Here is a 94,184-nt window from a genome sequence, read left to right on the forward strand (position 1 = left end):
AAAAGACGAGCCGATGGCAAATGTCCATACGATCACCCGGTCAGCATTCACCCCCGAATACAACGCCCCCACCAGATCGTTCGAAACCGCTCGGATTCCAAGTCCCACACGGGTGTGGTGCAGGAAGACCTGCAGCGCGGCCAGCATGACGCAGGCCGCACCGAAGATGATGAAATCGCCGCGCGCGAAGACGATCTGTCCCCAGGGGATCGGGTCGTTGATCATCAGCCGGTCGGGGATCGGCTGCATGTCGCCGCCGAAGGCGATTTCGGCGAGTTCCCGCACCACAATGCCGACCGCCAGGGACGACAGCAGCGTCGCTTCCCGCAGTGCGCGCGATTTCAACGCGGCTTCGTCGCGGGACCGGCGCAACGGACGAAAGGCGACGCGTTCCAGGCCGATACCCAGCATCGCGCCGATGGCCCCCACGATCAGCACCAGGACGATCAGCGGCGGCGAGAACGCCAGCGCGATCATCAGGCCGGCGAAGGCACCCAGCATGTAGATCTCTCCGTGCGCGAAATTCACCGCGTCCAGGACACCAAAGATCAGGGTGAAGCCGATGGCGAGCAGCGCGTAGCACAGGCCGGCACTGAGGCCGTTCACCACATCCTGCAACAGGATCCAATCCATGTCCGGGTCAGAACTTTGGTGCGTAATCGACTTTGCCGTTCTCGACCCGGACCGTAACCAGACCGTACCGAACGACATCCCGCGTTTCAGGGTCGATCGAGAGGGCACCGTTCGCCCCCTCATAGCGCCCGAGCTTCATCAGTTGTTGGCGGACCCCGTCGCGCGTCACATCCGGCCACGCCCGCTTGGCGGCCAGCATGGCGATACTGGCCGCGTCACAGCCGTATGCGGACCAGATATCGGGTGCCTTGCTGTATTTTTTCTGGAACCCGGCAACGAAGGCGCGCACCTCCGGTGTGTCGCGCTCCGGGTTGAACAGGCGCGAGGAATACATGCCGTCGAATGCGTCACCGGCCAATCGCAGGGATCGTTCGGTCACCCCGACCCCTGAATCGACCACGGGAATGTCTGTCAGGCCAAGCTGCTTGCGTTGTTTCATGAACGTCGCGGCTTCTTCCTCCAGCATCGCCAGAAAGATCGCCTCGGGCCTGGACCGGCGCAGTTGCGTCAATATGGCACGAAAGTCGGAGGTGCCCTCATTGTAGATCTCGTCATCCGTCACCTCGCCGCCATCCTTCTTGAGCTGCGCGATGAAGGTTTGCCCGACCGACTGGCCCCAGTCGGTCTGCACCTGGATCACCGCAACCCGTTTCTTATGCAACGTGTTCACGGTGAAGTCGGCCAGTGGATCGATATAGCTCGGCACCGTCTCGCTGGTGCGGAACATCCATTTGTTCATCTTGACCAGGTCGGGATGCGACGCCGTCGGAGTCATTTCCACGAGGCCTGCGCGGCCATAAGTGTCCGCCGCCGCCATGGTCGCGGTGGATGTGAAGTCGCTGACCGAAATGAACACGGTCTTGTCGTCGATCAGCCGTTCGGCGATGTTCACCGTTTCCTTCGGGTCGCCTTGGCTGTCACTGCACGCCAGCACGAAATGCGCGCCCGGCATCTGGTGGGAGGCGTTGAAGCTGTCGACGGCGAGTTGCATGCCTTGTTCGATTGGTTGGCCGAAGCCCACCATCCGGCCCGACAGCGGCAGCGAACACCCGATGGTCAGCACCCTGTCCTCCGCCCGGGCGGTTCCAATCGCGGCCAACACCGCGATTACGGCGAGCAGTGTTCTCATGTCTCAAGTCCCTTTTTTCATGCAGCAGCCGGGGAGCCGCCCAGATAGGTGCTGATCACACGTCCGGTCCGGACGATTTCGGCGGCAGGACCATCAAGGACGATGTGTCCGCCCTCCATCAGGTACGCATGATCGGCGACGGCCAGCGCGGCACGGGCGTTCTGCTCGACCATCAGGATCGATGTGCCGGATTCCCGGATCCGCTCGACCAGGGCAAAGATCGACCGCACCACCAGCGGCGCGAGCCCCAGCGAAGGCTCATCCAGCAGCAGCAGGCGGGGGCTGGCCATCAGCGCCCGCCCGATGCACAGCATCTGCTGTTCGCCGCCGGAGAGTGATCCCGCCTTTTGCCGCAGCCTGGTTTTCAGCAGAGGGAACAGATCGAAGATCCGTTCCATGGACGTGGCGATCTCCCCAGGCGGGCGCAGCGAGGCCCCCACGCGCAGATTGTCGCCGACGGTCATGGCCGCGAAGATATGCCGCCCTTCCGGCGCTTGGGCGATCCCGGCCGCGACGATCGTGTGCGCGGGGCGATTCAGTATCTCGTTGCCGTCGAAGCGGATCGATCCGGTGGCGTTGCGGTAGATCCCGCTGATCGTGCGCATCAGCGTGGTCTTGCCCACGCCGTTGCTGCCCAGCAGGCAGACGATCTGTCCCTCATTCACCCGCAGCGCCACATCGCGCAGAACGACCTGCGCACCAATCGGCACCGTCAGGTTTTCAACCCGCAGCAGATCGGTCATTCGGCACCGCCCAGATAGGCCCGTTGCACTTCGGGGTCGGCCTGGACCTCGGCTGGTGCGGCGTCGGCGATCTTCCGGCCGGCCGCCAGTACGACCACACGCCGGCAGGTGCTCATGACCAGACCCATGTCGTGCTCGACCAGCAGGAGCGTCAGGCCCGAGGCATTCAACCCACGCATGAAATCGGCGAGTTCAATCGTTTCGGTCTCGTTCAATCCGGCGGCCGGTTCGTCCAGGATCAGCAACTCCGGCTCCGTCGCCAGCGCTCGGGCGATTTCCAGGTATTTTCGCCGCCCATAGGGCAGCGTGGTGACCGCATCCGTGGCATGGCCGGCCAGTCCGACCCGCTCCAGCGCCTGCCACGTGCGCTGCGTGATCGCGGTGGTTCGGTTGCCGCCGATAAAGGCCCGCCAGGCCGGGAACCCCAGCGCGCCGATGGCGCCGGCGGCCACGTTGTCGAAGACGGTCAGGTTCGGAAACACACGCAGGTTCTGGAAGGTGCGAGAAATCCCGAAATGCGCGATCCGGTGTGCCGCCTTTCCGTCGATCCGCCGGCCCTTGAACCGGATACGTCCGCTGCTCGGTCGCACGAAACCACTGATCAGATTGAACAGCGTCGTCTTGCCTGCGCCGTTGGGACCGATGATGCCCAGCAGTTCCCCACGCGCGATCGCCAGATCGACGCCGTCCACCGCCTGCACACCGCCGAAGCGGCGGCTGACCGCCTCCAGTTCCAGGAACGGTCGGATGGCCGATGCCGTGTCCCGGCCGATCGAGCGGACGGTTCCATCCATCGTGGCTCAGGCGGTAGCGTATGTGGCGCGGCCGATCGCGAGCAACTGCCCGGCCTCGTTGGCTACATCGACATCCACCACGCCGACGGTCTTGCCGTTGCGGCGTACGCGCGCGGTCACTACCAGGGCGGTATTGATCGCGGGCCGCAAGTAGTCCACGCGGAAATTGACGGTCGGCAGCGGCCGGCCCAGCAGCATCACCAGCGCGTAGTCGCCGACCGTATCGATCACAGCCGCGATTGGCCCGCCATGCCACTGACCGGACCCTTTGAGGCGTTCGAATTCGGCACGCATCGGTGCACGCATGACCACTTCCTCTTTCGCGGGATCGGCCGAGATCACGGTCAATCCCATGAAATCGATGAAGGTGGAGTGCGCCAGCCGCTCCTGAAGCTGTTCGACGCCGAGGGGGGAATTGCTCATGGCGTGATCACCAGCTTGCCGAACACCTTGCGGTCCTCGATGCGTTGCAGCGCTTCCGCGGCGCCTTCCAGCGTGTAGGTATCGTCCACCAGTGCCTTCAGCTTGCCGGCCTGCACTAGGTTCAGCAGCGTCACCACGTCTTCCTTCGCCCAGCCATTCGAACCCAGGATTTTCAGCTCGAACGTCCAGATGAAACGAATATCCTCGGCCGGGTCATAGCCGGCGGTCGCGCCGCAGGTCAGCATCCGGCCGCCGACGCGCAGCACGCGCAACGATTTCGTCCAGGTATCGCCACCGGTGTAGTTGACCACGACATCCACGCCGCGATCGGTGCCCTCGCCCCGCCGCACCGGCTTGCCGAACAGCCCATAGGTCGCTTTGACGAAGTCCTGCTCGATGTAGTTGATCGTATGATCAGCACCGAGCGCGCGTAGCCGCGCTTCTTTCTCGGCTGAGCCGGCGCAGGCGATGACGGTGGCCCCGGCGAGTTTCGCAAGTTGCACGCAGCACACACCGACGCCGCCGCTGGCGCCCAGGATCAACACCTTTTCGCCGGCGCGCACCCCGCCGTTGGTGTACATCATCCGCATCGCGGTGCCGTAAGCGCAGGGCAGGGCGGCGGCCTGTTCGAACGACACCCCATCCGGCAGCCGGATCAACTGGTGCGCCTTGGTCCGGCAGAGTTCGGCAAGGCCGCCATGCTGGGTCTCGCCCATCAGCCCGCCTTCGACGCGGTTGATCGGATCAACCACCACACGATCGCCGACCGACCAGCCTTCCACGCCGGCGCCGATTGCCACGATCTCCCCTGCTACATCCAGGCCCATGATGGCAGGCATCGGGATCTTGATCCCCGGCATACCGCGCCGGGTGAACACATCGTGGTAATTGAAGGACGTCGCGCGGACGCGCAGGACCACGTCGCCCTCACCCGGAATGGGATCGGGAAAGTCATTTTCGACCCGCAGCTTTTCAAGGCCGCCATGTTCGCGCAGCACGAGTGCTCTCATTGCATTTGTTCCTTCTTGGCGCGTTGTGCCAATGCGCTTCGATCGATCTTATTCGTTCCGGCGAGCGGCAGTTCGGACAGGAACCAGACCCGGCGAGGATGCAGATAAGGTGCGGCATTTGCCAGTGCGAAGTCCTTTACCGCTTGCTCCGCCAGGTCCGCGCCGGCACGCGCGACCACGAATGCAACTGGCTTCTGCCCCTTGATGTCATCGTCAATGGGGACCACGACGGCCTGATGGATATCGGGATGGCGTTCGAGCATCTTCTCCACCTCGCCGGGGTAAACATTCTCTCCCCCACTCACGAACATGTCGTCGGCCCGTCCGACAAACGTATAGAACCCGTCGGCGTCGCGGCTGAACACGTCGCCGGTGCGATAGAATCCATCCTCCGTCAGTGCCTGGCGGGTCCGTTCCGGCAGGTTGTGGTATTCCGTCATCAGGGCTGGACACTGCATTTCAAGCACGCCCTCATCCGGATTTTCGCCGGTCAACCGCAACATCACACGTGGGTGCGCAACACCTAGCGATAGCTCCGGGGTCGGCAGGCCGTCAGGATGTGGCGCGAAGACGATCGGCCCGGCCTCGGTCGTGCCATAGCCGTTGGTGATGGCGGCGTTCGGAAACGCTTGTCGTACCGCGGCCAGCAAGGTGCGGGAAACAGGGGCGGATCCCATCCGTATCGCGCTGACGGAAGATAGGTCGGTACGCGCCAGGCGTGCGAGTTCACGCAGCATCATCGCGATCATGGTCGGCACCGAGGTCAGCGCGGTCGCCCGATGCGTGCCGATCGCGTCGATGTAGGACGCGGCGGTGAAGCCTGGCAGCAGAATGATCGTATCGCGCTGCGCCAGGGCAGCCTGGCAGACCGCCAGGGCATTCATGTGATAGAGCGGCGCTGCCACCAGCACCCGATGGTCGTCCGCGGACGGTGCCCGACGGCGCATATCAAGTACCCAGAGATGACTGTGATGCGACAGCACCACGCCCTTCGGCCGTCCCGTTGAGCCTGATGTATAAAGAAACATCGCCGCTTCGTGCGGATCCGGCACGACAGCAGTAAACGGGCCCGGATCGAGCAAGGTCTTGAAGTCCGCGCCGAAGACCAGGCACGGCAGGTCGGATGGACAGAGTGCCCGCCGTGCTGCATCGCACAGCACGAGCTTCGCGTCACAGTCGCGCAGGATGTAGTCCACCGTCGCGGCGGGAAGCTTGAAGTTGACGGGCACGGACACCAGTCCGGCCCGCATCGTGCCCAAAAACACAGCCAGATACTCGGCACGGTTAGCCGACAGGATGGCAACGCGCTGGCCTCGGCGTAATCCGCGTGCCAGCAGTCCGCGTGCGACGGCGTCGGACAAGGCGTCTATATCACCGTAGCTATAAGTGTGTGGCGGAGAATCGCCGCCGAGGTCGATCAGTGCGGGCGCATCCGGATTGCCATTGCGATCGATCGCATCGCCGAGATTGGTGAAGGTGGTAGGTTCCAGCTTCAGGTCAGCGGGCATGCTCGTCCTCGAAAAGGATGGTCGTGTTGAACGCGGCCTGCGCCGGAACGATGACCCGGTGTGGGCCGGTCACAAGGCCCGGCACGCCACGCAACAACTGGGCCACGGCCGGCACCGACGCTACGCGGATTGCCAGTGCTGCCAGGAAATCACCCCGCCCGGCAGGGTCGGGTGCGGCCTCACCCAAACGCCCGAGTGTGTCGGCGACTGGCGCCAGCACAACGCTGCCGCCATCGGTCAGTGTCAGGCCGATTGTGCCGTCCGGGCCAGCCGTGAGCGCGCTGAGACCGAAAAGACCGGTGAACAGTGTGGCCTGGCGCGAGGGATCGTTCGTTGCAACCAGGACACGGACGATCTGCCTTGCCCCATTCGCATGCACTTGCCATTCCGGACGCCACACCAACTCCGGCGTCAAATGCTCGCAGAAATAGACCCGGCCGATACCGGAGGAATCGGGCGGTAGATGGGTGGTGCGGAAGCGCGCATCCTGTTCCCGTCCGTCCAGCGTTACCGGGCGCGAAAACGCGCTCACAGGCGATGCAGGAATGCCGGCTGCCCGGGCGCGTGCGGCGGTGTCTTCCGCGTCGTGCGTCTTGAAAACCAGCCCGTTCAGGCCGGCCGGAAACGCGGCGAGTTCGGGGCGGCTCGCGCTATGCTGGCCGAAACCGAGCAGCTCCAGATAATTCGTGCCGAACATCGCCAGGTTGTTGCTGGAACCAAGGGTATGGTGGCCGCGTGGCGTCAGTTGAAAGCCGAGAGCCTGGTAGACACGGGCGGCTTCGTCGATACGGTCCCTGGCATCGACGACGACGTGATCGAGGGTAGCGCCTGCCATCGAATGCTCCTTGTTGGCGGAAGGGTGTACTGCGGCGTCCGGAAAAGCGACATTTTTACGCGGGAGGCAAGGGCTTGGAGAAAATAACAAAAACATCCTTTCATGCCTAATTTCCGGAGAAGCCTCGTCCCTTCTATGAGCGGCGTACACGGGATTTCATGTGCATCCGGTATCGGCGGGGAAAGATGTCGCGCGGTGACTTCCAGCTGATCAGTAGCCCGCGGCGCATCGTCGACGACTTACAGGCCGCAGGATTGACAGCGTGTCAGCTGAGCTATTCGATTTCAAGGTGGCCTTCGGATCGTTGGGCAATCGTATCACGCCGTCGGCGGTGCAAGTTGCGCTGCGACTGCCCAACGAACTGAAACACAAAACAGCACGCTTGCCGCTCCACCCCTCATCAGCGACCGGCAGTGGTTTCTGTCTGTCCCACGAGTTCGGGAAAGAAGACTTCATGCCACGAGCCGGCCAGACTGGCGATCTGGAACGTGAATACGTCCGATGCGCCCGCCTTGCTCATACCAACGGCCCCAAGTGCTGACCCATGAAGAATGTATCAACGGCCAACAGTGTGAGTCTCGTTCGGCGCGTGGCCGCCCCGCCAACCCCACGCGCGATGCCAGTGGCCCTGGTTGTCGGAAGAGTCGGTAGCCAGGGCCACTGGCATCATACGGGCGGGGTCCAGGTAGCACTGGCAATGTCGAGATGCCGCGGGATCAGCTTCAGATCGTAGAATGTATCCGCGATCTTCTGCTGATCCGCGACGACGTCGGGGGTGAGCGGATGCACGCCGAACCCGGTACGACTGAGGAATATCTCCACGATACGGGGCGGCAGACCCATGCCGGGCGCCAGTTCGGCCGCCGCGGCCGCCTGGTTCGCCTCGGCCCAGCGATCGACCTTGTCCAGTTCGCTCAGGATCGTGGACACGACCTTGGGTGCGGTTTTGATGAGCGTGCGCGAGGCAAGTAGGAACTCCCGGTTGGCCACAAGGCCGGTCCCATCGGCCAGCACGCGTGCATGGGTGGCGTCCACGGCCGCGGCCAGATACGGGTCCCAGATCACCCACGCGTCGATGCTGCCCGCCATGAAGGCCGCTCGGGCGTCGGCGGGGGCGAGGTAGGACGGCTGGATGTCAGAATATCGCAATCCGGCGCTCTGCAATGCCCTGACCAGCAGATAGTGGACATTGGATCCCCTGTTGAGAGCAACCGTTTTGCCCCTCAACTGCGCGATGGTCTGAATCGGGGAGTGTTGCGGCACGATGATGGCCTCGCCTTTCGGGGCGGACGGCTCATAGCCGACATAGACCAGTGGCGCGCCACCGGCCTGCGCGAAAACGGGCGGTGCTTCCCCTGTCGTGCCGAAATCGATCGCACCGACGTTCAGTGCTTCCAGAAGCTGCGGTCCACCGGGAAATTCGGTGTAGACGACATCGTATCCAAAGGGGGCCAGCGCCGCCTGCAGCGTGTTACGATCGCGCAGGATGTAGAGCGTGACGCCCTTTTGCGTGCCGATATGCACGACTTTTCCCGCCGCGCGGGCCGGGTGGATGCCAAGGCGGGCCGCGCTCAATGCCGTCGCGGCGAAAAGGCCCGCAGACACCACCTGACGCCGCGTCGTGCGTTTAGGAATGACAGACACCATGGGAACAACCTCTTAAGTCGGTTATCAGCGTTTTCTATTCGTATATTCTATCATAGAACGATAGGAAACGGTACGAACATGGTCAATGGGTGACGTTGCCTCGCATTCGGCGGGCGCCCGCATGTCCGGAACCACATCCCACGCGGCCTCGACCGTCCGTCAGACGTTTCCTTGAGGCGCCTTCCAGCGCGTGGCCCGCCCCTCGATCGCTTCGAGTGTGTAGTTCAGCAGCAGACCAATCGCGGTGATGGCCAGGATGCCGAAATACATTTGCGGAATCAGGAAGCTGTATTGATCGTAGATGATCATGTAGCCAAGCCCGGCCTTTGCTCCAACCATTTCCGATGCCACCAGAACCAGCACGGCGGATGCGCTGGCCAACCGGATCCCGACGAAAATAGTCGGCGAGGCAGCGGGTAAAATCACCCTTGTGAACAACTGTACAGGCGTTGCACCCATGGTGCGGCCGGACTTGATGAGCAGGGGATCAACCTGCTTGACCGCGGCGATCGTGTTCAGCAGCAGAGGCCACGCGCAACTGTAGAACACCATCGTTACCTTCGCGACTTCTCCGATCCCCAGCAGCAGGATGAACACCGGCAGAAGGGCCAACGGTGCGGTGTTGCGCAACACCTCGATCAATTGATTGCACGCCTCGCCCAACCGAGCGTAGCGGCCGATCGCCAATCCCAACGGAATGATCAGCACGACGGCGATGGCGAAGCCGCTCAGCATCCGGAACAGGCTGGCCGTGACGTTGTCGTAGAGCTGGCCATTCAGGGCGAGGCCCCAGCCCGCGGCCAGGACGTCGGACAAAGGCGGCAAAAACGTCGAATCAATCCAGCCGGCCTGTGGCGCGATCTCCCACAGCGACAGCAACACGAGGACCAGCCAGGAGCGGCGCAGCCATCCCGCCAGCCACCGCTGAAGCACGGTTGTCGTGCCCGGTTTCAGGCCAGCGTACCGGCTGAGCGGCCGCGACCGCCGAGGAATAAGTGGAAGACCGGACGTCTCCAGGCTATCCATGGACCGGTTCCTTCCTGGATCGGTCCGGCACCGGATCGGCGGCCACGGACTGGTTTTGCGTCTCCCAGACATCTTCTCGCAGCAACGTCCAGATCTCATGCCTCAACCGGCCGAACAGCGGCAGCGAGCGCACATCGTCACTGCCGCTGTTGAGTTCCTCGGGGATATCGACCACGCGCCCGATACGCCCGGGTCGAGCGGTCATGATCGCCACGCGCTGACCCAGGACGACCGCTTCGTCGATGCCGTGGGTGATGAAGATGATGGTCTTGGCCGTGGCCCGCCATATGCGCAGCAGCTCGATCTGCAGGGTTTCGCGTGTCTGGGCATCGAGTGCGGCGAACGGTTCGTCCATCAGCAGCACATCCGGGTCGTAGGCCAGGCTTCGGGCGATCGCCACGCGCTGCTTCATGCCGCCCGACAATTCATGCGGGTATCGATTGGCGAACGCGGACAGGCCGACAAGCTCCAGGTAGTGCCGAGCCTTTTCCGTGCGTTCGGATGCCCTCACCCTGGCTATTTCGAGGCCGAACGCGATATTCTGCAATGCGGTCCGCCAGGGAAACAAGGCGTATTGCTGGAACACCACGCCCCGGTCGCGTGCCGGGCCCGTGACCGGCCGGCCATCCAGCAGGATTTGTCCGCTGGTCGGCATGGTCAATCCGCCCAGCAGATCGAGCAGCGTCGACTTGCCGCAGCCGCTTGGGCCCACCAGCGTCAGGAACTCGCCGGGCCGAACGTCCAGCGTCGCATCGTCCAGCGCAACGAAACGCCGGGCTGGCCCGTTCCCCTCATCGCGAACTACGAATTCCTTGCGGACTTGCCGCAAGCTGATCTTGGCCGTGCTCATTTCGCGGCTGTCGTAGTTGCGTGCAGGTAGGGATTGAATTGGTTGGTGAACAGATCGCCGGCTTTGACCTGCCCCGGCTTCAGCCAGCCGTCCTTGACCAGCCAGTCGATCCATCGCTGCAAATCCTGATCGGCGATCAGCCCGCCCTGGCCGCTGACTCCGGTGCTCTTCCAATATTTGATCGTCGATGCATCTTCATTGCGCTTCCGCTTGGCAATGATGCTGGTGAAGCGTGCCCGCACCACATCGGGCGGGTTGGTTCGTGCCCACTCGATGGCGCGGGCGACCCCTTCGACGAATTTGCGCGCGGTATTGGGATCGTCCTTGATGAACCGGTCGCGCAAGACATAGGCGCCCCCAGTGAATGTCCCGAACAGATCCGTATCGGCGAACAACCGCCGAATGCCACCCCGTTCCAGCGCCTTGTCGCGCAGCACGTCGCCCAGCGTCGTGACATCGACCTGTCCCTGGCGCAACGCCTGCTCACCGGTGACCGGCGGTATGGCCACCAGGGTCACCTGCTTGATCTCGTCCGGGGTCAGGCCGCCCCGCGTGAGGTACTCGCGCAAGGTAAATTCCAGATGCGCCCCGAGTGTATTGACGGCCACTTTCTTGCCGATCAGGTCGCGTGCGGTCCTGATGGGGCTGTCTGCCTTGACGTAGTAACCCTGCCACGTATTCTGGTCGGACCCGTAATAACCGATGACAGCCTTGATCGGGGCCTTTGCCGCGATCAGCTTGATGATCGCGCCGTAGAACGCACCGCCGAAATCGATGTCGCCGGTCACGACGGTCTGTATGTCCTGCGGTCCGCTGGTGGTGTTGCCGACCCAATCGAGCTTCAGTGGTGCCAGATAGCCCAGATCGTCCGCCAGTTCGGGGAAGGTGACCTGACCGGCCCATCCCTGGTAGCGCAGCGTTGTTTTTTCCAGGGGCTGGGCGAACGCCGGCTGGCCGGCGATCAAGGTCAAGGCGAGGGCGGCGAACCGCACGATAGGCCCGATGTTCATACGATCATTCCCGGAAAAAAATATTATTTATGTCACTTCGGCGGTTTGGGGCTTGGACGCCTTCTTGCGCGTCACGCTGCGCTGTCCATCCACCGCGATCGGGGGAACGCCGGCGATGGTGACACGGCGCACGATCCTTGGTTCCTCGCCGTAATCGTTGATTGCGATGTGCTGGGTAGCTCGGTTGTCCCACATCACGACGTCGCCGGCCTGCCAGCGCCAGCGGAATGTGTAATCCAGCCGGGTGACATGGTCCTGGAACAGGCGCAGCAGCAGTTCGGACTGGTCCTGCGAATGACCGCGGATGCGGCGGACGAAATTGCCCAGGATCAGCGATCGCTGTCCGGTTTCGGGATGCACATGCACCAGCGGGTGGTCGGTTTCGAAGACGGCCGACGTGAACACGTCTTCATAGGCCTTGCGGTCGGCCGCTGACGCGCTGGGGCGTTCCGCGGCGTAGTCGTAGAGATTGCTGTGCACGGCCCAGAGCCGGTCGGCCAAAGCGCGCAGCTCGGGGGTAAGGCCGGCATAGGCGGCGGCGGTGTTGGTCCAGATCGTGTCGCCGCCGTGGCTTGGCACGACGACCGCACGAAGGATACTGATGGCGGGATAGGCAGCGACGAACGTGACGTCGGTATGCCAGCGGTCGGCGCGGCCGCCGCCTCGCGACGCATCCAGTTCCAGGATGCTGGTCCCGGTTCGGGAAGGCGTGGTGGGATGCTCCACCAGGTCTCCGAAGCCGCGGGCAAATCCCTCGTGCGCCGCATCGTCGAGATGCTGCTGGTCGCGGAAGATCACCACCTTGCGGTGAAGCAGGGCCCGGCGGATCGCGCCGAGGATCTCGGCGGGCAGGTTTGCCGAGAGTTTCACGCCGCGTATTTCGGCACCGATATGGCCGGCGATTGGATGGATGCCGAGATCGAAGTTTGCCGCTTCACGAAGAATACTGTCTGACATTGGTGTTTCATCCAGGGTCGGCCGGCGGTCGCCGGCACAGATGGTTGATACGGCAAGTGGTCGGTCGATAGGGATTTATCGTAATACGACGTAAATTAGCGGGTCAATAACTATACTCACATAAAGCGTATAAACCAGATATCGAACATCGACCGTAGGGCGATCATGCCCCATCCTCAGGCTGCGGATCGCTGTGGCCAAAGCCGGTTCGGATCCGCGACGTTATATCGGCCGGCCGCCGCTAATCATTCGGAGTGACCGGTCCATGCCGGCACTATTATGCGCGTCGATCGGATTGCGCGCTCGTTGTGCGCAACGTCATCAACCGGGTGCCCGCGGTGACGGGCCTCGACTGTGCGGACTGGCTTTCCCGAAATGGGTCGCCTCTTCCATGACGCCGCGCAGGCTGCCGATCGCCGCTTTCCTCGGCGGGAAGGTGCACCGCACCGAGACGGGCCCGCCGCAGCAGGGCCAGCGATCCGTGTCGTGTGCGGGGGCGCCCTCGGCGACCACGTCATAGATCTGCCGCAGCGTGGGCGAGGCGAAGCCGTTCACGGCGATACCCCAGGGTCTGTGCGGCGGCATCATATCACCCGGAATTATCGCTAAACACATAAAACATGTAAACCAAAAGTGTTTAATGTTGATTGTGCATATCACATGTGTAGTATTTCGCGATCGGGCGGTCGATCAGTCAGTACGGGCTAAACCGGCGTCTGCTGAACCATACGACCCAGGCGACCGGGATATCGTCCGACCTGGCCGACGCACATTTTGCCTGACCACGAACCCTGAGGAGGAAGATATGTCTTTGACGCCGGACCGACCGGCTGTGACTTCGGATTTGCGATTTCATCCCACGACGGCGTTGATCGGTGCCGATGTGACCGGCATCGACCTGCGGCAGGAACTCGATGCGGAAACAGTCGCACGTTTGCGGCATGCTCTGCTGAAGTACAAGGTCCTGTTCTTTCGCGACCAGGCGATCGACGACGACCAGCAGATTCGTTTCACGCGTTATTTTGGTGCGGTCACGCCGGCGCATCCCGTTACCAATGGCCTGGAGGATCACCCCGAGATCAAGGTCAACAAGCTGTTCGGCGGGATCCAGGAATATCCGGCCTTCCGCCTGGATGTGGACCATCCGTTGCGGCCGGTATCACGCTCGCGGAAGGGCAGGGGATGGCACACCGACATCACCTTTGTTGCCAATCCGGCCGCGATCACCATTCTGCGTGGGGTCGAAATCCCGTCCTATGGCGGCGACACGGTGTGGGCGGATCTGGAAGCGCTGTATGACGGCCTGTCGGCGCCGCTGAAGGGCTTCCTCGATGGGCTGCACGCGATTCATGTCCGTGATGATGCCGCGAACGGCCTGCCTCGGCCGCCGCGCTATGATGGCCGAGCGCCCGGGCCGTTCGCGTCGTTGCATCCGTTGGTCAGGGTCCACCCCGAGACCGGCCGCAAGGCGCTGTTCCTCAGTACCGGCTTCGTCAAGGCGATCGACGGGCTGCAGCCCAGCGAAAGCGCGGCGCTGCTGGATTATCTGAACGAGGAACTCAGCGGACACGCCGACTATCAGGTGCGCTTCCGCTGGGCGCCCAATTCCATCGCGGTGTGGGACAATCGTTCGACCAGCCATTTCGGGCCGGTCGATGGCCCGCATCTGAAGGAGCAGCGGATCGTCCATCGCACCACTGTCGGCGGCGACCTGCCGATTGGTCCGGATGGTTTCGTTGCGCGTCCATTGGTGGGCGAACTGTTCAACACGATTTCCTGACACGAAAAGGCCGCCGCCCGGTTCGGGGCGGCGGCCAATCGTCTTGTTCAGGCTTCGGGCGGGAAGAACACCAGCGTCCGGACTTCGATGCTTTCGCGTGGCGGTGCGTTCTGCGCCAGCGGATTTTCGAACGACGTATGGAACGACAACCTCGCTCGGCCGTCGTCCTTGCTGTCGTGGACTCGGATCAGCAGGACTTCATCGCGCTGCTGTTCCGAGAAGTAGTACCAGCGGTGTTCGGGCTTGAACTCCACCCGCGATGTTTCGCCGCGAACATGCTTGTAGACGAGATCGCTGGCGATCAGGTCGTCATTGGTGAAGCTACGCGCGTCGCACAGCGCCAGCGGTGAATCGAGGACGGGTCCCCGGATCGGGCGCCAGACGTTGACCACGCCGAACCGGTGCTTCAGCAGTTCGTCCGCATCGGCGCCGAGGTGATCGCGCACCCGGCGCGGTGCAGAGTTGATGGTGTGGTCGTTATGCACCTGCCGGGACGGTGTCCGGCCGCCGGCCAGTCCGGCGTTGCGCACGCCGTGATCGAAGACGAACACGCGTGAGGCCCCAAGCTGCTCTTTCAGCAGGCGCTCGACTTCGGGGTAGTAGACGGCTTTGACTTCCTCCGGGTTATAGAAGTCTTGCACCTGGGTTGGGGCGTGCGCCAGTGCGAAGCCGTTGCGGTCGAGGGTGAATTCGGCTTCACGGCCGCGGGCGTCTTCGATCCGCACTTCGCGCGGGTCGTCGATGCCGTTGTAGCTGCTGTAGCCGGTGGGCGGTTCATCCACGTAGCGGACGGGCTTTTCAGTGCCACGCACGAGGTAGTGCAGCGTCGTGGTGACGTTTTTCGGTGAGACAGTGACATCGAGCGGCATGACAGGCGTCCTTCATGACGGTTTCGGATGACGCGTCGGTCGGCCCTGGGTCGAACGGGATAGCCCGACCGGTGCGCTTGGTGGAGACGTTCTACCTGGTTATGTCGGGAGTCAATACCATATCACAGCCATAGAACGTGCTTAACCGATCAGGCGGCTTGTGGGCGGCGCCGAGCGATCAGTTCCCGGGTGAGTGGCAGCAGGTCCCGGCCGTAACCGACGGCATCTTCAAGCGGGTCGAAACCGCGGATCAGGAACGTCGAGATGCCAAGATCGTGGTAATCCAGCAGCGCGTCGGCGACCTGTTCCGGCGTGCCCACCAGTGCGGTGGAGTTGCCCTGCGCGCCCAGCAATCCAGCGACGCCCGTCCACAGCCGCTTGTCCAACCGAGCACCCTGCGCCGCGGCGGCAATCAGACGCTGTGAACCAGCATTCTGCGGCGGTGCCTTGCGGAATGTGTTGTTGCGTTCCGCCTGTTCCGTCGCTCTCTGCAGGATGTCTTCCGCCCGGGACCAGGCCTTCGCCTCGGTATCGGCCAGGATTGGGCGCAGCGACAGGCTGAACTTGATGGTTCGTCCGTGCCGGACGGCTTCCGCGCGGACGCGTCCGACCAGTTCGGCGACCTGGGCGTAGGTTTCGCCCCATAGGGCGTAGACGTCGGCGTGTTTGCCGGCGACCCGGATGGCCGCATCCGACGCGCCACCGAAATACACGGGTATATGCGGGTGCTGTGGCGACTTTACCGCGGAGAATGCCTGTTCAAAATGATAGAACGTGCCGTGATGGTCGAACGGCGCGGTGCTGGTCCATTCGCGGCGCACGATGTCCAGGTATTCGTCGGTTCGGGCATAGCGCTCATCCTTGCCGATGAAACTGCCGTCCTGCCGTAGTTCCTGATCGCTGCCGCCGGTGATCACGTGCAATGCCACGCGTCCGCCGGTGAACACGTCCAGCGTCGCAAGCTGCCGAGCGGCGAGGGTAGGGGCGGTGAAGCTGGGCCGATGGGCGATCAGCAGGCCCAAGTGCCTGGTAACCGATGCGGCGTGCCCCGCCACCAGAATGCTCTCCGGCGACGTCGAGTGAAACGCCACCAGCGCGCGATCGAACCCGCCTTCCTCGTGGATGCGCGCAGCCTTTTCGACATGCGCGGGATCGAGTGCCGGCCCCTGGGGCGCGATGATTTCCGACTGCAGCCGGGTACCGATATAGCCGATGAATTCCACGCTCATGGTCCAGGTTCCCGAAAGATTTGGATCAACGGTGGTGGGCGCCAGCAAAACAGTCAACAGAAAAGTAGGTCATAGGAAGCACGTCACATACACGTGGAACATGATTGACGTTGCCGCAGTCGGCGTGGAATACATGCTGGGACCATGAACCACGTTGCGCTCAGGCCGTCGGCGATCGACGACGCAAACTTGCAAGCCCTCAGCCGGGCATTCGCGGCCGATGCCGCTCGGGTGGACCGGGATGGCAGTTTCCCGGCCGTCAACATCGGCCGTTTGCGTGATGCCGGGTTGCTGGCGCTGACAGTGCCGCGGCGATACGGCGGGCTGGGGGCAGGCTTGCGCGAGACCACCCGCGTTCTCGGCGCCATCGCCGAGGGATGCGCTTCGACCAGCCTGATCCTCGCCATGCAGGTGTTCAAGATCGCCGCGCTGAACCGGGGCGACCTGTGGCCGGAAGCCGTGCGTGCCCGGATATCCGCCGAGGCGGTGGAAGACGGCGCGCTGATCAACGCCTTGCGGGTGGAACCGGAACTGGGTTCCCCGACGCGCGGCGGCATGCCGGCGACGGTGCTGCGGCGAACAGGCGATCGCTGGACCCTGTCGGGGCACAAGATCTTCTGCACCGGCGCGCCGGGCTTGCGCTGGATGGATGTCTGGGCTGCGCATGACGACACGGTGGGCCACGTCCTCGTGCGCGGCGATGCGCCCGGCATTCGCATTGTGGAAACGTGGGACCATATCGGCATGCGGGGCACGTGCAGCCACGATGTGGTGTTTACCGACGTTCCTGTGGATCCGGATCATATCGCGTTGAAGACTCCGGCCGCGTGGTTGAACGCCGATCCCGCGCAAATGGCGTGGAATGCCGCCGGCATCGGCTCTGTCTATACAGGTGTCGCTCGGGCGGCGCGCGACTGGGTGGTGGATTTCCTGCGCCATCGCGTGCCCACCGGCCTGGGGGCGCCGCTGTCGACGCTGCCTCGCGCACAGGAGAAAGTTGGCGAAATCGAGATGCTGTTGTCCGCCAACGCCAGGCTGATCGCCTCGATCGCCACCGAGACAGATTACGGGACACCGACCGGCCCGAATGAGAGTGCCTTGATCAAGGCGATGGTGATCGAGAACGCCATCAGAGCAGTGGAATTGGCGGCCTCGCTGGCGGGCAATCATGCGCATGCCAAGGCAAACGCGATCGAACGACACATCCGCGACGTGCGGTCGGGCCGGGTGCAGGCGCCGCAGGCTGACGCTTCTTTCGTCACCGCTGGCCGCGGGGTGCTGCTGTGAGCGACCTTGCGATCGCCGCGCCGGTTCGGGCCAAGCGGCTGCCGCGGCAACCTCGGTTCGCAGTGAGGCGGTTGCTGCCTTGGCTGGTGCCGGTTCTTTTGCTGTTGGCGTGGGAGGCGCTTGCACGGTTCGGTAAGATACCGCCGTATATCCTGCCGGCGCCGACGAAGGTGATGTTGACCGGGGTTGCGCTGGTCCAGGACGGGACGCTGATCCCCGATATCGGCATCAGCCTGCTGCGCGCCGCTTCGGGCTTCGCCATCGGCGGGGCCATCGGGTTTGGCCTCGGCGTTGCCGTGGGATTTTCCCGCACCGCCGGCTTGCTGCTGGACCGCACCGTGCTGATGCTGCGCGCAATTCCGTTCCTGGCGGTGCTGCCGCTGGTCATCGTCTGGCTAGGCATCGGGGAGGGCGCGAAGATCTTCCTCGTCGCGTTCGGCGTCACGTTCCCGATCTACATGAACACAGTCCTGGGTATCCGTCAGGTCGACCCGAAACTGGTCGAGCTTGGCAAGGTCACCGGCCTGTCCACATGGATGCTGATCCGCCGCATCATCCTGCCTGGCGCGCTGCCGTCGATCCTGAACGGCGTCCGTTACGCGCTCGCGACGGCCTGGCTGGCGCTGGTGGTTGCGGAAACCATCGCCGCCAGTTCCGGCATTGGATTCCTGGCGATGGATGCTCGTGAATTTCTCCGCACTGACGTTATCGTGCTGGTGATCGTCATCTACGCTGCGATCGGCGTGGCCGCGGATTCGGTGGCCCGGCTGCTGGAGCGTCGGTTGCTGGCCTGGCATCCGAATTATGCCGGGGAGACTCGGCGATGACCGAAGCCGTCACGGTACGCGGATTGCGACGGGCGTACGGGGACCGGGTGGTGATCCGTTCGCTCGATCTGCACATCGAACGTGGTGAATTCGTTGTCCTGCTGGGCGAAAGTGGCTGTGGCAAGACGACGCTGCTGCGGGCGCTGGCGGGTCTGGATCCGATCGACGGTGGGCGCATCGACGGTCCCCCGCGTCCTGCCGTGGTGTTCCAGGAACACCGCCTGCTCCCGTGGGATCCGCTGTGGCGCAACGTCTCCCTGGGATTGTCGGAAAAGGATAGCCGCCAACTGGCGGGCGCGGCCTTGGCCGAGGTCGGTCTGGGCGACCGCCTGGACGACTGGCCTCGCAACCTGTCGGGCGGCCAGGCGCAGCGTGTGGCCTTGGCTCGGGCGTTGGTGCAGCAGCCGCAGTTGCTGTTGCTGGACGAACCGTTTGCCGCGTTGGACGCGCTGACGCGCATCAAGATGCAAAGCCTGGTCAAGGCGCTGGTGCGCAAGCATCAGCCTGGCGTGTTGCTGGTGACCCACGACGTCGATGAAGCCATTACGCTCGGAGACCGAGCGTTGGTGATGCGAGAGGGGGCGATCGCACGGACTTATGCCATTTCTGCTGCGGCGAACGGCCATCGATCGCATCCCGAAGCGATCGAGCTGCGGGACCGCCTGCTGGCCGACCTTGGTGTCGGCGCGGACGCCTGAGTTTTTCGGAAGGAATCCATCATGTATCGCCGTTCCCTGCTCGCAACAGGTGCTGCTGCTGTTCTGGCCCCGGGAGCGAAGGCGGCAAGCCGGGAGACTGATACGGTGCGCCTGACCTGGGGGTTTGGTGGGTTGCCGCTGATCGCCAAGGAACGTGGTGAGTTTGCCAAGGCGCTAGCCAAGGACAATATCCGCGTGCAATGGATCGGTCCGTTTCCGAACCATGCGCCCACGATCCAGGCTGTCGTCGGTGGCAGTGCGGATTTCAGTTTTGGCGGCAGCACGACGCCGGCGCTGGCGGCAATCCTGGCCGGGTCGCCCTTAGTGTTCACGCTGTTCGCGGTCGTCGAGCCTCGCACCACGGCAATCATCGCCAGGGACGGGTCTGGGATCAACAGCGTATCGGACCTGGCGGGCAAGACTGTCGCGGTTAATCGTTCCGGGCTGGGCGAGTTCATCCTGGTCGCGGCGCTGGAAAAATACCATGTCGACCGCAGCAAGGTTAAGGTCGTCTATCTGAACCCGCCGGAGGCGGCGCCGGCATTCGGGTCGGGACAGGTCGATGCGTGGGCGATGTGGAGTCCGGGGGTGGACCTCGCGCGTACCCAATACAAAGGTCACGACATCTTTCTGGAGGGCCGGGACCTGGAATTCCAGATCGATTTCAATTCATGGCTGACCCGCAAGGATTTCGCGGATCGGAACCGCGATCTTGTGGCCGCTGTGAACGCTGCGTTCACCACCGAGGCGGAATGGGCGTCGACGCATCCGAAGGAGGCTGAGACCATCGCGCAGGTGCAGGGTCATTACGACGACGCGATCCGCGACATGTTCATCTCATGGAAGCGCCAGTATCACATCCATCGCGCCGATGATCAGGCCTTTCTGTCGGAGCTGCAACGCGCCGCGGATTGGTTGTCCGCTCGCAAGGTGTTGCCGGACAAGGTGCATGTGGCTGATCACCTGGTGTCGGTTTGACGCAGATGATCCTCACACGCCGCAGGCTGGCCAGCCTGCTCATCGTTGCGCCACGGCTTGGTATGGCCTCACCCACCTTGCGCGTGGGCGATCAGAAGGGCGGTGCCAAGTCGCTGATGACCGCGTCCGGTGTGCTGGCCGGTATCGAGCACCTGATCGAGTGGAACATATTCGCCGCCGCCGCGCCGTTGCTTGAGGCGCTGAATGCGGGCGCCATCGATTGTGGTGGCGTGGGTGATGCGCCGTTCGCCTTCGCCCGAGCGGCGGGGATCAAAGCGAAGGTCATTACGGCGACGCGATCGGCGGGTGCGTCAACTGCTCTGCTGGTGCCGGCGACGTCCACCGCCCGCACATTCGCCGACCTGAAAGGTCGCACGATCGGAACCGGCAAAGGATCCGTCGGGCATTTTCTGGTCCTCGCGGCCAGGGAGAAGGCGGGTCTGTCCGCCGGCGACATCAAACTGGCCTTCTTGTCGCCGGCAGACTCCAAGGCTGCTTTCGTGTCCGGCGCCATCGATGCGTGGTCCACCTGGGGCCCCTACGTCTATCTGGCTGTGGCGCAGAACAAGGCGCGTATCCTGTTGGATGGGCAGGGACTGATGAGCGGCTTAAGTTACGAGGTCGCCACCGAACAGGCGATCGCCGAGAAGCACGATCTGCTGCGCACTTTCTCTGACCGTCTGCAAAAAGCGTTGCGCTGGGGCCTGGAAAATGTCGATGCCTACGCGGCTGCGTGGGCGAACGAAACCGGTGTCCCCTACGATGTTTCCCGTCAGACTCTACTTGCTCGGGGTTTCGCACCCGCACCGATCGATGCGCGCATGATTGCCGATCAGCAACGCACCGTGGATGTCTATGCGCATGAGGGCGTTCTGCCCGTCCGCTATGACGCGGCCAGCGGGTTCGATACGTCGTTCAACGTGTAGATGCGAGCGCGTGATAGATCGATACCGTAACCCTGTCCGATCGTGGGTAACGGGGCGGCTTCGGGCAACAGGACCTCTGTGGTGCGGCCGGCGAACGTTACGCGGACGCGTGGCATCGGACCCGTTGCGTGGACGCTTTCGACGCGAACCGGTCCGGGACCAGGCAGCAGGCCGATCTCATGCGGGCGCACCAACGCGATAGCTGGGCCGGGTGGGCAATTTGTTGCCAGGTTGGTGCCGCATAGTCCTTGAAACCGAGCGGTGCCGGCTGTGACGATGCAGTCCAGGCGGACGGATTCGCCGAGAAATTCGTGCACGAACGCATTGACCGGTTCGGCGTACAGGCGATCAGGCGTGTCCACCTGCTCGATCCGCCCGGCCCGCAGGACCGCGACGCGATCGGCCATTTCCAGCGCTTCGTTCTGGTCGTGGGTTACGAAGACGCTCGTCAGGCCCATGCGGTTGTGCAGGTCGCGCAGCCAGATGCGCAGGTTCTTCCGCACCTTGGCATCCAACGCGCCGAACGGTTCGTCCAGCAGCAGCAGCGACGGTTCGATCGCCAGCGCCCTCGCCAGGGCGACGCGCTGCCGCTGCCCGCCGGAGATTTGTTCCGGATAGCGTTCCGCCAGTTCGCCGATTCCCATCAGGTCCAGCAGTTCGGCCACTTTGGTGCGGATGGCTGTGCTGGCTGGGCGTTCGCTGCGCCGCCGTACCTCCAAGCCAAATGCGACGTTGCGGGCGACGCTCATGTGGCGGAACAGGGCGTAGTGCTGGAAGACCAGACCGATGCCGCGCTTGCGGGCGGGGACGTCGTGCATCGAGCGGCCATTGATTTCGATCGCGCCGGATTCGGCGAACTCCAGCCCTGCGACGACGCGCAACAGCGTGGTCTTGCCGGAACCGGACGGGCCGAGCAGCGCCAGGAATTCGCCTTGCGGTACGGACAGACTCAGTCCGTCCAGCGCTGCCGTGCGGCCGAAGTGCTTGCGCAGATCGCGCAGTTCCAGGCTCAAAAAATATCCCTCCGGCTTCCGCCCATTTGCCGTTCCAACAGGACGCGAAGACCCAGCGTGACCAGTGCGAGCAATGACAGCAGGGCGGCGACCGAGAACGCACCGACCCAGTCATAGTCGTTGAACAATGCTTCGACAAAAAGCGGCATGGTCAATGTCTGGCCACGGATATGGCCGGATACGACGGCGACGGCGCCGAATTCCCCCATCGCTCGGGCGTTGCACAGCAGGACGCCATACAGCAGTGCCCAGCGGATGTTGGGCAGTGTGACCCGGAAGAATGTCTGCCAGCCGGTGGCGCCCAGGGTCAGTGCGGCTTCTTCCTCGGCGGCGCCTTGTTCCCGCATCAGGGGAAGCAACGATCGCGCGACGAAGGGGAATGTGACGAAGACGGTGGCCAGGATCAGGCCGGGCAGGGCGAAGATGATCCGCACTTCGTGCTGGTCCAGCCAGGAACCGAACCAGCCGTTGGCGCCGAACAGCAGCACCCAGACCAGGCCGGAGATGACCGGTGAGACGGAGAATGGCAGCTCGATCAGGGTGGTCAGCAAGGTGCGTCCGGGGAAGTCGAAGCGGCCGATGCACCATGCCGCGGCGGTGCCGCAGATGGCGTTCAACGGCACGCTGACGGCGGCGACGGTCAGGGTCAGGCGGATGGCGTCGATGGCGTCCGGATCGGTCAGTGCGCCCAAGACCGCACCCAATCCGCGGGAGAATGTCTCGGTGAAGATGACGCCCAGCGGCAGCAGCAGGAGCAGCGTCATCAGGACCAGGGTCAGCGTGATCAGCGCGCCGTGACGCAGCCGGGTCACGTGCGGATCAGCCATCGCTGTAGCCGGTTGATCACCAGCAGGATGGCGAACGACAGCAGCAGCATCGCGACGCCGAGGGCCGCGGCGCCGGCGTAATCAAGCTGTTCCAGGCGGATCACGATCAGCAGCGGTGCGATTTCGCTGACCATGGGCATGTTGCCGGCGATGAAGATGACGGAGCCGTACTCGCCCACGCCTCGGGCGAGTGCCGCGCCGAAGCCGGCCAGCAGGGTCGGCGCGAGCGCGGGCAGGGTGACTCGCCACAGGGTCTGCAAGCGGGTGGCACCGAGGGTTGCGGCGGCTTCCTCGGCGTCGGCGGGCAGGTCGAGGATGATGGGTTCCAGCATGCGGACGACGAAGGGCAGGCCGACGAAGATCAGCGCGACGAGGACGCCCAACGGCGTGTAGGCCACTTTGATTCCCAAGGGGGTCAGCAGTGCGCCGATCCAGCCTTTGGGGGCGAACAGCGCGGTCAGGGAGATGCCGGCGACGGCGGTGGGCAGGGCGAGCGGCATGTCGATGATCGAGTCGGCCAGGCCTCGGCCGGGGAAGCGGTAGCGGACCATGACCCAGGCGATCAGCAGTCCCAGCGGCACGTTGATCGCGGCGGCCAGGGTGGCGGCGCCGAAGCTGAGGCGCAATGCCGCCAGCACCCTGGGTTCGGTCAGGGAGTGCCACAAGCCGGCGATCCCAAGCTCCCACGGGCGCAGCGTGAGCGCGGCCAGCGGCAGCAGCACGATCAGCGAGAGCCAGGTCAGCGTGATGCCGAGTGTCAGGCTGAAGCCGGGCAGGGACGAACGCCGAGCCAGACGCATTATTTGCCGGGTACGTAGATACGATCGAACATGCCGCCATCGGCGAAATAGGTCGCCTGCGCTTTGTCCCAGCCGCCGAAATCCTGGATCGTCACCAGCTTGAGGGGCGGGAAGACCTTGGCGTATTTGGCGGCGGTGGCCGTATCCCGGGGGCGGTAGAAATTGCGGGCGGCGATTTCCTGGCCTTCCGGCGTGTAGAGATATTGCAGGTAGGCTTCGGCGACTTTTCGTGTGCCGCGCTTATCGACGATGCTATCCACGACGGCGACCGGTGGTTCCGCCAGGACGGAGATGCTGGGCAGCACGGTTTCATAGTCAGTGTCGCCAAATTCCTTGCGGACCAGGAAAGCCTCATTTTCCCAGGCGATCAGCACGTCGCCCAGGCCGCGTTGGGCGAAGCTGGTGGTGGCGCCGCGTGCCCCAGTGTCCAGCACGGGTACCTGGTGGAACAGCGCTTTGATATAGGCCTCCGCCGAGGCGTCGGTGGCGCCGGGCTGACGTTGCGCCCAGGCCAGGGCCGCGAGGAAGTTCCAGCGAGCGCCGCCGGAGGTCTTCGGGTTGGGGGTGATGACCTGCACGCCGGGTTTCAGCAGGTCGGGCCAGTCGTGGATCTGCTTCGGGTTGCCCTTCCGCACCAGCAGGACGATCGTGCTGGTGTACGGTGAGGCGTTGTCGGGCAACCTTGTCTGCCAGTTGGTGGCAAGCAAACCGTGTTTTGCCAGCGCATCGATATCGGCCGCGAGGGCCAGCGTCACGACATCCGCTTGCAGTCCGTCCAGGACAGCCCGAGCGGATGCCCCGGAACCATTGTGGGACTGGTTGACGACGAGCGTTTCGCCAGTCTTCGTTTTCCAAGCCTTGATGAAGGCTCGATTGAAGTCGCGATAGAGCTCGCGCGTCGGATCGTAGGATACGTTCAGCAGGGACGTTGGCTGGGCCGCGTGCGCGGTCGTTGCCAGCAGTGCGCCTGCCGCGGTGGTGATGGCGTCACGGCGGGTCAGGAGGGGGCGCGGCATAATCTGGTCTTCTCCTTGCCTGGCCGGGACGTGGGGAAACGGCTGCGGGCACATTTGATCCGTTATCGTGCCGAGTCAAGTGTAAAAATTTATATCACTATAATTTATCGTATGTTACTTTTGTCGGATTTTACCGGACCGGTGTGAGATATTTGCCGTAATGAGCCAGGATGAACGCCTTGACCTCGGGCGAACGGTAGATATCGACGAAGTGGAGGATACGCAGATCGTTCCTGCGGTCCGCCCGCACCACGAAGTTCAGTGCGTAGTGCGGGTTACCGGTGCCGTCGGTCAGGGATCGGGGCGACCAGAAGGACGATTAGGTGGATTTTCCGGCCCCGCTGCGGCCGATGACGCCGAGTATTTCACCTGATTGAACCTCGAACGTGACGTCGTCGAGCGCGGTGACGGGGCCGAATTTCTTGCTGATGTTGCCAGGCCGCACGACGGGCCCGTCGGGTAACGGGACGTGGAGGTCGGGTGCGTCCTCTCGGGTGCAAGCGCGGGATGGGAGTGTATCGAACAGCGCCATCGCCTCCGGATGCCACCAGCCTATGCAGCAACTCATGGGATATTCCTATTCCGCTTCCGGTTGAAGGGCAGGGTGCCTGTACGTCGCGCTGGAGATATGCGATTATTGCCGGGCTGATCGGGAATCAGAACGACGTAGCGGCACGGCTGGACTTGAATAACTGACGCGCCGATCTGTATGCGTAATCGACACTGGGCCAGATGCTCTGGTCCATCTCGGTCACCCGGACATCTACGGCGACAAATTGGACGCCGAGTTCATGTTCGATCGCGGCACCTAGAAAAACACCGTCGACCTCGATCGGGCGGGACTGGCGCATGGGTACTAGGTGGACGCCATCGACCTCGACGGGTCGGGATTGGCGCGTAGGCACGGGTCGGCCGGCAGGCTGTGACTGCCTGGCGGGGAACGTGAATCTGTGCAGGTTACGTGATTCGTTCATGACGAATTGCCCAAATGTATCGGTTTCTCTGCTGAAGATCCCATCAAGGGGATACGATTGAGTGAGATCAGCGACAACATCCGGCCTGCTTGAGAAGACCCGGGAACGCAAAGCAATAGATCATGCTGGCCTCCGTTCGTGTTGGCTGGCGTATCATGGCCGCGATCACACATATTATACGTCACAAAAACATCTGTCAACACATAACACTCTCACAAAACGCATATAAGGAGTTTCACAAAAGTGGTTTGCAGACCCGCCGGCGCAACGGCATTGGCGACGATCTCACCGAACGGTCCGGCGTTCCGGGCCGGTCCGCAATGACACCCGGTCGTTGGCTTCAACAGCAGCAGCAGAAAGACGAGCTCCGCGAAACGATAGCATTCCTCCAGATGCGAATAGCCGGATAGGATGAACCGATCGATCCCGATCGCCATATACTCCCGCATCCGCGCAGCCACCTGCTTGGGATTTTCGACAGGCGCGGTGCCAGCATCTCCGCGCACGAGGCCAACGCCCGCCCAAAGATTTGGGTTGATCTCTAGCTTGTCACGCCGCCCATTGTGCAAACGCGCCATGCGCTGTTGCCCACTGAGTCAAAACGAACGTGCGTTAGATATCGAAATGCCCTCATCATCGACGTGCTGGATCAGCCTCAAAACCGGCACAAAAGGCCGGATGGAACACCCCGCCGCACACCTTGAGACATTCAAGCGATTCCTCTGATTCAGAGGTTTTTCAGGAAGAATTTTCTTCCCCCCGGCAAGATCCGCCTCTCGAGGCGGAACGCCAACCGTCCCGTGGACTCACCGCAGGTCTCGGCGCAATCTCGGTGTCAAAGAAACTGGGAGACGTCCAAAATGATCCGCCGCCGCGTGTTGCTTTCCGCCGCCGCCGTGTTGCCGCTCCGCGTCGCCCGTGCCGAGGCCAGCTCTACCATCCGCATCGGTGTCCTCACCGACCTCAACGGTCCAAACTCCGCGTCCTCTGGCCCCGGGTCGGTGGTTGCCACGCAACTCGCGGCTGAAGACTTCATGGCGACCCATCCTGGCACCAAAATCGAGGTGCTGTCCGCCGACTACCAGTCGAAGCCCGACATTGCCGTGTCCGTTGCGCGCGATTGGTTCGACCGGCAGGGCGTCGACATTGTCTCCAATATCAACAACTCCGCCGCCGCGCTTGCGATCGCCAACCTGGTGAAGGAGAAGGATAAGGTCGCACTGTTCACCAGCCCTGCCAGCTCGGCGCTGACCGGTACCGCCTGCGGCCCCAACCACGTCCATTGGACACATGACACCTGGGCGGTCGGCAAAAGCACCGGCGGCGCGCTGGTCCAGCAGGGAGGCGATAGTTGGTACTTTGTCGCTGCTGATTATGCGTTCGGCCACCAGCTCGCTGCCGACACCGCCGGATTCGTCACCGGCGCGGGCGGCAAGGTGCTGGGAACCGCGTTCACGCCGTTCCCGGAGACCACCGACTTCTCGTCCTTCCTGGTGCAGGCCTCTTCCTCCGGCGCCAAGGTTATCGGGCTGGCAAACAGTGGCATCGACACCGCGAACTGCGTGAAGCAGGCGCACGAGTTCGGGCTGACCGCGAAAGGCACCAAATTGGCGGCGCTGTTGATGATGCTGCCGGACCTGCACGGGGTGGGGCTGGAAACCGCGCAGGGACTGGTGCTGTCCGAAGCGTTCTACTGGGACCTGAACGACGGCACACGCGCCTATGGAAAGCGCTATGGCGCGCGGATGAACGGCTGGATGCCGTCAATGGTCCAGGCGGGTGATTACGCCGCTAACGCGCACTGTTTGAAGGCGATGGCGGCGCTGGGGATAGGCAAAACGCGCAGCGGCCGTGCCATCGTGGAGCAGATGAAGGCGATGCCGACCGATGATCCGCTGTTCGGCAAAGGCATCGTCCGTGCCGACGGCCGCGTGCTGCATCCGATGTATTTGTTCGAAGTGAAGTCGCCTTCCGAGAGTCACTACGCCTGGGACTACTACAAGCTGCTGCGCACGACCGACGGGGCCGATGCCTTCCGGCCGCTTGTTGATGGGCACTGTCCGATGGTGCACGCCTGACCGGTTCTGGCGCGATCTGGGTGTTAGCCCGGCTCATGAAGCGGCATTATCCGACCACGAAGCAAATCGATGCCGGCTCGGCCGTACATTGAGCGTTTGAGGGTTTCAATCGATTGATCTGCCCTTCTGCTTGCCCATTGCTCCATGGTTCCAGCATAGCATTGCGAACCGCGTCGAAATCCTGCCGCAACATCTGTGCAAAGCCATGCCAACACCGGTTAAGTTGACAATGTCGCCAGCAAGTGAGCCGATCGGACACGGAGGAAGCATGCGAATAACAGACGCCCAAGTTCATATCTGGGCCGCGGACAGCCCTGAGCGGCCCTGGCCGAAGCATGGGCGCGCCCACCCGCACCGGGATACGCCGTTCTCACATGCCGATCTTCTCGGGGAGATGGACGCGGCCGGTGTGTCCCGGGCGATCATCGTCCCGCCGTCGTGGGAAGGTGAGCGTAACGACCTGGCGTTCGAAGCCTGCCGGCTGCATCCCGATCGGTTCGCGACCATGGGCCGCATCGACCTGAATCCAGCCAATCAGCCGGTCCTGGACACATGGCGCGCCCAGCCAGGCATGTTGGGCCTTCGCTTCACCTACCGTGACGGACAGAGTTGGATGGAAGATGGGTCCGCTGACTGGATGTGGCGCGCGGCGGAGCGGATCGGTTTGCCGGTTATGGTTTCCTGCCCGGGACAGTTGCGGATTTTGGCGCGCGTGGCGGCCCGGTATCCCGGTCTGAAACTGATTGTGGACCACCTGGCGCTGATACGTGGGAAAAAGGGCGCGGCCGCTTTCGTCGATCTTCCCGACCTGCTGGCCATGGCGCGTTATCCGAACGTCGCCGCCAAAGCCTCGGCGCTGCCGCGGTTTTCATCGCAGCCGTATCCTTACCGTAACGTGCACGGCTATCTGCGCGAGGTCTTCGATGCATTCGGCCCGAACCGGACGTTTTGGGGCACGGATCTGACCGGCCTTCCCTGCACCTATCGGCAGGCGGTCACCATGTTCACCGAGGAACTGCCCTGGCTTTCGGACGCCGACAAGGAATGGGTCATGGGACGAGGCATATCCGAATTCGTCGGATGGGCCTGACTTTGACATACCGCAATATGATGAAACCACGGGGAATTGCGGCCACGATATGGCTTCGATCCATGGACGGGACAGCATCCGCACCGTATGGATAGCGGAACGTCCACCCGACCCGGCACACCAAGACCGGGGTTAGGGTCCAAGGAGAGGAGGTCTGGAAGTGATCACCCGCCGTGCGTTCGCCGGCTTAGCCGCCGCATCTCTGCCGCTCCTGCGAAACCGCCGCGCCAGGGCGGCGGCGCTGACGCCCGTGACGATCGTCCAAAGCTCCATCAGCTTCAACTTCGTGCCGATCTACATCGCGCAGACCGCCGGCTACTTTAAGCAAGAGGGCATCGACCTGAGCGTCGTGCTCGCCGGCGGCGGCCCGAAGGCGATGACCGGCCTGATCGGCGGTGGCGGGCAGTTTTCCGCCTCGGTCCTGTTCGACGGCATGATGGCGCATCGGCGCGGGCTGACAGACGTACGCGCCCTTGCCACGCTGTCGTTGTTCCAAAATCCCATGGCCATTCTGACCACGGTCGCGAAGCAGCGCGGCATAACGCTCGATATGCCGCTGAAACAGCGGCTGGAGGCGATGAAGGGTCTGCGCATCGGCATGACGACTCCTGGTGCCACGTCGGACATGTTCATGCGCTATCTGTTCCGCGCCAATGGCATGAACCCGGATCGCGATCTGCAGATCATTCCCCTTGGCGGGGTCAGCGCGCAGATTGCGGCTTTGCAGGCCGGTCGTGTTGATGGCTGTTCCTGTCTGCCGCCGGTGGACGTGATCGCGAATACACAAGGGCTGACGACGGAGGTTCTCGATCGGCTCAAGGATATTCCGCTGCTGTCCGGCGTTACCTACGGCACGCTGTATGGGCTGGATTCCTACAACAAGGCGCATCCGGAGGTTACGAACGCGATGGCGAGAGCATTGGCTCGGGCCACGCTGCTGTTGACGCATGATCCCGACGCAGCGAAGCAGGCCACGCGGCCGTTCCTCAAGGAACTCGACCAGGCAACCTACGACGCCGCCTGGAACACGTATTTCCCGGAGATGCCCAGGACGCTCGACATCACCAGCGACAGCTTCGACAAAGAACTGGCGTTCGAGAAAGCGGTGCTGCCGGCTCGCGATGACGCGCCGCTGAAGTATGACGACGTCGTCGATGCATCCTTCGTGCGCCGCGCCATGCAGCAGGTGTCGCGGTGACCGATGACGCCCTGATCGAATACCGCAACGTCGCCCGGCGGTTTCACAGCCGTTCGGGAACCGTGGTGGCGTGCGAGGATGTCAATCTGTCCGTGCGGCGGGGTGAATTCATGGCCGTCGTGGGACCGAGCGGCTGCGGGAAGTCGACGCTGTTGAACATGGCGGCCGGGTTGATGGCACCCAGCGCGGGACAGGTGTTTTATGGCGGCAGGCAGGTGCCTGCGCCGAACACCGATGTCGGCTACCTGACGCAACGCGACACGCTGCTGCCGTGGCGCACCGTGGAGGACAATGTCGCCATCGCGCTTGAATTACGTGGCCAGTCCCGCGCTGACCGGCTGCGGGTTGCGCACGAATGGCTTGACCGCATGGGCCTGATCGGTTTTGAAAAATCTTATCCGGCGCAACTATCAGGCGGCATGCGCCGGCGCGTCGCCCTGGCACGCACCCTCGCCTATGAGCCTGAGACGATCCTGATGGATGAGCCGTTCGGCGCCTTGGATGCACAGTTGCGGATGGTCATGCATGAGGAACTTCTGAAACTATGGACGGGTATGCAGAAGACGGTCATTTTCGTGACGCATGATCTGGCGGAGGCTCTGACCCTGGCTGACAGGATCGCTGTTTTTTCGGCACGCCCCGGCCGCATCCGCTCGGTCGAGACAGTCGATCTGCCGCGCCCCCGCGATGTGTTCCGTATCCGTTTCGACCCGCATTTCGGTAAATTGCACGATCGGCTTTGGTCATACCTGGAAGCGAGCGTCCGCAGCGATGTCATGGTGAATTAGATGTCTGAAGCCTTCGTCGCCCTGCCGGCCACGAATGATGAGGCACCGCCCAGCCCGTCGTTCTTCCGCGGCGGGTGGGTGTCCATATTGGCGTGGCGCGTTGCCATCATCGTCGTTGGGCTGTCGTTGTGGCAATACGCCAGCGGCCGGTTGATCAAGACGTTCTGGATCTCCAGGCCATCCGATATCTGGCAGCAGCTTGTCGAATGGGTCGTCACCGGCGATCTCTGGATCCATCTGCAGGTCACGCTTATCGAGACGGTCATGGGCTTTGTGTTCGGTGCCGTCGCGGGCATTCTGTTCGGGCTGGCGCTTGGGCTGAACCGCCGTCTCGCCGCGGTGCTCGACCCCTTCATCGTGGCGTTTTACAGTCTGCCGAAAATCGCCCTCGCGCCGCTGTTCATCCTGTGGTTCGGCGTTGGCCTGGCGTCCAAGGTCGTTTTGGCGACGTTCGTCGTGTTCTTCCTGGTATTCTACAACACCTATGCCGGCACACTGGCGGTGGAGGCAGAACTGGTTGACGTGCTGCGACTGATGGGCGCCAGCCGGGGCCAGATAGTGCGCAAGGTCATTCTGCCGTCCGCGCTGATCTGGATTTTCACCGGCATGAAAAGCTCAGTCCCCTATGCGCTGATCGGCGCCGTGGTTGGGGAGATGATGGCGTCGAACAAAGGCCTCGGTTACCTGATCCAGGCGGCCGCCGGCCAATACGATACCGGCGGCGTGTTCGCGGCCCTTTTTGTGCTGATGATTATCGCAACTGGCCTGCACGAACTGCTGAAGCAAAGCGAACGCGTGATGCTGCGGTGGCGCGAAGAAGGCCACGGCCGGAACTAGAGGAACGCGAAGGCATGCCAAACTTCAATCCGACCCCCGACCTGACCATGCACTATGAGGTCGATGAGTTCTGCGACCCGTGGCGCACGCCCGAAACCATCCTGATGCTGCACGGCAACGCGGAGAGTGGTCTCGCCTGGTACGCCTGGGCACCCAAATTGGCGCGGCAATTTCGCGTGGTGCGTCCCGATATGCGTGGCTTCGGCCAATCCAGCCCAATGCCTCGCGACTTTCCCTGGAGCCTCGATCGTCTGATCGATGATTTCTGCGCCCTGATGGACCATCTGGACGTCGACCGATTCCACCTGGTTGGCGCGAAGCTGGGTGGGACGATCGCGCGGGCGTTCGCCGGTCGTCGACCGGGTCGCGTGCTGACTCTGACAGTGGTCGGCACACCGCCGCCTCTGCGCGAAGGCGCCTTGGAACGTGTGCCCGAATCGATCCGCACCTTCGAGACGTACGGCGTCGAGCACTGGGCTCGGCAAAATATGGCAAGCCGCCTGGGCGATTATTTTCCCCAAGATGGCGTGGAGTGGTGGGCCAAGTACATGGGGCGCACTGCCGTCTCGACCCAGGTTGGTTTCATGGGGCCCATCGGCGCCGCGGATATCCGCGCCGATCTGCCGAACATCCAATGTCCTACGCTGGTGATCACCACTGAGGGCAGCGCGCTGGGTTCCGTCGATGTGACACGAGGCTGGCAGCAGCAGATTCCGGACTCGGCGCTGCTGGTCCTGCCCGGCAATTCCTATCACGTCGCGGCCACGCATGCCGACCAGGCCGCTGCCGCAACGCTGGATTTCATTCGACGTCGCCATGGCTGAAGGCGGCGATTTGATGGGCTTGCTGCCGTCGCGATCTGTGATCGCGGGGATTATCGTCCCGGCGCGGAAGATGCCTCCACTGGCCTGATTAACTCAGGCGCGGCGTCCCGCTTTGGGGAATTACTCGGTCGCATTTGAACGAACAGGGCCAGCACTCCTGCCATGATATAGAGCCCGCCGCCGACCATCATCGACGTGTTGAAACCGCCGGATTCCCCGCGTAACAATCCAAACATCCAAGGACCGATAAAGCCGCCGAGGTTGCCGACGCCATTGGCAATCGCCATGGCAGGGCCGGCAGCCCCTTTCGGCACCGCATCGGCCACCATGATCCAGTAGACGGTGATGCGGCCAAACCAGAGGCCGAAGGACAGGCTGATGCAAATCAGCAGAAACATGATGTGGCTTTCGCCGAAGAACCCGGCCACCCCCATGCAGGCTCCGGCCAGGATCGTCGGGACGATCAAATGCCAGCGCCTCTCCTGCATGCGGTCGGAACTCGCGGAAATGATGCAGGTCATGACGATGCTGACCGCATAAGGGATCGCGGACAGAAAACCGGCCGTCCCGATCGCCCGTCCCTCTTCGACAATCAGCGATGGCAGCCAGAACGTTAGGCCCCACAGCGCGGTCAGGCCCAGCAGATTGTAAAGCGCCAGGATCAGCACGGTCGGATGCCAAATAGCCCCGAGCCAATGGCCTTGAGCAACAGGCGCGTGTTTCGCCTCCGCATCCAGCGCGGCCACCAGTTTTTGTTTTGTCGCGCCGTCAAGCCATGTCGCATCGCGCGGGTCGTCTTCGATCGCCCACCACCACACGAAGCACCACAGCAGCGAAGGTACCGCGGTAACGACAAACATCCAGCGCCAGCCAACGTAGCTCACCGCAAATCCACACAGCGCATTGCCGATCATCAGCGCGATAGGCGTCCCGAGCAGGGCAAGATTGGCGCGCGCCCGCTCCTGCTGCGTGAACCAGGCGCGCATTACCACGACGACCGCCGGCAGGATGCCACCCTCCGATATGCCCAGGACGAAGCGGTTGATGATGAACTGCGTTTCCGTCTGGACGAGTGCGGTACTGGCGGAGGTGATCGACCAGGCGGCGCACAGGACCAGGATCGTGCCTTTGGCACTCCAGGCGGACGTCAATCGGCCGACCGGTATCTGGAACACCAGATAACCCCAGGCAAACATACCGACCGCGAAACCGATCACACCGGATGTCAAACCCAGATCCGTGCGAATACCGGGAAACGCCACGGCGACATTCGCTTTGTCGATCTGCGCGAAGATATACAGGACCGTCGCCACACCTTGGATGCGAACCCAACGGTTATGTAAAATGCCTTTCATCGCGTTTCCTCATCTTTCGCCCCAGCCGTTGTGGCTTTGTTGGCGGCGTCGTGGTCCGACTTCTGTGAATCGGTCACGCCTGGCTGGTTACAGGAAGCCAGGGATACGAGCCGCGTCGCCGGCCTTCGACCATCGCGATCTCCCGAGCATACCCTTGTGTGACGTCGATATCGTCGAGCCCTTGCACCAGCCGATCCTTGCGGAGCGGATTGATCTCGAACGGATGCTTGTTGCCGTCGGAATCGACGACAATTTGCCTGGGCAGATCGATGGTTACCGTGATGCCGGGACTCTTCCGCACGTCGGCCCACAGCCGGTGGCAGATCGTTTCATCCAACACCACCGGCAGAACCCCGTTCTGCAAGCAATTGCCATAGAAAATCTCCGCGAAGCTCGGGCCGATCATGGCTCGGAATCCGTAATCCAACACCGCATAGGCCGCCCCCTCACGTGAGGAACCGCAACCGAAGTCGGCGTCCGTCAGAAGAATTTCCGGCTTGCCGTATGCTGGATCGTTCAACGCGCAATCCGGCCTCGGCTTTTCGTTCTCGTCGAAACGAATGTCGTGCAGGAAGGCCTCGCCATAGTCATGCCCCGGCCGGCGATGGCGGCGCATGTAACGCCCGGGGAGGATCATACCGGTGTCGATCTTGGCGATCGGCACCGGCACGGCCGCCGAGGTAAGGACAGTAAAGGCTTGCATGGCGACTCCCGTGTGCTCAGGCCAAAGCCATATGGCGCACATCCGTCAGCCGCCCGGTGACCGCGGCGGCGGCGACCATGGCCGGACTCATGATGTGGGTCATGGCGGCGCGTCCCTGGCGACCCTCGAAATTGCGGTTGGTTGTGGAAGCGCATCGCTGGCCGGGTCCGACAATCTCGCCATTGGACCCGTTGCAACTGGAGCAACCGGAATCCCGCCACTCCAGGCCGGCGTCGAGAAAGATGCGGTGCAACCCTTCTTGTTCCGCCTGCCGCTTGATCTCGCTCGAACCGGCGGAAACCATCCCGGGGACACTGGCCTTTTTGCCCTTCAGCACGCCAGCCGCGGCCCGAAGGTCTTCGATCCGGCTGTTGGTGCAGGACCCGACGAAAATTCGGTCAACCCGCACCTCGGACAGAGGCATCGCCGGCGTGATCTGCATGTATTCGAGTGCGCGCGCAACATGCCGCCGGCGTTCGGGATCGGAGAAACTGTCTGGATCCGGTACCTTGCCGTCGATCGGCGAGCAATCCTCCGGGCTCGTGCCCCAGGTGACCATCGGCGCAAGCGCGGCGGCGTCAAGCGTCAGTTCGCGATCGAATTGTGCGCTGTCGCCGGTCGGCAGCGTGCGCCAATAGCCAATCGCCCGATCCCAATACGCACCCTTCGGCGCCCGCTCGCAATTTGCCAGATGTTGGAAAGTCGTATCATCCGGCCCGATCATACCAATCCGGGCGCCACCCTCGATCGACATATTGCAGATTGTCATGCGGCTCGCCATCGCCATCGCGCGAATGGTCGAGCCGGCATATTCGACGGCGTAGCCTGTGCCCCCGCCGATCCCGATCTCTCGGATGATGGAGAGAATGACGTCCTTGGCCGTCACCATCCGCGCCAATGTACCGTCGATGCCGATACGCATCGTCTTGGGGCGCTTCATCCAGACCGTTTGCGTCGCGACGACGTGGCGAAGCTGATTGGATCCGCCGATCGGAATAGCGCAGGCGCCCATCGCGCCATGCGTCGCGGTGTGGGAATCGTTGCAGGTGATCAGCATGCCCGGTTGGGAAATGCCAAGCTCCGGCCCGATCACATGCGCGATGCCCTGTCGCCTATGATGCATATGAATATGCGGCAAGCCGAACTCGGCGGCGTTGTTGGCCATCATCGAGACGACCTTGCGGATCTCGGGATTGGCGATGCCCTCGATGCCGGCCTGGCGGTTGATGGTGGGCAGGTAGTGGTCGGTCACCGCAAGGTGCTGTTCCGGCCGAACGCTCTTGCGCCCTTCAAGCCGCAGTTGGTCGAATGCCAGGAACGACTGGCCCTCGTTGATGTAGTTGAAATCGACGTAAAGCAGGTCTTCGCCCTGGGAGGAGGCGATCACATGATCGTCCCAGACGTTTTCGAACAACGTGCGTGCGGCCGGCATCTCAGTGGCTCCCCTCGTTGCCCCGCGCCGAATCGTCCGGCTCGATTTGCCTCAGCGATGGCGCCTGTTTTGAGGCCATGCCAGTCTTCCTCCCGTGATGCCGATTGCGGCTCAATGTAACTTATACTAACTATAAGTTCAACTGGCGGCCGCGGCAAGCACTTCCGGGGAAACTTTTTTGGTCAAAGCGAATGAAGGCAAAAGACGAAGATATTCAAACCTTTGACAAGGTGGCCGTCGAACAGTTGACCCGCCTCTCGATCGGCACCGGGCTGACAACGCGTTCGCTTGAGGTGTTCGTGGCCGTAGCGCGAGCCGGCACGATGAGTGCCGCCGCGGAGCAGCTGGGAATGACGCAACCCGCTGTTTCGCAACTCATCAGCCAGATGGAGACCGCGCTCAATATACAACTCTTCGATCGCTCGAAGCGTCCGTTGATCTTGACGCTGCACGGCGCGGCGCTTGTCCAGCCGGCACGGGCCATCGTCAGTGGCATCGAGCGCTTCGGCCAGGCACTTCAATCGGGCCTCGGTGGCCAGATGCCCTTGCTGCGGATCGGCATGCTCAACAGTTTTGCCGAAACCATCGGGCCAAGTGTTTTCGCCGAACTGCGGCGGAATGCCGCCCAGCTTACAATCGACTCCGGCTTCTCCGCCACGCGCATGCGGGCGGTCGCCGACCGGGAACTGGATTTCGTGATCACCACGGATGAATCGCCACTCGTTCCGGGGGTGATGATGGCGCCAATCCTGACCGAACCGTTTCTGATCGTCGCGCCAGGCAGCTACGCGGGCGATCCGCGGGCCATCAAGCCGCTCAGCGAAACGCTCGACCTGATCCGCTTCGGGCGGGACCCGTTCATGAATTCGCGGTTCGACCAGACGCTCAAGGCCTGGGGTATATCGCCGACACATCGTTACCATTTGGATACCCATGCCGCGGTGCTGGAGATGGTGGCGTCCGGCGTCGGCTGGACGATCCTGCCGCCACTCGCCGTCTATCGCGCCATCACCCGCGGTGACCGGATTCGTGTCGCGCCATACCCTGAGCAATCGATGAAGCGCGTCATGATGGTGATCGCGCGAGAGGGCGAGGGGACGCAAATCGTGCGCACCATTCACGCCGCCGCCACGCAGGCACTGAAGACCAAGGTCTTGCCCGTGCTTAAGCAGCATTTGCCGGAAATCGCGGAGATGATGACCCTACACGACTACGATCATCCGCCGTCTGATCGGTGAAACGACGGTTCACCCACCTGGTGCAGCGACTCGCAACGGGCGGCCAGGACAATGCTACTTGGTTTCGCGCACGGTTTCTGACGCGCGAGGACGGCTAGCGCATACGCTCACCACAACCGGCCTGACGGCAACACGTGCCCGTTGAAAACTTCCTTTTCGGTCGCGGAAAAGGGCGCCGACGATGTTCAACGGGTGGCCAGGTTGTGCAGCGCGCGTTCCGCGTCGGCGCGCAAGGCCGGATCGTGTGTCAGGTCGCGTGCTCGTTCGAGCCAGGTGCGTGCTTCCGCCGTATCGCCCTGGCCGGAAGCACTTTGCCCAGCCCGCAGATACAGATCCGCCGCCTGGGGTGCAGACGGCGTGAATTGCGCCGACAGCGCCAGCGCCCGAGCCATTCCGCGGTAATCCAATTGGTCTCGCCGCAGATCGGCGGCATGCAGCGCCAGGACTGGATCGTGCGACAGCCGCGCTTTCAGTTCCGCCGTATCCGCCGGGTCGGCGGCGGCGGTCATCGACGCCACGGCTTTTTCCAGGCCTGGCGTATCGCCGCGCTGGTCGGCGATAAGGCCGATCAGGAACCATGCGGCATTGACCAGCGCGGAATCCTTGTCACCGGTCAGGCCCGTGGCGATGCGATCCGCTTCCGCCAGGTTTCCCAGCCGGAACTGCGCCGTCGCCGAAATCAGGTCGAAGCCGGCATCGGCGATGCCGCGCCGGGCCAGTTCGGTGCGCAGTTCCGCCGCCGTCTGCAGGGCATCCGCCGGCTTGCCGGCCCGCAACTCGGCGGTGGCGAGGTTGAAGCCGGCATCCGCGATCGCCGCGGCATCGTCCCGCACGCGCGCCCGGACCAACGCGGCACGATATTGCTCAGCGGCCTGATCCGGCTGTTCCAACTGGATGGCAATGTCACCCGCATGCCTGAGGCGAGAGAGCGTCGGGTCGATGGGGACGCCAGACGGTGCCGTGGAACAGCCCGCCAGCAGCAATGCGATCAGAACGCGCCTCATGGTGTGACGTTGGCCGGCGACAGGCGGCTTGCCTCCGGCGCGGCAGAACCGGACAGCGGCCAAGTGTGACGCAACTGGTTCAGTGTCTTCTCCAGTTCCGCCATACTCTGTTGCGACTGGGTCAGCAGCGCGGGCAGGTTGGCCGTGCTGTCGGCGACGTTTCGGCTGATTGCCGGCAGCCGTGGGGTCGCGCTCGCCAGGTCGTGGGTCGCTTTCTGGACCGAGGCCAACGCGGCGTCCGCTTTGTGCAGCAAGGCCGGCACGCCATCGGGTGCCGCCGTCGATGCCACCAGCCCCCGAACATCGGCCAGCGTGGTGTTGAGCTGATCGGTGGCTGTTTTCAGATTGGTCAGCAACTGGGTCAATTGGTTGACCATCTCCTCGTTCTTCACCAGACGGCCGATATCGCCGTGGCCCTGGGAAATGCCCTCCACGGTGTCCGCCAGGGCATGCATGGCTCGGCCGGCGTCGTCGAGAACCGGAAAGATCTTCGCCTTCACCTGGTCCACCATAGCGCCAATATTTTCGGTGGCGTCGCGTTCGGTTACCGCGTCGATCACCGCGAAATGCCAATCGAGCGGCGCGCCGGTGCCGCGCGAGATGTCGAGATACGCCGCGCCGGCAACGCCGAACTGCTTCTTCACCACCGCCTTGCTGTCGCGCCGGATGAAAGCCTCCGCCTGCTCGTCCAGTTGCGCCTCGGCGTACATCCGGTTCGGGTCGACCACGACACGGCGCACCGTGCCGACGCGCGTGCCCAACAACTGGATGTCGGCACCGGCCGACAGGCCCTGACTGCCCGACTCCGGCAAGATCACGCGCAGGTCCACGGTGGGACGGAACCAGTCGCTCAGCAGCCCCGCATGCAGCGCGGCGGCGACGAACAGGACGATGCTCAGCACCACCAGCAGGCCGACCCATTCGTCCGTATTGCGCAGGATTTTCATGCCGGGCACCTCACGCGACACGCGCCGGCAGCCGGACCGGCATCAACGCGGCATCGGTCAGTCGCAATCGATGGGTCGGACGGACCGCTCGGTTGCGCAGCGCCGGCCCAGCATTGGCCAGCCATATCACGGCTGCGCCCTGGCCGCGTGCTTCGGTGCCGACATCCAGCAGGGCGGACAGCATGTCCTCATGCTGGGCGGCCAAAGGCAGTTCCAGGATCGCGAGGCGCGGCCGGCCGAGGAAGGCACGCACACAGGCGGCTCGGCGAAGGTCGGGCGGCGACAACAGCCTGGCGGGTCCCACCGGCAACCCGGGCAGGCCGAAACGCAGCGCGAGAACCGCCGCTTCCTCCCGCAACGCCGCCTCGGGAATGCGGGTGTGGTGCAGCCGCGCCAGCAGCACCCGCGATGCCACGTCACGGGTTTCCGGACGCAGCGGCTGGTGGAACAGCCGGCCGATATGACCGCGCAGCGCGTCGGCATGGGCGTCCGGCACGGTCTGCCAATCCCGACCCAGGAAGCGCACGCACCCGCTCGTCAGTGGGATGAGGCCGGTGCAAAGGTTGGCGAAACTGGCGCCTCGCCTTGGGCCGGGGACCTCGATCAGGGCGAAATCGCCCTCCGACAGGACCAGGTCGATCGGGGCATAGGGCAGGTACTCACCGACGCCGCAGGCGGCTTCGATCGCAAGGGTGGGTGGCGCGGTCATAGCAGCGCGCTCAGCAGCAGCGTGACCGTCAGGATGCCGGTGACGCCGCGGGTGAAGCCGCGGGGCAGCAGGCTGGCGGGCGTATCGGTCTCGCTGGCGGCGAGGCCGGTCACGCAGCAGGACAGGGCGACGATCAGGCCGATCAACAGCAGCTTGGCCGGAAAGACGGCGAAATCGCCGATGCTCATCGCGCGCAGCATCGTGTCGAGGAAGCCGAAGATCGACGTGTTCACCACGCCGGCAAAACTGCCGGTGACGAAGCCGCTGAGCAGGCTGATCAGAAGGAACACCACGCCGAGGGTGAAGCCGGCGACCGCGAAGGCCGCGGCGCGCGGCAGCAGTAGGTACTGGAAAATATCGATCCCTTCGGCGCGCAGAATTTCGACCTCGCCTTCCGCCTTCAGCGCGCCGAGTTCGGCCACTGTTGCCGTGCCACCGCGCCCGAGCAAGATGATGCCGACCAGCAGCGGGGTGATCTCGCGAACCAGCACGATGACCAGGATGCGGCCGATCTGTTCCTCCTGTCCGGCGGTGCGCAACCAGTAGATCGCCTCGAACACCAGGCCCAGGCCGACGATGATCGCGGTCACTGCAATGGTACCCAGGGAGCCGCCGATCACGCTGGTCAGCGTGGTTCGGAAGCTGGCGCGCACCGTGCGCCGCCAGGTGGACGGCCATGTCCCCTCCCGCACTACGCCCCACAGCAGGGCCATGAGTTGGAGTATGTAAGCGGATCGCGAGCGCGTCGCGGCGCCGACGGTGCCGAGCGCGCTCATGCCCGCCCCGCCAGCACGTAGCTGCGTGCCGCGCCGGTGTGCGGTCGATGGAAAAGCCCGCGCGGACGGAACAGGAAATTCTGCCGCAGCAGCAGATAGGCCTGTTCGCTGGTCTGGATGGCCTCGGTTGGGGCGGATGAGGCGAGGGCGCCGGCGCCTTGCATGACCTCGCCCCAGATGTTGAAGAGGCCGGGCGCCGACCCCAACCGGGCGCCGAAGATGATCCCGACGTCGAGGCCCATGCTGAAGGCGGCCAGGCCGTCGGTGCCCTCGAACAGCACGATGCAGCGCTCGCGGAGGGCGATGGCGACGTCGGCAAGCCGGGTGGCGGCTTCGGCCAGATCTGATCCTGTCCTGATTCCGTAGCCGGTGGCGGCAACGATCGTCGTGCCCATCATTTTGACATAGGGGATGCCGTGGGCGGCGGTGATCTCCTGCGCCGCGCAGGCAGCCTGGTGCGTCAGGGATTCCTCGGTGTCGGGCAGGCGCAGCACCAGGACCACTGCCCGCGTGTGGGTTTCATCGATGGTGCCGGAGGCTGCCAGGATTGGGTCGAATCCGTGCTCATCCAGCGATGGTTCGGTCTCGGACAACATGCCCGTCGGGATAAGGGGAGGCGCGTCGGTCTCTGCTCCGGACAGCGCGGCAGGTGTGCCGAGGCCGACCAAGGTGGCGCAGGCACGGGCGAAATCGATCCCGGCGAGATCCCGCCGCGGGTCCTCCAGCGTCACCATGCCGATCGGCTGTCCAGCCTTCGTCACCGGAACGGCGAACAGCGCGACACTGCCGATCTGGGTCATGATCGAGCCATGGAACGCGGCGGTACGGCGGTCCCGCCTTGCATCGGGCGTGTCGATCGTCTCGCCCGCGGCCAGCGCCTCGATCAGCGCCGGCAGTTCCTGCCGCGACAACTCCAACCCGGTGAGACGCGCGCCCGTCGCGGGCTCGAAGCTGTCGTCGCAATGCAACGCCTGGCGGCCCTCGGACAAGCGCCATATCCCAGCACGCCTGGCGCCGGTCGCCTCGGCCAGGGTTTCGGCCAATGCCGCGGGCGGACGGCCTTCGGCATCGAACATCCCTGCCTCCTCGGCCAGCCGCGCGAAGGCTGCGCTCTGTTGCCGTAGCACTGTCGAGCGTTCCGCCACCGTCCGCGCGGCTCGGTCTGCGCGCAGTCCCTGGCGCACCACCAGGGCCGCCAAACCGGCGGCCAAGGCGACCACGATCAGGGAGAGCAGCGCCGTCCGGCGCGAGTTGACGGCGACGAAGCCGCTGAATTCGGCTTCCGGCACGGTGATGAAAAGCAGCCAGCCCTGGGTGTTGTTCGCGAGCGGCGTGACGATCGAAATCATGCGCTCGCCGTTCACGCCGATGATGCGGTTGCCCGGCCCCTGCGTGCGGAAATGGTCCCAGCTCGCGGCGAGCCGGGGGTCGCCGACGGCATCGACCCGGGCTGGCATCAGCGTGCCGTCCTGCTTCGTCAGGATATGCGCGGGATCAGGGCCGGCGACCATCCGCCCGTCCCGTGTCGCGATATAGGCTCGGCCCGTGCGGCCAATGGAGAGGCCACCCAGAAAGCGGGAGATGGCGTCGAGCCTGATATCCACACCGACGACGTCGGGGTCTGGGTCGGGCCCATGCACCGCCGCGGTGATGCCCGGTGCCTGTTCGGAGAAGAAAACGTAGACGTCGCTCCAGAACACCTCGTTGATCGCTCGGGCGCCGATGAACCAGGAACGGGTACGGGCGTCGTAATTGTCCTTGGGGTCTGCGTGCTGCGAGATGATTTTTCCACTCGCGTCGCTTGTGGTCCATTCGACACTGCGTTTGCCGGCCGACAACAGGATGCGCTTCGTGTCGATGGCATTCGGCGGGCCGTTCGATGCGCGGGTAACGAGCATGAAGTTGCCCTGGGCGTCGGCGAACAGGACATTCTCGATCTGTGGCGTCTCGGCTAGTATCGAAGCGGAAAAGGTCCTCGCTTCGTTGGCGCGGGACGTGGCGCCCTCACGGCCAAGCATGCTGTGAGCCAGCAACGCCGCATGGGCCGCCGGCTCGAGATAGGCCGAGACCTGCAGGGCGATGCGTTCTTGCGTGCTACGCAGCAAAGTCCCCGACAGGTCGAGGACGCCGGCGCGGTTGGCGCTGTCGGCATAGATGGTGATGCCGAGCAGGAAGCCGATGATCAGGCCGACACCGCCGATCGGTAGGCCGATGCGCAGCAAAGTCTGGCGCCGGCGCTGCCGTTCAGCCAGGGGATCGACCTCGACATCAACGATGTCCGTACGATCGGGCAAGAGCGGGGCTCCTCCTTTCCAGGCTGATTGTATCTTCTCCGAAGGATTCGCGGTGTCGTCAATTTATAGCAGATACGCATTCAGGCAACGACGTCGCCACTTGATCCCCCGTCCTGAACACGCCCCGTTCCAGCCCGCGGCCCGAAGCGATTACGCCGCCACGTCCACGACCACGAATCGCAGGACACCGGCGCCTCATTGGGCGCCGGCGAATTGAGCATTGCCGACAACCGGGTGGATCCCACTACCGGCACCGTCAAAATGAAGGCACGCTTCGCCAACACCGCGGATCTGCTGCTGCCGGGCCAGTTCGTGAATGTCCGGTTGACGCTGCGGACACTCTCGAAGGCCATTACGATCCCGGCCGCGGCGGTCAATGTGGGGCCGAACGGCACCTTCGCTTATGTGGTCGGGGCCAACCAGAGGGTCGCGGTGCAGCCAACTCACAAAACATACATTAGGCGGCCTTTAAGTATGCCGACATCGGCTGTAGATCACCGATAGAAATGTCACTGGGGCAAGCTGTTGTCGACCTGTATGACCGGCGGAACGGTCACGTCCGATCAGGTCGAGCGGGTCATTCTGCAATCAGGCAAGGCGCCGACCGGACATACCGGGTCAACAACGATCTTCTCAATCCATTCATCAGACACGGGCAGGGGCCGACACACGTTCCGCATCTGGTGACGGGACCCCGCGTCCATCAGGCAAAATGAATTCTTAGCATCGCCCGGCACGCTCTCTGAATTCGTTCCGCCTCCGGCTAACTTGACAATACCCGATCACCTTATACACATCGAAGTGAGGAAACGAGGAGATGACCTTGAGCGACAACCCGATCGGGGCTTCCTATCTCTACTTGCTGGAGCCCGAGATTCGCTTTCTGGAGGCGGCCGTCGAGCATCTGATTCCCACCGATGAGCTGAGCCCTGGGGCTCGCGATGCAGGCGTGGTGGTCTATATCGATCGGCAATTGGCCGGCACCTGGGGCGTCCACGGCCGCATGTATCGTGGCGGCCCGTGGATGGAGGGCACGCCGCAGCAGGGCTACCAATCGCGGTTCACGCCACAGGAAGTCTACCGCATCGCGATTCGCGAGATCGACCAGCACTGCAAAACCGCGTTCGGCCGGCCTTTCGCGCAGCTTGCAAGTGACGACCAATTGCGCCTGCTCGAGCAGTTGGAGAAGGACGAGATCGCGCTGCCTTCGCTGTCATCGAAATTCTTCTTCGATCTGCTATGGCGCAACACCGATGAGGGCTTCTTCGCCGACCCCCTATATGGCGGCAACCGCGATAAAGTGGGTTGGAAGCTGCTCGGATTCCCCGGACTGCCCTCCAGCGAATACCGCCGGCTGGTCACCAGCGACGAGCCGTATTACGCCGAACCCGTCAGCGTGCTCGACGTCCAGACCGGTCAGGTGCCGGTCGACGCGGAAGGCTTTCCGAAGCACGTGATCATCAAACGCGACAGGTAAAACTGATATGTCGAATACGAAACTGAAATCCGTCGACGTCGTCGTCGTGGGCAGCGGCGTCGTGGGCTCCATCATGTCGATGGAACTGGCCAGTGCCGGACTGAGCGTGGTGTGCCTGGAGCGCGGCAAGTCGTTCGATGTGAACACCGACTTTTATAAGCCCAACGTGTACGACGAACTGAAGTACGATCGCCACAGCGACATCTTCCAGAACCTGGCGCGCGACACCCTTACATTTCGTAACAACAACGCGCAGACGGCGCTGCCGATGCGCGAGATGGGCGCGTTCAAGCCGGGCGAGATGGTCGGTGGCACCGCGGCCCACTGGGGCGGCAATGCGCGCCGCTTTCTGCCGCATGATTTCGAAATGCGTTCGCGCATCAAGGAACGATACGGCGCATCGTTCATTCCCGAGGACTGCAATTTGCAGGACTGGGGCGTCACCTGGGACGAGGTCGAACCGTACTACGACCAGTTCGAGCATATCTTCGGCGTGGGCGGCAGAGCCGGCAACCTGAACGGCGAGATCCAGGACGGCGGCAATCCGCATGAAGGGCCGCGTTCGCGCGAGTATCCGAACCCGCCGACGCAGCCATCGCATGAAGGCCGGCTGTTCGCCGACGCGGTGAGTTCCCTGGGCTATGTGCCGTTCCAGGGGCCGACCGCGGCGATGACGGCGGACTATCGCAATGCTTACCGCGTGCAGATGTTGGAATGCGCGCGCGGCGGCTTCTGCTCGAGCCATGTCTGCGCGCAAGGGGCGAAGGCCAATCCCCTCACCTCGGTGCATCCCGCGCTGATGCGGCAGCCGACGTTCGAGATGCGCCCGCTGTGCAACGTGCTGCGGGTCAACACCGATTCCACCGGCAAGAAAGCCACCGGGGTCACCTATATCGATGCGCGGGGCAACGAAGTCGAGCAGCCGGCCGACATCGTCATTCTGGGTGCGTATTGCTTCAGCAACACGCGTCTGCTGCTGTTGTCGGGCATCGGCACGCCCTATGACCCGCTGACCGGCAAAGGTGTTGTCGGCCGCAACTATTCCTACCAGCAAGGCGGGTCGGTGCATGTCTTCTTCGACGATCGGGAGTTCAATCCGTTCATCGGCGGCGGACAACTCAACACGTCGATCGACGAGCTCAATGGCGACGTGATCGACCGCGGGCCGCTGGGCTTCATCGGTGGCGCCTATGTCAACACCTCGGCGCGCGGTGCGGCGCCGATCAAGGGCAAGGTGGTGCCGCCCGGAACGCCGCGCTGGGGCGGCGAATGGAAGAAAGCCGTGGCGTACAACTACCGCCGCAACATGGCGATCACCAGTCACGGGACCTGCCTGAGCTATCGGCACAATTACCTCGATCTGGATCCGACCTACAAAGACGCTTACGGGCTGCCGCTGCTGCGCATGACGTTCGACTGGAACGAGAACGAACTGCGGATGATGAAGTGGATCGATGAGCGCTGCATGGAGATCGGCCGAGCGCTCAACGGTTCGAGGCTTGGCGGTAAGGGCAAGGGCACGCATTTCGGTCTCGTGGGGTATCAGAGCACCCACAACGTCGGCGGCGCCGTGATGGGCACTGATCCGTCGACCAGTGTTGTCAACAAATACCTGCAGTCGTGGGACGTTTCGAATCTGTTCGTGGTGGGCGGCAGCGCGTTCCCGCAGAACCCCGCGAACGGCCCCACTGAGACGATCGGCATGCTGGCTTGTTGGGCGGCCGATGCGATCAAAGAAAACTACATTGGAAAACCGGGCTCTTTGGTCTGAATAGTGACGCGAAACCCTGCGCCACAGGATCAACCGAAAATAGGAGCGCACACCACCGCCTCAGGCCAATTCGCAATAAAGCCACCTATAGCTGCCGACCATTATTAGATGGCCGTAAGCGGTGGAGAGTGAAACTGTTGTTTCAACCAGGCCGCGAGCGCCACCAACGGCGTGGCTGCTTCGTCGGCTTTTCGCCACAGCAGAATGTGGCGGGCTCCGTGAATTCTCATGCTGGGTTCCAGAACAGCAAGGCGTCCATTCCGCACATCCTCCGCGGCAACCAACGTCGAAGCGATCAGAATTCCGTCGCCAGTCAACGCGGCTTGGTAGGCGGTGTAGAAATGCCCAAAGCTTTGCCGCGTCCCGTTTGTTTCCCGAACGTCGCATGCAGCCAGCCACCGATCCAGTTCGCCAGGTCTCGTGCGGCTCTCCAAAAGCGGCACGTCCTTCAGGATTTCGCGACCGGCGCCTCGGATCAACGTTGGATTGGCATAGGCCGCGAGTTCTTCCTGAAACAGCAAGTCCTGCCGGTAGCCCGGGGGAACGAAGCCGTCGCGGCGGATCGCCATGTCATGCGGCAGTGAAAGCCAGTCCTCACCCGTATGGGTCGCGTGCACGCGCAACCGGAACCCGAGGTCCGCCTGCTCGATTTGCGGCAGAAGAGGCATAAGCCAGTGCGTGGAAAGCGTGGCAGGCACAAGGAGGCGAAGCTCCGTGCGATCGATAGGGCGCTGCGCCACTTCGTCCAGGCCGAGTTGTATCGTCTCCATCGCCGCGGTCATGGCCTGGGCCAGTCTGCGTCCCGCCGCGGTCATTGCCGATCCCCGGCCCCCGCTTTCGAACAGTGGCGTGTTCAGCCACTGCTCCAGCGCACGCAACTGTTTGGCAATCGCACCTTCGGTGACGTTCAGTTCGGCCGCCGCGGTTTGCCTCGACCCAAGGCGGGCCATCGCCTCGAAGCAAGCCAGCATCCGAAGTGGTGGTCTACGATCCCGAACGATGTCTGGGTCTCCCTGATGTGTCGGCTCGCGCCGGGAATTTTTGGCCGCGTTTCGCGGAAAATAAGTCGCTCGCGCTGGCGAAGCTTAGTGCTCATGTCTGTGTCCGGAAAGCGAGGAGGACCATCATGCCGCACAACGCCACGCCGAACACCGTCGAGGTCAACGGGCGGACCTACGCCGCGCCAAAACGACCCACCGTGGTGATTCTCGTCGACGGTTTCGATCCGGCTTACCTCGAACACGGCATCGCCAATGGTACACTGCCCACCATGAAGTCGTTCAAGGAAAAGGGCTTCATGGCCATTGCCGATTGCTCGATGCCGGCCACGACCAACACCAACAATACCTCGGTCGTAACCGGCGTGCCGCCTGCCGTGCATGGCATAAACGGCAACTATTATCTCGACTCGGAAACAGGCGAGGAGGTCATGGTCACTGACGCCAGGCGGCTGCGGTGCGGCACGATCCTGGGCGCGCTGAGTCACGTGGGTGTGAAAACCGCCGTCGTGACCGCCAAGGACAAGCTGCTCAAGGTTCTGGCCTATGAAATGGACGGCATCAATTTCGCGGCGGAATATGCCGACAAGGCGACACTGAAGGAAAACGGCATCGAGAACGTCGAAAAGCTGGTTGGCCGGCCCACACCGGACCGCTATTCCGCCGATCTGTCACTGTTCGTCCTCGATGCAGGCGTGAAACTGTTGTCCACCCAACGTCCGGACCTCATGTACCTCTCGACCTCGGATTACGTGCAACACAAGCACGCGCCCGGGGAGCCGGAGGCGGACGCCTATCACCAGGCGGTGGACAAGATCGTCGCTTCGCTGATGGCCCTCGGTGCCACCGTGGCCATCACCGCCGACCACGGGATGAGCGATAAGTCCACCCCCGACGGCACGCCCAATGTCATCTATCTGGAGGACGAATTGAACGCTCGGTTCGGCGAAGGCGCCGTCCGGGTCATCTGCCCGATCGCGGACCCCTTCGTCCGCCATCACGGCGCCCTGGGTTCATTCGTTCGCGTCCATCTGCAAAAATCCGGTGACGTCCAGGCGATGATGGCGTTTGTTCGGACGCTGCCCGGCGTCGAACTGGTTCTCGACAAGGAGACGGTGTGCGAGCAATTCGAACTTCCGATCGACAGGGAAGGGGATTTCGCGGTCTTCGGCGATCGCCAGACCGTTGTCGGCGCACGTCGGCAGGATCACGATCTGAGTCAGCTCGCCGGACATCGGCTGCGCTCGCATGGCGGTCTCGGTGAGCAGCGCGTGCCCTTCCTGCTGTCGGCGCCGCTCGATCCTGGCTGGCAGGCGGCGCATCCGCGGCCGAGAAACTACGACATCTTCGACGCCGTGCTGAATGGAGTAGTTGCATGAAACGCCGTGCGATCGTCGTTGTTTTGGATGGCCTGCGACGGGATATGGTGGGACCGGAGGCGACGCCGGAACTCCATCGGTTCGGCGCGGTGGCGACACGTTTCGCCGCCCACCGTTCGGTGTTCCCGTCCGCCACCCGCGTGGTCTCCGCCTGCTTCGCGACCGGCACCTTGCCGGCGCAACACGGGTTGCAGGGCAATTCGGTGGCACTGATGGAGGGGAGCACGCTGGTGCCGCACGATGTCGGCCGGCCGGACTTCATGGATCACTGGCGCGCGGTGCGTGGACATACCTTCGCAGTGCCCACCATGGCCGAACGCCTCGCACGTGCGGGGCTGGAGGCGATGGTGTTCAACAACGTCTCGCCGGGGGCGGCACGAGCGCACGATCCGGACGGTCATGGCTGGATCTTCAATCGCGCCTGCTCATTCGCACCAACCCTTCGCCGCCTGGGCGCGGGCGAGGATATCGCCGATGTCACCCTCGATACGAAGGGGGACCGCCTGCTGACCACGTATTTCCTGGATCGCGCGCTGGCCGGCCACGAAGCCGCCCTTGGCGTACTCTGGTTCGGTGAGCCCGATCATAGCCAGCATGAGAACATCCTGGGATCGCCCGCCGCAATGGCCGCGATCGCCGGTGCCGATGCCTGCTTCGGCGCCGTCCGCCGCGCCGTCGACGCCAGGCGAGCGGCCGGACAGGAAGACATCCTGCTGATCGCCTGCTCCGATCATGGGCACCAAACCGTGGACGAGGTGATCGATATCGATGCCGCCTTCGTCGCGGCCGGGCTGAAGGCAGCGGGCGATCCAAGCCTGCTCGCCGTCTCGAACGGCACCTCGGCGTTGATCTACCTGCACCCTGATCGCAACGAAGATGCCGCCGCCGTGCTGGCCTTCCTGCGAAGTTGCTCCTGGGCCGGTTCGGTGCTGGAAGGGGATGCGCTCGCGGCGGTGGGGCAGGTGCCCGTGGATAGCCTGCTTTGCGCCATTGCCATGCGGAGCGACGATCGGCCGAACGAATTCGGTGTGCCAGGGATGAGTGCCGCGGCCAAACCCTTCGCGGGCAAGCCGGACCGGCTCGGCTGCGGTCAGCACGGCGGTCTTGGTGCCTGGGAGCAGATGCCTTTCCTGATGATCGAGGGTGATGGTTTCAGGCAGGCTGCCTTATCGGACGAACCCACTTCCGTGATTGACTTGGCCCCCACCATCCTCGGTCACCTGGGTATTTCAGCGGAAGGCTGTGAGGGACAACCCATGCAACAGCGGCGGGTAGTTACCGCTGGCCACCAGGGGTAACTACCTCCGCGACCAACAAGGTTTCGGCCGCGGCGGTGTCCAGCAAAAAGGCCGCCAAACGCAAGATTATGCCGACGCCCGTCGCGCCAGCCAGGCGGGGCTCATCGATCGAACGAATGCGCTGCACATCACCCGGCGGCGCTCGCTACGAAGGCCGCGAGTTCGCTGTTGAACCGCCCCGCATCCTCCTGGAACGGCGCGTGGCCGCAGGCATCGAACCATGACACACGTGCCCCGGGAATGGCCTGTGCCGCCATCTCCGCCGCCAATGGCAGCACGATCGCGTCCTGCCTGCCATGGGTGATCAGGGTCGGCACCCGCACCTTCGCCAGGGCCGCGATCGTTTCGGTCGGATCGGTCGACCAGCCACCGATTGCCTCCCGCACGTGGAACGGCACCAGCATGTTGTACCCAACCGCCACACGGAAATCCGCCTCGCTGGGCTTGATGGCATAGCACCCGTCCAGGAATGCGATCGCCGCCTCCAGTTGCACGCCAAGCGGTGCCGATGCTGGCGGGCGAGGCCTGCCGCCCGCCGGCCCCCGGGCGCGCGGATCCTCCACCACCAGCGACCCGACGAAATTCAGCCCGGCCACGCCATTGTCGCCGAAATTCATCAGGTATTGGCGAATGATGCGGCCGCCCATCGACCAGCCCGCCAGCACGGGCCGCCGCAACCGTTTCGCCGCCATCACCGCGGCGACGTCGCGTGCCCAGACCGATCCGCCCTGGTAGGCCGCCGCGTCGGCCGGCTTGTCCGACGCGCCATGGCCACGCAGATCGAACGCCACGATGCGGAAATGACGAGCCAGTTCGCTGTCCAGTTGCGGTGCGAAGCAAAGATGCGACTGCGCGAACCCATGGATCAGCAACAACTCCAGCCCCGCCGGGTTGCCGCATTCATAGACGGCCAGCCGCACGCCATCGGGCGCCGCGACGTACTGTGGCGGGATCGCGATCGTCATCGTCAAACGCTCCTTCAGCATCCTGTCCACGCTTGGTCCCGCGCTGTTGACACGGGTGAATTCATCCTACGATATTGATAATCGGCGAGGCATCAAGCCACCCTCCGTGCGGGTCCCGCATCGCGCGGCAATCAAGCAAGCCTCCGGGAGGAAAATCCGTTGTCCGGTCAGCAAATTACCAGACGGCGCGCGGCGATCGGCGGCATCGCCGGCGGCATGCTTGCGGCCACAGCCAGGCGAGCGCGCGCCGAACCCATCCCGCTGAAACTCGCCACCGCCGACACGATGAACGACACGTCGTACGAGGTCGGCCAGCGCTTCGGCGCCGAGGTCGCCAAGCGTACCGACAACAAATACAACATCCAGCTCTTCGTCGGCGGCGCGCTTGGCAGCACGGTGAACCTCGTCAACAGCCTGCAAACCGGCATCATCGACTGTGCCATCCTGACCTCGGGCTATCTGGAATCCATCGTCCCCACCGCGCAGGCGATCGACCTGCCGTTCATCTTCAAGGACCAGGCGACGGCCGAGGCGATGCTCGACGGCGACCTCGGCAAGCGCCTGTTCGCCGATATGGCGGGCAGGGGGATCAAGGGCCTCGCCTGGGGCTGGTACGGCTGGCGGCAGATGGAGATCAGCGACCGTGCCGTGAAGACGCCCGATGACATGCATGGTTTGAAAATCCGCATCCAGCCCGGCCCCGTTTTCGCTGCGATGTTTCGGGCGCTGGGGGCCATTCCGGTGCCGCTGGATGGCAGCGAGGTCTACCTCGGCTTGTCGCAGCACACCGTCAATGGCGTGGAATTCCCACTGCCCACGGCGGTGACGTTCAAGGTGTATGAAGTCACCAAATACCTGGCCCTGACCCGGCACAGTTATAACGCCGGCGCCCTGATGGTCAGCAACGCCCGATGGAGTCAGTTGTCTCCGTCCGACCAGCAGGCCTTCCAGGACTCCGCCACCGCCGTGCTGCCATTCTGGCGCGAAACGATCGCCAGGCGATCCGACGATGCGCTGGCGTTTCTGCAGGCGCACGGCATGCAACGTTCGGAGCCGGATTTCAAGGCATTCCAGGACAAGATGAAATCCGTCTACGACCAGTTCAGTCCGCGCTATCCGGACCTGTTCAAGATGATCATGGAGCGCAATACATGACCGAACCCGCCGGCCTGATGATGGCGATGATGCAGCCTCCACCGACCATGGAGGAGGAATTCCAGGACTGGTACGACACCGAACACTTCCCGGAACGCGCCAATTGCGAGGGTTTCGAGACGGCGCAACGGCTGATCTGCCTCGATGGCTTTCCGCGCTATCTCGCGTTGTACGACCTGACAAACCGGGCGGTGCTGGATGGTCCGGGCTACGCAGCGATCGCTCGGACACGTTATTCGCTGTGGACGAAGCGGATCATTCCGAGGATGTGGGGCCACTACCGCGCCGAGGCAGATCAGATCTACCCAGGACAGGCTCGGCTTGGTGCGAATGGCGTGCCGACGCGGCTGGCACTGTGGCGTTTCTCCGGTGTGCCGGAAACGTCTGTCCAGACAGTTGTCGATGGCGTGCGGCTCACCTTCGCCGACACGCCGGGCGTGCAGCAAATCCGGGTGTTCGAAGCCAAGGCAGCGCAGGCCGGCGATGTGATCGCGACGATCGAACTGGCCGGTCCGGTGCCGCTGCCCGCGCCGACGGCCAAGGCGTTCGGCGACACCTTGCGGTGCCTGAACCTCAGCAACGTCTACATGCCTTACTGGCGCTGATCCGATGCGGCAGGCCGAGATACCGGCGTCCGTCGCCGGTTGGGCCGCCGCACCGGAATCGGGACGTTTATGGGTCATGGACGCCGCCCTCGATGTCGTCGTTGCGGTCGCGATATTTGGCGAACTCGCGGCGGTGATCACCGATGTCCTGGGTCGCACGCTGTTCGACGCGCCGCTGCTGTGGGCGGATGAGGTGGGCGGCCTCGCGCTGACGATGATCGCGTTCATCGGCGGCGCGGTGGCGTATCGCCGCGATCAGCACATCGCTGTCCGGGTGCTGGTAGATGGACTGCCGCCCCGGCTGCGCGCCCCAATGTACGCGGCCGCGGACTGGCTGGTGCTGGAAACCGCCGTGGTGTGCTTCGTGACATCCTTTCCCCTGTTGATCTCGCGATGGGATGAGTTGACGCCGCTGTTGCAAATGCACGGCACGTGGCTGGCCCTGCCGCTGACGATCGGCATGGCACTCCTGGCGGTGTACGCGATTGCCCGGTTGCTGTCGCAGCCGCCTCGCGCGGTGCTGGTCAGCTTGGTGGTGTTGCTGATCCTGAATGGTGTGTTCTGGGCCGCGGCGCTGTATGGGCCGCCGCTGGGGTCGACTATGGCGATTACCCTGGCGATCGCCATCGTGTTGGTTACGGTATTGCTGGGGTTGCCGGTCGGTTTCGCGCTGGTGCTGGCGACCAGCCTCTTCCTGCGGCAGGTGTATCCAGCGGCGATGGTGGCGTTGCCGCAGAACATGGTGGATGGCGTGTCCCGCTTCGTGTTGTTGGCGCTGCCGTTCTTCATCCTCGTCGGCTTCGTCATGGAAGCGGGCGGTATCTCCCGCCGCCTGGTGTTGTTCGTGGCGGCTTTGGTGGGGCGTTTACGTGGCGGCCTGCTGCAAGTCGTCATCATCAACATGTACATCGTCTCCGGCATCTCCGGGTCGAAGGCGGCGGACGTCGCGGCGGTCGGGCTGGTGATGCGCGACATGCTCGACAAGGAGGGCTACGAACGCAGCGAAACAGCGGTCGTGCTGGCCTCCGCCGCGGCGATGGGTGAGTGCGTGCCGCCCAGCATCGCCATGCTGGTGCTGGGGTCGGTGACGTCGCTGTCGATGGGTGCGCTGTTCGCCGCCGGGCTGCTTCCCGCCGCTGTCATCGCGCTGTGCCTGATGGCACTGGTGTTCGTGCGGGTCCGCCGAACGCAACCCACCGGAGCGTCACCAGTCCGCGGATCGCTGCCAAGGCTGGCGCTGGACGCGATCCTGCCTTTCTCCATGCCGGTCCTGCTGTTCGCCGGCATCCTCAGCGGCTTCGCCACACCCACGGAGATTTCCGCCTTCGCCGTGCTGTACGGGCTCATCCTCGCGACATTGGTGTATCGAGAGGTCGGGTTGCGCGCACTGACCCGTGTCGCCGCAGACGCCTCCACCGTGGCGGCGATGGTGCTGTTTACGCTGGCGGCGGCGCAGACATTTTCCTGGTCGCTGTCGGCGGCGCAGATGCCGCAGGCGTTGGCAGCGCTGGTGTTCTCCTGGCGCGACAACACCGTTCTGTTCCTGCTGGCCTCCATCGTCGCGCTGGTCGTGCTGGGATCGCTGCTGGAGGGGTTGCCGGCGCTGCTGATCCTGGCACCGCTGTTGCTGCCGATCGCCACGCAACTGGGGATCAGCGACCTGCATTACGGCATCGTATTGCTGATCGCGATGGGGATCGGCGCCTTCCTGCCGCCCCTCGGCGTCGGCTTCTACATCGCCTGCGCCATCGCCCGCGCGCCGATGGGTGCGTCATCCCGAGCAATGATGCCGTATGTGGCGGTGCTGCTGGCAGGATTGCTGCTGGTGACGTTCGTGCCGTGGTTCACCCTGTCGCTGCCACGGGCGGTGGGACTGGCGCCGTAATAACCTGGAGAACAACCTGATGTCAGACACGCAAATCATCGCCGACCGCGAGGCCGAATTGTACCGAGCGATGCTCGCATTCGACTACAACGCGCTGGATGCGATCTTGTCGGATGAGGTCAGCTACATCCATTCCACGGCCGTAGTCGAAACGAAATCCGAATATTTCGCCGGAATGCGCCGCGGCCTGTACGAATACGGCGCCATCGATATCCGAAGCGCCAACACGCGAATGTTCGATAGCGTTGCCATGACCACCGGCGTCATGGACATGCTGGTCGGTGCCAATGGGTCGGCGAAGGGCACGATCCACCTTCAACACGTGCTGGTCTGGCGGTTGGAAGCCGGCACATGGCGGCTGTTGTTGCGGCAGGCGACCCGGATGCCGGCCTGACCTTATCGCTTCACTGCCTTGCGCGCCGGCTTCCGGGGCGCGAGAGCGGTTCGCCGGCGTTCCGTATCGTCCAGGTGCACCTGCATCGCCTCCCGCGCCATCGCGGTGTCGCGCGCCAGGATCGCGTCGCAGATCGCCTTGTGCAGCGGCAGGGTCACCGTCCGGTTCTGTTCGCTGTCGCGGTTGGTGATCCGCATCGACGTCACCAGGCTGGCGCGTATCGCATGCGCCACCGGCAGCAGGAATTCGTTGCGGGCGGCCCGCAGGCAGGCGATGTGGAACAGCACGTCCGCCGCCACGAACGCCGGTACGTCGTTGCCGGCCACCACCATCGCTTCATACGCCTTGACGATCGCCGCGTGATCCTCGGCGGTGCCGCGCCGGGCAGCCAGTTCGGCGGCGGCGGGCTCGATGATGCGGCGCAGTTCCATCAAGTGGTCGAGGTTGTCGTCGATCGGTTCCGCCGGGTCGTCGCGCCAGCCCAGGATGGCCGGGTCAAGCTGGCTCCAGTCCGAACGGGGGCGGACGATGGTGCCGCGACGGGGCTTGGCGTCGAGCAGTCCCTTCGCGGAAAGAACGTTCAGCGCCTCCCGCAGCACGGTGCGGCTGACGTCGTAGCGGGACAGCAGCTTTTCTTCGTTGGGGAGTGTCTCACCCGGCAGCAGCCGGCCGCGCACGATGTCGCCGCCGAGTTGTTCGACGAGTTGCTCGCGCAGGTTCCGTTTCAGGGGCAGCGCGGCCGGATGATCGGGTGACATCATATAGTATTATCGTCTGGCCGAGGTGCCAGCGTCAATGTAATCCAGCGTCAATGTAATTGGGTACCACACAACCACCCGATCACCCCAACCGGCGGCGCACCCCATAAACCTCCGGATTGACGACAAATGCCGGGCACCGGCCATCGAACTCGTCCAGGATCGCCTGCACCGCCGCGTGCCCGACCCGCACCATGGCACTGCCGGTTTGTCCCGCGACATGCGGCGACAGCAGCACGTTCGGCATCGACCGCAGCGGCGAGTCCGGCGGTAACGGCTCCACGGCGTAGGTGTCCAGCGCCGCGCCTGCCAGATGCCCGGTATTCAGCGCGGCGATCAAGGCTGCCTCATCGACCAATTCGCCGCGGGCGGTGTTGACCAGCACCGCACCCGGTTTCATCGCGGCGATTGCATCGGCACCGATAATCCCCGCATTCTCCGGCACCAGTCGCAGATGCAACGATACGATATCCGCCCGGCGCAACAGTTCGTCCAGCTTCACGGTCGGAACCGAGGGCAGGGGAGCATCCCGTCGACCGGGTTCGGAGGCCAGCACCTCCATCCCAAAGGCCTGGGCAACACGCGCCACCCGCATCCCGACCGCCCCGCAGCCGACGATTCCCAGCGTGCTGCCCTCCAGCGCACCACCCACCAACGGCTCGCGCGACCACAGCCCCTCGCGCATGCTAGCGTCTGCGGCAACCACCTTACGAAGCAAACCCAGCAGCAGGGCAATGGTATACTCGGCAACAGCCCCGGCATTTGCCGGCCCCGTTGTCGTAACGATGACGCCCCGCGCGGTCGCCGCCGGCAGATCCACCCCGTCGCTCCCCGCACCATGCCGCGCGATGATGCGCAGGTGCGGTGCCGCCTGGATAACGCCGGCGGTAACCACCCCCAGCCGTGCAAGGATGGCATCCGCGTCCCGACAGGCCTCGCTCAACGTAGCCTCATCCGGATACCCATCCAGAATCCGCAGCTCCGCTCGGGTCCGGAGGCGCGCGACCACCTCCGGATGGACGGTGTTATCTGTGAGTACGACGAGCGTCTAAAGACCCTCCAGCACGTAGTCGTGGTCGTGCAGGACAACACGACGCTGGAACTTCCACTGTCCGCCGATCTTCCGCAGTTCGCAGTCGTAACGGCCAGGCGCCATCAGGCTGCTCTTCCCGTCCTTGGTCAGGAACACCGTCAGATAGCACGTCGCATGCGCGCGATTGCCATCTACCGTCATCATCAGGTTGGACAGCACGTGCCGCAATTGCGACCCGCCGGCCTGAAAACGAGCGAAACGATGCGCGAACGCGGTGATGGCGGCGCGTCCGGTGTGCTCACCCACCGCGGGGCTGACCAGTGTTCCGTCTTCGGCGAAGCAGTCGATGACGGTGTCGGCATCGCCCGCGTCGAGCGCACAGGTATAGCGCACGAACAGGTCGTTGATGCCGAACCGGTCCTCGATCGAGGGCGATGCCATTCGGTTGCCTCCTATGCCAGTTGATCGGGACGGAAGCCGATGATCTGCTCGAACCGGTCGGAATAGCGGTCCCAGATCTCGGGGTTCACCAGGCGGGGCGGCACGCGGCCGCGCAGCAGTGCGATCCATTGTTCGGCGGCGGCGATCGACATGTCGTACAGCGTCTCGATCGTGACGCCGGCGATATGCGGGGTGGCCATGACGTTGTCGAGATGCAGCAGCGGATGATCGGACGGCGGCGGCTCGACATCGAATACGTCGATCCCGGCACCGGCGATGCGGCCAGCCTTCAGCGCGTCGACCAGCGGGCCTTCCTGGTGGATTTTGCCGCGCGCGGTGTTGATGAAATACGCATTCGGCTTCATCCGCGCGAACGCCTCGGCGCCGAACATGCCCAGGGTTTCGCTGTTGCGCGGGCAATGCACGGTGATGAAGTCGGATTCAGCCAGCAATGTCGGAAAATCCACCTTCTGCGCGCCCCGTTCGGCGACCTGCTGCTCACTCAGATACGGATCGCACGCCAGCACCCGCATATCGAACGCATTGGCAAATTTCGCGGTCAGCCGCCCGATCTGGCCGATACCGACGATGCCGACGGTCTTGCCCTTGATGTTGTTGCCCGACAGCGTCATCCGGTCGTTTGCCGTGCCGTTGACCATCGCCCGGTGCGTGTAGCCGACCTTCTTGGTCAGACCGAGCATCAGGGCGATGGCATGTTCGGCGACGGGTTCGCTGTTGGTGCCGGACTGGTTGACGACGATCACGCCGGCGGCGTTGCAGGCATCCACATCGATCACGTCGTAGCCGGCACCGGCCGAGGAAATGGCCAGCATGTTTGGGCAGCGCGCCAGCAGCGCGGCATCGCCGAACCACGGTTCCTTCAGTTCGGTACGGGCACTGATCTGGTAGCCGACGGCGGTTTCCAGCGGCGGCCAGTTATCGGCATCGGGATCGGCGTACTGCAGCCGCGTCAGTTCGATGTCGTCCTCCGCATTGAGAACCCGTTCCGCGATCGGGTCGAACCAGCGCTCGAAATAAACCAGCCGCTTGCGATTAAGTGCCATCGGTACCGCTTTCCTCTCTGTCCCAACGCTCGTTGGGCTGATATTGTCATACTAATCGGCGGGCTTGGGTGTCAACGAAGCCCCGGCGTGGGGAGGGGCTGGCGCGATGCAACACAAACGTCGTTACATAGTCTATGTGCTGTTGTTTCTGTTCCTGTCGATCTATTCGCTGGATCGGGCGATGATGGGCGTGGTCGGCAGCACGATCGCGAAGGAAATGCAGATCGGTCCGGTCGCGCTGGGCTATTTGTTTTCCTCCTATCTGTGGCTTTACGCGCTGACATTGCTGCCCGCCGGTGCGATCACCGATCGTGTCGGCCCCTGGCGCATGAGCACGGTCGCCGCCGGCGGCTGGTCGATCTTCCAGATGCTGGGTGGCTTCGCCACGTCGCTGGGGTTTCTGCTGGTAAGCCGCCTGGGCCTGGGCGTGTTCGAATCCGCGGCCAATCCCTGTGCGCACAGCGCCATCCGCGAATGGACGCCGCGTGGCGAACGCGGCTTCGTGACGGCGATCTGGTACAGCGGCACCAACGCCGGCCCGGCGCTGGGCACGCCACTGGTCGCCTGGCTGACGACTGTCTATGGCTGGCGGTCGGCGTTCTTCGTGACCGGAATCCTCGGCCTGGTCTGGGTCGCCATCTGGTTGCCGCTGTATCGATCGCCCGACCGCGCACGCTGGCTGACCGAAACCGAGCGGACAAAAATCCTCGCCGAACGCGACGGCACGCCGAAGGCACTGGCGGAAGGCGCCGTCGGGTATCGCGGCCTGCTGCTGGAAACGCCGACGCTGTGGGGCCTGGCGCTGGCCCAGGGCTGCATCAACTACACGTCCTATTTCTTCCTGGCCTGGCTGCCCGGGTTCCTGCAGGCGTCCTATCACCTGACGGTCATGCAGGCGGGCGGCTACACCGCCGTGCCGTTTGCCCTGAGCACCGTGCTGAGCATCGCCCTGAGTTACGGCTGCGACCGCGTGCTGACCCCCAGGGCCATCTATGACGGCAAGCGCCGATACGCCGTGGCGTTGGGCGCGCTGCTGTCGGCGAGCATCGTACTGACGCCGTATGTCGGCTCGATCGGACTGGCGACGGCGGTGCTGACCGTCGCCCTGACGTTCAACACCTTCGCGCAATCGATGAATTTCGCGCTGGCGAACGATCGCCTGCGATCACCCGCCGACGTCGGACGCACCTACGCGTTTTTCACCCTGGGCGGCATCACGTTCGGCATCCTGGGTCCGATCGTCACTGGATATCTGGTGGCGCTGACCGGGAATTTCAAAATCGCGCTGGTGCTGTGCGGGGGGCTGTCGATCCTGGCGGTGATCCTTGTCAGCACGCTGACCCATCGCCCGCTTGGCGAACGACGGACCGTGACGCAGGCCGCATAAGGGGGGAATGGCTGGCCGAGCGTTGACACACCGTGCATGCCACCGGATATCATATGATAAATGATCGGGAGCTGCGGACATGGTCCAGGAAAAATTTGTCATCGGGAAGGTGGCGCGACGGTTCGTTCCGTTACTGATCACGGCGGCTTTCCTGGCCTATCTGGACCGGGTGAACGTCAGTTTCGCGGCCATCACCCTGAACCGGGATATCGGACTGTCCGCCGCCGCGTACGGCTTCGGGGCCGGCGTGTTCTTCCTGCCCTATGTGTTGTTCGAGGTGCCCTCCAACGTCATTCTCGAACGGGTCGGCGCCAGACGGTGGCTGTCACGCATCATGCTGAGTTGGGGCCTGGTTTCCCTCTGCATGGTCTTCGTCCGCGGTGAATACAGCTTCTATGCCGTCCGCGCCCTGCTCGGTTTTGCCGAGGCGGGCCTGTATCCCGGTGTCGTGTTCTTCCTGACCACGTGGTTCCCGTCCTCGTATCGTGCCCGTATCGGTGGGCTGTTCTGGCTGTCCATCCCGCTGTCCACGGTTATCGGCGCGCCGGTATCCGGCCTGATTCTGGGTCTCGATGGTGTCCTGGGTCTGCGGGGCTGGATGTGGCTGTTCGTTCTGGAGGCGTTGCCGACGTTGATCCTGGCATTCGTGCTGCTGCGCGTGTTGACCGACCGCCCGAGCGAAGCCGCCTGGCTCAGCGCTGAGGAACGCGAATGGTTGGTCAAGCGCATGGCAGCCGAACAGACGGACGCCGCGCATGGCCATGCGCCGCTGGACGCCTTGCGCAACCCGCGCGTTCTCGCGCTGGGTCTGGTCTGCTTCGGGGCGGTTATCATCAACTATGGTCTCAGTTTTTTCCTGCCGCAGATCGTGAAAGGGTTCGGTCTGTCGAATACGATGGTGGGAATGGTCTCCGCATTGCCCTACGTGGCGGCGCTGTTCGGTATCATGACGTTCGGATTCATTTCGGACGCAACGCAGAACCGGCGAGGCTGCGCGGGGGCGGCGATCGTCCTGTGCGCGGCGTGCCTGGCGGTGTCCACGCTGTTCGATGCACCGGTGGCGAAGATGGCGATCCTTGTCGTGGCTGGATTTTTCATGTTCGGCTACCTGCCGGCGTTCTGGGCGCTGCCGGAACGGATTCTGCAAGGCCCGGCCCTGGCGGCGGCTATCGCGACGATCAATTCGATCGCCAACATCGCTGGTTTCACCGGGCCTTATCTGATGGGGTATTTGTATCAGCAGACTGGCAGCTACCGGATTGGCCTGCTCGCGCTGGCGGTCATCGGCGCGGCATTGTCGTTGCTGTTGTTTGGGATCAGGACGCGGCGGGTCGAGGTCTGGGACGGGCGTGAGGCCCGGGCAAGGTAGAGAGCGGCTGGGGTGGGGGCCAGACAACACGGCTCCTCGATGAACCGGATGCCAGCGCCGGACCTGAATTGACAAGGTCCACTTCGCGTCGCCAATGACTCAAATGTAACCGCTCTGCCTTCGGCCATTTACGATCATCGGGAACCGGCGGCTACCAGCGATATTCGCTGGTGCCCCCGACGATCGATAACGGAGTCCTATGCTTTCCGCGGCGACCAGCCATAAGCCTTCGCGCAGGCGCCGCCCATCAGCATGGCTCGCTCCGAGTCACTCAGGCGGTCGGTTTTGAGGAACGGCTCGACGGCCTGCTCGAAGTTGACGACCGCATAGGCGCGAGTCCAGTCCGTGCCCCACAGGCAGCGCTCGAAGCCCCAGGCGTCGAACACACGGGCCAGCGGGTCCCAGATGTCCGGGAACGGGAACGGCTGGTGGGACAGCGTGCAGGCGCCGCTCACCTTGATCACCGCGTTTGAGCGCTTCGCCAGTTCCAGCACTTTCGGCAGATCGGCCCAAGCCTGCGGCGGTGCGGGCGGCACATGCGGTTGCACGATGCCCAGATGATCGATGATGAACCGCGTGTTGGGATGGCGGTCGATCAGAGCGGTGCCGACCTCCAGATTGCCCCAGAACAGGACATTGACGGGAAAGTCGTGGGCAGCGGCGGCTCGGGCGATCCGATCGATGCCGGGATCGTCGGCCTTCCGTCCTGACTCCTTCGGCAGCATGATGCGGATTCCGACCGTCCCCGGCGTCTTCTTCCAGTCGGCGATAACGTCGGCAACGTTGGGATCGTCCGGATCGACCGGCTTGATGATCGCGAAACGGTCGGGATGGGCTTGTTGCACTTGCACCGCATAGCTGCCGTCATAACGGTACAGGCCGAAGGCGGAGATGAAGATCGCGCCGTCGACCCCGACTTTGTCCATGGCCGCCACCATCTCATCACCCGTAACATGCGCGGGCCAGTTCGGGACGTTGTGCCAGGGGCGCTTCGGCGTGTTCGCCTCATAGGCGTGAACCTGTGAATCGATAATCGTCATCGGGGGATCTCCTCTTTGTCATGCAAGCTTGGCGACCGCGGCTGGTTTTTGTCCAGAGGGTGGAAGCGCCAGTACGACCCTTCAATCCAGTTGGAACCCGTACACCTCGCGGAAGATGAAGATCGCCGCCAGCAGGCCAACGATAGGGAACACCAGCACGAACGTCGTGGCGTTGGCCTGGCCGATCATGGCGAACAGCGACGGGAACAGGAAAATCCCCATGAACACCGCGATCTTGTTGAACACGTAGGTCAAGCCGCCGGCGACCCCTCGATATTCCGCCCGAGACACCACGGTGGCGATCGTCAGCGGATTGGTGACCGCCCAGATATGCCCCCACATCATGATGGCGGCGGCCAGCGGCAGCAGGAACGGATGCCCCGTGTACAGCGCATAGGCGGCGATCGACAGCCCGACGATCACGGTGGAGAACCCGGCGATGCCGACGCCGCGATGTCCCAGCCTGGGCAGCATCGCCGGCCCGACCCAGGCGGCGATGCCGGCGATCACCCAGATCAGCCCGGTCATCAGGCTGGTGCCGATGATCGATGACACACCGACCATCATGAAGATCACCGGAATGTAGAAGCCGAACGTCGAGAACTGGCCACCGCAGCACAGAAACGAAATCCAGCTGTAGATGCTGGCCCGCCAGCGGACCGGATCCTGGCGCAGGTCGCTCAGGAATTCCCGCAGCGGCGGCTTCCTTATCGTGACATCCATATCCGGCAGCATGTCCAGGCTGTCGCCGTAGATCTGCCGCGATGTCGCCTTGGCCTCGCGGAACCGGCCCTGGCGGACCAGCCAGATCGTCGTCTCCGGCAACTCGCTGCGCATGATCAGGATGATCACCGCCGGGACCGCTCCAAGCCCCAGGATCACCCGCCACATCCATTCGTGCGACATGCCAGAGACCAGGAACAGCGCCACCACCGCCGCGCAGACCGCCTGGCCGGCGGCGTACATGACCTGCCATCGGTTGCCCATGACCTCGCGCCGGCCGGTGGGCAGATATTCCATGATGTAGGTATAGCTGGTGGTGACGTCGGCCCCCAACGGGATGCCCAGGACGAAACGGATGACGATCAACTGCTCGATGCTGGTCACAAAGGCCTGCATCGCTGCCAGCACGATGAAAAGCGCGATGCTGGCCATGAACATCACCCGCCGCCCTAGCTTGTCGGTCAGCCAGCCGCCCAGCAGTGCGCCCAGTACCGCACCCGCCTGCACCCCGGCGGCGCTAAGCCCCAGCAGCAGCGGCGACGGATTGAACTGCTGGCGGATGAACGTCAGCACGAAGGCGATCGAGTAATAGTCCCAGGCCTCCACGAACAGGGAAGCCAGCATCAGGATCCCGATGTAGTTGCCCTTCGGCGCGTAGGTGCCGGCGATATGCCTGACAGCTTCATCCATCGCCGTCTGTTGAGTGACAGTCGTTGACACGTCGGACGTTTCCCTATCCCGTTATTTATTCTGCACTCCGATCAACTGATCCGCACCAGCTTCTGCAGGCTGCGGATACGCCGAGGCCTGGCGGCCCCGGGAAAAACATGCTCCCACGCGGAGTAGGAGACCTCGCCGACATACAGGTCGCCGCGGGAGTCCATCGCCAGCGTGTGCGGCGCGATGAACGCGCCGTCTTCCGTGCCGGCATGCGGCGCGCCCAGCCGGCCCAGCAACTGGCCTTTGTGATCCAGGACGGAGATACGCGGCCCGATATTCGGATACCGACGATTGATCGCCAGGAACGGCCCGAGTTCGCCGACGAAGAAGATCGGCTGTCTGGTCCCGTGCATATACAGCCCGCAGGGGCGGAACAGATTGTGCCATTGCGTCACGAATTTGCCGTCGGTGTCGAACACCTGGATGCGGTAGTTCTCGCGGTCGGCGATGTAGACGAACCCGTCATCGTCGCAGGTGATGTTGTGCACCACATTGAACTGGCCCGGGTCGGTGCCGAAATCGCCCCAGGACAGCTTCCAGCGCCCGTCGGCGCCGTATTTGTGCACCCGGGCGTTGCCGTAGCCGTCAGCGACCAGGATGTCGCCATCCGGCGTCAGCGCGGTCTGCGTCGGACGGTTGAACGGCTGGCCGCTGAACTCCGGTGCCGGCGCACCTTTGGTGCCGAGGGTCGAGAGGACCGCGCCGTCCAGGGTGCAGCGGTGGATGACGTGATCGCCTTCATCGGCGCACCAGATGGTTCCGTCGGGGGTCAGATGCACTGCGTGGGGGCGGTTGAATATCGTCTCGCCCCACGTCTTCAGCACCGTACCGTCGCGGTCGAGCACGATCATCGGCCGGTCGCCGCGGTTGAATACGAATACCCGATCCTGTTTGTCCACGGCGACGCCGCCGACGTCCTTCAGGTCCCAGTCATCCGGCAGTTTCGCCCAGCCGGGCTCGACCCGGAACTTGAAATCGCCTGATCCGACGATGGCCGTCATGCGCGTATCCTTCCCGGTTGCGAGGCGACCAGCAGCGACGGGCCGACCTGGTCCAGGCCGGTGCAGCCCAGCATCGCCATGTTGCGGTCGATCTCCAGCGACAGCAGGGAGATCGCGTGCCGCACGCCGGCCTTGCCGCCGATCGCGGCGGCATACAGGAACGGCCGGCCGACAAAGGTGAACTGCGCGCCCAGCGCCAGTGCCTTCAGCACATCGGTGCCCCGGCGTATGCCGCTGTCCATGGCCACGGTCATCTGGCCGGCGGCATCCCGGACCTCGGGCAGTGCCGCCAGGGACGGCATGGCGCCATCGAGCTGCCGTCCGCCATGGTTGGACACGATGATGCCGTCGATCCCCAGTGCCTCGGCCTGTTGGGCGTCCTCGGGTGCCAGGATGCCCTTCAGCACCAGTGTTCCGGGCCAGCGGTCGCGGATCCAGGCGATGTCGTCCCAGCACAGTGCATCGCGGCGGCCGAAGCTGCGTTCGGCCTGGGCGGCGATCAGCGGGGCGCCGCGCACTGCGTCGACATTTTCGAAGTGCGGCATGCCGCGGGTGAGAAGCGTCCGGCACAGATTGCCGAACAGCCAGCGCGGATGGGTGATGCCATCCCAGGCCAGGCTCAGGCTCGGTCGCAGTGGCAGCATGAAGCCGTTGCGGGCATTGTTCTCCCGGTTGCCGGCCACCGACACATCGACGGTGATGACAAGGGTGCGGTAGCCGGCTTTTGCCACGCGATCGACCAGGGGGCCGATGCGCGTGCGGTCGCCGGGGATGTAGGCCTGGAACCAGGCATCCTGATTGGCTTTCAGGATGGTTTCCAACGGCATCAGCGACGAACCGCTGAGGACGAACGGGATGTTGGCGGCGCCGGCGGCTTCGGCCAGCACCCGTTCACACTCGAACGCCATCAGCGACGTGGCGCCCATCGGCGCGATGCCGAACGGCGCGGCGTAGGTCTTGCCGAACAGCGATGCGCCCAGGCTGCGGCCGACGGTATTGACCAGCACGCGCGGGCGGAACGACCAAGCGGCAAAGGCGTTGCGGTTGGCGTCGCGTGCAGCATTGGTTTCCACGCCACCTTCGACGAAGCCGAAGATGCGGTGCGGCAGATGACGCCGAGCGCGTGGCTCCAGGTCGTCCAGGGCGTAGATGCCCGCCAGTCTGGCGGGCAGATCGGCTGCGAGCTGTGGCGTAACCGAGGAATAGACCCGTTCCTCGCTGCGCGGTTCGGTCGTGGCATCGGCGAAGTCGGCCGGCATCCGCGTGTCTCCCCGTGGTTGCGGCTTCTAGGCGTATGGTAATATGATTGGACCTCCCGTCAAGGATCACCCCACCGGGGAACGAGGCCGCCATGAAGATCACCGACGTTCGAGCTCATGTTTTGGAAGCGCAACTGGCGCAACCATTCGCGTATTCACGCATGTGGTATGCGAAACGAATGTCGATGATCGTCGAAATCACCACCGATGAGGGTTTGGTTGGCTGGGGAGAATGTTACGGTCCGGCGCGCATCAATGCTGCCGTGGTGAAGGAACTCGGATCGTTTCTGATCGGACAAGACCCGGTGCGCGGCGAATTCCTGTGGCACGAACTGTATGCCCGCTACCGCGACCACGGACAGAAGGGAGTCGTCATCCAGGGCCTCAGCGGGATCGACATCGCGCTGTGGGACCTGAGGGGCAAGTATTTTGGCCAGCCAATCCACCGGCTGATGGGCGGGCCGGTGCGCGACAAGATCAAGGCCTATGCCACTGGCTTGTACCGCCGCGACCGCCCCGACCACACGGTGTATTTGTGCGAGGAAGCTCTCGAATCCCGCGCCCTCGGCTTTCAGGCGATGAAACTGAAAGTCGGCTTCGGCGTGGACGATGACGTCAAGGCGGTGCGAGCAGTGCGCGAAGCCATCGGCCCCGACATCGGGTTGATGATCGACGCCAACCACGCCTACGACGCCGTGGAGGCGATCCGCCTTGGCCGCCGCATCGAAAAATACGACATCGGCTGGTTCGAGGAACCGGTCCCGCCCGAGGACCTCGACGGCCATCTGGCGGTAAAATCCGCACTGTCGATCCCCATCGCCACCGGGGAGTGCGAATTCACCCGCATCGGCTTCCGTAGCCTGCTGGAACGCCGGGCCGCGGACTATATCCAGCCCGATTTATGCGCCGCCGGCGGCCTGTCCGAGTGCAAGAAGATCGCCGACATGGCGCTGGCCTTCGGCGTTCGGTTCGCTCCGCATGTCTGGGGTACCGGCATCGCCGTTGCTGCCGCGGTACAACTGCTGTCGGTGGCCGCGGATTGGACACCGCCGTCGCTGAACCCGGTGGAACCGATGCTGGAATTCGACCGCACCGAACATCCGGTGCGCAGCGCGCTGCTGGCGGCACCGATCGCACCGGTGAACGGCTACGTCACGGTTCCGACCGGACCTGGCCTGGGGATCGAGGTGAACCGCGAGGTTCTTACGCGCTTTCGCGCGGACGCGTAGAATGATGATGGAAGGAAGCCACCGATCTCCTTCCGGTTGAAACAAGCAATCAAGCGGACACGAAATTGCGCGGTGTTCGCACGGAAGTAATCAAGCGCACACAGAGTTGCACCGAGTTTGCACAGAGTGGCACTGAGAAAAGAATTGGGCGCTTCGCGCGGTTGATTTGGCGTTCATGGCCGAACTTAGTGCATGTAGCGTAACATGGTCTTCTCGGTGCAACTCCGTGCAAACTCGGTGCAACTCTGTGTGCGCTTGATTGCTTTGTCGAACCAAAATACGAACCAGCCCAGACGAGCACTGCCGCCTCAGCCCAATTCCAATGCCGGAAACCCGGCAATACCCATAGACACTGCCTTGGCTGGTAGCGTGATGGGGGTAGGGGTTACCAGCGTGCCCGTCAGCACGATCTCGCCTGCACGCAACGAAAGTCCGTTTCGTGCAAGCGCCTTTGCCAGCCATCGCAATGAGTCGAATGCGCTCAGTACATCCTGTGCCGAACCAGTCTTGCGCTGGCCATCGATCTCGATGAAGCCTGCGGCGGTGGTCAGATCCTGCGTGCGCCACGCGGGATTTTCCGGCCCGAGGACAAAGCCGACCTGGAAGAAGTCGTCGGCGATCAGACTGGGCACCCCGACCGCCATAGCGTCGCCGTAACGGTTATCGATGATTTCGCACGCGATGTGGCAAGCACCGATCGCGTCCGCAACATCCACATCATCACCGTCAAGGTCACGCCGCAACACCACCGCGATCTCGCACTCCAGTGATGGGCTGGCCAACCCCCGGCCCAAAGCATCCGCCAGCGACGGCGACCGCCCGCTGGCGAGCAACCCCGCATAGACCGGCTCCCGCAACCCGAAACCACGCTGGCCGCCGACCGATGTGCACCCGACCTTCCAGCCCACCCGAACGTCGCCACCAGCGGCAAGCCGATCATGGACGGCAGCTTGCAGGCGGTAACCATCCTCGATCGTCGAGGGGCGAAGCGGCGGCGCGATCCCTGACCAGTCCGGCCGCCGGCTGCGCGCCTCGACGAACGCCTGCACACTTTCCTGGTTCATGAACTTGCCCCTCATCCCCCGTCAGCCGATTTTACCGACATATTTCTCCAGCGTTGTCCAGGCCTCGTCACCGAGTTTCCCCCGCCACTCCGCGTAGAATTTCGCCGCACGCAACTGCGCCCTGAAACTGTCGGGATCGGTGTCGTTGAACACCATGCCCTTGCCGACCAGCAGGCTTTTCGTCGACTCGTTCAGCTTGGCGATGTCCGCCCGCTGGTCGATCGCCACCTCGTTGAAGTTCCGAGCAACGATCGTTTGCAGATCGGGCGGCAGCGCATGCCAGGCATCGGCATTGCAGCAGATCCAGAAGCCATCCCACACATGGTTGGTCATCGAGCAGTATTTCTGCACCTCGTAGAACTTCCCCGCCTCCACCTGCGACAGCGGGTTTTCCTGTCCATCGACGATGTGCGTCTGCAGTGCCGAGTAGACCTCACCGTACTGCATCCCCACCGGTGCCGCCTTCAGCGCCTGGAACAGGCTGATCAGGCTTGGTGCTATCGGCGTGCGCAGCTTCAAGCCGTCCAGGTCGGCAACAGTCCGCACCGGGTGGTTGCTGGTGGTGATCTGCCGGAAACCAAGGTCCCACATCCGGTCCATCGGCATCAGCCCGGCCTTGGCGATGATCTGGCTCCGCACGAGGCGCCCCAGATCGCCATCCATCGCTGGCCATACCTTGCTGTAATCGGCGAAGATAAACCCCAGCGCATTGACCGCCGTCACCGGCAGGATCGAGGACAGGATCTGCCCCGTCGGCTGGCAGAATTCGATCGCACCACTGCGGGCCTGGGACAGCAGGTCGTTGTCGCCGCCCAACTGGCTGTCGGGGAAGACGTGCAGCTCCATGCGTCCCTTGCTGTCGCTGGCGATACGATCGCCGACCTCCTGCAGCCGCTTGTTGAACGGATGTGCCGCCGGCGTGCTGGTGCCAATCTTATAGGAAAATTCAGCATCCGCCCGAGCCCGGCGTGACCCCAGCGCGAGCGCGGCGCCACCCAGGGCCATTGCCCGTCGTGTTGTTTTCATTGTTTCGTTTCCACCTTTATTCATAACGCAACGGTCGTCAGCCATGGCACGGCCGTCACCACGACCAGCCCGATCAGCAACGCCAGGATGTAGCGGCCGATATACGGCAGCCCTTCCTCCGGATCGCAGGACCCGATCGCGCAGGCGACGTAATAGCCAACGCCGAACGGCGGCGAGAACAGCCCCACGCCCATGCTGAGCACGGCGACCACGGCATAATGCACCTCATTCAGCCCAAGCTGATGCGCGATCGGGAACAGCAGCGGGCCCATCAGCACGATCGCCGGAATGCCCTCCAGCACACTGCCCAGCACGATGAAGATCAGCGCCGAGACCGCCAGGAACGACGCCGCGCCACCGGGGACATGGACGATCCAGGCCGCCACCCCGCGTGAGATGCCGGACTGGGTGATCGCCCAGGCCATCGCCGTGGCGGCGCCGACGATCAGCAGGATGGCGCCCGACAGGTTGGCGGTCTGCACCATCATGGGCCACAACCTGGCCCACTCGAACCGCCGGTAGATCAGCAGCCCGGCGACGCAGGCATAGACGATGCCGATGGTCGACACCTCGGTCGCCGTCGCCACCCCTTCGACGATCGCTGCCCGTATCACGAACGGCAGCGCCAGTGCCGGCAGGGCAACGACCAGGCTGCGCAGGATGGCGGAGCCACTGGCGCGTGGCGCGACATTGTCACCGCGCCGAGCACGCAGCCAAACCACGAAGGCCAGGAACAGCCCGCCGGTGATCCCCGGCACCACGCCGCCGGCGAACAGGCCGGCGATGGAAATCCCGGTCACCGATCCGATCGTGATCAGGATCAGGCTGGGCGGAATCGTCTCGGTCTGCGACCCGGTGGCGGCCAGCAGGGCAACCAGTTCGCCGCGCGGGATGCCGCGCTTCACCATCTCGGGGAACAGCGCCGGCGCGATCGCCGCCATATCCGCCGCCTTCGACCCGGAGATGCCGGAAACCAGGTACATCGCCGCGATCAGCACATAGGACAGCCCGCCACGCACATGGCCCAGCAGGTTGGACAGGAACGTCACGATGACGGCCGCCATGCCGGTCATCTCGATCAGCAGCCCCAGGAACACGAACAGCGGAATAGACAGCAGCACCGGGTGGCTCATGCCCGCGTCCATGCGGGCAACCAGCACCGACAGCGGGATATGCGTCGACAGCGCCAGGTAGCCGAGTGTCGCGATACCGAAAGAAAACGCGATTGGGATGCCGGCCAGCACGGTCGCCGCGGCAACCCCCAGGAAAAACACCAGCAGGTTCAGATTGCCGAGATGGTGAAACACCGGCGCCAGCAACACCATCACCCCGCAAAGCGCCAGGAACACCGCAAACCCGGCGGCATCCGCCAGCCCAGGGCGCCGCACGCGGGACAGCATGGCGACCAGCATTAACGCGATCCCCACGGGCATCGCCGCCGCCCGCCATGCCATCGACAGATTGATGGTGGTCAAGCTGACGATCTGCTCGTTCTGCACGTAACGCAGCGCCGGCATCAGGGTGGACAGCAGGAACACCACCGCGGCCGTCACCGCGAACGCCTCCAGCCCACGCCGAACCCTCGGCGCGGTGCGGTTGATCAGCGCCGTCATCCGCATATGCGCCCGTCCGCGCACCGCCAGCACCGCACCCAGCATCGCCAGCCACAGGAACAGCAGCGACGTCAGTTCGTCCACCCAGATCTGCGGCGCGTGGAAGGCGTAGCGCGCGACCACGCCGATGCTCAGCAGCACGATCTCCGCCGTCAGCAGTACCACGCACACCGTCGCCAGCAGATGGCCGAACCAGCGATCCAGCACCACGCCAATCCCGGGTCCGGCGACCAACGGCTTTTCGGAGACGATCTGCATCGCGATCAGCCAGGATCGGGCAGTTTCTCCAGCTTCTGCAGTGCCTTCAGATTGTCCGGCCGAGGTTTCCCCGGAAACGCTGACGGCCAGGAACTGGCCACCACTTCCCCCACATAGATATCGCCACGCGAGTCCACCGCGATCCCATGCGGCGACATGAACTGCCCCGGTTCCTGCCCCGTCGCATCATGCGTCCGGCCCAAGCGAGCCAGCACATTGCCCTTGCCGTCGAGGATGCTGACCCGCGGCCCGATATTCGGATACTGCCGGTTGACGGACATATACGGCCCGATCTCACCCACATAGCACAGCGGACAGCGGCCGAACGTCATGCACAGCCCGCTGGGCCGGTGCAGGTTGTTCCACTGCGTCTCGAACTTGCCGTTGCCGTCGAACACCTGGATGCGATGCGCCTCGCGGTCGGCGACATAGACCCAGCCATCCGGGTCGCAGACGATATTGTGTGGCAGGTTGAACTCACCGGGACCGCTGCCGGGACGCCCCCAACTCAGCAGCAGCTTGCCGTCAGGCGAATACTTGTGGACCCGAGCGTTGCCGTAGCCGTCGGAAACATACAGGTCGCCGCTGGGCGACAGTGCCGTATGCGTGCAGCGGTTGAACGGCTGGCCGGACATGAACGGCGATGCCTTGCCGGGCACGCCAAGCTGCATCAGCACCTTGCCCTCCGGAGTGACCTGCCGGACGGTGTGGTCGCCGTCATCGGTGCAGTAGATCGTGCCGTCCGCTGCCATCTGGATACCGTGCGCGTGGGAAAAAGTATCCTCACCAAACGAGCGCAGGAATTTCCCCTGCCGGTCGAACACGATCATCGGGTGCTGACCGCGATTGAAGACAAACACGTTGTCGTTCTGGTCCACCCCGACCGCGGCGACCTCGTGGAAGCTCCAGCCATCGGGAAGCTGAGCCCAATCGCGGTTCACCCGATAGCGGAACGCGCCTTCGCCGAGGATCACCTGACCATCGACCACTTCCTGGCCTTCCTGCACGCCCGTCCTCCATCATCTTTTGTTCTGCTGCTTAAGTCTGGGCCGCGCTGCTCGGTTGGACAATTTGCTTTTTCGACCCAATCGATTACTTTTGGTGATCAATGGACGCCAGGGACCTGCGCTATTTCATCGCTGCCGCCGAAACCGGTCATTTGCACCAGGCCGCGGAGCGTATTGGCCGCAGTCAACCCGCCCTCAGCAAATGCATTCGCCGCCTGGAAACCGAGATCGGCGCTCGGCTGTTTCAGCCCGTGGGCCGCGGCCTGAAGCTAACCCAGGTGGGCCACGCGTTACTGGTGCGTGCCCGAGGCATCGTCCTCGAAATGCAGGACACGCTGCGTGAGATCACCGACATCGCGCGCGGGGACGCGGGTCACGTGCGCCTGGGCAGTGGCCCGACGACGGCCGAATGGCTGCTGCCGGAGCTGTTCCGCCGCCTGCTGATCGAGGCGCCCGGGCTGACATTCCAGGTGACCACCGGATTGGGCGATGTCCTGCGCCAGGGGTTGCGTGAGGGGCGGCTGGATCTTGCGATCACGCCGCTGGTCGACGGCGATGCGGCGGAATTCGAATCATTCCCGATCGCCGAGGACATGATGGTGGTGGCCGCTCGGATCGGGCATCCGCTGGATCGGCCGGGGCTTCGGCCAGCCGACCTTGCCAGGTTCAGTTGGCTTTTGCCGGCAGCGTCGCTGGCATCGACAGCGTGGTTGCTGCGGACCTTGCAGTCGACCGGGGTGCCCACCCCGCGCATCCAGGTCGAGGCGGATACCGTCATCATGCTGCGCCGTGTCGTGAGCCAGACCGACCTGCTGACGTTTCTATCGCGACGTGACCTGGCACATGGTGAGGGCGTGGCGCTCCGCGAACTGGATCTGTCTGGCATTGTGCTGCGAAGACGTGTCGGCTCCTTATCAGTGCGCAACGGGTACTTGTCGCCGGCGATCAATCGCGTCATGGCGCTGCTGCGAGATCGCACATACATGCTTGAAGCAGGCGTCCAGGATCTGCAAACCAGCCACCGAACCGCGGCGGAACCGGAGCGGTTGATCTGACGACGGTAGCCGGGATCGACCCATCATCGCGCCGCTTTCAGGCGCAAGATCGCGCATTGGGCCTGAAAGCGCACAGGACAAGATGCGTGCGAAAGGTCAACGCCCCCTATTTCTCCCAAACCGGCGGCGCAACCGCTCCCACCTGTCCGGTGATCCGTCCATACGCCTCTGGCCGCCGGTGCTTCTCGAACGCGAAAATAGTCGTCCGCCCCAGCACGCACAGATCCAGGTCGCAGTCCGCGGTGATCAGCTCATCGTCCCAGCTTGCCGCCATTGCGACGATCTCCCCCTGCGGATTGACGATGATGGAGTGCCCGAACAACTCGCAACCATCCTCCACACCCGCTTTGGCCGTGGCGACCGCGAAACAGGCGTTCTGATAGCATCCCGCCTGGATCGACAAATGCGAGTGGAACACCCGCAGATGATGCGCCTCGAACCCACCGGCCTCCATGTTCAGGCTCGGTGTGTTGTAGCCCAGCGCCACCAGTTCCACGCTTTGCAACCCCAGCACCCGCCACGCCTCCGGCCAGCGGCGGTCGTTGCAGATCATCATTCCCATGTTGATGCCGTCCACCCCGCCCATCGGCGCCCGAATCACTGGAAAGCCCAGGTTGCCGACCTCGAAATAGCGCTTCTCCAGATGCTGCACGACACGTTTCGGATTGTACTCCGCGTGCCCCGGCAGATGCACCTTGCGATATTTCAGCAGGACGTCGCCCGCCGGCCCAACCAGTATCGAAGTGTTGAACCGCCGCTTGCGCACGCTGCCGGTTTCATCCGCCTCATACGCGATCTCGGCGTATCCCAGGTGAAATCCGATCCCGTACCGCCGGGCCGCATCGAACAGCGGCGCCGTCTCGTTCGACGGCATCGCCGTTTCGAACCAGCAATCGGCTTCGGCGATGTCGTCGTGATAGTGCCGCGGGAAGAACGTAGTCAGCGCCAGCTCCGGAAAAACCACCAGTTCCACACCGCGCTTGTGCGCCCGTTCCAGCAGCCGGACCATGCGCGCGACGGCCACCGAACGCGGTTCGGCCTTCTGGATCGGCCCCAACTGAGCGGCGGCGACGGTGATGATGCGGGACAAGCAATCCTCCTTCTCAAACCGGGCCACGATGCCACGGCTACCCAGATACGCAACCGCCCGAACTTGCCGTTCCGGTGCCGTGACACTACGAAGCAAAAAGGTGGCCTGACACGTGGGCCGGACATGCAGGGAGGACGGTAATGATCGATCATGACGTGAGGGTCAGCCCATCGAAGGCAGGCCTGAAGCGGGAAGACCAACTCGCGTGGAAGTTCGCCGGCGTAGCGGCCGACAAAGTCGCGGTGACAAAGCCCGTCGCGGAGATGATCGTCAACCGCGTCATCGACAACGCCTCGGTGGCGATCGCCTCGACCAACCGCCATGCCATCGTGTCGGCGCGCGACATGGCCCTGGCGCGTCCGAACAAGAACGGCGCGTCCGTCTTCGGCGTGCCGTCCAGCAAGCGCGTCAGCCCGGAATGGGCTGCCTGGGCCAACGGCGTGGCGGTGCGCGAACTGGATATGCACGACACGTTTCTTGCCGCCGACTACTCGCATCCCGGCGACAACATCCCGCCGATCCTCGCCGTCGCGCAGACGATGGAAAAATCCGGCAAGGACCTGATCCGCGGCATCGCCACCGGCTACGAAATCATGATCAACCTGGTGCGCGCGATCTGCCTGCACGAGCACAAGATCGACCACATTGCCAATCTGTGCCCGGCGCAGGCCGCCGGCATCGGCACGCTGCTGGGCTTGAAGCAGGACATCATCTACCAGGCGATCCAGCAGGCGGTGCATGTCAGCTTCACCACGCGGCAGTCGCGCAAGGGTGAAATCAGTTCGTGGAAGGCCTATGCGCCGGCCCATTCCGGCAAGCTGGCGATCGAGGCGGTGGACCGCGTGATGCGCGGCGAGGATGCTCCCAGCCCGATCTATGAAGGTGAGGACAGCGTCATCGCCTGGCTGCTGGACGGCCCCCAGGCACACTACGTCGTGCCGCTGCCGGCACCCGGTGAGGCCAAGCGCGCGATCCTCGACAGCTTCACCAAGGAGCACAGCGCCGAGTACCAGTCGCAGGCACTCATCGATCTCGCGTTCCGCATGCGGGAGAAAATCGGCAATTTCGACGACGTGGAAAAAATCGTGATCCACACCAGCCATCACACGCACTATGTGATCGGCACCGGTGCCAACGATCCGCAGAAGATGGATCCGAAGGCGAGCCGGGAAACGCTGGACCATTCGATCATGTATATCTTCGCCGTCGCACTGCAGGATGGCACCTGGCATCACGTCGACAGCTATGCGCCGAAGCGTGCGGCCCGCGCCGACACGGTAAGGCTGTGGCACAAGATCGAAACGACGGAAGACCCGGAATGGACGCGCCGCTATCGCGCGACCGATCCGAATGAGCTGTCTTTCGGTGGTCGCGCCGAGATCTTCCTGCGCGACGGCACCGTGCTGAACGATGAGATGGCCGTCGCCAACGCCCATCCGCTTGGCGCCAGGCCGTTCGGCCGCGACGACTACATCCGGAAGTTCCAGACGTTGACGGATGGGATCATCTCCACCCGGGAATCCAACCGGTTCCTGGAAGCCGCGCAGGAACTGCCGCGCATGCCGGCCGGCGAACTGCACCGTTTGAACGTGGCGCTGCCCGCCGGCACGCTGGTCGTCGGCAAACCCGGCATTCTCTAACCCTGGCCTTCTCTAACAAGGAGAAACGCATATGAGTGAGACAACTTCTCTTCCCAACAGAGCGAAGAAAGGCGTCGGCCTGTCCGGCGTCACGGCGGGCAACACGGCTTTGTGTACCGTCGGACGCTCCGGTAACGATCTGCACTACCGCGGCTACGACATCCTGGACGTCGCCGATACCTGTGAGTTCGAGGAGATCGCCTTTCTGCTGGTGCACGGCACGCTGCCGACACGCGCGGAACTCGCTGGTTACAAGGCGAAGCTTAAGGCGCTGCGCGGTTTGCCGATCGCGGTGAAGCTGGCGCTGGAAGCATTGCCCGCCGCGTCGCATCCGATGGATGTGATGCGCACCGGCGTCTCCGCGCTGGGCTGCGTGCTGCCGGAAAAGGAAGACCAGAACCCGCCCGGCGCGCGCGACATTGCCGACCGGCTGATGGCCTGCCTGGGCTCGATGCTGCTGTACTGGTTCCACTACGCCCATAACGGCAAGCGCATCGACGTGGAGACCGACGACGATTCGATCGGTGGGCACTTCCTGCATCTGCTGCACGGCAAGACGCCGTCGGAGATGTTCGTGCGCGCCATGCATACGTCTTTGATTCTCTATGCGGAACATGAGTTCAACGCGTCGACCTTCACCTGCCGGGTCGTGGCGGGCACCGGTGCCGACATGTACTCGGCGCTGACCGCCGGCATCGGCGCGCTGCGGGGGCCGAAACATGGCGGCGCCAACGAGGTCTCTTTCGAGATCCAGAACCGCTACGATTCACCCGACGAAGCGGAAGCGGACATTCGCAAGCGCATCGAAGCGAAGCAGGTGGTGATCGGATTTGGCCACGCGGTTTATACAATCGCCGATCCGCGCAACAAAGTTATCAAGGAAGTCGCGCGCCGGCTGTCGCAGCATGCCGGATCGATGAAGATGTTCGACATAGCAGACCGCATCGAATCGACGATGTGGGATGCGAAGAAGATGTTTGCCAACCTCGATTGGTTTTCCGCCATCAGCTACCACATGCTGGGCGTGCCGATGGCGATGTTCACGCCGTTGTTCGTCATCGCGCGCACCTCGGGCTGGGCGGCGCATGTGATGGAACAGCGCGTCGACAACAAGCTGATTCGTCCGACGGCCAATTATACAGGGCCGGAAAACCTGAAATTCGTGCCCATCGATCAGCGCGGCTGATTGCTTTTTTTACTCGATCGGAACCGCCGCGGCAGCAATGTCGCGGCGGTTTGTTTTTTTCCATTCGTCCCTGAAACGCTACGCACGAAAATTTTTTTCATAAATATGTCGCCAAACTGTTGCTTTTCGTTGACACGTATGGGCGAGACGATGAATAGCGGAATCCGTGTTCGCGAATCGATTCGCACGTCCTGTGCAGACTCTCGATGCGTGAGGACGTTTAACAGTAAGGACGGTCAATGGACCGCGACCTTGAAAAGCCGAAAACGAGTCAAGCGGGCACCGGGATAGGTGCCGGGTTGAAGCGTGTGCCAGCCGGTTTGCCGATGAAACAAATCCCCAAAGCCTGCATCCAGCGGCGCCTGCCCGGCACACGACTCGAACGACGGCTTTACCGAAAGCGCACGACAGAGACGGCACGTTCAACAAGGAGTTCCGCAGGTGAGTACTGACGATACAACGATCGACCCTCCCGCCGGCAAGGCGGTGGGTGCGCAAGCCATGGCGATAAAAGCCGCGACCAAGAAAGCGGCGGCGAAGAAACCGGTAGTCAAGAAAGCTGCCGCCAAGAAGACCGCGGCCAAGGCTGCCCCGAAGAAGGCTGCCGCCAAGGCCGCCCCAAAGAAAGCGGTTGGCAAGAAGGCCGCTGCCAAGGCTGCGCCAAAGAAAGCTGCTGCCAAGGCCGCCCCAAAGAAAGCGGCTGGCAAGAAGGCTGCTGCGAAGAAGGCCGCGCCAAAGAAAGCTGCTGCCAAAGCCGCGCCGAAGAAGGCTGCTGCCAAGGCCGCCCCAAAGAAGGCCGCTGCCAAAAAGGCCGCCCCTAAGAAGGCTGCACCGAAGAAAGCCGCCGTGAAGAAAGCCGCGGCGAAGGCGCCGGCCGTGAAAAAGGCCGCGCCGAAGAAAGGCGTGGCGAAGAAGCCTGCTCGTAAGCCGAAGGTCATGACCGTATCGGCACCCGCGCCCGAAGCAGCGACGATTGCCGCGAGCGAGTCGAACGAATAATCGCCACCGACGATGTGTGAAGGAAAGGGCGCCCTCGCGGCGCCTTTTCTTTTGGTCTGGCCACCGAACCGGCAGCCGGACGATCAACCTGCTCTACTGAAACGTCGTCAGCAGATCATCCACCTGCGGCACGGTCAACAACCGCGGTGACTGGCCGCGCAACATCAGAAAAAGCTTGGCGGCTTCTTCCAGTTCCTCGGCCGCATAGACCGCGTCGGTCAGCGTCTTGCCCGAGACCACCGGCCCATGGTTGGCCAGCAGCACCGCCCGGGCATCGGCTGCCGCTGCGTTGATCGCCGGTTCCATCGCCGGATCGCCAGGCCGGTAATACGGAACGATCGGCATGCGCCGGCCGACCCGCATGACGAAATACGGTGTCAGCGGCGGGATCGGATTGGATGCATCGACGTCCGGCAGGCAGGACACCGCCGTCGCCTGCGTCGAATGCAGATGCACCACGGCCCCCGCCTCCGCGCGCGCCTGATAGAAGGCCCGGTGCATGAACACTTCCTTCGACGGCTTGTCGCCGCCGACGTGCTGGAATGCCAAATCCAGTTTGGACAGCCGCTCGGGATCGAGTCGACCCAGACTCGAATTCGTCGGCGTCATCAGATACCCATCCGCCAGGCGCACGCTGATGTTGCCGGCGCTGCCGACGGAAAAGCCGCGTGCGAACAAACTGGCCCCGAGTTCGCTCAGCAGGATGCGTGTGTCGCGTTCGTCCATGACCTTATGCCTCCAGTACGCGGAACGCTTTCAGGAAGAAGTCGGTGGCGCCGAAATTGCCCGATTTCAACGCCATCATCAGACCCGGCCCGCGTCCCTCGGCAAACGTCCAGGGCACGCCTGGATCGATCTCCACCCCGATGCGCAGACTGCGCACGCCAAGCCGCCCCGCGACCGCGCCAGACGTCTCCCCGCCTGCGACGACAAGCTTGCGCACCCCCCGCGCCACCAGGCCTTCCGCGATGCGTGCGGCGGCGTCCTCGATCAGTGCCCCCGCTGCCTCCCGTCCCAGGCGCGCTTGCAGCGCCGCGACCTTGTCCGGTGGCGCCGAGGCGGCGATGACCACCGGCTTGTCGCCGATCTTGTCTGCCGCCCACGCCAGCGCCGCTTCGCTCAGCGCCGCCGCATCAGGCGTGGCCAGCGCATCGAGTTCGAACACCGGCAAATGGCTGCGCGCATATCCCAACTGCGCCAGCGTCGCTCGGGAGCACGATCCCGCGAGAACCGCGCTCGCGCCGTCAACCTTCGGCAACGCGCCCGGATCGATCGCCGCCGCCAACAGCCCCGCGCGCCGGTAGTTCGCCGGCAGGCCCATCGCGACGCCCGAACCACCGGTGATCAGCGCGTGGCTCGCCGCGGCCTCCCCGATCGAAATCAGATGCGCGTCGGTGATGGCATCGACGATGGCATAGCGGCGGCCGCGTTCCTTCAACTGCGTCATCGCGTCGCGGATCGCATGCGTGCCCTGATCGACAGTGGTGAACGGCACCAACCCGACCGTGCCTTCGGTCTGGCGCGAAAGCACCCGCACCAGATTCGCGTCGGTCATCGGCGTCAGCGGATGATTTTCCATGCCGCTTTCGTTCAGCAGGACCCCGCCGGCGAACAAATAACCCTGATAGACGGTGCGCGCGTTGGTCGGAAACGCCGGACAGGCCAGCGCGAAACCACAGTCCAGCGCCGCAACCAGCGCGTCCGCCACCGGCCCGATATTCCCTTCATCGGTGCTGTCGAAGGTAGAGCAGTATTTGAAAAAATACTGCCGGGCCCCGGCGGCTTGCAGCCATTTCAATGCCGCGAGACTCTCATCGATGGCCTGCCGCACCGGCGCGGTGCGCGATTTCAGCGCCACCACCACGGCATCCGCGTCGGGTACCGGCAAATCCGGTGATGGCACGCCGATCAGTTGCACCGTTCGCATGCCGCCGCGCACCAGCATCGAGCACAGATCGGTGGCACCCGTGAAATCGTCGGCGATCACACCTAGCAGCATTGTTCGGCCTCCCTGTTGAAAGCGTCGTCGCGCCGGGCGGAACGTCCTGGACGCACGGAGCACGCGATCAATCTATTAAACTGTGATCACGCCGAGCGGAACGTCCTGGCGTACAAATCACGCCATCGACCAGATCTACTTCTCAAGCGCGGCGGCGAGGCGCACGGCCTGTTCGTTCCACGACGGCAGCGATTGGCCGGATTGCCACGCGATCTCCGCCAGATCATGCAGCAGTGATCGGTCGAAGATCAGCCGGCGCAGCGCTTTCGATAATTGCTCGACATCGCCGGGCGCGCAGACCACCCCCGCCTCGGGTTCCACCAGCGTGGGCACCGCCCCCACGTTCGTCACCGCGACAGGCAGGCCACGCCGCAGCGCCTCGGCGATGGCGACGCCATAGCCCTCGAAATACGATGTCAGGGCGAACAGATCGGCGCCCGCCCACAACGCCTCCGTCACGTCATCGGCGAAACGGACACGGCGCCCGAGACCCAACGCCTCGGCCAGTGCGCGCAGTCCATTCGCATACACCGGATCGCGATCGGCCGAACCCGCCAGGGTCAGTTCCCACTCGAGGTCGAACAACCGCCCGAGCGCCCGCAGCAACACGTCGTGGCCCTTGCGCGGGATCAGCGCACCCACCGACAGGATCCGGCAGGCTGTTCCAGCCGAACCGCTGCCGCGCGGCAGGTCGTCGATCCCTGGAACGATGACGCGGATGCGGTCGGCAGGCACGGCGAAGTCCCGAACCAGACGTTCCCCCGTCTGATCGCTGGTCACGACAAGCCGCGGCAGGTCGCGGAACATCGTCGCCTCGGTCGCGTGCAGGCGCTGGCCGGTCTCCTCCGGCACGCCGGTTTCCAGCGAGGCCGGATGGTGGATCAACGCCGTCACCTGGTGCAGTGGCAGGCCGGCGAAGGCCGGCAGCGCCAGCCCGTCGATCAATTTCACGCTGTCGGCGGGAAGCGCCGCCCACGCCGTCCTGGCAGCGTAGATCGCCGCCTGGTCGGGGTCGGGCAGGCGCCCACCCAGTTCCACCACCCGCACGGTGTGTCCCAGGGCGCGCAGACCGTCCGCCATGCGGCGATCGTAGGTGTGACCCCCGGACACCGTCGCGAGCGGCCCGGGGACGATCAGGCAAACATCCATGGGCCGGTCATAACAGGTTCCGATGGATAGTCACGCCACACCAACGCTCGTCCATGGCCATGCGGCCGTCTGGCAAACAACGCCCTGGATCGGCTACTGATGCATCACTGCACCGGGAGACTCACATGCCTGCCCCAAGCCAAGCGACCCTGACCGCCGTCCTGGACCACGCCGACGCCAATCTGGCGGCGTCGCGTGCCAACCTGTTCGACCTGCTGCGCATCAAGTCCATCAGCGCTCAGCCGGCGCATGCCGCGGACTGCGTCAAGGCGGCCGAGTGGTGGCGCGACCAGTTGACCGGCCTGGGTTTCGACGCCGCCGTCCGGCCCACCGCCGGCCATCCCGTGGTCGTCGGCCGCCTGGATGGACCGGCGGACTACAAGGGACCCCACATCCTGTTCTACGGCCACTACGACGTGCAGCCGGTCGATCCCCTGTCGCTGTGGCACAGCGATCCGTTCGACCCGCAACTGGTCGATGGCCCGCGCGGTAAGCGCTACGTTGCCCGCGGCGCGGTCGACGACAAAGGCCAGACGCTGATGTTCCTCGAATCTCTCCGCGCCTGGCACACCGCCGGCGGCGGCATTCCCGCCCGCATCACCGTGCTGATCGAAGGCGAGGAAGAAATCGGTTCGGTCAGCCTCGACCCGTTCCTGCGTGACAACAAGGCCGAACTGACGGCGGACATCGCGCTGATCAGCGACACCGGCATGTGGGATGCCGAGACACCCGCGATCACCACCAGGCTGCGTGGCATGACCTATGCCGAGGTCACGCTGAAGGCGGCGAACCGTGACCTCCACTCCGGCCTGTACGGCGGATCGGCGCTGAATCCGATCAACGCGCTGACCAAGATCCTCGGCGACCTGCAGGACGAAACCGGCCGCATCCAGTTGCCCGGCTTCTATGACAAGGTCACCCCGATCTCCAATTCGCAGCGTGCCCAATGGGACGCGCTGGGCTTCGACGAGGCGGCCTTCCTCGGTGGCATCGGCCTGACCACGCCCGTCGGCGAGCGTGGCTACGCGGCGCTGGAGCGGCTGTGGGCGCGTCCCACAGCCGACATCAACGGCATCTGGGGCGGCTATACCGGCGCCGGCAGCAAGACGGTGATCGCGTCGGAGGCGTCCGCCAAGGTCTCGTTCCGACTGGTGCCCGGCCAGGACCCGGACGAGGTGATGGCGCAATTCAGACAATTCGTGCTCGACCGCCTGCCGCCCGGCGCCACGGCGAGCTTCGCCGATTTCGCCCGCGCCCCGGGGATCGAGGTGAATGTCGACAGCCCGCACGTGGCGGCGGCTCTCGCGGCGCTGGGGCAGGAGTACGGCAAGCCGGCGCTGCTGATGGGCAGCGGCGGTTCGATCCCGGTGGTGACGTCGCTGCGCGCGATCCTGGGGGTGGATTCACTGCTGATGGGCTTCGGGCTGGACGACGACCAGGTGCACAGCCCGAACGAGAAGTTCGAGGAGACCTGTTTCCATCACGGCATCCGGTCGCATGTGCGGTTGCTGGCGAAGTTCGCGGGTGGATAACGCGATCTATCACGTTTTCGTGAGGCCGATCGAAACGGGCTGATCCTGCTTGTGTAACGGCCCGCCGGCCGTCGCGGGACCCTGTACCGGTGGGTATCAACGCGCTGTTGCGAGAGTTCGAACCACTCTTGGCCCGGACGCTCGGTGCAGCCCCCCTGAAGGCAGGCGTCTGCTCCCGCGTCATGCCCGGGCCTGGCGCGGCCACCCACGACTTCGCTCTGCTCGGCAACGCCACGTAGCGAGGGCCGCCCCGGTGTACTGGCCAGCACCGCGATCCCATGCCAATTTTCCGCCGGCGGAAAATCCCTCGACCCGGGATTCCACGAGGAACGAACCATGAGCGTGATAGAAACCGGCGGTATCGACTGCGACATTCATCCCTCGGTGCCAAGCCTGAAGGCATTGCACCCGTATCTGACGGATCACTGGCGCGACATCATCCTGCAGCGCGGCATGCACGAACTGAATTCCATCGCCTATCCCGCCAACAGCCCCCTGACCGCTCGGCCCGACTGGCGGGTGGAGGGCATCCGGCCTGGCTCCGACCTGGAACTGTTGCGGCAACATGCGCTGAATCCGTTCCAGACCAGCATCGCCATCGCCAACTGCCTGTATGGCGTACAGCTTCTATTCAGTGAGGACATGGGCGCCGGATTCGCCCGCGCCGTGAACGACTGGATGGCCGCCGAGTGGCTCGACAAGGAACCAAGGCTGCGCGCATCCATCGTGGTGCCGGCACAAAGCCCCGAGATGGCGGTGGACGAGATCAACCGCGTCGCGCCGGACAAGCGGTTCGTCCAGGTGCTGCTGCTGGTGATGAACGACATGCCGCTGGGCAAGCGGCATTACTGGCCGATCTACGCGGCGGCCGCGAAACACGGCCTGACCGTTGGTATTCATGCCGGCAGCGCCTACCGCCATCCGGTTACGCCCTTGGGATGGCCATCCTACTACACCGAGGATTATGCCGCCCAGGCCGCCGGCTTTCAGCAGGCATTGTCGTCGCTGATCTGTGAGGGCGTCTTTACCAAATTCCCCGACCTGAAGGTCGTGCTGCTGGAATCCGGCTTCACCTGGTTGCCCGCCCATCTGTGGCGGCTGACGAAATTCTGGCGCGGACTGCGGATGGAGGTGCCATGGCTGGACCGTGCACCGACCGAGATCGTGAAATCGAACGTACGCCTCACAATCCAGCCCTGCGACGGGCCGCCCTCGGAAGACATGTTCCAGAAACTGATGGAACACATGGACTCAGATGAATTGTTGCTATTTTCAACCGATTATCCGCACTGGCAGTTCGATGGGGAGGACGTGTTGCCTGCCGGATTGTCGCGGTCTCTGGTTCGGAAAATCATGATCGACAACCCGCGGGCGGCATACGCGCGGTTGTGACGTGCCGCTCGTTCCCAAACGGGACTCACGACTGGATCGAGATCGGGCGACCACGGATCTTTCGCGAACGGCCCCCAATGGTGTCCTGGATGCCGCGGCGTTCGCCCGAACCCGATTGCAATACAACATCCCGACCGGCGAGCCTTTTCCGAACCGCTCCGATCTATTTCCCCGGGCAACCGGGGATCGGCGTTTGATAGGTGTAAACCTCATCGGCGAACGGGATCGACAGACCGCCATCGACGCACGCATGCACCGATCCGGCCTCGAACACGAACCAGTGGATGCCTTTGCCAAGAGGGCCAAGTGATTGGCCTAACATACTCGTCATGGTCGAAACCATGCCATTGACCAGGGGTGGAATATTGTCCCCGCTGAGCAGTCGCAGCGGCGCCCCACCTCCATCTGACGCTTGCAAGGTATCTACGATATCGAAGGACATGGTGCCGACAGGCGAAATATGCGCGCGTGTCACCCCGACGATGATATAGTGATCGAAAAGCTCCCGAGCGTGGCCTTCCGGCAACATAAGAGACGAAAGCCAGAATATCATCTTGATATCGTGATTATCGCGCGCATCGGTAATGATGGAATAGTCCTGCGCCAAAGCGCTTGGCGCGGGCTTCCAGTTTCTCGACCACGCGGCTTTCGGGGCCGCGGCCCCCAGGAAGAACCACCCCATCGAACAAAGCGCCATCAAAACAATGATTTTTTTGCTTGCGGGCCGTTTCTCAAGCATCGCTTTGCCCTTGTCGGTTGAGGGTGTGGTCATCAATATGACTATGGCGAAACGTATGGCCGCGACGCTGGGCCGTCAAGGCGCCGCCCCCGCGTCGTACGGTTCTCAAGCCACTGTCCGCCGCTTATGCTGACACGACGAGCACATGCCAAGCAGGAGTTTGAGACGCCATGACCGGCAGCCATGCGACACAATCCCAGCCCGCACCGGCAGCGCAGCGGGCTGCGGCCCTCGAAACCGCTCTCACCGCCCGAGGCATCCTACCGCCCGGTTTCGTCGATGAATTCAACGACCACGCCGAGGAGCAATGGGTGACCCGGAACGGCGCCCAGGTCGTGGCACGCGCCTGGACTGATAGCGCCTTCCGCGAACGCCTGCTGAAAAACGGCAAGTCCGCCGTCGCGGAACTGGGCTTCGGCATGCCGGAACATCACCGTCATCTCGTGGTCCTGGAGAACACGCCGGACATTCATAACCTTATCGTCTGCACACTGTGCTCGTGTACCGCCTACACCATCATCGGCGCCGCGCCGGACTGGTACAAGGACCTGGAATATCGTGCCCGCGTCGTGCGCGAATCCCGGACGGCCCTGAAGGAGATGGGACTGGACCTGCCCGCCAGCACCGAAATCCGGGTCTGGGACACGACGGCGGATACGCGCTACATGGTCCTGCCGGTGCAGCCTCCGGCAACCTATGGCTGGTCCCCGGAAAAGCTGGCCGACATCGTCACGCAGGAGTCGATGATCGGCACGTCCCGCCTCGATGACGTCAACACGCCGGTCAAAGGCTGAACATCATGGATGGCATGCACGACCTGGGCGGCAAGCAGGGCTTCGGCAGGATCAATTACCGGCCCGAACCGCATGACGAGACCTGGGAACCACTGGTCCGAGCCCTTTCGGCTCTGGCCGTGAAAAAGAAGATCTACAACATGGACGAATACCGACATGCGATCGAACGCATGGCGCCGGTTCATTATCTGTCCGCTCCGTACTATGAGCGGGTGCTGACCGCTGCCGCGACCTTGTGTGTCGAGAAGGGCATCGTCACCGCCGAGGAACTCGCGGCCCTTGTCGATGGGACATTTCCCCTCTCCAAGCCCATTGGACCGGGCCGGCCGAATGCGCCCGCGCAAAAATTCCTCATCGGCGAGACCGTGCGGGTCAAGAACGAATTCGTCTCCGGCCATGTGCGCATGCCCGGATACATTCGCGGCAAGCAGGGCGTCGTCGTTGCTGAATCCCCACCTTATCCCTTTCCCGATGCCGCCGCCCACAACATGCAGGTGACCGAGGAACCGACCTACGACGTCCGCTTCCGCTCTTTGGAACTGTGGCCGGACTCCGCGGACGAATCCTTCATCCATGTTGGTGTGTTCCAGAGTTACCTGGAAAAAACTGGCTGAACCTATAGGTGGACGCACCACACGCGCCGCTACCGGGCGGCAGCAAGCCCGGCGGCAATCGCACCGATCCGCCGTAGCCGAGGTTCGGCGCTGTTCGCCAGCCGTTCGGACATCAGCGTCAAGAAGCCGGCCGTTGCACTTTCCAAAGCTCGGTTCAGCCAAACCTCAGCCTGAATGATGTCACCCGCCAGTGCCAGCACGCTGGCCAGGTTATACTGACCGCGAAAATCGCCCGCCTCCGCCGCTCGACGATACCACTCGGCCGCGCCCCTGGCATCGCGCGGCATCTCCCACCCTTCCTCCATGAAGCGGCCCACCATATTGATCGACTTGGCATGGCCTTGCTCGGCCGCACGGCGATACAGCCCCAGCGCCGCCTTTCTGTCGCGCTCGACGCCACGGCCCCGCAACAGCAGGTTGGCGAAATTATACTGTCCCCAATCCAGCCCGGCCTCTGCCGCCCGCCGGTAGCAGTCGGCGGCGCGGACAAGATCGACCGCCACCCCCCAGCCAAGCTCGCAGCACCGGCCCAACATGTTGATCGCCGGGGCATGCCCTGCCTCCGCCGCGATCGAGAACCATCGCGCGGCAGCGCAACGATCCCGAGCAATTCCATGCCCGTCGAGCAGGATCTGGCCCAGCGCGGTCTGTCCCTCCACCACCCCGAACCGGGCGGCGGCCTGTAGCCAGCGCGCTGTTTCCTCCGACGGACCGGTCAGTTGATCCACGGTCAGGCCGCGAAGATCGGTGAACCCGATCGAAGTGGTCGCCTTGGGGCGTTGTCCTTGCATATACGAATCAGTCCGTTTTTGGTGCTGGAAGGGTTGCGCTGGTCCGGGGCATCCGCTACTAAACGCGAATGCGAACTATTCTCAACACGACGGGATGACCGATGCAAGCCTCTGAATCCACCAACGCCGTCCTGCCGTCCCTGCGTATGCCGCGGCACCGCATGGTCGGCACCGCCATGGGCATGGCGTTGGTCAACGGCGCCGGCTTGCACGCCGCCTGGGCGCAAGCCGCCTACGGCACGGCCCCGCTGGAATTGCCGCCGGTGTCCGTGGAAGGCGCGCAAAGTGGCCAAAACGGCTACCAGACAGACATGCCGGCACTCGGCAAACTCACCCAGCCGCTGGTCTCCACCCCGGAATCGGTCATCGAGGTGCCTCGCAAACTGCTGGACGACGAAGGCGTCACCACCATGCGCGACGCCCTGCGCAACGTGCCGGGCGTCAGCCTGGCCGCCGGGGAGGGCGCGCAGCAGGGCGACAACCTGTCGATCCGTGGCTTCAACGCCCAGAACGACTTCTATCTGGACGGTGTTCGCGATTTCGGCAGCTACTACCGCGACCCATTCAATTTACAGGGCATCGAGGTGCTGGAAGGCCCCGCCTCCGTCCTGTTCGGCCGCGGATCGAGCGGCGGTGCCGTCAACCAGGTTTCAAAGCAACCGCAAATCGCACCCGTGACCCAGGGCAGCCTCAGCTTCGGAACCGACGGCACCAAGCGCTTCACCGCCGATGTGAACCGTGCGATCGATGGCGTGCCCGGCGCCGCCATCCGGCTGAACGTGATGGGCGATCTGAATGGTACCGCCGGCCGCGACGATGCGGAAAACCGGCGTTTCGGCTTCGCGCCGGAGATCGCGTTCGGTCTCGGCACCCCGACGCGCGTGACCCTGGATTATTATCACCTGCAATCGGACGATACGCCCGATTACGGTATTCCCTGGCTCAACGGCAGCCCGGCGCCGGTCTCCCACAACAATTTCTACGGCTATCCCAACAACGACTATTTCCGCACCAACGTCGATATCGGCACGGCCAAGATCGAGCACGACTTCAACGACAACATCACCGTCAGCGACCAGCTTCGTTACGGCAGTTACCAACGGGCGCTGCGCGTCACCGAACCGCTGATCCTGGGGCAGGGGCCTGGGCAGGATGTGGTCACGCCCGGCACGCCGCTGAGTTCCATTGTCGTCAGCCGCCACACGATCGCGCTGCAGAGCACGGAAACCATCCTCGACAACCAGACCAACGCCAATGTGAACGTCGATACCGGCCCGTTCCACCACGCGATGGTTTTCGGCGTCGAACTGGCGCACCAAACATCGGATCCCACGCGTCCCACCTATCCGTACACGCTGACCAGCCTGACCGCGCCGACGGACATCGCCTTCAACCTGACGCCGATCTCGGAGACGTTCAGCCGCGTGCATGTCGACAATATCGGCGCTTACGCCGTCGATACGATCGCGCTGAACCCCTACTGGGATGTCATGGGCGGCATCCGTTTCGATCAGTTCGACAGCCAGTTCGACGAAACCGGCTCCACGGTCGCGCACCTGAAGCGCGACGACGGGCTGCCCAGTTACAACGCGGCCCTGGTGTTCAAGCCGGTCAAGACCGCCAGTATCTACGCCCGTTATGGCACGTCGTTCGACCCGTCGGCCGAATCGCTCAGCCTGAGTGCCGCGACCGCGGCGGTGGCACCGGAGAAAACCACGACCTATGAGGTCGGTGGCAAATGGGATGTGCTGAACAAGCGCCTGTCGCTGACCGGATCGGTGTACCAGATCCAGCAGGCCAATGTGCGCGAGACCGATCCGAACAACCCGACGCAGGATATCCTGGCCGGCAACTATCGCATCCGTGGCGTGCAGTTCGGCGCGACCGGACATTTGACCGACCGGTGGGAATTGTTCGGCGGCTATTCCTACAACGATGCCATCGTCGTGGCCTCCCCCAATCCGGCGGAACTGGGTCATGCGCCGCCGAACGCACCGAAGCACACGGTGACGATGTTCACCTCTTACCGGCTGCCCTGGCACAATGTGGAACTGGGTGCCGGCGTCAATTACGTATCGGCCCGCACCGCGTCATCCATCCCGGTCACCGGCACGACCGTCATCGAGCGTGCGCCCGGCTACGTCACCCTATCGCTTATGGCCAAGGTCAAGCTGACCGAAACCGTCAGCCTGCAGGCCAACATCGCCAACGCAACCGACACTTATTATTATGACGAACTGCACCCCGGCCACATCATCCTGGGACCGTCACGTTCGGCCCTGTTCACGATCAATGTGAAACTGTAAGGGGCCGGACCGGTGATGCTGCAAATCGCCGATGTTCTGTCACCGGCACAGACCCAGACCTGCCTGGCCGAACTCGCCGGGGCAGACTGGGTCGACGGCCGGGTGACAGCCGGCTTCCAGTCGGCGGAAGTCAAACACAATGCCCAGGTCCCGGAAGATCATCCGGTGGCCCGAGCACTGGGCGACATGATCGTCACCGCGCTGGAACGCACGCCGCTGTTCATCTCGGCGGCGTTGCCGTTGCGCGTATTTCCGCCGCTGTTCAACCGCTATGCCGGCGGCCAGTCGTTCGGCACACATGTCGACAACGCCATCCGCCAGGTCAGGGGCACGCCCCATCGCATTCGCACCGACCTGTCGGCGACCTTGTTCCTGACCCCGCCGGAACAATACGAAGGCGGCGTACTGACGGTCGAGGACCAGTTCGGCGTCCAAGGCGTGAAACTGCCGGCCGGGCACATGGTGCTCTACCCCGCCAGCAGCCTCCACCACGTCACCCCGGTCACCCATGGCGCGCGAATTGCCGCGTTCTTCTGGATCCAGAGCATGATCCGCGACGATGCGCATCGTGCCTTGCTGTTCGACCTCGACAACGCCATCCAGGGCCTCGGCCGCGACATACCCGGTCATGCCAGCACGGTACAACTCACCGGCATCTACCATAACCTCCTTCGCCAATGGGCCGAACTGTGACCCGCTCGGTTTTGCGGCGGCTGCATCGCTGGATCGGGCTGACCCTGGCGTTGCCGCTGATCGTCCAGGCGGCGACCGGCCTGATCATGGCGGCCGACCCGTTCGTCGCCTTCATCCAGGGTGTACCGTCAGCGAATGGTTTGTTGATCGAACCGGACAATGTGTCCGGCGTGGACGTGGCGACGATCCTGACCACTGCCCAAGCGGGGGTCTCCTCCGACCTCGTGCCGATACGATGGCGGGTAGAGCCCGACTCGATCGTCGCAGTGGATTTCGCCGTCCCCGGGCATCAGCAGGCGGTGGCTGAGGTCGGGGTGGACGCGCTGTTCACCAAGGTCGCGTGGGTGCGCCGCAATCCGGACGGCTTCTACCACTGGGTCCATTCGGTGCATGAAACCCTCCTGATGGGCCAGCAAGGCCGCCGTCTCATCGGCACCATCGGCATCGGCCTCTTCCTGCTCGGTTTGTCCGGCATCCCGCTGTGGTGGCCGCGGCGCGGACGCTGGCGAGCCGGATTGACCGTCTCCCGCGACGCCACCGGCTGGGGCTTCCAGCGCGCGTTGCATGGCGCGGCGGGAATCTGGATTGTGGCATTGCTGCTGGTCCAAAGTATCAGCGGCATCGCCATGGCGTTTCCGCAGACGGCGCGTGCGATCGCCGGTTTTCCGGCAACGGCCCCCCGCGGCGGCCATTCCGCCCGCGAAGCCACGATCGATCCGATCCATGCAATCGCCGCCGGCGTGGCCTCGGCTCAAGCCGCGATGCCGGGCGCGACCCTGCTGGATCTGCGTCTGCCAGCCGTGCCGGGGCGGCCAATGATGGCCGTTCTGCTGCCGGCCGGGCATTGGCAGGGGTCGCCACCCGCCATCGTGACCATGGACCCCGCCACCGCCCGCGTGCTGTCGGTGCAAAACCCCGAGACCAACTCGCTGGGCGTATCCGTCCTGAACTGGCTGCGCGCGTGGCACGAGGGCGCCGCCGCCGGCCCGGTGGGACGCCTGCTGCTGTGCCTGTTCGCCCTGGCATTGCCGCTGTTGCCGCTGACCGGAACCGCGATGTGGATCCTGCGATGGCGCCGGCGGCGACACGCCTCCGCCGCGGCCGGCGTGGCCGGTGTGCGCGTCGGTGAATGATCGCCAACGACGAATAGAGGACGTTTAGACATGCGAATTCACATCCCGCGCGGATTGGCCGCTGCCATGGCGGTGCTGCTGCTGGCCGCCCCCGTCGCCGCATGGAGTGACCCGCCGGCGCCAGCGCCCGCGACCACCCCCGCATCGGCGCCCGCCGTGACCTCTCCCTCCGTGGTGTCCACGACGACCCCTGCCGAGACGCCCACGGCACCGCCAACGGTCACCGGGGTCCACGCCGGCCTGCTGCCAAAGGATCTGTCCGTCGCTACGATGTTCCACAACGCCGACATCGTCGTGCAGGCCGTCCTCGTCGGCCTGATCGTCGCCTCGATCGTCACCTGGACCTTCCTGCTGGGGAAAGGCGCCAGCATCCTGGCCGCCCACCGATCGGTTCGCCGCGCACTGGCCCAGGCCGACTCCGAACGCTTGCTGGCCACTCTGCAATTACACATGCGCGGCGCACCGGAAGGTGCTGTCCAGCGTGCGATGACCGAGGCAACGGCCGTGGAAATGCAGCTCTCCGCCGGTCAGGACGGCGCCGGGATCAAGGAACGAGTCGCCTCTCGCCTGCAACGGCTCGAAGCCGCGGCGGGGCGGCGCATGGCGCGCGGCACCGGCCTGCTGGCCACCATCGGCTCGACGGCACCCTTCGTTGGGCTGTTCGGCACGGTCTGGGGCATCATGAACAGCTTCATCGGCATTTCCCAGTCGCAGACCACCAATCTGGCGGTTGTCGCACCCGGCATCGCGGAAGCCCTGCTGGCGACCGCGACCGGCCTGATCGCCGCGATCCCCGCCGTGGTGATCTACAATATCTTTGCCCGTGCAATTGCCGCCTATCGCGCCTCGCTGGCCGATCTGTCGGCGTCGATCCTGCGTTTGGCCTCGCGTGAGCTTGACCGGCGCGGCGGAGCCCGCGTGGCGGCGGCCGAATAGCATGGCGGGCAATCTCGACGACGACGATCTGGTGGAGACGCACGAGATCAACGTCACCCCTTTCATCGACGTGATGCTGGTGCTGCTGATCATCTTCATGGTTGCCGCGCCGCTGGCGACGGTGGATATCGCGGTCGATCTGCCGGCCGCCGCTGCAAAGGCGGCGCCACGGCCGGACAAACCGATCTTCCTGACCCTGAAGGCGGACCGTTCGCTGGCACTGGATGACGCCCCGGTGACGCCGGACAATTTGCCCGCCGCCCTGGACCGGGCCAGCAGCGGCGACAAAACCCAGCGCGTGTTTCTGCGCGGCGACAAGACCGTTCCGTACGAAGCCGTGATGCGGACGCTCGATGCGTTGCGCGGTGCCGGCTACCTGAAAGTGGCGCTGGTCGGCCTGGAGGCGCCGGCCACGCCATGAGCATGGTCCTGCGAAAGCCGGCGGCCAGTCACCGGACCTGGCTGCGATGGGGGGTGAGCCTTGGCGTGGTGTTGGCGGTGCATGCCAGCGCCCTCATGCTGCTGCGCCGGTCGATCCCGGCGATGGGCCCCGCTGCACCCGAACCGATCATGATGGATCTGGCGCCTGAACCCGCGGCACCCCCCGAACCCACGCCGCCTACGTCCACTCCGCCGCAACCGCCGCAACCGCAACCGCCGCCGCCACAGCCACCGCCGCCAGAACCGCCACCGCCTCAGCCGGCGATACCCGATCCGGTACCGCCGCCGGTCCCGGATGCCGCGCCGCCGGTGTCTCAAGCCGAAATCCCGCTGCCGCCGCCACCTCCCCCGGTGCGACGGCTACCACCCCGAGTGCGGCCGGCGGAGATGCGGCCGGCTGAACCGCGGCCGACGCCACCGGTGATTGAAACGCAAGCCCCGCCGCCGGCCCCGGTGGCGGCCCCACCCGGACCAGCCGCCTCCGCGCCGCCGGGACAGGTCGAGGCGACGTGGGAAGGCCGCCTTCTCGCCCATCTTGCCCGTTTCAAACGCTTCCCGCCGGCAGCCGAACGGCGGGGCGAGCAGGGGGTCGTGATGATGCGCCTGACCATCAGCCGCACGGGTCAGGTGCTGGCGATGGCGATGGCGCGCGGCTCCGGCTATGCCGATCTCGACGCCGAGGCGCAGAACTGGATGCAGCGGGCGGAACCGCTGCCGGCCTTCCCGCCGGAGATGACCGTTCAGCAGATGCAGGTCCTCGTGCCGCTGCGTTTCATGCTGCGGTGATCGCGCGTGGGCCCGATTGCCCTTGCCCCCAACCCCACCCTGCGCTACACGCCCCACCGCGTCGGCACCCCTGGAGGCCGGCGTTTGTCATTCAGGAGCATACCATGGCCAACGTTGTTTCAATCGAGGCCGAGGTTCGTGCGCGAAGCGGTAAGGGGGCGGCGCGGGCGACTCGGCGCGCAGGCAAGGTGCCTGCGGTTATCTATGGCGGCAAGCAGGAACCCGACCTGATCGCGCTCGACCCGCGGGTCGTGATCCGCGAACTGCACCGGGCCGGCTGGCAGTCCCGGCTGTATGAGATCACCGGCGGCGCCCAACCCGTCCGCGCGCTGATCCGCGGCGTGCAGTTCCACCCGGTCTCCGACGCACCCGAACATGTCGACTTCCAGCGCCTGGTTGCCGGCCAGCGCATCAAGGTCGCCGTCCCCGTCCACTTCGAGAATGACGGCATCAGCCCCGGCATCAAGCGCGGCGCCGTGCTGAACGTCGTCCGTCACGCGGTCGAGGTTTATTGCGACGCGGATCACATCCCGGAGCAGTTCACCGCCGACCTCGGGCCGCTGGACTTCAACGACAACGTTCGCTGGCACGACCTGAAGGGCACCGAAAACGTCAAGCCGGTGATCGATCGGGACTTCGTGGTGGCGACTGTCGTGCCGCCCACAAAGATCGAAGTTGTGGCCGAGGCCGCCGCCGGGGCGCCGGCCGCCGCCGCGCCGGCCAAGGGCGGTGCCAAGGCGCCTGCGAAGGCGCCCGCCAAGAAGGGCTAGAAACCATGACCCAGCTCTGGGTCGGCCTCGGCAACCCAGAGCCGGGAATGGCGGCCAATCGACACAATATCGGCTTCATGGCCTTGGACGTGATCGCGACCCGCCACGGTTTCTCGCCGTGGCGCCGCCGTTTCAAGGGCGCCTGGGCCGAGGGCACC

89 protein-coding genes and 5 pseudogenes are annotated in these 94,184 nt (G+C 63.9%); 42 read left to right on the plus strand and 52 right to left on the minus strand.

What is annotated here, in order from left to right; genetic code table 11:
• From GSQ89_RS28385 to GSQ89_RS28420, 8 genes are all read right to left on the minus strand, one after another.
• Positions 1–633: branched-chain amino acid ABC transporter permease (locus GSQ89_RS28385; protein WP_254073409.1), on the minus strand; the 633-nt coding region annotated here is incomplete at its 3' end.
• Between the two features lie 7 nt (positions 634–640).
• Positions 641–1,762, minus strand: a complete 1,122-nt coding sequence (locus GSQ89_RS28390; protein ID WP_158931492.1) for an ABC transporter substrate-binding protein — start codon at positions 1,760–1,762, stop codon at positions 641–643.
• Positions 1,763–1,779: 17 nt separating this feature from the next.
• On the minus strand, positions 1,780–2,496 hold the full coding sequence (locus GSQ89_RS28395; RefSeq protein ID WP_158931584.1) for an ABC transporter ATP-binding protein: 717 nt from the start codon (positions 2,494–2,496) through the stop codon (positions 1,780–1,782).
• A 5-nt stretch (positions 2,497–2,501) separates the two neighbouring features.
• Positions 2,502–3,299: an ABC transporter ATP-binding protein gene (locus GSQ89_RS28400; protein WP_158931493.1), complete on the minus strand. Its 798-nt coding sequence runs from the start codon at positions 3,297–3,299 to the stop codon at positions 2,502–2,504.
• A gap of 6 nt (positions 3,300–3,305) precedes the next feature.
• Positions 3,306–3,722, minus strand: coding sequence for a PaaI family thioesterase (locus GSQ89_RS28405; RefSeq protein ID WP_158931494.1), 417 nt, complete (start codon positions 3,720–3,722; stop codon positions 3,306–3,308).
• A complete protein-coding gene (locus tag GSQ89_RS28410) occupies positions 3,719–4,732 on the minus strand; it encodes a zinc-binding dehydrogenase (RefSeq protein ID WP_158931495.1) in 1,014 nt (337 codons plus the stop codon). Before GSQ89_RS28410 ends, GSQ89_RS28405 begins: the two co-directional genes overlap by 4 nt.
• Positions 4,729–6,240, minus strand: coding sequence for a class I adenylate-forming enzyme family protein (locus tag GSQ89_RS28415; RefSeq protein ID WP_158931496.1), 1,512 nt, complete (start codon positions 6,238–6,240; stop codon positions 4,729–4,731). The genes GSQ89_RS28410 and GSQ89_RS28415 overlap by 4 nt, the downstream gene beginning before the upstream one ends.
• Complete coding sequence (locus GSQ89_RS28420) at positions 6,230–7,075, minus strand: VOC family protein (RefSeq protein WP_158931497.1); 846 nt, start codon at positions 7,073–7,075, stop codon at positions 6,230–6,232. The genes GSQ89_RS28415 and GSQ89_RS28420 overlap by 11 nt, the downstream gene beginning before the upstream one ends.
• Positions 7,076–7,337: 262 nt before the next feature.
• On the opposite strand from GSQ89_RS28420, the gene GSQ89_RS28425 reads away from it, so the two are divergent.
• Complete coding sequence (locus GSQ89_RS28425; protein ID WP_158931498.1) at positions 7,338–7,616, plus strand: hypothetical protein; 279 nt, start codon at positions 7,338–7,340, stop codon at positions 7,614–7,616.
• Positions 7,617–7,741: 125 nt separating this feature from the next.
• On the opposite strand, the gene GSQ89_RS28430 is transcribed toward GSQ89_RS28425, so the two are convergent.
• The 6 genes from GSQ89_RS28430 to GSQ89_RS28455 all read right to left on the minus strand — a co-directional run bounded on the left by GSQ89_RS28430 (position 7,742) and on the right by GSQ89_RS28455 (position 13,150).
• The gene (locus tag GSQ89_RS28430; protein WP_254073410.1) at positions 7,742–8,680 is read right to left on the minus strand and encodes a sulfonate ABC transporter substrate-binding protein; all 939 of its coding nucleotides are present in this window, start codon (positions 8,678–8,680) and stop codon (positions 7,742–7,744) included.
• Positions 8,681–8,881: 201 nt separating this feature from the next.
• Positions 8,882–9,748 (minus strand): ABC transporter permease, encoded by an 867-nt coding sequence (locus tag GSQ89_RS28435; protein ID WP_158931500.1) that lies wholly within the window; start codon positions 9,746–9,748, stop codon positions 8,882–8,884.
• Positions 9,741–10,598, minus strand: a complete 858-nt coding sequence (locus GSQ89_RS28440) for an ABC transporter ATP-binding protein (protein ID WP_158931501.1) — start codon at positions 10,596–10,598, stop codon at positions 9,741–9,743. Before GSQ89_RS28440 ends, GSQ89_RS28435 begins: the two co-directional genes overlap by 8 nt.
• Entirely contained in the window at positions 10,595–11,608 is a 1,014-nt protein-coding gene (locus tag GSQ89_RS28445; protein WP_158931502.1) for an ABC transporter substrate-binding protein, read from the minus strand. The genes GSQ89_RS28440 and GSQ89_RS28445 overlap by 4 nt, the downstream gene beginning before the upstream one ends.
• Positions 11,609–11,635: 27 nt before the next feature.
• Entirely contained in the window at positions 11,636–12,565 is a 930-nt protein-coding gene (locus tag GSQ89_RS28450) for a TauD/TfdA family dioxygenase (protein ID WP_158931503.1), read from the minus strand.
• Positions 12,566–12,886: 321 nt separating this feature from the next.
• Positions 12,887–13,150, minus strand: a complete 264-nt coding sequence (locus GSQ89_RS28455; RefSeq protein WP_158931504.1) for a hypothetical protein — start codon at positions 13,148–13,150, stop codon at positions 12,887–12,889.
• A 220-nt stretch (positions 13,151–13,370) separates the two neighbouring features.
• Between GSQ89_RS28455 and GSQ89_RS28460 the strand changes: the two genes are divergently transcribed.
• Complete coding sequence (locus GSQ89_RS28460; protein WP_158931505.1) at positions 13,371–14,345, plus strand: TauD/TfdA family dioxygenase; 975 nt, start codon at positions 13,371–13,373, stop codon at positions 14,343–14,345.
• 47 nt (positions 14,346–14,392) lie between these two features.
• On the opposite strand, the gene GSQ89_RS28465 is transcribed toward GSQ89_RS28460, so the two are convergent.
• A complete protein-coding gene (locus GSQ89_RS28465) occupies positions 14,393–15,214 on the minus strand; it encodes a CmcJ/NvfI family oxidoreductase (protein WP_158931506.1) in 822 nt (273 codons plus the stop codon).
• Positions 15,215–15,363: 149 nt separating this feature from the next.
• Positions 15,364–16,443 carry an LLM class flavin-dependent oxidoreductase gene (locus GSQ89_RS28470; RefSeq protein WP_158931507.1) on the minus strand — a complete coding sequence of 360 codons (1,080 nt, stop codon included), beginning with the start codon at positions 16,441–16,443 and terminating at the stop codon, positions 15,364–15,366.
• Positions 16,444–16,587: 144 nt separating this feature from the next.
• On the opposite strand from GSQ89_RS28470, the gene GSQ89_RS28475 reads away from it, so the two are divergent.
• The 5 genes from GSQ89_RS28475 to GSQ89_RS28495 are packed head-to-tail and all read left to right on the plus strand — an operon-like array spanning position 16,588 to position 21,159.
• Positions 16,588–17,730 (plus strand): acyl-CoA dehydrogenase family protein, encoded by a 1,143-nt coding sequence (locus GSQ89_RS28475; RefSeq protein ID WP_158931508.1) that lies wholly within the window; start codon positions 16,588–16,590, stop codon positions 17,728–17,730.
• On the plus strand, positions 17,727–18,557 hold the full coding sequence (locus GSQ89_RS28480; RefSeq protein WP_158931509.1) for an ABC transporter permease subunit: 831 nt from the start codon (positions 17,727–17,729) through the stop codon (positions 18,555–18,557). The genes GSQ89_RS28475 and GSQ89_RS28480 overlap by 4 nt, the downstream gene beginning before the upstream one ends.
• Positions 18,554–19,255, plus strand: a complete 702-nt coding sequence (locus GSQ89_RS28485; RefSeq protein ID WP_158931510.1) for an ABC transporter ATP-binding protein — start codon at positions 18,554–18,556, stop codon at positions 19,253–19,255. The genes GSQ89_RS28480 and GSQ89_RS28485 overlap by 4 nt, the downstream gene beginning before the upstream one ends.
• Positions 19,256–19,276: 21 nt before the next feature.
• A complete protein-coding gene (locus GSQ89_RS28490; protein ID WP_158931511.1) occupies positions 19,277–20,233 on the plus strand; it encodes an ABC transporter substrate-binding protein in 957 nt (318 codons plus the stop codon).
• Between the two features lie 5 nt (positions 20,234–20,238).
• Positions 20,239–21,159 (plus strand): ABC transporter substrate-binding protein, encoded by a 921-nt coding sequence (locus GSQ89_RS28495; protein WP_158931512.1) that lies wholly within the window; start codon positions 20,239–20,241, stop codon positions 21,157–21,159.
• On the opposite strand, the gene GSQ89_RS28500 is transcribed toward GSQ89_RS28495, so the two are convergent.
• The 6 genes and pseudogenes from GSQ89_RS28500 to GSQ89_RS28525 all read right to left on the minus strand — a co-directional run.
• Positions 21,117–22,172 (minus strand): sulfate/molybdate ABC transporter ATP-binding protein, encoded by a 1,056-nt coding sequence (locus GSQ89_RS28500; RefSeq protein ID WP_158931513.1) that lies wholly within the window; start codon positions 22,170–22,172, stop codon positions 21,117–21,119. The two genes, GSQ89_RS28495 and GSQ89_RS28500, sit on opposite strands and share 43 nt — an antisense overlap.
• Positions 22,169–22,999, minus strand: coding sequence for a sulfate ABC transporter permease subunit CysW (cysW, locus tag GSQ89_RS28505; protein WP_158931514.1), 831 nt, complete (start codon positions 22,997–22,999; stop codon positions 22,169–22,171). The genes GSQ89_RS28500 and cysW overlap by 4 nt, the downstream gene beginning before the upstream one ends.
• Positions 22,981–23,799 carry a sulfate ABC transporter permease subunit CysT gene (gene cysT, locus GSQ89_RS28510; RefSeq protein WP_174254942.1) on the minus strand — a complete coding sequence of 273 codons (819 nt, stop codon included), beginning with the start codon at positions 23,797–23,799 and terminating at the stop codon, positions 22,981–22,983. Before cysT ends, cysW begins: the two co-directional genes overlap by 19 nt.
• On the minus strand, positions 23,799–24,815 hold the full coding sequence (locus GSQ89_RS28515; protein ID WP_158931515.1) for a sulfate ABC transporter substrate-binding protein: 1,017 nt from the start codon (positions 24,813–24,815) through the stop codon (positions 23,799–23,801). The genes cysT and GSQ89_RS28515 overlap by 1 nt, the downstream gene beginning before the upstream one ends.
• 319 nt (positions 24,816–25,134) lie before the next feature.
• Entirely contained in the window at positions 25,135–25,383 is a 249-nt protein-coding gene (locus GSQ89_RS28520) for an ATP-binding cassette domain-containing protein (RefSeq protein ID WP_158931516.1), read from the minus strand.
• Between the two features lie 618 nt (positions 25,384–26,001).
• Positions 26,002–26,379, minus strand: a pseudogene (locus tag GSQ89_RS28525) (alkanesulfonate monooxygenase); the annotation flags it as partial.
• Between the two features lie 270 nt (positions 26,380–26,649).
• On the opposite strand from GSQ89_RS28525, the gene GSQ89_RS28530 reads away from it, so the two are divergent.
• Positions 26,650–27,867: an ABC transporter substrate-binding protein gene (locus tag GSQ89_RS28530; protein WP_158931517.1), complete on the plus strand. Its 1,218-nt coding sequence runs from the start codon at positions 26,650–26,652 to the stop codon at positions 27,865–27,867.
• Positions 27,868–27,890: 23 nt separating this feature from the next.
• Here the strand turns inward: GSQ89_RS28530 and GSQ89_RS38285 are convergent.
• Positions 27,891–28,069, minus strand: a pseudogene (locus tag GSQ89_RS38285) (ISL3 family transposase); the annotation flags it as partial.
• 66 nt (positions 28,070–28,135) lie between these two features.
• Between GSQ89_RS38285 and GSQ89_RS28535 the strand changes: the two are divergent.
• The 5 genes from GSQ89_RS28535 to GSQ89_RS28555 all read left to right on the plus strand — a co-directional run bounded on the left by GSQ89_RS28535 (position 28,136) and on the right by GSQ89_RS28555 (position 32,604).
• Positions 28,136–28,957 carry an amidohydrolase gene (locus tag GSQ89_RS28535; protein ID WP_158931518.1) on the plus strand — a complete coding sequence of 274 codons (822 nt, stop codon included), beginning with the start codon at positions 28,136–28,138 and terminating at the stop codon, positions 28,955–28,957.
• Positions 28,958–29,117: 160 nt separating this feature from the next.
• Positions 29,118–30,155: an ABC transporter substrate-binding protein gene (locus GSQ89_RS28540; protein WP_158931519.1), complete on the plus strand. Its 1,038-nt coding sequence runs from the start codon at positions 29,118–29,120 to the stop codon at positions 30,153–30,155.
• Entirely contained in the window at positions 30,152–30,943 is a 792-nt protein-coding gene (locus GSQ89_RS28545) for an ABC transporter ATP-binding protein (RefSeq protein WP_216856454.1), read from the plus strand. The genes GSQ89_RS28540 and GSQ89_RS28545 overlap by 4 nt, the downstream gene beginning before the upstream one ends.
• On the plus strand, positions 30,944–31,780 hold the full coding sequence (locus GSQ89_RS28550) for an ABC transporter permease (RefSeq protein ID WP_158931520.1): 837 nt from the start codon (positions 30,944–30,946) through the stop codon (positions 31,778–31,780).
• A gap of 14 nt (positions 31,781–31,794) precedes the next feature.
• Positions 31,795–32,604: an alpha/beta fold hydrolase gene (locus GSQ89_RS28555; protein WP_158931521.1), complete on the plus strand. Its 810-nt coding sequence runs from the start codon at positions 31,795–31,797 to the stop codon at positions 32,602–32,604.
• Positions 32,605–32,654: 50 nt separating this feature from the next.
• On the opposite strand, the gene GSQ89_RS28560 is transcribed toward GSQ89_RS28555, so the two are convergent.
• The 3 genes from GSQ89_RS28560 to leuC all read right to left on the minus strand — a co-directional run bounded on the left by GSQ89_RS28560 (position 32,655) and on the right by leuC (position 36,094).
• Entirely contained in the window at positions 32,655–33,959 is a 1,305-nt protein-coding gene (locus GSQ89_RS28560) for an MFS transporter (protein WP_158931522.1), read from the minus strand.
• A gap of 73 nt (positions 33,960–34,032) precedes the next feature.
• Positions 34,033–34,662: a 3-isopropylmalate dehydratase small subunit gene (gene leuD, locus GSQ89_RS28565; RefSeq protein WP_158931523.1), complete on the minus strand. Its 630-nt coding sequence runs from the start codon at positions 34,660–34,662 to the stop codon at positions 34,033–34,035.
• 16 nt (positions 34,663–34,678) lie between these two features.
• Positions 34,679–36,094 carry a 3-isopropylmalate dehydratase large subunit gene (gene leuC, locus GSQ89_RS28570; protein WP_158931524.1) on the minus strand — a complete coding sequence of 472 codons (1,416 nt, stop codon included), beginning with the start codon at positions 36,092–36,094 and terminating at the stop codon, positions 34,679–34,681.
• A gap of 191 nt (positions 36,095–36,285) precedes the next feature.
• Between leuC and GSQ89_RS28575 the strand changes: the two genes are divergently transcribed.
• Complete coding sequence (locus tag GSQ89_RS28575; protein ID WP_158931525.1) at positions 36,286–37,332, plus strand: LysR family transcriptional regulator; 1,047 nt, start codon at positions 36,286–36,288, stop codon at positions 37,330–37,332.
• A gap of 185 nt (positions 37,333–37,517) precedes the next feature.
• Here GSQ89_RS28575 and GSQ89_RS28580 read toward each other — a convergent pair whose 3' ends face one another.
• Genes GSQ89_RS28580 through GSQ89_RS28600 form a run of 5 tightly spaced genes read right to left on the minus strand, consistent with a single transcriptional unit; the run spans position 37,518 to position 43,062 of the window.
• Entirely contained in the window at positions 37,518–38,336 is an 819-nt protein-coding gene (locus tag GSQ89_RS28580; RefSeq protein ID WP_158931526.1) for a hypothetical protein, read from the minus strand.
• Entirely contained in the window at positions 38,333–39,283 is a 951-nt protein-coding gene (locus GSQ89_RS28585) for an MlaD family protein (protein WP_158931527.1), read from the minus strand. The genes GSQ89_RS28580 and GSQ89_RS28585 overlap by 4 nt, the downstream gene beginning before the upstream one ends.
• Before the next feature lie 10 nt (positions 39,284–39,293).
• Positions 39,294–39,992, minus strand: coding sequence for an ABC transporter ATP-binding protein (locus GSQ89_RS28590; protein WP_158931528.1), 699 nt, complete (start codon positions 39,990–39,992; stop codon positions 39,294–39,296).
• A complete protein-coding gene (locus GSQ89_RS28595) occupies positions 39,989–40,768 on the minus strand; it encodes an ABC transporter permease (protein WP_158931529.1) in 780 nt (259 codons plus the stop codon). The genes GSQ89_RS28590 and GSQ89_RS28595 overlap by 4 nt, the downstream gene beginning before the upstream one ends.
• Positions 40,765–43,062 carry a GAF domain-containing protein gene (locus GSQ89_RS28600; RefSeq protein ID WP_158931530.1) on the minus strand — a complete coding sequence of 766 codons (2,298 nt, stop codon included), beginning with the start codon at positions 43,060–43,062 and terminating at the stop codon, positions 40,765–40,767. Before GSQ89_RS28600 ends, GSQ89_RS28595 begins: the two co-directional genes overlap by 4 nt.
• A gap of 198 nt (positions 43,063–43,260) precedes the next feature.
• Between GSQ89_RS28600 and GSQ89_RS28605 the strand changes: the two genes are divergently transcribed.
• From GSQ89_RS28605 to GSQ89_RS28615, 3 genes are all read left to right on the plus strand, one after another.
• Entirely contained in the window at positions 43,261–43,566 is a 306-nt protein-coding gene (locus tag GSQ89_RS28605; RefSeq protein ID WP_158931531.1) for a hypothetical protein, read from the plus strand.
• Positions 43,567–43,885: 319 nt separating this feature from the next.
• Entirely contained in the window at positions 43,886–44,539 is a 654-nt protein-coding gene (locus GSQ89_RS28610) for a gluconate 2-dehydrogenase subunit 3 family protein (protein ID WP_158931532.1), read from the plus strand.
• A gap of 7 nt (positions 44,540–44,546) precedes the next feature.
• Entirely contained in the window at positions 44,547–46,310 is a 1,764-nt protein-coding gene (locus GSQ89_RS28615) for a GMC family oxidoreductase (protein ID WP_158931533.1), read from the plus strand.
• Between the two features lie 104 nt (positions 46,311–46,414).
• On the opposite strand, the gene GSQ89_RS28620 is transcribed toward GSQ89_RS28615, so the two are convergent.
• Both GSQ89_RS28620 and GSQ89_RS40285 read right to left on the minus strand, forming a co-directional pair.
• Positions 46,415–47,092: a LysR substrate-binding domain-containing protein gene (locus tag GSQ89_RS28620; protein WP_254073411.1), complete on the minus strand. Its 678-nt coding sequence runs from the start codon at positions 47,090–47,092 to the stop codon at positions 46,415–46,417.
• A gap of 27 nt (positions 47,093–47,119) precedes the next feature.
• Positions 47,120–47,281 (minus strand): annotated as a pseudogene (locus GSQ89_RS40285) (LysR family transcriptional regulator); the annotation flags it as partial.
• Between the two features lie 155 nt (positions 47,282–47,436).
• Here GSQ89_RS40285 and phnA point away from each other — a divergent pair.
• Together phnA and GSQ89_RS28630 are read left to right on the plus strand one after the other, a co-directional pair.
• Positions 47,437–48,687, plus strand: a complete 1,251-nt coding sequence (gene phnA / locus GSQ89_RS28625) for a phosphonoacetate hydrolase (protein WP_158931535.1) — start codon at positions 47,437–47,439, stop codon at positions 48,685–48,687.
• Positions 48,684–49,985 carry an alkaline phosphatase family protein gene (locus GSQ89_RS28630; RefSeq protein ID WP_158931536.1) on the plus strand — a complete coding sequence of 434 codons (1,302 nt, stop codon included), beginning with the start codon at positions 48,684–48,686 and terminating at the stop codon, positions 49,983–49,985. Before phnA ends, GSQ89_RS28630 begins: the two co-directional genes overlap by 4 nt.
• A 128-nt stretch (positions 49,986–50,113) precedes the next feature.
• Here GSQ89_RS28630 and GSQ89_RS28635 read toward each other — a convergent pair whose 3' ends face one another.
• A complete protein-coding gene (locus tag GSQ89_RS28635) occupies positions 50,114–50,950 on the minus strand; it encodes an alpha/beta fold hydrolase (protein ID WP_158931537.1) in 837 nt (278 codons plus the stop codon).
• A 159-nt stretch (positions 50,951–51,109) separates the two neighbouring features.
• Between GSQ89_RS28635 and GSQ89_RS28640 the strand changes: the two genes are divergently transcribed.
• The 4 genes from GSQ89_RS28640 (at position 51,110) to GSQ89_RS28655 (ending at position 54,989) form a co-directional block, all read left to right on the plus strand.
• On the plus strand, positions 51,110–52,105 hold the full coding sequence (locus tag GSQ89_RS28640; protein ID WP_158931538.1) for a TRAP transporter substrate-binding protein: 996 nt from the start codon (positions 51,110–51,112) through the stop codon (positions 52,103–52,105).
• A complete protein-coding gene (locus tag GSQ89_RS28645) occupies positions 52,102–52,710 on the plus strand; it encodes a DUF4286 family protein (protein WP_158931539.1) in 609 nt (202 codons plus the stop codon). The genes GSQ89_RS28640 and GSQ89_RS28645 overlap by 4 nt, the downstream gene beginning before the upstream one ends.
• Positions 52,711–52,786: 76 nt before the next feature.
• Positions 52,787–54,595 carry a TRAP transporter large permease subunit gene (locus GSQ89_RS28650; protein ID WP_158931540.1) on the plus strand — a complete coding sequence of 603 codons (1,809 nt, stop codon included), beginning with the start codon at positions 52,787–52,789 and terminating at the stop codon, positions 54,593–54,595.
• A gap of 19 nt (positions 54,596–54,614) precedes the next feature.
• Positions 54,615–54,989, plus strand: a complete 375-nt coding sequence (locus GSQ89_RS28655; protein ID WP_158931541.1) for a nuclear transport factor 2 family protein — start codon at positions 54,615–54,617, stop codon at positions 54,987–54,989.
• Between the two features lie 2 nt (positions 54,990–54,991).
• Here GSQ89_RS28655 and GSQ89_RS28660 read toward each other — a convergent pair whose 3' ends face one another.
• The 4 genes and pseudogenes from GSQ89_RS28660 to GSQ89_RS28675 form a co-directional block, all read right to left on the minus strand.
• Positions 54,992–55,750: a FadR/GntR family transcriptional regulator gene (locus GSQ89_RS28660; protein ID WP_158931542.1), complete on the minus strand. Its 759-nt coding sequence runs from the start codon at positions 55,748–55,750 to the stop codon at positions 54,992–54,994.
• Positions 55,751–55,829: 79 nt separating this feature from the next.
• A pseudogene (locus GSQ89_RS28665) lies at positions 55,830–56,774 on the minus strand (hydroxyacid dehydrogenase); the annotation flags it as partial.
• 21 nt (positions 56,775–56,795) lie between these two features.
• On the minus strand, positions 56,796–57,221 hold the full coding sequence (locus GSQ89_RS28670; RefSeq protein WP_158931544.1) for a nuclear transport factor 2 family protein: 426 nt from the start codon (positions 57,219–57,221) through the stop codon (positions 56,796–56,798).
• A gap of 11 nt (positions 57,222–57,232) precedes the next feature.
• A complete protein-coding gene (locus GSQ89_RS28675) occupies positions 57,233–58,285 on the minus strand; it encodes a hydroxyacid dehydrogenase (protein ID WP_158931545.1) in 1,053 nt (350 codons plus the stop codon).
• Positions 58,286–58,391: 106 nt separating this feature from the next.
• On the opposite strand from GSQ89_RS28675, the gene GSQ89_RS28680 reads away from it, so the two are divergent.
• Together GSQ89_RS28680 and GSQ89_RS28685 are read left to right on the plus strand one after the other, a co-directional pair.
• Positions 58,392–59,672 (plus strand): MFS transporter, encoded by a 1,281-nt coding sequence (locus GSQ89_RS28680; RefSeq protein ID WP_158931546.1) that lies wholly within the window; start codon positions 58,392–58,394, stop codon positions 59,670–59,672.
• A gap of 79 nt (positions 59,673–59,751) precedes the next feature.
• Positions 59,752–61,041 carry an MFS transporter gene (locus GSQ89_RS28685; RefSeq protein ID WP_158931547.1) on the plus strand — a complete coding sequence of 430 codons (1,290 nt, stop codon included), beginning with the start codon at positions 59,752–59,754 and terminating at the stop codon, positions 61,039–61,041.
• A gap of 197 nt (positions 61,042–61,238) precedes the next feature.
• On the opposite strand, the gene GSQ89_RS28690 is transcribed toward GSQ89_RS28685, so the two are convergent.
• The 4 genes from GSQ89_RS28690 to GSQ89_RS28705 all read right to left on the minus strand — a co-directional run bounded on the left by GSQ89_RS28690 (position 61,239) and on the right by GSQ89_RS28705 (position 65,784).
• The gene (locus GSQ89_RS28690; protein ID WP_158931548.1) at positions 61,239–62,081 is read right to left on the minus strand and encodes an amidohydrolase; all 843 of its coding nucleotides are present in this window, start codon (positions 62,079–62,081) and stop codon (positions 61,239–61,241) included.
• Positions 62,082–62,162: 81 nt separating this feature from the next.
• Positions 62,163–63,524, minus strand: coding sequence for an MFS transporter (locus tag GSQ89_RS28695; protein WP_174254943.1), 1,362 nt, complete (start codon positions 63,522–63,524; stop codon positions 62,163–62,165).
• A gap of 41 nt (positions 63,525–63,565) precedes the next feature.
• On the minus strand, positions 63,566–64,525 hold the full coding sequence (locus tag GSQ89_RS28700) for a peptidyl-alpha-hydroxyglycine alpha-amidating lyase family protein (RefSeq protein ID WP_158931549.1): 960 nt from the start codon (positions 64,523–64,525) through the stop codon (positions 63,566–63,568).
• Positions 64,522–65,784, minus strand: a complete 1,263-nt coding sequence (locus GSQ89_RS28705) for an alpha-hydroxy acid oxidase (protein ID WP_158931550.1) — start codon at positions 65,782–65,784, stop codon at positions 64,522–64,524. Before GSQ89_RS28705 ends, GSQ89_RS28700 begins: the two co-directional genes overlap by 4 nt.
• A gap of 92 nt (positions 65,785–65,876) precedes the next feature.
• Here GSQ89_RS28705 and GSQ89_RS28710 point away from each other — a divergent pair, with 92 nt between their 5' ends.
• Positions 65,877–67,013, plus strand: a complete 1,137-nt coding sequence (locus GSQ89_RS28710) for a mandelate racemase/muconate lactonizing enzyme family protein (protein ID WP_158931551.1) — start codon at positions 65,877–65,879, stop codon at positions 67,011–67,013.
• A 308-nt stretch (positions 67,014–67,321) separates the two neighbouring features.
• On the opposite strand, the gene GSQ89_RS28715 is transcribed toward GSQ89_RS28710, so the two are convergent.
• Genes GSQ89_RS28715 through GSQ89_RS28730 form a run of 4 tightly spaced genes read right to left on the minus strand, consistent with a single transcriptional unit; the run spans position 67,322 to position 71,981 of the window.
• Positions 67,322–68,077, minus strand: a complete 756-nt coding sequence (locus tag GSQ89_RS28715; protein WP_158931552.1) for a 2-keto-4-pentenoate hydratase — start codon at positions 68,075–68,077, stop codon at positions 67,322–67,324.
• Between the two features lie 21 nt (positions 68,078–68,098).
• Positions 68,099–69,103 carry a TRAP transporter substrate-binding protein gene (locus GSQ89_RS28720; RefSeq protein WP_158931553.1) on the minus strand — a complete coding sequence of 335 codons (1,005 nt, stop codon included), beginning with the start codon at positions 69,101–69,103 and terminating at the stop codon, positions 68,099–68,101.
• Positions 69,104–69,123: 20 nt separating this feature from the next.
• Positions 69,124–70,974, minus strand: a complete 1,851-nt coding sequence (locus GSQ89_RS28725) for a TRAP transporter large permease subunit (protein ID WP_158931554.1) — start codon at positions 70,972–70,974, stop codon at positions 69,124–69,126.
• 5 nt (positions 70,975–70,979) lie between these two features.
• Positions 70,980–71,981, minus strand: coding sequence for a peptidyl-alpha-hydroxyglycine alpha-amidating lyase family protein (locus tag GSQ89_RS28730; protein ID WP_216856455.1), 1,002 nt, complete (start codon positions 71,979–71,981; stop codon positions 70,980–70,982).
• Between the two features lie 101 nt (positions 71,982–72,082).
• Here GSQ89_RS28730 and GSQ89_RS28735 point away from each other — a divergent pair, with 101 nt between their 5' ends.
• Complete coding sequence (locus GSQ89_RS28735) at positions 72,083–73,036, plus strand: LysR family transcriptional regulator (RefSeq protein WP_158931555.1); 954 nt, start codon at positions 72,083–72,085, stop codon at positions 73,034–73,036.
• Positions 73,037–73,142: 106 nt separating this feature from the next.
• Here the strand turns inward: GSQ89_RS28735 and GSQ89_RS28740 are convergent, their stop codons facing one another.
• On the minus strand, positions 73,143–74,126 hold the full coding sequence (locus GSQ89_RS28740) for an N-carbamoyl-D-amino-acid hydrolase (protein ID WP_158931556.1): 984 nt from the start codon (positions 74,124–74,126) through the stop codon (positions 73,143–73,145).
• A 140-nt stretch (positions 74,127–74,266) separates the two neighbouring features.
• Here GSQ89_RS28740 and GSQ89_RS28745 point away from each other — a divergent pair, with 140 nt between their 5' ends.
• The 3 genes from GSQ89_RS28745 to GSQ89_RS28755 all read left to right on the plus strand — a co-directional run bounded on the left by GSQ89_RS28745 (position 74,267) and on the right by GSQ89_RS28755 (position 77,951).
• On the plus strand, positions 74,267–75,766 hold the full coding sequence (locus GSQ89_RS28745) for an MmgE/PrpD family protein (protein WP_158931557.1): 1,500 nt from the start codon (positions 74,267–74,269) through the stop codon (positions 75,764–75,766).
• 31 nt (positions 75,767–75,797) lie between these two features.
• Positions 75,798–76,952, plus strand: a complete 1,155-nt coding sequence (gene prpC / locus GSQ89_RS28750) for a 2-methylcitrate synthase (protein WP_158931558.1) — start codon at positions 75,798–75,800, stop codon at positions 76,950–76,952.
• 441 nt (positions 76,953–77,393) lie between these two features.
• Entirely contained in the window at positions 77,394–77,951 is a 558-nt protein-coding gene (locus tag GSQ89_RS28755; RefSeq protein WP_216856456.1) for a hypothetical protein, read from the plus strand.
• A gap of 93 nt (positions 77,952–78,044) precedes the next feature.
• On the opposite strand, the gene GSQ89_RS28760 is transcribed toward GSQ89_RS28755, so the two are convergent.
• The 3 genes from GSQ89_RS28760 to GSQ89_RS28770 form a co-directional block, all read right to left on the minus strand.
• On the minus strand, positions 78,045–78,677 hold the full coding sequence (locus tag GSQ89_RS28760) for an aldolase (RefSeq protein WP_158931559.1): 633 nt from the start codon (positions 78,675–78,677) through the stop codon (positions 78,045–78,047).
• A 4-nt stretch (positions 78,678–78,681) separates the two neighbouring features.
• Entirely contained in the window at positions 78,682–79,950 is a 1,269-nt protein-coding gene (gene otnK, locus GSQ89_RS28765) for a 3-oxo-tetronate kinase (protein WP_158931560.1), read from the minus strand.
• 135 nt (positions 79,951–80,085) lie between these two features.
• Positions 80,086–81,099 carry a glycosyltransferase family 4 protein gene (locus GSQ89_RS28770; protein ID WP_158931561.1) on the minus strand — a complete coding sequence of 338 codons (1,014 nt, stop codon included), beginning with the start codon at positions 81,097–81,099 and terminating at the stop codon, positions 80,086–80,088.
• A gap of 125 nt (positions 81,100–81,224) precedes the next feature.
• Here GSQ89_RS28770 and GSQ89_RS28775 point away from each other — a divergent pair, with 125 nt between their 5' ends.
• Together GSQ89_RS28775 and GSQ89_RS28780 are read left to right on the plus strand one after the other, a co-directional pair.
• On the plus strand, positions 81,225–82,631 hold the full coding sequence (locus tag GSQ89_RS28775) for a dipeptidase (RefSeq protein WP_158931562.1): 1,407 nt from the start codon (positions 81,225–81,227) through the stop codon (positions 82,629–82,631).
• Between the two features lie 336 nt (positions 82,632–82,967).
• Positions 82,968–84,023 carry an amidohydrolase family protein gene (locus GSQ89_RS28780; RefSeq protein WP_158931563.1) on the plus strand — a complete coding sequence of 352 codons (1,056 nt, stop codon included), beginning with the start codon at positions 82,968–82,970 and terminating at the stop codon, positions 84,021–84,023.
• A gap of 163 nt (positions 84,024–84,186) precedes the next feature.
• Here GSQ89_RS28780 and GSQ89_RS28785 read toward each other — a convergent pair whose 3' ends face one another.
• On the minus strand, positions 84,187–84,795 hold the full coding sequence (locus tag GSQ89_RS28785; protein WP_158931564.1) for a hypothetical protein: 609 nt from the start codon (positions 84,793–84,795) through the stop codon (positions 84,187–84,189).
• A 137-nt stretch (positions 84,796–84,932) separates the two neighbouring features.
• On the opposite strand from GSQ89_RS28785, the gene GSQ89_RS28790 reads away from it, so the two are divergent.
• Both GSQ89_RS28790 and GSQ89_RS28795 read left to right on the plus strand, forming a co-directional pair.
• The gene (locus GSQ89_RS28790; protein ID WP_158931565.1) at positions 84,933–85,556 is read left to right on the plus strand and encodes a nitrile hydratase subunit alpha; all 624 of its coding nucleotides are present in this window, start codon (positions 84,933–84,935) and stop codon (positions 85,554–85,556) included.
• Between the two features lie 5 nt (positions 85,557–85,561).
• Positions 85,562–86,170 carry an SH3-like domain-containing protein gene (locus GSQ89_RS28795; protein WP_158931566.1) on the plus strand — a complete coding sequence of 203 codons (609 nt, stop codon included), beginning with the start codon at positions 85,562–85,564 and terminating at the stop codon, positions 86,168–86,170.
• 29 nt (positions 86,171–86,199) lie between these two features.
• Here the strand turns inward: GSQ89_RS28795 and GSQ89_RS28800 are convergent, their stop codons facing one another.
• Entirely contained in the window at positions 86,200–86,961 is a 762-nt protein-coding gene (locus GSQ89_RS28800) for a tetratricopeptide repeat protein (protein WP_158931567.1), read from the minus strand.
• Positions 86,962–87,062: 101 nt separating this feature from the next.
• Here GSQ89_RS28800 and GSQ89_RS28805 point away from each other — a divergent pair, with 101 nt between their 5' ends.
• The 8 genes and pseudogenes from GSQ89_RS28805 to GSQ89_RS39475 form a co-directional block, all read left to right on the plus strand.
• On the plus strand, positions 87,063–89,267 hold the full coding sequence (locus GSQ89_RS28805) for a TonB-dependent siderophore receptor (RefSeq protein ID WP_158931568.1): 2,205 nt from the start codon (positions 87,063–87,065) through the stop codon (positions 89,265–89,267).
• A gap of 12 nt (positions 89,268–89,279) precedes the next feature.
• Positions 89,280–89,960 carry a Fe2+-dependent dioxygenase gene (locus GSQ89_RS28810; protein WP_158931569.1) on the plus strand — a complete coding sequence of 227 codons (681 nt, stop codon included), beginning with the start codon at positions 89,280–89,282 and terminating at the stop codon, positions 89,958–89,960.
• Positions 89,957–91,093 (plus strand): PepSY domain-containing protein, encoded by a 1,137-nt coding sequence (locus GSQ89_RS28815; protein ID WP_158931570.1) that lies wholly within the window; start codon positions 89,957–89,959, stop codon positions 91,091–91,093. Before GSQ89_RS28810 ends, GSQ89_RS28815 begins: the two co-directional genes overlap by 4 nt.
• 30 nt (positions 91,094–91,123) lie before the next feature.
• Positions 91,124–92,029: a tonB-system energizer ExbB gene (exbB, locus tag GSQ89_RS28820; RefSeq protein ID WP_158931571.1), complete on the plus strand. Its 906-nt coding sequence runs from the start codon at positions 91,124–91,126 to the stop codon at positions 92,027–92,029.
• 1 nt (position 92,030) lies between these two features.
• Positions 92,031–92,450 carry a TonB system transport protein ExbD gene (gene exbD / locus GSQ89_RS28825; protein WP_158931572.1) on the plus strand — a complete coding sequence of 140 codons (420 nt, stop codon included), beginning with the start codon at positions 92,031–92,033 and terminating at the stop codon, positions 92,448–92,450.
• Complete coding sequence (locus GSQ89_RS39830; RefSeq protein ID WP_158931573.1) at positions 92,447–93,256, plus strand: TonB family protein; 810 nt, start codon at positions 92,447–92,449, stop codon at positions 93,254–93,256. Before exbD ends, GSQ89_RS39830 begins: the two co-directional genes overlap by 4 nt.
• Positions 93,257–93,360: 104 nt before the next feature.
• Positions 93,361–94,026, plus strand: a complete 666-nt coding sequence (locus GSQ89_RS28835) for a 50S ribosomal protein L25/general stress protein Ctc (protein ID WP_158931574.1) — start codon at positions 93,361–93,363, stop codon at positions 94,024–94,026.
• A gap of 5 nt (positions 94,027–94,031) precedes the next feature.
• Positions 94,032–94,184: pseudogene (locus GSQ89_RS39475) on the plus strand (aminoacyl-tRNA hydrolase); the annotation flags it as partial.

It is taken from the genome of Acidisphaera sp. S103 (assembly GCF_009765975.1).
Lineage (GTDB): Bacteria > Pseudomonadota > Alphaproteobacteria > Acetobacterales > Acetobacteraceae > Rhodopila.

Excerpts from the sequence above, each read along its gene's own strand:
- GSQ89_RS28390 (WP_158931492.1), bottom strand. The coding sequence starts at position 1,762 with ATGAGAACACTGCTCGCCGTAATCGCGGTGTTGGCCGCGATTGGAACC.
- GSQ89_RS28400 (WP_158931493.1), bottom strand. The coding sequence starts at position 3,299 with ATGGATGGAACCGTCCGCTCGATCGGCCGGGACACGGCATCGGCCATC.
- GSQ89_RS28405 (WP_158931494.1), bottom strand. The coding sequence starts at position 3,722 with ATGAGCAATTCCCCCCTCGGCGTCGAACAGCTTCAGGAGCGGCTGGCG.
- GSQ89_RS28410 (WP_158931495.1), bottom strand. The coding sequence starts at position 4,732 with ATGAGAGCACTCGTGCTGCGCGAACATGGCGGCCTTGAAAAGCTGCGG.
- GSQ89_RS28415 (WP_158931496.1), bottom strand. The coding sequence starts at position 6,240 with ATGCCCGCTGACCTGAAGCTGGAACCTACCACCTTCACCAATCTCGGC.
- GSQ89_RS28420 (WP_158931497.1), bottom strand. The coding sequence starts at position 7,075 with ATGGCAGGCGCTACCCTCGATCACGTCGTCGTCGATGCCAGGGACCGT.
- GSQ89_RS28435 (WP_158931500.1), bottom strand. The coding sequence starts at position 9,748 with ATGGATAGCCTGGAGACGTCCGGTCTTCCACTTATTCCTCGGCGGTCG.
- GSQ89_RS28440 (WP_158931501.1), bottom strand. The coding sequence starts at position 10,598 with ATGAGCACGGCCAAGATCAGCTTGCGGCAAGTCCGCAAGGAATTCGTA.
- GSQ89_RS28445 (WP_158931502.1), bottom strand. The coding sequence starts at position 11,608 with ATGAACATCGGGCCTATCGTGCGGTTCGCCGCCCTCGCCTTGACCTTG.
- GSQ89_RS28450 (WP_158931503.1), bottom strand. The coding sequence starts at position 12,565 with ATGTCAGACAGTATTCTTCGTGAAGCGGCAAACTTCGATCTCGGCATC.
- GSQ89_RS28455 (WP_158931504.1), bottom strand. The coding sequence starts at position 13,150 with ATGCCGCCGCACAGACCCTGGGGTATCGCCGTGAACGGCTTCGCCTCG.
- GSQ89_RS28460 (WP_158931505.1), top strand. The coding sequence starts at position 13,371 with ATGTCTTTGACGCCGGACCGACCGGCTGTGACTTCGGATTTGCGATTT.
- GSQ89_RS28465 (WP_158931506.1), bottom strand. The coding sequence starts at position 15,214 with ATGCCGCTCGATGTCACTGTCTCACCGAAAAACGTCACCACGACGCTG.
- GSQ89_RS28470 (WP_158931507.1), bottom strand. The coding sequence starts at position 16,443 with ATGAGCGTGGAATTCATCGGCTATATCGGTACCCGGCTGCAGTCGGAA.
- GSQ89_RS28475 (WP_158931508.1), top strand. The coding sequence starts at position 16,588 with ATGAACCACGTTGCGCTCAGGCCGTCGGCGATCGACGACGCAAACTTG.
- GSQ89_RS28485 (WP_158931510.1), top strand. The coding sequence starts at position 18,554 with ATGACCGAAGCCGTCACGGTACGCGGATTGCGACGGGCGTACGGGGAC.
- GSQ89_RS28490 (WP_158931511.1), top strand. The coding sequence starts at position 19,277 with ATGTATCGCCGTTCCCTGCTCGCAACAGGTGCTGCTGCTGTTCTGGCC.
- GSQ89_RS28495 (WP_158931512.1), top strand. The coding sequence starts at position 20,239 with ATGATCCTCACACGCCGCAGGCTGGCCAGCCTGCTCATCGTTGCGCCA.
- cysW (WP_158931514.1), bottom strand. The coding sequence starts at position 22,999 with ATGGCTGATCCGCACGTGACCCGGCTGCGTCACGGCGCGCTGATCACG.
- cysT (WP_174254942.1), bottom strand. The coding sequence starts at position 23,799 with ATGCGTCTGGCTCGGCGTTCGTCCCTGCCCGGCTTCAGCCTGACACTC.
- GSQ89_RS28515 (WP_158931515.1), bottom strand. The coding sequence starts at position 24,815 with ATGCCGCGCCCCCTCCTGACCCGCCGTGACGCCATCACCACCGCGGCA.
- GSQ89_RS28520 (WP_158931516.1), bottom strand. The coding sequence starts at position 25,383 with ATGAGTTGCTGCATAGGCTGGTGGCATCCGGAGGCGATGGCGCTGTTC.
- GSQ89_RS28530 (WP_158931517.1), top strand. The coding sequence starts at position 26,650 with ATGATCCGCCGCCGCGTGTTGCTTTCCGCCGCCGCCGTGTTGCCGCTC.
- GSQ89_RS28535 (WP_158931518.1), top strand. The coding sequence starts at position 28,136 with ATGCGAATAACAGACGCCCAAGTTCATATCTGGGCCGCGGACAGCCCT.
- GSQ89_RS28550 (WP_158931520.1), top strand. The coding sequence starts at position 30,944 with ATGTCTGAAGCCTTCGTCGCCCTGCCGGCCACGAATGATGAGGCACCG.
- GSQ89_RS28555 (WP_158931521.1), top strand. The coding sequence starts at position 31,795 with ATGCCAAACTTCAATCCGACCCCCGACCTGACCATGCACTATGAGGTC.
- GSQ89_RS28560 (WP_158931522.1), bottom strand. The coding sequence starts at position 33,959 with ATGAAAGGCATTTTACATAACCGTTGGGTTCGCATCCAAGGTGTGGCG.
- leuD (WP_158931523.1), bottom strand. The coding sequence starts at position 34,662 with ATGCAAGCCTTTACTGTCCTTACCTCGGCGGCCGTGCCGGTGCCGATC.
- leuC (WP_158931524.1), bottom strand. The coding sequence starts at position 36,094 with ATGCCGGCCGCACGCACGTTGTTCGAAAACGTCTGGGACGATCATGTG.
- GSQ89_RS28575 (WP_158931525.1), top strand. The coding sequence starts at position 36,286 with ATGAAGGCAAAAGACGAAGATATTCAAACCTTTGACAAGGTGGCCGTC.
- GSQ89_RS28580 (WP_158931526.1), bottom strand. The coding sequence starts at position 38,336 with ATGAGGCGCGTTCTGATCGCATTGCTGCTGGCGGGCTGTTCCACGGCA.
- GSQ89_RS28585 (WP_158931527.1), bottom strand. The coding sequence starts at position 39,283 with ATGAAAATCCTGCGCAATACGGACGAATGGGTCGGCCTGCTGGTGGTG.
- GSQ89_RS28590 (WP_158931528.1), bottom strand. The coding sequence starts at position 39,992 with ATGACCGCGCCACCCACCCTTGCGATCGAAGCCGCCTGCGGCGTCGGT.
- GSQ89_RS28595 (WP_158931529.1), bottom strand. The coding sequence starts at position 40,768 with ATGAGCGCGCTCGGCACCGTCGGCGCCGCGACGCGCTCGCGATCCGCT.
- GSQ89_RS28615 (WP_158931533.1), top strand. The coding sequence starts at position 44,547 with ATGTCGAATACGAAACTGAAATCCGTCGACGTCGTCGTCGTGGGCAGC.
- GSQ89_RS28620 (WP_254073411.1), bottom strand. The coding sequence starts at position 47,092 with ATGACCGCGGCGATGGAGACGATACAACTCGGCCTGGACGAAGTGGCG.
- phnA (WP_158931535.1), top strand. The coding sequence starts at position 47,437 with ATGCCGCACAACGCCACGCCGAACACCGTCGAGGTCAACGGGCGGACC.
- GSQ89_RS28630 (WP_158931536.1), top strand. The coding sequence starts at position 48,684 with ATGAAACGCCGTGCGATCGTCGTTGTTTTGGATGGCCTGCGACGGGAT.
- GSQ89_RS28635 (WP_158931537.1), bottom strand. The coding sequence starts at position 50,950 with ATGACGATCGCGATCCCGCCACAGTACGTCGCGGCGCCCGATGGCGTG.
- GSQ89_RS28645 (WP_158931539.1), top strand. The coding sequence starts at position 52,102 with ATGACCGAACCCGCCGGCCTGATGATGGCGATGATGCAGCCTCCACCG.
- GSQ89_RS28650 (WP_158931540.1), top strand. The coding sequence starts at position 52,787 with ATGGACGCCGCCCTCGATGTCGTCGTTGCGGTCGCGATATTTGGCGAA.
- GSQ89_RS28655 (WP_158931541.1), top strand. The coding sequence starts at position 54,615 with ATGTCAGACACGCAAATCATCGCCGACCGCGAGGCCGAATTGTACCGA.
- GSQ89_RS28660 (WP_158931542.1), bottom strand. The coding sequence starts at position 55,750 with ATGATGTCACCCGATCATCCGGCCGCGCTGCCCCTGAAACGGAACCTG.
- GSQ89_RS28670 (WP_158931544.1), bottom strand. The coding sequence starts at position 57,221 with ATGGCATCGCCCTCGATCGAGGACCGGTTCGGCATCAACGACCTGTTC.
- GSQ89_RS28675 (WP_158931545.1), bottom strand. The coding sequence starts at position 58,285 with ATGGCACTTAATCGCAAGCGGCTGGTTTATTTCGAGCGCTGGTTCGAC.
- GSQ89_RS28680 (WP_158931546.1), top strand. The coding sequence starts at position 58,392 with ATGCAACACAAACGTCGTTACATAGTCTATGTGCTGTTGTTTCTGTTC.
- GSQ89_RS28685 (WP_158931547.1), top strand. The coding sequence starts at position 59,752 with ATGGTCCAGGAAAAATTTGTCATCGGGAAGGTGGCGCGACGGTTCGTT.
- GSQ89_RS28690 (WP_158931548.1), bottom strand. The coding sequence starts at position 62,081 with ATGACGATTATCGATTCACAGGTTCACGCCTATGAGGCGAACACGCCG.
- GSQ89_RS28700 (WP_158931549.1), bottom strand. The coding sequence starts at position 64,525 with ATGACGGCCATCGTCGGATCAGGCGATTTCAAGTTCCGGGTCGAGCCC.
- GSQ89_RS28705 (WP_158931550.1), bottom strand. The coding sequence starts at position 65,784 with ATGCCGGCCGACTTCGCCGATGCCACGACCGAACCGCGCAGCGAGGAA.
- GSQ89_RS28710 (WP_158931551.1), top strand. The coding sequence starts at position 65,877 with ATGAAGATCACCGACGTTCGAGCTCATGTTTTGGAAGCGCAACTGGCG.
- GSQ89_RS28715 (WP_158931552.1), bottom strand. The coding sequence starts at position 68,077 with ATGAACCAGGAAAGTGTGCAGGCGTTCGTCGAGGCGCGCAGCCGGCGG.
- GSQ89_RS28720 (WP_158931553.1), bottom strand. The coding sequence starts at position 69,103 with ATGAAAACAACACGACGGGCAATGGCCCTGGGTGGCGCCGCGCTCGCG.
- GSQ89_RS28725 (WP_158931554.1), bottom strand. The coding sequence starts at position 70,974 with ATGCAGATCGTCTCCGAAAAGCCGTTGGTCGCCGGACCCGGGATTGGC.
- GSQ89_RS28735 (WP_158931555.1), top strand. The coding sequence starts at position 72,083 with ATGGACGCCAGGGACCTGCGCTATTTCATCGCTGCCGCCGAAACCGGT.
- GSQ89_RS28745 (WP_158931557.1), top strand. The coding sequence starts at position 74,267 with ATGATCGATCATGACGTGAGGGTCAGCCCATCGAAGGCAGGCCTGAAG.
- prpC (WP_158931558.1), top strand. The coding sequence starts at position 75,798 with ATGAGTGAGACAACTTCTCTTCCCAACAGAGCGAAGAAAGGCGTCGGC.
- GSQ89_RS28760 (WP_158931559.1), bottom strand. The coding sequence starts at position 78,677 with ATGGACGAACGCGACACACGCATCCTGCTGAGCGAACTCGGGGCCAGT.
- otnK (WP_158931560.1), bottom strand. The coding sequence starts at position 79,950 with ATGCTGCTAGGTGTGATCGCCGACGATTTCACGGGTGCCACCGATCTG.
- GSQ89_RS28770 (WP_158931561.1), bottom strand. The coding sequence starts at position 81,099 with ATGGATGTTTGCCTGATCGTCCCCGGGCCGCTCGCGACGGTGTCCGGG.
- GSQ89_RS28775 (WP_158931562.1), top strand. The coding sequence starts at position 81,225 with ATGCCTGCCCCAAGCCAAGCGACCCTGACCGCCGTCCTGGACCACGCC.
- GSQ89_RS28780 (WP_158931563.1), top strand. The coding sequence starts at position 82,968 with ATGAGCGTGATAGAAACCGGCGGTATCGACTGCGACATTCATCCCTCG.
- GSQ89_RS28785 (WP_158931564.1), bottom strand. The coding sequence starts at position 84,795 with ATGACCACACCCTCAACCGACAAGGGCAAAGCGATGCTTGAGAAACGG.
- GSQ89_RS28790 (WP_158931565.1), top strand. The coding sequence starts at position 84,933 with ATGACCGGCAGCCATGCGACACAATCCCAGCCCGCACCGGCAGCGCAG.
- GSQ89_RS28795 (WP_158931566.1), top strand. The coding sequence starts at position 85,562 with ATGGATGGCATGCACGACCTGGGCGGCAAGCAGGGCTTCGGCAGGATC.
- GSQ89_RS28800 (WP_158931567.1), bottom strand. The coding sequence starts at position 86,961 with ATGCAAGGACAACGCCCCAAGGCGACCACTTCGATCGGGTTCACCGAT.
- GSQ89_RS28805 (WP_158931568.1), top strand. The coding sequence starts at position 87,063 with ATGCAAGCCTCTGAATCCACCAACGCCGTCCTGCCGTCCCTGCGTATG.
- exbB (WP_158931571.1), top strand. The coding sequence starts at position 91,124 with ATGCGAATTCACATCCCGCGCGGATTGGCCGCTGCCATGGCGGTGCTG.
- exbD (WP_158931572.1), top strand. The coding sequence starts at position 92,031 with ATGGCGGGCAATCTCGACGACGACGATCTGGTGGAGACGCACGAGATC.
- GSQ89_RS39830 (WP_158931573.1), top strand. The coding sequence starts at position 92,447 with ATGAGCATGGTCCTGCGAAAGCCGGCGGCCAGTCACCGGACCTGGCTG.
- GSQ89_RS28835 (WP_158931574.1), top strand. The coding sequence starts at position 93,361 with ATGGCCAACGTTGTTTCAATCGAGGCCGAGGTTCGTGCGCGAAGCGGT.